Genomic DNA, 108,447 nt, shown 5'->3' with positions numbered 1-108,447 from the left:
CTTCCGCCGGACGGCGTTCGAGACACTCGGACCGTTCGACGAGAGCGTCCTTCTGGAGGACGTGGAGTTCGCGTCGCGAATCCACGCCGGCGGACGGGACGTCCGCGTCGACCCCGGCATCGTCTCCGCGGAGACCAACCCCGAATCGCTGGCGTCGTGGTGGAGTCGTCGCAAGCGCTGGGCGCGCGGCGGGATGCAGGTCGCGCGGCGGTACGTCGGCACGCTCCCGCGGAACCCGAACCTCTCTCGCGTCGCCTGCGTCGACGCCGCGCTGACGTTCGGGTCGCTGCTCGCGCTCCCGCTCCTGGTCCTCGCGCTGCCGGCCGTCGCGCTCAGTCACGCCGACGGCGGCGCTGCAACGTTCCTCCCGGGCGAACGAGCGCTGGTGGCGCTCGCCGCCGTCGTCGCGCTCGCGTCGCCCCCGCTCGTCCTCCTGCGGGACCGTCTCGACGGCCGCCCGCACTCGCTCCGGGAGTACGCGGCGGTCGTCACGCTCCCCCTCTACTTCGCCGTCGAGGCGGCCGCGGTCGTGACGGCGTTCCTCGACGAGTTCGTCATCCGGCGGCCGACGGTGTACGTCCCCTCCGACAGACCGGGGAGCCCCGCGGGCGGTCGGTCCGACGGGGGACGGCGCGAGGAGTGAGTCCCCGCGGAAGGAAACCGTTTTTCGCCCGGCACGCGAAGCCGGGGTATGAACGTCCAGGAAATCGCGGACCTCGGTCCCGGCGACCGGTCGGCGCTGTTCGACCGCGACGCCGGCATCGAGGCGATTCGGGACGACGTGCGCGACATCGTCGACCGGGTGCGGACGGAGGGCGACGTGGCCGTTCGGGAGTTCTCCCGCGAGTTCGACGAGGTCGAGGTGGGCAACCTCGATATCACGGACGAGGCCGAGCGCGCGTACGAGGCCGTCGACGACGACGTGCGCGAGGCCATAGAGACGGCGGCCGACAACGTCCGGAAGTTCCACGAGGCACAGCTTCCGGCGGACTGGCGCGAGGACTTCGACGGTCGGGAACTCGGCCGGCGGTTCCGCCCCCTGGAGCGCGTGGGGGTCTACGTCCCCGGTGGCGCGGCCGCCTACCCCTCCAGCGCCCTGATGGGCGTCGTCCCGGCGAAGGTCGCCGGCGTCGAGCAGGTGGCGGTGACGACCCCGCCCGCCGAGGAGCAGAACCCCATCACGCTCGCCGCCATCCACGCCGCGGGCGCGGACGCGGTCTATCGCGTCGGCGGCGCGCAGGCCGTCGCCGCGCTCGCCTACGGCACCGAGAGCGTCGACCGCGTGCAGAAGGTCGTCGGCCCGGGCAACCGCTGGGTGACGGCGGCGAAGGCCGAGGTGCAGGGCGACGTCGCCATCGACTTCCTGGCGGGGCCGAGCGAACTGCTCGTCGTCGCGGACGAGACGGCCGACCCCGCCTTCGTCGCGAGCGACGTGGTCGCGCAGGCCGAACACGACCCGAACGCCGCCGTCGTCGCGGTGACCGACGACGCCGACCTCGCCGAGGCGGTCGCCGCCGAGATCGACCGCCAGGCGGGCGAGCGCGAGCGCGAGGACGTCATCCGGGCGGCGCTCGACAACGACGCAAGCGGCGTGTTCCACGCGCGCTCGACGAGCGAGGCCATCCTGTTCGCCGAGGAGTACGCCGCCGAACACCTCTCCATCCAGGCCGACGACGACGAGGCGATCCTCTCGCGCATCGACAGCGCCGGTAGCGTGTTCCTCGGACCGTACACCCCGGTCGCGGCGGGCGACTACGCCTCCGGGACGAATCACGTTCTCCCGACGAACGGACTGGCGAAGATTACGGGCGGGCTCTCCGTCGACACCTTCCTGCGCTCGACGACCGTCCAGCGCATGGACGAGGCGGCGCTCGGGGACCTCAGGGACACCATCGAGACGCTGGCGGAAGCCGAGGGGCTGGAAGCCCACGCCGAGAGCGTTCGCAAGCGGCTCGAGGAGTGACGGAGGTCGGTCGACGACCGTCACCGACGAGGCGGCGACAGCGTTAACATCCTGCTCCGAAAAGGTGTTAGTATGAGTACTGACACCGCACCCGATGGGGAGCCGACCCCCCAGATTGAGGTGACGGAGGACGCCGCCGAGCAAGCGCTCACGCTGCTGGACGGCGAGGACATGGACTCCGACGTGGCGGGTCTCCGGCTGTTCGTCCAGCAGGGCGGGTGTGCGGGGCTCTCGTACGGGATGCGTTTCGACGGGGAACCGGAGGACGACGACACCATCTACGAACACCACGGCCTGCGCGTGTTCGTCGACCCCGCGAGCATGAACTACATCGAGGGCAGCGTCGTCGACTACGAGACGGGGCTACAGGGTGCCGGATTCCACGTCGACAACCCGAACGTCGTCTCGGAGTGCGGTTGCGGCGAGAGCTTCCGGACCTGAGGATTACTCGGAGTGGTCTTCGAGTTCGAACGCCACCTCGACCTCCGCCTGGTACTCGCGGTCCGCGGCTCTGGCGAGTTCCACGCCCAGTTCCTTCACCTCGACCCATTTGACGTTGTCGAGCGTCTGGTCGGCGCGGTCGATAGCGTCGTCGGTTGCCGCGTCGAAGCTTTCGTCGCTGGTTCCGATGAGCGTTATCTTCTTGAACACCATGACGTGTGCTGATTCTCCCTCCCGCCTGAAATCGACATCGGCCGTTCGGTAGTTCGGTTCGTCAGGACTGAAAGGAATATCCGGACTGAACGATTATTCAATCGCATTCGGCGGCCGTCTTCCCAGCGAAGACGGCGACGCGGTTCGTCGGCATCACCGGCACCGTCTCGAACACTCCGTTCTCGACGTCGTCGACGAGACCGACGCCGGCGGTCGCGGCGTCAGTAAGTGCTCTCGGGGTCCCCGCTGAACAGGCACGCCAGGCCGAGCAGGAGGGCGATACTACAAACGAGGCGGGTGGCGGTTCGTCTAACGTATGCCATAACACTCCGGCGATTCGCGTACGACGGTAAATCCTTTGTGGAGCGCGGACTACGGCTCTTCGTCCTCGAAGACGTTCATCGGCTTCTCCCAATTGCTGAGATTGTTCATCGTGAACGAGCGCTCGTTGAGCCCGTTGTCGATGAGGATGACCTCACCATCGAAGTCGAACGTCGCGGTGCCCTGCCGCACTTCGACGTACCGGTCCTCGTCGGCCCACCGGGCGTGCACCTCGCCGTGTTCGAGGATGTCCGCCATCATCCGCACCACCGGGGCGTGCCGTTCGCGGGCCTCGTCGTCGAACTCTCCCTCTATCTGGAGTTCGGAGAGCGCGCGTTCGCGGTCCACCATAGCAGTCAGTGTGTACGAGCGCGACGGCAAAAATGCAGGGGCCGGCGTCCAGACGGGTATTCGTGTCCGGTATCGTACTCCGCGGTACACCGCCTTTCGGCCGAGACGCCTCGGGAACGAACGGAGCGGCTATCGGTCGGGGCGTTACTGTCGCTCGACGCTACCGAGAAAGAGGAACGGGAGAGAGGTGTTCTGCGTTAGCCGCCGAACATCTCGCGCATCATCGGATGCATCTCCATCAGCTGCTCTTCGGCGATCTCCTCGTACAGCTTGTACGTGATGGAGACCGTCAGCAGCAGTCCGGTCCCGGAGACGCCGCCGATGGTGCCGAGCATGTTCGCCAGCACGGCCAGCAGTCCGACGAGCGCACCGCCGAGCACGGTGACTTGCGGGATGTACCGCTCCATCACCTTCTCGATGACGCCCGTGTTCTGGCGGAATCCGGGAATCTGCATTCCGGAGTTCTGGATCTGTTTCGCCGTCGCTTCCGGCCCCATGTCCGTCGTCTCGACCCAGAAGATGGCGAAGATAGCGCCGCCGATGACCATGAACCCGAGGTCGATGGCGATGCGCAGGAGTATCTGCCACGGCTCCTGGGCGACCGAGCCGGTCCACCACATCCACTGCTCGCGGCCGCGGATGGGCGCGAGGTAGTAGAACAGCCCGCCGATGGGCTGTCCGTTGCTGTACTGGCCGAGCCACGCCGGCAGGTCGCCGAGCTGACTGCTGAGGATGCGCCCGAGGAACTGGATGTTCGCCTGGAGCGCACGAACGAGGATCATCGGCAGGACGCTCGCGTAGATGAGCTTCACGGGGAAGCGACCGCGAGCGCCTTTCACCCGCGCGTGGCTGAGCGGAATCTCGACCCGAACGCTCTCGGCGTACACGACGATGGCGAAGATGAGCACCGTCGTGACCAGCGCGAGCAGTTGACCGCCGCCCAGCAGCAGGTACTGGATGCCCTGGCCGGTCAGCAGCGACGGGACGTTCTCGGCGCTCCCGGTGACGAGAGCGATCCACCGCGGCACGAGGCCGGGGTTGGTGTTCGGAAGCCCCTGCCACGCGAACAGACCCGCGATGAGCTTCTGGCTCACGCCGGCGACGATGAACAGCCCGATGCCGCTACCGACGCCCCACTTGCTGATTATCTCGTCCATGAACAGGACGAGGATGGCCCCGACGAATATCTGGGCGAAGATGAGCCACTTGACGCCGAACGACCCGCCGGGGAAGCTACCGGCTAGCTGTGGGTCGGCCGGGAAGAACCCGCCCGCGAAGACCATCGGCAGTCCGGTCAGGAAGATCATCACGACGACCAGCAGTTTCTGGAGGCCCTGGTACAGCACCTGATCGCGAGGGTCGTCGGTGTCCAGCCCTAGCAGGTCAGCACCGCCGAGCAACTGCAAGACGATGCTCGCCGTGACGATAGGTCCGATACCGAGGTGCAGCACCGACCCCTGACCACCCGCCAGCAGCGACCGGAACTGACCGTAGATGTCGGTCGTCTGGTTCGCGCCGTACAGGGTGACGTTCGTCAGGAAGAAGTACAACAACAGGACGCCGCCCGTCCACGTCAGCTTGCGCTTGAAGGGGACGTGCCCCTCTGGCCGACGGACGGAGGGCATCCGAGTCAGGACCGGTTCAGCGGCCTCCTTCCATCCCATGTGTTACTCCTCTGACTCTGCCGTCTCTTCCGGCTCGTCTTCGTCTTCGTCTTCGGCTTCTTCGGCCCGGTCGCTGAGGACGGCGTCGCCGCCCTCCTCCTCGATGAGCTCGACTGCGCTCGCGGAGAACGCGTCGGCGGTCACTTCCAGTTCGTTGCGGACGCGACCGTTACCGAGGACCTTGACGACGTCGGCGTCCCAGCCGTCCTCGACGACGTCGCGCGCGTCGAGGCGGTAGCCGAAGTCGGTCTCCTCGGCGTCGCCCTCCGCCGCGAACAGCGCGGCGTCCTCGTCTAACTTCTGCACCGATATCGTCTTGACCTCTTCCTGGACGTCCTCGGGGCGCTTGAAGCCGTGCTTGCCGAGCGGTCCGTGATTGTGGAACTCGTGTTTGGAGCGGCCCGCGTTACCGCGGCCGCCACGGTGGCCGGCACCGCGGCGGTTCTTGTGACTGCCACCGCCGTGCGTGCGCGAGCCACGCTGTCGTCGTTTCTTGTCTGTCATTGTTATCTCATCGCCTTCAGGAGCGCGTTGATTTCCTCGGTTGTATGTTTTCCGAGTTCGCCGCCCTCCTTGGTGGGGTGCTTGAGGCCGTCGTGGCCGCCGCGCGGCGGATGGAGCCGCAGCACCGGCGTCAGGCCCGCCTCTTCGAGCGTCGTCTCCTCGTCGAGCAGCGCCGACGCGAGACCGGCGACGTCGTCGTAGTCGGTGTTGTCCGCGACCCACTCGTCGTCGACGTCGTCGCTCCCCTCGAGCGGTTCGGCGCGCGTCGCGAGCACCGTCTCCAGGACCGCCTGGTCCGGTTCGCCGTAGGCGACGTAGTCGTTGACCTTCGTTATCATCCCGCGGTAGGCGTCGGTCTCGGGCACCAGCGCGCAGTGGTTCACCCGGTGGATGTTCAGCATCTCCAGGGTGTCCTGGATGCTGCCGTTCATGTCGACCTCGCCGCGGATCTGGACGACCGCTTGCATCAGTCGGCCACCTCCTCGGGTTCGTCGGGTCGGGTCCGTCGCGGCCCCCGTGCCTGCGAGGCGTTCTCGAGGGCGTTGTACGTCGCCTTCGCGAGGTTCAGCGTCGTCCGGGTGTTGCCGTGGCTCTTCGTCCAGGCGTTCTCGACGCCCGCCAGTTCCAGAATCTTGCGGACCGTGTCGGTCGCCGCGAGACCCAGTCCGGCGGGAGCCGGGATGAGTTCGACCGTGACGCTGCCCGCCTTCCCCTCCGTGCGGTGGGTCAGCGAGTGCGGTCGGTCGCTGCGGTCCTCCCACGAGCCCGCGCCGCGGGGGACGTCGATGATGTTCAGCTTCGCGATGTCGATGGCCTTCTGGATGGCACCCCCGACCTGGTCGTCGCGGCCCTCGGCGTAGCCGACGTACCCGTCGCGGTTGCCGATGGCGACGACGCAGCGGAACTTCACGCGTCGACCGGAGTCGGTCATGCGCTGGACCATGTTGATGTCCAGCACTTCGTCTTCGAGTCCGGGGAGGAGCTGGTCGACCAGCTCCGACTCCTTCAGCGGGAGCCCGGAGTTCAGCGCCGCCTCCATCGTGTCGATCTCGCCCTCGGCGACCTTGCGGCCGAGCCGGGTCTGGGGTTCCCAGCCGTTGTGTTGGCTCATATTATTCGTCCTCCTGGAGGTTCGCGAGCACTTCGTCGAAGTGCTCGGGTAGTTCGGTGGCGTCGAAATCCCCGCTGTACAGCGGCTCGTCGCGCTGTTCTGCGAACTCGGCGATGTGCTCGCCGCGGTTGCGCGACCAGTCCGCCATCACGCTCTCGTTGTGCGGGATGTTGAGGCCAGCGTCGATTGCACCTTCCTGTACTGCGAACGCCTTGTTGCCGGGCGTCGCCGTGTTGAGGCCGATGTCGAGCACGGCCTCTTCGAAACCGTCGTCGAGCGCACGCTTGCCCAGCAGGTACCCGGTGAGGTACGCGCTCGGGAGATTGCCCGTCGGGGCCTCCCAGCCGTACTCGGCCAGGTCGCCGGAGAATGCGCTCGCGACCGTGTTGTCGCCGTCGGGGCCCAGAGTGATCAGCTGCGCCCTGACGTGCCGGTTGCTCTTGCGAGCGACCAGCCGGGGCTTGCCCGATTTCAGCAGGCGCAACCTCTGGTGGTAGTCCGTCCGGACCTCGCGGCGGCGCCGCATCGGCACCTTGTATCGTGGTCCTGTCGCCATTGTTAGTAGTTGTTCTCGATGTAGTTCAGCAGGTAGCGAACGCTACGGAACTCCCCGCCTTTCGACTTGTCGTAGAGGTCCCGATACTGCGAGTTGGTGATCTCGCCCTGGGCGCGGAGTTCGCGAAGCTTGCTACGCTGCGCTCGGATTTGGTTCTCCCACTGTTCTTTCTCGTTCCGGCGACCGCCCGACTTCCCCTTCCGGGAACCGGGACCGGTGCGGTGGCCGTAGGCCCGCTTCTCGCTACGTTCGCGGGCGCGACCGCGGGAGTTGCTCTTCGCCTCTTTCGCCTTGATGGTCCCGTCGTCGACGAGTTCCCGGATGTCCTCGCGGGTGATCGCGTCCACGATTTCACCCTGAGCCTCCGGGTCGAACCAGACGCGGTTCTCGCCGACGTCGAGCACGTCCGAAGCCAGTCGCTTCTGTGCACTCAGGTCAGTCATTCTTCGACCTCCACTTCGACGTAGGTCGGGTTCAGCACGCGGATACCTTCGTCCTCGGCGACTTCCTCGATGCGCTCGCGCTTGCGAGCGCCGACCTTCGAGGCGATGCGGACCGCTTCCGCGTCGCCGTCCACGCCGTCGAGGTCGTCGACGTTGTGGACCCGCACCTCGTCGAAGCCGCTCGGATGCTTGCCCCGAACGGCCTCGGGCGTGCGGAAACCGGGGTCGACCTTGTCGCCCTTGCCCTTCACGCCGCGGCGCTGCTTCGAGAGCTTGCCGCGCGGGCGTCGCCAGGACTTCGGCGTCCGCTTTTTCTTGTGGTAGTCCTGTCGGTTGAACTGCGGTTTGCCCTCGCGCTCGCGCTGCGTGAGGAGACGTTCCTCGTTCTCGCTGAGGTCCGGCGTCTTCTCCACGAGCCCGCGGGGCTGCAGTTCCGTCTCGACGTCCTCTTCGGTTTCCTCTTCCGGCGCTTCCTCCTCTTCTATCTCGGCTTCCGTCTCCTCTTCGACCTCGAGGCCGCCGACGTCAGCCTTGATGCGGGCCGCGAGCGCGTTGCCGATGCCCTCCACTTCGGCTAGGTCGTCCTGGCTGGCGGCCTTGACGTCCTCGACGGACTCGTAGCCGGCCTCGTCGAGCGCTTCGGCCTTGCTCTCGCCGACACCGCTGATGTCTTCGATCTGTTCAGGTTCGTCGTCTGCCATCTATCAGGCACCTCCCGTCGACGGCTTCTCTGTGATGTAGACGCCGTCCTGGAACACTCGCGTGTCCTTGCCGGGAACGCGAGTGAGTTGTTCGATGTCCGCGGCGGTCTGGCCCACGTCCTCGATGTCGGGGCCGCGCAGGTACACTTCCTCGTCGTCCACCTCGACGGTGGTGTCCCCGTGAATCGCCGCTCGCCGGGGCGCTTTCTCGCCGAGGAAGTTCTCGATGACGACCTCGTCGCCCTCCGAGCGCACCTGCATTGGGAAGTGAGAGTAGAAGACTTCCATCTTGTACTCCCACTCGTCGGTCACGCCGTGGAACATGTTTCGTACGTGGCTCTCGAACGTGCCGAGCGTCGCCATCGTCTTGGCGTCGGTCTCGTCGCTCTGGACGACCACGTGACCGTCTTCGACCTCGACCTCGACGTCCGGGTACCAGAGGCGTCGCGTGACGTCGCCCTCGGGTCCCTCGACGGTGAGATCGAGGTGGTCTATCTCGGCGGTCACCTCGTCCGGAATCTCGATTTCGGTTCGTGGCATTGTTCTAGTAGACGTACGCGATGACCTGGCCACCGATGCCCTCGTCGCGGGCCGCGTAGTGGCTCATGATACCGTGGCTGGTCGTGACGACGAGCGTCCCGTAGTCCTGGGCGGGGAGGAATCGCTTCTCCCACTTCTCGAACTCGTCTGCGCCCGCCGAGTAGCGGGGCTTGACCGCGCCACACTCGTTTATCGCGCCTTTCAGTTCGACCTCGAACTGACCGGCTTTGCCGTCGTCGACGAACTCGAAGCCGTCGATGTACCCGTGGTCGTAGAAGACCTCGAGTACGTTGCCGATCTCGTTCGAGGCGGGCTGTACGGTGTGAGTTAGGTGGCCGACGCCCTCGGCGTTGTCCACGCCGGAGAGTGCGTTGGCCAGCGGATCGTTTCCTGCCATAGTTATCGATACTTCTTGAAGCCCATGTCGCGGGCTATCTCCCGGAAGCACTGCCGGCACAGGTAGATGTCGTACTTGCCGACCAAGCCCTGTTTGCGCCCGCAGCGCTGGCAGGCCTCGAGTTGGCCGGTCCGCTTCTCGGCGTGCTCGCCGGTCACGTCTCCGTCGTGTTCACTCTCGCTCATTCGTTGACCTCCACGTCGAAGTTGCCCTCGAGGAACGCGACCGCGTCCTCGACGGTCAGGCGGTGGTTCGATGGAATCTGGCGGGTCGCCTTGTCGCGCTTGGCGACGCGGTAACCCGGCCGGACGAGGTTGACGGTCACGTCGAGCCCGTAGATTCCGATGCTCGGGTCGTACTCCTGGCTCGGGAACTCTGTGTGCTCCTCGACACCGAAGCTGAAGTTCCCGTTGTCGTCGAACTGCGACCGGGAGACGTCGGTCAGCGACAGCGCCGTCTCGATGAACTCGATGGCGTCCTCGCCGCGGAGCGTCACCTTCGCCCCGATGGGGTCGCCCTGTCGGATGCCGAAGTCCGGCATCGTCGAGTTCGCCAGCGTCCGAACGCTCTGCTGGCCCGTGACGTCTTCGAGGATGTCCTCGGCGTCCGCGAGTTCGCGACCGCCTTCGCCGACGCCCATGTGGACGACGACCTTCTCGACGCGCGGTTCGCGCATGTCGTCGAACTTGGTCTCTGCTTCGCTCATTCGGCGTCACCTCCCGACGCCTCGGCGTCGTCGCCGGTGAAGTTCTCGTCGATGACGACGACGTACTCCTCGACCGTCTCGAAGGTACCGTCCTCGCCTTCGACGATGACGCCGTTCGAACCGCTTCCAGGCGTCACCTCGATGTCGGTTACCTCGCCGACGTCGCCCGCGTGCGTGCCGCGGACGGCCGTGACGAGACAGCCTTCCTCGTAGGGGAAATGAGCGACGATCTCGTTGTCGTCGTTGCTGACGACGACGGAGTCTTTCGCGTCGTACTCGCTGGCGTCGTCCACGAGGAGGTTGCCTCCGTCGTGGAAGTTGAGCTGCGTGCGCTCGCCAGCGACCTGCGTCTTGTCCTCTATCTTCGCCAGCTTGCTCCCGGCCGCGTCCTCGTCGATGGCCGTCAGCGCGAGCCGACCGCCCTCGTCGGGGAAGACGCGGTAGTACTCGTCGCGCTCCGGGAACGACAGGATGTCGAACATCCCGATGGGGCGCTGTTCGTCGCTGGGCGAGTCGCCGTTGACGAGGACGCTACTCCGTTCGATGGCGTAGCGCGCTTCCTTCTTGGAGTCGACGTAACCGAGCACGTCCCGCAGGAGGACGACCAGCGGGACACCTGCCTGACCGTGCGGGCCAGCGCCGGCCTTCACGGTGAAGGTCTCGGTCTTGCGCTCAACCGGCCAGGACTTCGGAACGGAGAGTCGTTTCTGGTGTTTCGTCATTCGTCATCACCTCGCAGTCGCGTCTCGCGGCGGTCGTCTTCCAAGTCGAGGTCGGTCACGCGAAGGTTGCTCGCGTCGAGCGAGCGCGGCACTTCTTCGCCGTCCGACTTCTCCAGCGTGACGTCCTCGACGTGGACGACGGCGTTCTTCAGGTCCACTTCGAGCACTTCGCCTTCCTCGCCGGCGAAGTCGCCGCGCATGACCTCGACCGTGTCGCCCGCGTTGACGCGGACGCTACGCCGTCCGAACTCCTCGCGGAGGTCGTCGGACAGCGTCGCCTTGACCTGCTCGTGTCGCTCGTGCAGCGAGGCGCGTTCGGTCTGTTTTCGCTGTTTGCGTGGTTGTCGAGTCATACTATCATCGTAGCGGTGCTCGCGATACTTCCGAACCGCTCGGCGACTTCCCGCGCGATGGGACCCTTGATCTCGGTCCCGCGCGGCTCCTCGACGTCGTCGATGATGACGGCCGCGTTGTCTTCGAACTTCACGCGGCGACCGTCGGGACGACGGATGGGCTTGCGCTGGCGGACGATGACGGCGTCGAGCACCTGGCGACGCATCTCGGGCGTCCCCTTGGTGACCGACACCGTCACCTTGTCACCGATGCCCGCCTTCGGGTGGCGGTTCTTCGTGCTGTGGTAGTTCGAGACGCTGATGACCTTCAGCTGACGTGCGCCGGTGTTGTCGGCACAGGTGATCAGCGAGCCCTTCTCGAGGCCCTGGGTCACGTCCGCTTTCAGCGCTTCCATCAGTCGTCACCTCCGGCGAGGTCGCGGTGGGTCTCGACGGTCTCGACGACCACGTGCGACTTCGTCTTCGAGAGCGGTCGTGTCTCTGCGATACGAACCGTGTCGCCTTCCGAGAGCTCCATGCACTCCGGCGCGTGGGCCGGGATACGGGACCGGCGTTTCATCTGCCGGTCGTATTTGGGCACGGTAACGTCGTACTCTCGCTCGACGACGACGGTCTTGTCCATGTCGGTGGAGGCCACCGCTCCTTCGAGAGTCTGGCCGCGCACGGACAGCGTGCCGTGGAACGGACAGTTCTCGTCGGAGCAGGTTTCCTCCGGTTCTGGTACGTTCAGTCCTAACGCCATTTCGATATACCTCCTGATTCGGTGCGTAGCTCGGGTCGTGAGAGCAAGATAGCTCCATCCACCGTAACGTAGGCTGTGCCCTCGCAACAGCCAGACTGACCGGAGCGGACTCCGGCAGTTTCCGACTGAAGTTCTGGCACAGTCCCCGACGTCCTTTCGGAGTCGGCGGCTTCATCTGTGAGTCGGAACTCGAACTTCGTCCCGCGCTTTTGCACCTGGCGCACCCGAGACGCGGACTCGACGCTCAGCGTCCGCATCGTCTCGTCGACGACCCGGCCCTCGATACCGACGAGGTCGGGGTTCGTCGCGGAGACGACCCGCACGTGCAGGCCGACGAGTTCGTGTTTCGGTAGCGTCTCGGGTGTCAGTGCCATTATTCCTCCAGGTCGCCTTCCTCTCGCTGGACCGTCTTGATCCGAGCGATCGTCCGGCGGAGTTCCTTGATGCGGCCGGGGTTCTCGGGCGCGCCCCCGGCGGCCTTCACGGCCTTCGCGTTGAGCAGTTCGGTCTCGAGCTCTTCGAGTTCGGACTCTCGTTCCGCGGGCGTCATGTCCCGCAGTTCCTCGACGTGAACGATGGCCATTACTGGTCACCCTCCTCGTCGGAGTCGTCTTCCATCTCTTCCATCAGCTCTTCCGCTTCGGCCTCGACCTCCTCCTCGAGCTCGTCGAGTTCCTCCTCGACGGACTCGTCCTCGCCGGACGCCTCCGTCTCGGGTTCGCTCTCGCTCTCGGTCTCGGTCTCTTCCTCGATGACCTCCTCTATCGTCTCCTCGTCGATCTCCTCTTCACCCGGCTCGGGCGGCTCCTCGGCCTCCTCGGCCCGGAGCTCCTCGAGCTCTTCGTCGCTGGGTTCCTCGATGAGTTCGGCGGCCTCGTTGGCCTCGACTGCCTCCGGAACGACTTCCTTGGGGTCCGCGCCCTCCTCGATGTGGAAGTCGTCGGGCAGGTCGGCTCCCGGCGGGATGATCTTCACGTCCACGCCGATGGTGCCGAGCTTCATCACCGCGACGCCCTGCCCGTGGTCGACGATGGTCTGGGCGGGCTCGCCGTTGTGCTTGATGTAGCCGCGGTTGAACTTCTCCACGCGCGAGCGCGCACCGGTGACCTTGCCCGAGAGGACGATCTCCGCCCCGAGGGCGCCGGCGTCCATGATGCGGTCGATGGTGGTGTGGCCTGCCTTCCGGAAGTACCAGCCGCGTTCGAGCGCGTTGGCCAGCCGGTCCGCGACGATGCGGGCGTTCAGGTCGGGCTCGTCGACCTCCTGGACGTCTATCTGGGGGTCGTCGAGGTTGAACTTCTCCTCCAGCTGGGTGGTGATCTTCCGGATGTTCTTGCCGCCCTTGCCGATGACCATCCCGGGCTTCTCGGCCTTGAGGACGATCTGGGTACCCATCGGGGTCTTGGCGACTTCCATTCCTCCGTAGCCCGCGCGGCCGAGTTCGTCCGCGAAGAACTCGTCTATCTGGGACCGCTGCAGGCCGTCTTCGATGAACTGGTGTTCGTCTGCCATTATTCTTCGACCTCCTCGAGGATCAGTTCGACGTCGACCTCGGGCGTGTTCCAGGCGGTCGCCCGGCCCATCGCGCGAGGCTTGCGTCCCTCCACCTCGCCGACCTTGTGGGCGGCGACGTGCATGATCTCCATCGCGTCGCCGTCGAAGCCCTGCTCGTCGGCGTTGTTCGTGACGTTCTCCAGCAGGTCGAGGAACGCCTCGCTGGCCTTCTCGGGGTAGCGACCGGCGTCCCAGCCATCGATGTCGCTACGGTGACCGACACCGCTGTTGTGCTGTTTGAACGGGACCGACTGCTTCCCGTCGACGACGTCGTGGAGGTACGCCTTCGCGTCCTCCGCGGTCATCCCTTTGATCTCCCGGGCGATCGCCTTGCTGTGCTTGTGGCTCATGTGCCGCTCCCGGAGCATCCCCTTGGCGGTGGTGTCCGGGTCGGCCTCGACGCTGTAGCTGATTCCCATGATTTACTTGAGTGGCACGAACTTCGAGGAGCGGGTCGCGCCGATGCCCGCCTGTCCGTGCTCGACGGACGTGCGGGTCAGCTGGAACTCGCCGAGGTAGTGGCCCAGCATCTCGGGCTCGACCTTGACGCGCTCGAAGCTCTGGCCGGTGTAGACGGCGAACGTTTTGCCGACGAACTCCGGCAGCACCGGCATGTCGCGCAGATGCGTTCGGATCGGGTCGTTTGCCGACTCCTCGTCGGTCTTCTTCTGGGCCTTCTCGAGCAGTTTCTCCTGCTCGACGGTCAACCCGCGTTCGATGGTTCGCCGCTGGCGAGCGGGCAGCAGTTCCGCGACTTCCTCCAGACTCATGTCCTGCAGCTCGTCGAGGTCGTGACCGCGGAAGGTGAACTCACCTTCACGGCCGGTTCGGTAGTCACTCTCGCTCATCAGTTACCTCCCCGTCCCGTGCGCCGGGACGAGATGTCCCCGACCTTGCGTCCCGGCGGTGCGTTCCGCGAGACGCTCTTCGGTCGACCGGGGTGCTGGCGGCCACCGCCACCGAACGGGTGGTCGACGGCGTTCATCGCCACGCCGCGAACGTTCGGCCACTTGGTGCCGCGCGCTTTCATCTTGTGGTACTTGTTGCCGGCCTTGACCATCGGCTTCTCCGTTCGGCCGCCACCGGCGACGACGCCGATGGTGGCGCGACAGTCGGGCGAGAGTCGCTTGACCTCGCCGCTCGGAAGCTCGACGACGGCCGCGTCTCGGTCGTGCGTGATGAGGTCCGCGCTCACGCCGGAGGCGCGCGCGAACTTCCCGCCGTCGCCGGGCTGGCGCTCGACGTTGCACACCGGGACTCCTTCCGGAATCTCGGCGAGCGGGAGCGTGTTACCCGGCTTGATCTCGGCGGAGACGCCGACCTGAATCTCCTCGCCGACGCCGACGCCCTCGGGCGCGAGCACGAGGCGCTGGTCGCCGTCCTCGAACTCGATGGCGGCGACGGGCGCGCTTCGCGCGGGGTCGTGTTCGATGTCCACGACGGTGCCCGAGACGATGTCGTCGTCTTCGGTCGTCTTGTGTCCCAGTTCAGCCTTGTATCGGTGCGACGGGGCGCGGAACGTCGGTCCGCCGCGACCACGTCGCTGTCCTTGAATTCGTCGTCCCATGTGTCAGAACACCCCGATTCGAGACGCCACTTCCTGGGCGTCGTCGTCGTCGGACAGTGCCACGGTGGCCTTCTTCCGACCGTTCATCGTGACCTGGGTGTTGATGCTCTCGACGGTCACGTCGTACTGCTGCTCGATCTCCTCGCGGATGTCGGGCTTGTGCGCGTCGAGATCGACGATGAACTGGAGCTTGTTCTCGAAGTCCATCTGGTTCATCGCCTTCTCCGTGACCCAGGGGAACTCGATGACGGAGCTCATCGCTCGGCCACCTCCTCGATGGCGCTCTCGGTCCAGACGGTGAGCCGTCCAGGGTGGGTACCGGGCGCGAGGTCTTCGGCGTTGACCTCCGCCGCGGTCGCCACGTCGGCGCCCGCGAGGTTGCGGGCGGCCTTCGACGGACCGGCGTCGCTGCTCGTCACGAACAGGATCGACTTCGGCGTCTTGTACTTGCGGCCACGGGTCGTCCCGCGACCGGCCCGGACGGACTTGTTCTCTTCGGCACGCTCGACGTCGTCGTGGAGGCCGGTCGCTTCGAGGAAGGAGACGACCTCCTTCGTCTTCACGAGGTCCTCGAACTCGTCGCTCACGACGAGCGGGAGGTCGAGGTCCTCGTCGAAGCGGTGGCCGCGCTCTGCGACCACGTCGGCGTCCGCCGTCGCCGCGATGGCGCTGCGGACGGCCTGCTTGCGCTCCTTCGTGTTGATGTCGAGCGTGCGGTCCTTCTCCTCTTTCGGCGGGTGGGCCTTGCGGCCCCCGACGGTCTGGGGGACCCGCGCGCCCTGGCCGTTCGTCCGGGGCACGTGAGCCATGCCGCGACCGCTGCCGGGCGACTCGGCGGACGTGCGCATCCCCGCGTAGTCGTCGGCACCGTAGTCCTGCTTTCGGTTGGCCTGCGCGGCGAGGACGGCACGCTTGATGAGGTCCGACCGGACGACGTTGTCGAACGTGTCCGGCAGGTCGAGCGTACCCGCGTCCTCGCCGTCGAGGTCTCGGATTGTTGCCTGCATGGGTTATCCCTGGTTGGACTCCGTGCTTACGTAGCGCACCTCGGGGTCGAGGCGCGGCTGGTCGGTCGGTCGGATGGCAGGGCGGAAACGCACCAGGCGCTTCTCCGGTCCGGGAACGGAACCCTTCACCAGCGCGTACGGTCCGTCGACCTCGCCGTAGTTGACGAACCCGCCGTCGACGTTGACGCCGTCGCCGTCGCCGACGTCGATGAGGCGCTTGTTCAGTTCGGTGCGCTGGTGGTAACCGGTCTGGCCCTGCTGGGGAACCGTCGAGCGAACGCGGCTCGGGTTCCACGGGCCGAGGTTACCGATGCGGCGTCGCCAGCCCTGGCGGGCGTGCTTGCCTTTCCGTTTCTGGACGCCCCATCGCTTGACGGGGCCCTGTGTCCCTTTGCCTTTCGTGACGCCACTTACGTCCGTGTACTCGCCCGCGCGGAACACGTCGTTCATCGCGTGTTCCCCGCCGTCGGCGAGGAGGTCGAGCGCGAAGTCGGCGCGCTCCTGCAGGGAGCCACCGCCGACGCGCGTCTCCATGACGTCCGGTTGTTTCTTCGGAATGCTCTGTACGTCGCTGGGTACGGTGTGGGTGATGACCCGGAGGTCCGTCACGTCGCCCGCTTCGAGCGCGTCACGGAGTTCCGACTCCGCCGCGTCGGCGTCGTGGTTCTCCGGCACGTCGAGCGTGCGGTCGAGTTCCCCGTGGAACTCGTCGCCCCACACTTCCGTCAGCGGCTTCTGCCCGTACGGCGTGTCTTCGTAGGCCCGCAGGGCGACGGCCCGCATCGGGGGCGTCTCGACGATGGTGACGGGAACGGTCTCCTCCATCCCCTCTCGTGGGGAATCGGATTCGTCGTTGACCATCACCACGTGGGTCATCCCGGCCTTGTAGCCCGCGAAGCCCTGGAGCGACGGCTGGCCGTCGCTGTCGGGCCACGAGTTGAAGCGCGGCACCTCACTGGTCGCGCGCTTGCGGGGGCCGTAGCCCAGCGAACCTTTGCGTGGTCTGCTTGTTTCTGGCATCGTATCACTCGTGTTTGAGGGTCAGGCAGCCGAGGACGGCGAACATCGCTTCTTCCGTTCGCACGACCTCGCTACCCTGGTTCGGAACCGCGTTCAGCCAGAGGTCGAACCGGCTGGGTGCGCCGGATTCGACCGCGTCGGGGAGACGCTCGGCGTCTACCCCGAGGATGTCCGGTAGCCCTCGTCCGGGCGACCCGAACGCGACAGTCATCCCGTCCCGTTCGGTGCGCACGACGTGGTCGGCCAGTCGCGACACGGTGAGTTCTTCGCCGTGTCGCGAGGTGGCGACCGTCACGCCTGCATCGTCGCGGTCGAGCGCTGCCGTGAGGTCCATGCGCTTCACTGCGAACCCCGGGAGGGGCTCGTCGACCAGCTTCGCACGGACCGGACTTCTCGAAGAGATCCTGACGGTAACGCGCTCCCCCTCGTCGACCGTCATTTCTGACGGAGCGACGAGTGAGATCGGGTGTTGCAGTCCGCAATTGACCCGAACGCGCCCTTCAGGTCCGACCTCGGTCACGATTCCCTGTCTTAACGACCCCGAACCCTCGGATTCGGAGCCGGTCAGTGCCGTGGCGCGGAGCGGCGGCAGGACGCCCGCGTACTCCAGTTCGTTCCGCTTGCCGAATACCTCCTTTCGGAGATAGGGCGGCGTTGCGGCGTACGTCAGTACGGTTTCGACGAACCCGCCGCCCCACCTGCGTTCGCCTTCCCGGTCGGGGAAGACGAACAGGTTGTCCGTCCGGAACACCGTCGCCGCGCGGGCGACGTAGCCGAGCTTGCGAGTTGCCTCGCGCTTGTCTTCGGCTTCCCGGACGAGGGACGACGGCACGAGTACGCTGACGGTCATGCCGTGACGCTTCGACGCCTCGCCACTAGACTGTGACGAATTGTATCTGATTGAAGGTTAAAAGGGCACCGCTTCAGATTCGAGGGCGTGACGTATTCACACGCCCGAAACCGTCCGAACTTAGGGAAATCGTGAGAGATACTTACAGCCGGAGTCGGCTGCATCCGGAAGCCTTATACTTCAGTCGGTAAAACGTGAGAGTGCAGCAGGGCGCTGGTAGTGTAGTGGTATCACGTGACCTTGCCATGGTCACAACCTGGGTTCAAATCCCAGCCAGCGCACTTCCCCGTTCTCTCGTTCTCAACTCCGAACAGTACCATTTTCCTCTGTCGGCAGCCGACGTGCTCGAATCACGTGAGCAGATTCCGTACTGCGGGCCGACGGACATCGAGAACGTCGTCGACGGGGGCGCAAAAGTGGTCGCATGCCGGTCGACGACGGGAGTGGCCGTTACTCCTCGTCGTCGTTCTCGTCGTCTTCGCTCGACGCCTCTTCGCCCTCGTCTCCCTGCTGCTCCTGGGTTTCCTCCGCCGTCTCGGCGGCTTCGTCTATCTGGTCGGCGGCCGTCTGGCCGCCTTCCTGGACCTGGTCGGCGGCCGTCTCGCCGCTCTCCCGGACCCGGTCTGCGGCCTCTTCGGTCCCCGTCTCGACCTGGTCGGCGGCCATCTCGCCCGTTTCCTGAATTCCCTCGGCGGCTTGCCCGACGACGGCCTCCGTCCGCTGGGCGACCTCGCCCGAGCGCACGGCGGTCTTGTCGGCGACGGAGTGTAGCTGCTCGGTCGTCTTGCCGACGGCCTCGTCGACCGAACCCGACCGCGACTTCAGCAGGTAGGCGAGTCCGACGACGACGCCGACGAGAAGCAGCTTCGAGAGCGTACCCCCGCTCTGGCGCTCCCGGGTCTCCTGGGTCGGCGAGGTGCTAACCGTTGCCTCGTCCGACCGCGCTTCGAGGGCCTTCTCGACCGTCTTCTCGGCGACGTTGGACGTCCGACTGTCTCGGCCGAGGAAGTACCGGACCGCCTGGCCGATGTCGACGAGCAGGAACGCGCGAACGGTTTCGCCGTCCTCCAACTCGTCGCCCTCCGTCGCCACCTCCAGGATCCGGAACACCGATTCCGGCACCGCGTCGACGACCGACTGTGCCTTCGATTCTCCCCTGTCGTCTGATAAAATTCCACTCATGGTTCCACCTACGTCGTTTGTACAGCGGAACTGTGGAAAAGCGTTGGGGGCGGATGGTCACAATGAAGGGAACGGACGTCCCTCGTCGATTCTCGGTCGCCGACGGACGATTCCGAACGCGAGTCGGTCGTTCCGCCTCGTGGCGTCGTCGCGCGGGCGATAGGTCGTCGGAAGCGAAGCGGAGCGTCAGCCGTCTCGCAACCTGGTCTCCGCGATGACGGTCGGAGCGATTACCCCGACGCCGATGAGCACTGCCCACTGAATCGCGGCATTCTCTGTCACGAGCATCGTTCCGTACCAGCAGACGACCCCGAGTACGACGAACGCGGCCCTGACTTTCGTATCGGCGGATACCATACGGACGGCAGGCGTTCGACCGCCAAAACTTCTGCCTCCGCCGCGTCGATCGGCGTCCCCGCGTCGGACTCTGCGGTGTCGCCGTCGGCGATGCTCGAAAAAGGGCGACGGTGCGACGGGGAGTCAGCAGTCGTCCGAGTCGTCAGGACAGTACACGCGGAACCAGCAGAGCTTCTCCTTCTTTTTCTTGCACGAGTCGCCATCGGTAGGAATCGTGACGCAGTACTTCCCGGACTCCTCGTCGTACTCGGCCGAGACCGGGTCCTGGACCTCGCACTTGCAGCCGCACTTCTTGCCGTGGTGGTGCTTGTGCTTCTTCTCGTCGTGATGGTGCTTGCCTTTCTTCTTGCCGTCGTGGTGGTCTTTCTTCTTGTCGTGATGGTGATGGTGCTTGCCGCCGTGCTTGCTGTGACCCTTCTTCCGGGTCGCGTACTCGACTTCGAACGGGAACGCGGCGCAGATGGTCGCCTCGTGTCGGTCGCCCTCGACCTCGAGTCCGTTCGGGTCGCCGGACACCGGCACCCACTTGCAGTCCTTGAACTTGTACTTGACGTCGAGACCCGGGGGACACTCCGGTATCTTGCACGGGGCGTCCTCGGCGGTCACTTCTTCGTCGAACAGTGTCTCGCCCTGGTACGTGATGGTGACGCGGGTCGGGTCCCGGTCGCCGGGCAGGGGAACCGTCGCGACGCCGTTTTCGTCGACATCTGCGGTGGTCTCTAGCGGGTCTCCCTCCTCGAAAGCCACCGTCACGTTCAGCGTCGCACCCTCGGGGATGTTCGACGTGGCAATGGTGACGGAGTCGCAGGTGACGGTTACCTGGTCGACGGCCGGTTCGCCACCGTTCGGCGGGCACCGGTAGAACGTCGCGTTGCTGATTTCGCCGTACAGGTTCGGGTCCTCCGTCGGATTCTCGTCGGGCAGACAGATCGTCTCGGTGTCTGCGCTCACGCTCGCCACGTAACATCCCTGACCTGCCTTGAGTGTGACGTGCGTGGTCCCCTCAGGAATCCCGTCTGGAGGTGTATAACAGTCCCCGGAGAGTCCGGTCGGCGTTCCGAGCACTTCCGGGTCATCACAGGGGAGACAGTTGATACACTGGTCTTCTTGCGCACCGCCCTGGGCCTCACCACAGAACTCGGCCGTGACCTGCTGTTGGGCCTGCGTCCCGAAGGAAGCGGCCGAGAGGCCGCCAGCGCCGATGCCCGCGACGGCAAGTCCTTTGAGGTAGTTTCTGCGATTAACGTTACTTTCTTCTTCGTTGTTTTCTCTCGACATACAAGAGCACCAAACCCGGGGAGGGAGTTTGTTATGCGCCGCCTGACGACTGCACCCGTGGAGTTAGGGGTGGCCTGAGTACCGACCGGGGCCGGTAGACTCCGCTTACCGCTCGTTTCCCCAACCGTTCACCGCGACCGCGGGGACGGGATGGCGTCGAACGGACGCACTCGCTCGCTCTCGCCACCGTGGGTCTCCCTCTCGAGCGTTGGTCCGTTTTATACGGGTCCGGACCGTCGGCCCGCCATGAAGCGCGACAGGGCGTTCTTGCTGGTGCTAGCCGCGGTGTTCGGACTCCTGTCCTACCTGCTCGTCCGCCCGTTCCTCCAGTACGTCCTCGCCGGCGTCCTGCTGACGTACGTCCTCTGGCCCGTTCACAGACGGCTCGCGTCGCGAGTGGGCGAGCAGGTGTCGGCGTTGTCGTTGATGATTGCGACGACGCTGGTCGTGGTCGTTCCCGTCGCACTCGTGCTTGTGGTCGCCGCCGACCAGGCGTTCGAACTGGTGTCGGCGATTCGGAGGGGGGAGTTCGCGGTCGCCGAGGTCGAGGCGTTCGTCGAGCGGTACTCGGGCATCGCGGTCGACCTCGAAGCCATCGATCTACGGGCGTTCCTCCGGCGGTCCGCCGGCGACGGCTCCGCCCTGTTCGGGCGTGCGCTGGACGTGTTCGGCGGCGTCTCAACCGCCTTCATCGGCCTGACGATTCTCGCGTTCGTCGTCTACTACCTCCTCAGGGACGGCGACGCGTTCCTCGCCTGGGTCCGGGACGTCGCGCCGCTGCCCGAAGACGTGCAGGACGAACTCTTCGAAGAGATGGACCGCGTGATGTGGGCGGTCCTGATCGGCAACGTGCTCGTCGCGCTCGTCCAGGGCGTCCTCACTGGCATCGGGTTGGCCGTCGCGGGTGTCCCCAGCGTCGTCTTTCTGACGGTCGTGACGACGTTGCTCTCGCTGCTCCCGCTGATCGGCGCCTCGGTGGTCTGGTTCCCGGCGGCCGTCTACCTGTTCGTCGTCGGTCGACCGGTCGCCGCCGCGTTCCTGTTCGTCTACGGGACGGCGGTCGTCAGCCTCTCGGACAACTACCTCCGTCCGATGATAAGCGCCCACGAGGCGCGGCTGAACCCCGCCATCCTCGTTGTCGGCATCTTCGGCGGGGTCTACGCGCTCGGGTTCATGGGCCTCTTCTTCGGCCCCATTGTGCTGGGAATCCTCCGGGCCGTCCTGGACGTGTTCGCCCGCGAGTACGCCTGACGGGGCGTATCGTTACGCCCGCGCGGTTCGTTCGCCGGCGCCGCGCTGTCCCAGGGAGTTGTTCTCGACGACGTTCCCCGAGGAGGACGGCGAGACGACGACGTCGCGGCGGTTGTCCGAACCGCGGTTCCCGGCGACGCGGTTGTCGTCGCTGGAGATGAGCAGGATGCCCGTGTCGCTGCTGTTCTCGATTCGGTTTCGGAGAACCTCGTTGCCGTCGCTCGACCGCAGACGGACGCCGACGGGGTTCCCGACCGCGACGTTGTCCGCGACCGAGTTGTTGTCGGCGTCGTCCGCGAGGTAGACGCCGTAGAAGCGGTTCGAGACGCGATTCCCGCGGACGCGGTTGTCGCTCGCGCCCGAGAGCCAGACGCCCGCGATGCGGTTCTCGGTGGCGACGCTCTCCCGAATCGCGTTGTCGGACGCGCCGAACAGCGCGACGCCGAACTCGTTGCCCCGGGCGACCGTTCCGACGAGCCGGTTGTTGCTGGCCTCGACGAGCTGGACGCCGACCAGCGCGTTCCCGACCGCGGTCGTGTTCCGCAGGACGTTGTTCGAACTCGCGCCGACGAGGAAGACGCCCGCCACCGCGTTCGACCGCGCGACGTTGTCGACGGCCGTGCCGTTGCGCAGCGACACGAGCGAGAGTCCGACCCGGTTGCGCGCCGTCGTCGTGTTCCGGACCGTTGCGTCGCGGATACCGGTGAACCGCACGCCGTCGTCCCAGTCGGTCGCGGTCACGTTCCGGACCGTGACGTTCGCCCGCGCGGTGACGAGCACGCCGGCGGAGCCGAACGCTCCGACGCCGTCGACCGCGTGCCCCGCCCCGTCGAGGACCACGTCGCTGGCACCGACGCGGATGCAAGTGTCGACGCTGGCGTTGCGCACGTCGCTCGCGAGTCGGTAACGTCCCGGTTCGTCGATGGTGGTACAGGAGTCGATGCGCGTCGCCCCGCCGTCCTGGCCGCCCGCCGCGCCCGGTGCTAGGGCGGCGAGGACGACGAGCGAGACGAGGGTGGTCGCCGCGAACGGAGTGCCTCGCATAGCGGTCCCACGGCGGGGACGCAGTTCGTTATTCGCTGTCTATTTCGGAGTAATGCGCGTTTCTCGGCGCTCGATCGACGCGTCCGCGGTGGTCGCGGCGGTTGTCGGGATTACGGAAAGTTCGAGGCGAAAGCCTCGCCCTTCAGGGCGGGGAGGAGGTCAATCCCGCAGTCGAGCGAGGACGGGAATCTCGTCGATTCGCTCGTCGGACAGCGCCGTCCAGTCGACCCCGTCCGGTCGCTCGAAGGCGGTGTCGGTGCGGACGACGCGCTCCGGCGTCACGACGAGGTCCATCGGCACGTCGTGGGCGTCCGGAGAGGCGTCGTCTGTCACCTGGAGTTCGTGGACCGTCGTCGCCACCGTCGTCTCGTCGTCGACCGCGCCGAGTTCCCGGAGGACCGCGTACTCGAGGTCGCTGTACCCCTCGCCCTTGCCGACGCGCGCCCCGGTCTCGGTGACCGCGACGCTGCCCGAGACGACGAGGTCGACGTGCGGCAGTTCGTCCGGGCCGACCGGGTCGGCGTACCGGTCCATCTTCGACACGGTCGCCGCATCGTCGAGCGCCGCCGACGGCTCCACGTCGCGGTCGGCCGCCGCGTCCCGTATCGCGGCCGGGTCGAGTTTCATGAACGGGCGCTCGTCGCGCAGTCGCGGCTGGGCCATGTAGACGACCTTCCCCTCGCGGAGCGCGCGCCGCCGGACGGGCAGTTGCGGCGCGTCCGGGTTGGCTTTCAGCACGTCCGCGTCGTCCCACTCTGGCAGGGACGCAAGGCGGTCCGCGGCGTCGTCCGCCCCGGCGAAGTTCGGGATTCGACCGTGCGGCGGGAAGGGAAATCGCGCCTCGCCGGCGGCTTCGAGGGCGTCCCAGGTTCGCTCGCGGAGGTCCTGTTTGTCCATACGTAGCGGGTCGGAGACGACGCGGAAAAATCGCGGGGTCGCGTCGTCCGACTCCGTCCGCAGTCGAGAGACGGCGCGGCTCGTGCTTCGGTTCGAGTGAGAGGGTGGTCGACCAAAGACAGGTAATCGCGTCGTGCAAAACGGTTTTCGCGTCCAGCGTCGTCTCCACGTCAACCGTGTCGAAATACGTTTCGCTCGTCAAAGTCCGGGGAACGGTCCAGAACGTCCAGAAGCTGGCGTCCATCTGGGGGGACCTCCGCACCGAGCTGGAGGAGTACGACGCCGACCTGCAAGAGAGCTACGCCATTCTGGGCGAGTACGACTTCCTGGTCATCATGGACGCCCCCGGTCGAGACGAGGCGTTCAAGGCGTCGATGGCGATAGAGAACCAGGGGCTGGACATGCAGACGATGGAGATCATCCCCGTCGAGGATTTCGCGTCGCTCGTCGACGAGTAGCCCCACACCGACGGCGTCCCGGGTCGCCACTCCGGGACGTGGCGGCGCGGTCGGCGCAACCCTCACGTTCCGTCCGCCCCAACGTCGACCGTGATTCGACGGAAGGACGGCATCCACGTCGAGGCGGGCGGGTCGATCGGCACCGTCGTCGCGGACGCCCGGAGCGCGGTCGGCGACGTCAACGTGGTGAGCCACGCCCACGCCGACCACACGTTCCGACGGACGCCGCCGACCGTCTGTTGTTCGGCGACGACCGCCGCACTCGTGGAAGCCCGAACCGGCGCGCGGTTCGAGTTCACGGACTCGGTGCCGGGAATCGAGTTGCTCCCCGCGGGTCACGTCGTCGGGTCGCGCGCCGCGCTGGTGGCTGACGAAACCAGCGACCGCAGCGTTCTCTACACGGGCGACTTCTCGACGCGCGACCGCCTCTACCTCTCGGGATTCGACCCGGTCCCCGCCGACGTGCTCGTGATGGAGACCACCTACGGCGACCCGGCGTACCGCTTCCCGGAGCAGTCCGCGCTCGAAGGCGAGATACGCGACTGGCTGGCCGACCACGACGAACCGCTCTTCCTGTTCGGTTACTCGCTCGGCCGGGCGCAGAAGCTCCAGAAACTCGCCCGGCAGGCGACGGACCGCCCGCTCGTCGCCAGCGACGCCATCCGGGAGGTCAACGACGCCATCGAAGCGGCGACGGGCGTCGCCTTCGACGCCGACCCGTTCGACGCGAGCGACCTCGCTGGCGACGAGATAGTCGTCCTCCCGTCGAACCAGGCTCGCAGTGACTGGGTCGACGACCTGGTCGAGCGCGTCGGCGGCCTGAAGGTCGGCTTCTCCGGTTGGGCCGTCGACGAGTCGTTCCGCTACCGCGGCGGGTACGACCGCACCTTTCCCCTCTCGGACCACTGCGACTTCGACGAACTGCTCGCGGTCGTCGAAGCGGTCGACCCCGAGACCGTCTACACCCACCACGGGTTCGACGAGTCGTTCGCGGCCGCGCTCCAGAAGCGGGGGTACGAGGCCCGTCCGCTGTTGCGCGACCAGACCGCGCTCTCGGAGTTCTCGTGACCGGCACGGGCCGACCTCGATGGAACCGTCGGCCGCCCGTGCGACCGTCGGCGTCGTCCTCCGAACCGCAAGCGCGATATTGAAATGGAGCCCCTACGTAACACGTGTATGGCCAAATACTCGACAGGGAATTCGTCCGGCGGCGATAGCGGGGGTGCCTGCGAACTCTGCGGGCAGTCCTCGGACTCGCTGACCGAGGCCAACGTTGCCGGCGCACAGCTATCGGTCTGCTCGAGCTGTGCGTCGTCGCACAACGACGCCGCTCGCACCGAGAAGAAGCGCGACGACGGTAGTCGCGGCGAGCAGGACCGGACGCGCCGCGCCGCCCGGAACACGGCGAAGATGGACGACGCCCGGAAGGGCGATTCCAGCCACTGGGAGAAGGAGGGAACGGACTACGACGACGACCCGCTGCCGTATCTCGTCTCCGACTACGGTGACCGGGTGGTCGAGGCGCGCCAGGAGGCCGGCCTCCAGCGCGAGGAACTCGCGGACGAACTCGACGTTCCAGAGAAGAAACTGCTCGCCGTCGAACAGAACCGCGCGAACCGCGCCGGCGTCGGCGGGTCGCTGGTCGAGGCGCTCGAGGACCGCCTCGACGTGACCCTCTCGGAGTCGGCGTAGCGGCAGAGGGGAGCGGCGATGGACGTCGCGGTCGACTTCGAGCGCGCGATGAGCGACCGGCGAACGGGCGGCTATTGATGGGTGAGTAGGAGCAGGCGGTCGTCCTCGCGGACGACGCAGAGACGCGCGGACCCCGGCGGGTCGAGGCAGTACTCGCGGCGGTCGGTCGCGAGCAGGTCGTCGAACGGTTCGCCGCAGGCCGGGCAGGCGACGCTGTCGCGGTTCTCGAACAGTTTCGTGTGGCCGGCGTCCTTCTTCAGCTTCAGCCGGTGGCGAACCTCGTGAACGTCGAGGGCCGTCATCGCTCACGCTCCCGCTGTTCTCGGGCGTCCGCGTCGCGGCGCGGTCCGCCGCCGCCGGTCCCACGACGGGACGGTTCGATGACGGGACGGTGGGTCTCGGCCCGCTCCGGGCACATGACCGCGACCATCCCCGCTGAAAACAAAAGTCTTCTGACAGTGGTCGGACGTCGACCGCGACCGCCGACGCGGACGCCGCTCAGAACGCCGTTACGGCTGAATTTCCTCTGTACTGTGCTGACGGCCACCAAACAACGCCTATCCGTCACCGGTCCCTTCAACGTACGATGACCGAGCAACAGGACGGCACGACGGTCGAGCTCGAGTTCTCGGTGGAGGACCAGGGGTGTTTCTTCGTCGCGGCGTCGGAGCGAGCGGACTGTCGTATCGTCGGGCGGGAGACGATACAGCGAACGGACGGGAACCGCCTCGAGTTCTTCCGCGTCCGGGGGGCGTCGCGCGAGCGACTCCTCCACGTCGCGGACGAGTACGCGTCGGTGAGAGAAGCGCGGGTGGTGGAGCAGAGCGACGACGAGCACCTCCTGGCGGCCGTCGTCACGGGTCGCTGCGTTGCCGCGACGCTGGCGGACACCGTCGCCGTCATAAAGCGAGCCGAAGCCGTCGACGGCGTCGCTACCATCGTGGCCGACGTACCGCCGTACGGCGACGTGCGTACCGTCGTCGAGACGTTCACGGACTGTCACCCCGACTCCCACCTCGTCGCCAAGCACACGTTCGCCGATGGCCTGCCGGCGGTCGCCGAGAGCGAACGTTCCGTCCGTCTCGAGGCGGAGTTGACGGACAGACAGCGACAGGCGGTCACGACGGCGTTACAGTTCGGCTACTTCTCGTGGCCGCGAGAGAGCACCGCCGCCGAGTGCGCCGACGTACTCGACGTCTCGCAACCGACGTTCAGCCAGCACCTCTGGACCGGGGTGGAGAAGCTACTCACGACGATGTTCGACGCGGATAGCCGAGCGACCGCCCAGTGAGGGGACGGACCTTTCCTGATAGGCGACGGGGTCAGGGGCGTCCGGCCCCGAGAGGAAGATAGAACACACGACGATGCTAACGAAGACTCGCTCGAACCGGCGAACTTGCCGAGAGGAGCCGGTCAGTTACACAGTCGTCCAGACCGTCGCCGAGCGCAACGACGCCTCGGTGAACGAACTGCCGCCGCTGTACGACAGCGTCGAACCCGACGCGCTCAACGCGTTGGTCCGACGCGGCGGTGACGACCTCCGGATAACGTTTCGGTTCGCCGGACGGCAGATAGTCGTGGACGGCGACGGCACGGTGACCGTGAACTAACCGAACGACGCGATTTCTGTCTCGTCGCGGTTCCGTTTCCACTGTTCTCGCCTGACCGTGTAGCGATGCGAATCCCGGACCTCGTCGGCGTCCGGTTGCCAGTTTCGCAACAGACCGTCGTACTGACCGCCGAATCGCTCGACGTACTTCTCGATGGCGCGTTTCGACTGCTCGTTGCCGTCGAGATGCTCGACCGCGACGACCTCCAGGTCGAGGCGCTCGAAGGCGACCTCGAACAGGGCGGCGGCGCGCTCGCCGGAGTAGCCCCGGCCCCAGAACCGCTTGCGGAGCCACATCCCGAACGTTGCCGTCCGGCGGTCCCAGTCGACGTTCAGCCCCGTCGCACCCGCTATCTCGCCGGCACCGTCCTCGCCCGCCGCCGGGCGAACGACGTACTCAGCGCCCGCGCCCTTCGCGCGGTTTTCCTCCATCGCGTCGACGAACTCCCTCGTCTCGTTCGGCGTCCGGTGGGGGTCCCACGAGAGGTGTTCGGTCACCTCGTCGATGTGCGGCGCGTCGACGGAGCAGAGACCATAGAACTCGAAGAGGTCCACGTTCTCGCGGGAAAGCGCCTCCAGGACGAGCCGGTCGGTCTCGATGCGCTCGGGGAACATGGCACCGACCACCGCGGCGGCGAACAAAAACCTTCTGACAGTTTCGGGCGGCGTCCCCTTGAACCGCCGGTGCGACTGCTCCGGCGCGCCCGGTGCCCACGAGCGCGGTTCGGAGAGCGAGAGCGCTCGTCGTTCGTCCGCACCGGCCCCTCTCGGCCGGCGAGACGGCCGGTGCGGGCGTCAGTCCGCGGAGCGACCGGACGCGTCGAGACGGTCGGTCAGCGCGCCGACGACGCCGTTGAGGTGCGCCGTGCCCCAGAGAGCGGTGACAATCGCACCGGCCGTGTTGAACAGGAGGTCCTTCATCGTGTCCTCCAGGCCGTACTGGGTGAGCACCGCCTTCCCGCCGAACACGCTCGCCATGCCACCGATGGCGAACTCGATGACCTCCCAGACGACGCCGAACGCGACCACGAACAGGAGGATGAAGACGAAGACGAACCGCGGCGGCAGGACGACGCCGGAGTAGTGCTCGTCGATGGCGCGCACGGTCGCGTACCCCGCGGCGGCGATCAGCGACGCCGACAGCGCGTGGGTGACGTGGTCGTACCACCAGACGTTCTGGTAGGGGCCGAGCGTGCCGAGCGCGTGAAGGAAGACGGCCACCGTAATCCACAGCGTCAGCCCGGCGTCCATCGGGATGTCGTAGTCGCGTTCGAGGACTGCGGGGACGAGCGTGACGAGGAAAGCGAGACCGGCGTTGACGACGATGCCGGGGTTGCCGCGGTCGAAGCCGACGAAGAGGATGCCGACAAGACTCAGTTCCATGGCGCGGGTAATCTGGCGCTGGCGGCGCTCGGAGACGCGGAGACGGTCGCGAACCCTCATAGCTCGTGCCTTCCCTCCGGTAGTCGGGGCTCGACCGGCGCGACGCGCCGGAAGTACAGTTCGAAGACGACCCCGGCGACCACGCCGGCCAGCGTCGCGTAGACGAAGTCCCACATCAGCAGGTACTCGCTGCGGATGAACGCCGTGCCGAGGAATCCGTCGGAGAGCCACTGGACGACCGCCCAGATGCCGGCCGTCGCGGTCGTGGCGACGACGACGAAGAGGATGGCGAACCAGTGGGTCATCCGGACCGTCGTGAACGCGTGCAGTTCGACGGCGACGATGAGCGCCAGCGCGGCGACCGACAGGTAGGTCGTCACCCGCAGGCTGTACACCCAGGTCGCGAGCGACTTCGCGAGAATCGGCAGTGCAGCGAGCACGAGCACCTCCCAGGGCAACATCACGTCCCCATCGCGGTACGCCGCCGACGGCACAACCGTCACCACGGCGACGAAGGCGGCGAACCCCGCCCAGAGCACGTCGCCGTCCAGCAAGTTCTCGACGACCACGACCAGCAGGAATCCCACGAGCAGCCACGCGAGACCGGCGTTGACTCGCTCGTCTTCGAGGACTCCCCCGAGCCGGTCGGTGCGTCTCGCCATACTCTTTCGTAGGCGGTCGACCGTACAAAAACCTACGCAACGGATAGAACGCTTGACGGTTGCGCGGAGTCGGGGGTCCGACAGTTAGGCGAGCAGGAAGGCCCCGGTGTACGCGAGCGTCGCCACCGTCACGGCCGCCAGTCCGGTCGAGAGCCAGACGCGGGGGTCTCTCGACGGGCGGAACTGGGATCGGGGATGCAGTCGCGGAGCGACGCCGACGAACCCCATCGCGAGGATGGAGAACACGAAGTGGTACGACACCGCCATGGTGGGCGCGGGGAGCAACAGCGCGGCGATGGCGTATCCGGCTCCGAGCGCGGCCCGTGGGTGCACGTGGTCGCGCAGGCGCTCGTCCCGCAGATGCAGGAACGTCACCGCCGCGAGCCACCCCGTCGCCAGTTCGAGGCCGAAGACGGCCACGAGGTTCAGCGTCGGGTCCGCGAACAGGTGAACCCGTCCCGCGAGAACGGCGACGTCGAACGGATAGAGGAACTGCGGCGGGGAACCGGTGAACACGTCGCCGAACGGATGCGAGAGCAGGCCGAACGCCGCGGCGACGAACAGCGCTCGCGGACCGAGGTCGGTGCGCCGGGCCGCGACGACCGCGACGACGACGCCCGCGACGGCGAACACCAGCATGACGCTCGCGCCGAGCAGGCCGCTCTCGACGAACGCGACGGCGACCAGCGCGGCCAGCGCGGCGGCGCTCCCCACCTTCCGGAGTCGGTCGCGGGTCGACCATGTGAACGCGACGGCGGCGACCGACCCGACGACGAGCGAGTGGGTGACCACGCGGTGGACGAGGTGGGAGCTCCCCCAGAACGCGGCGGTCATCGTCCAGACGCCGCCGAAACCGGTCTGCGCCACCCCGACCAGCGCGTAGGTCATGTCGACGTCGGGGACGACGGCGAACGCTCCCGCGACGACGCCGAACGCCAGCGCGCGCTGGCCGGACCAGCGACGGTTCGCGGCGAGCGCGGCGATGGTGAATGCCAGGAGGGCGTGGCCGACCATCATGGTATCGTTGGTTCGCACCGCGGCGTCTTAAGCCTCTCTCCTCGACGTCCGAGGCGCATTTACCTCAGTAGTTTTATGCTTTCAGGGAAGAAGCCCAGACACGATGACGATATCTGACCCCTCGTCGTTGTCACGTTCGACGCCGACGCCGCGCTCGCTGCCGCTTGCGAGCAAGCGGGGGACTCGGTCTATCTCTGCGTGGAGTACGACGCCGAGGATTTCAATACGCTCTACGCCGCCGAGCAGACCCTGTCGCTGTACGACGGGCAGCGGGAGATGCTGGACCACTTCGAGGAGGTGTTGTCGTACGTCCACGTCGACTTCATGGAGAAGGACCTCTTCGAGGACGTGTTCCGCGCCGCCGGCGAGGTGAGTGCGTTCGTCACCTACATGGACGCCGTCGTGCTCGTCCGCCTGCTGGTCGGCCAGGAGGGACTCTTCTTCACCGTCGACCCCGCCGCCGACGTGACCGCGTTCGTGACGGCAGTCGAGGACGCCGTCGCGTAACGCCCTCCCACACCGACGGGCGGGGACCGTCCCTCGCATTCCGTCACCGGCCGGACTCGGACCGAAGTTCCTTTGCGCAGCGCCCGCCAATCGACCGGCGTGATGCGAGACGACGTTTCGGCCGTGGTGTACGACCTCGACGGGACGCTCGTGGACCTGGTCGTCGACTGGGACGCGGTCGCCGAGGAAGTCGCGGCCGTTCTCGGAGAGGGCGGCGTGGACGCGAGCGATGCCGACCTCTGGTCGATGCTGGACCTCGCCGACGAGGCCGGCCTTCGCCCGGAGGTGGAGGCGGTCATCGGCGACCACGAGTGCGACGGCGCTCGGAACTCGACCCGACTTCGACGCGCCGACGAACTGCTCGACCTGACGGTCCCCGTCGGCGTCTGCTCGCTGAACTGCGAGTCGGCCTGCCGGGTCGGCCTCGAAACGCACGACCTCGCGTCGTCGGTGGGCGCGGTGGTCGGCCGCGATTCGGTGGCGACGCGCAAACCTGACCCCGAACCGCTGCTGGCGACGCTCGACGCGCTCGGGGTCGACGGCGACGCCGTCTTCGTCGGCGACTCGCGCCGTGACGAACTCACCGCCGAGCGCGCCGGCGTCGCGTTCGAGTGGGTCTGACCGCCACCTACCCCTGAAGGGGTGGAATTTTTAACCACCAACGATACTTAGAACAGGTCGTATCATAGGCCGGCAAACGTCCTAACCCTGCGGTACGTGAAGCCCCGGCAGCAGGTCGAGCACCCCGGGGCTCGACCCCGAGGCGGTCCGACTACATCGCTGTGCTATCGAGACGACATCGTGACACTCGCGAACCGAGAGTGAATCTCGGCTACTCCTGGACGTCTAACGTCCCTTCTTCTGCTGTTTGGGCGTCACGCCACCAGACTAACTCGAACTCGATGCTTTGTTTCGCTTCCGTGTCGCCTTCAGCCCAGTCGGACTCTCCCTCCAGTTTGAACGTGACCGGGTCAACTGGGTTCAGCATCACTTGCTTTCCGCCGAGGTCGAGCGACACGTCGTCCCCACTGTCGAGTTGATCAGCCAAGTTTCGAAGGTACGTGGCGATCTCCGCCCGTGACTTTTGTTCTTCAGTTTCGAGTTCCCCCATACGAATGGGAAACGGTAACTCTACTCATAAACTGATGGGGTATCTGTGAACTACCCCACCCTGCTCGGCCTGATGGCCTCGCTGAGGGTGGGGCTTCCTGGTTCGGCGACGCGCTTTTTCACCGCGAGAGGCGGCGCAGGGAGCGCAGTCTCCGCAGGCGGTGATTCGGAGTGCCCACCCCTATTGGCTCGACGGGAGAGTTCCACGGGCCGACACACGCTTTTTTGTCGCGTTTGAATGTCGGCCTGTTATCCTACTCCCGCACGGAGCGAGTCGTCCCATCTGGGACGGCAAGTGAGTCGGGAGCGGTCGCGGACCTACAACCAGCTTTTTCGTCCACATCGCTCCCAGGCGCGATTCAGGGCAACCGTTCGGGAGCAGGTGGACGTCACGCCTACTGCTGGCGGCGCGCGTAGCCGTAGACGGCCAGCGCGGTGACCAGCCAGACGACCGCTCCGACCCGAATGGCGAACTCCGCGCGAGCGCCCCAGGTCGGCAGGGTGACGCCTGACGCGAGCGCGACGAGCGCGACGACGGGCGCGCCGACGACGATGGAGAGGACGAAGGTCGTCTGCATCACCCACCCGAAGTCGACGCCCTCCGGGTCGTGAGTCTCGACGGGTTCGGGCACGGTTCGAACCCGGTTCCGGGGGCGCTTAAGCGTTGCCAGGTCGGTCCGGGTCGCCCCCGGTGCCGGCTCCTTGCCCGGACCGACAACACTGAAGACGCTCCGCGGCGACCACCGAGCGATGAGCTACGCCTTGCGCGATCACACGGCCGACGTGGCGGTCGAAGCGACCGCTGAGAGCCTCGACGCCGTCTTCGCGGCCGTCGCGGACGGGCTGGCGGCCGCGATGTGCGACCAGGTCCCCGACGAGGGCGAGCGATTCGACGTGACGGTGCGCGCCGAGGGACTGGAGGCGCTGATGTTCGACTATCTCGACGAACTCATTTACCAGCGCGACGTCCGCGGCGTCCTCCCCGTGGACAACGAGGCGACGGTCGCCGAGGAGGACGGCGAGTGGACCCTCGACGGTAGCGCGCGCGGCGTCCCGCTGACCGGACTGGGGGCCCGCGACGTGAAAGCCGTCACCTACTCCGAGATGGCCGTCGAGGAGACCCCGGACGGGTGGCGGGCGTACGTCGTCTTCGACGTCTGACCCGGCGGAGTCCCACCGCGACGGTGACGACAGGAGACGAAAGGGGCGACTGAGCGGGGTCTAGCGACGAAGCGAAAGGAGCGAAGGACGCGAAAAAGGCGAACGAAACCAACTGTCGTAGCGAACGACGGAGGAACGTCGGTAACCGCAGCGACGGCGGTTCCTACTGGAACGCGCCGCCGGTCGCGCGCTGCTCGTCCGGTTCTGCGGTGTCGAACTGCTCTTCGATCTGGTCGTAGCGCTCGCGGGTCTCGTCGGTGACGCTCGGGGTCACCTCGTCGAGCGCCTGTTCGAAGTGCTCGGCCTTGATGCGGACGTTACCGACGCTCTCGCCGATTTCCTCGGGGGAGACGCTGTTGACGAACTCCCTGCTGGCGGCCATCGCTGCCTCGCGGCAGACCGCCTCGATGTCGGCGCCGACGTAGCCCTCGGTGTCGCTGGCGAGGCTGTCGAGGTCGACGTCGTCTGCGAGCGGCTTGTCGCGGGTGTGGACCTCGAAGATGGCGCGGCGCGCCGTCTCGTCGGGCACGGGGACGTGGACGTGACGGTCCAGGCGACCGGGGCGCAGCAGCGCGGAGTCGATGAGGTCTGGCCGGTTCGAGGTGGCGATGACGACGACGTCCTCGAGCTCTTCGAGTCCGTCGAGTTCGGTCAGCAGCTGGGAGACGACGCGTTCGCCGACCTGCGAGCCGCCGCCCTGGCCGCTCCCGCGCTCGGTGGCGATGGAGTCGATCTCGTCGAAGAACACCACAGTGGGGGCGTTCTCGCGGGCCTTGCTGAACACTTCGCGGACCCCTTTCTCGGACTCGCCGACCCACTTCGAGAGGAGTTCGGGGCCCTTGATCGAGATGAAGTTGCTGTCGCTCTCGTTGGCGACGGCCTTCGCCATCAGGGTCTTCCCAGTGCCGGGCGGGCCGTACATCAGGACGCCCTTGGCGGCCTCCATGTCGAGTTCCTCGAACACCTCGGGGTAGTCGAGCGGCCACTGGATGGTCTCGCGGAGCCGCTCTTTCGTGTCCTCGAGTCCGCCGACGTCGTTCCAGGTGACGTCGGGGACCTCGACGAACACCTCGCGGAGCGCGGAGGGTTCGATACCCTTCAGCGCCTCCTTGAAGTCCGTCTCGGTGACCTGCAGGGAGTCGAGCACGTCCGCCGGAATCTCCTCGGATTCGAGGTCGATTTCGGGGCGGATGCGCCGGAGCGCGTTCATCGCCGACTCCTTGGCCAGCGATTCGAGGTCGGCACCGACGAACCCGTGGGTGTTGTCGGCGTACTCCTCCAGTTCGATGCTGTCGGACAGCGGCATCCCGCGGGTGTGGACCTGCAGGATTTCCAGACGGCCCTCGCGGTCGGGGACGCCGATCTCTATCTCGCGGTCGAACCGACCGGGACGGCGTAGCGCGGGGTCGACGGCGTCGACGCGGTTCGTCGCCGCGATGACCGTCACCTCGCCGCGCTCTTCGAGGCCGTCCATCAGGCTGAGGAGCTGGGCGACGACGCGGCGCTCGACGTCACCGCCGGCCTCCTCGCGCTGGGGTGCGATGGAGTCGAGTTCGTCGATGAAGATGATGGCCGGCGCGTTCTGCTCGGCGTCCTCGAACACCTCGCGCAGCTTCTCCTCGCTCTCCCCGTAGTACTTCGACATGATCTCGGGGCCGGAGATGGTCTGGAAGTGCGCGTCGATCTCGTTGGCGACGGCCTTCGCCATCAGCGTCTTCCCCGTGCCGGGCGGCCCGTGCAGCAGGACGCCCTTCGGCGGCTCGATGCCGAGGCGCTGGAACAGCTCGGGGTGACGCATCGGCAGTTCGATCATCTCCCGGACCTGCTCCAGTTCGCTTTCGAGGCCACCGATGTCCTCGTAGGCAACGTCGGGGCGTGCGCCGTCGCCGCCGGCCGTGCCCGCGGCTATCTCCTCCGCGGGGCGCTCGCTGATCTGGATGTCCGTCGAGTCGGTGACGACGACCGTCCCGTCGGGGTCCGTGCTGGCGACCTTCAGCGGGATCGACTGCCCCGACCCCATCCCCATCAGGCCGAAGCCGAACGGGATGGCCTGACCCTGCGTGATGGCCTGGCCACTCAGCTTGTCGCGGATGTGCGGCGCGATGTTCCCGCGAATCTGGAGGTTCTGCGGGAGCGCGATGGTGACGCGGTTGGCCGGTTTCACGTCGGCCTTCTCGATGGAGACCTTGTCGTCGATGCCGACGCCGGCCTCCTGACGGAGCTTCCCGTCGATGCGGACGATACCGCGACCCTCGTCCTCGGGATAGCCGGGCCAGACTCGCGCCACGGCACGTCCCTGTCCGCGCCCCTCGATGACTATGTAGTCACCGTTCTCGACGCCCAGTTCCTCCATGGAGCGTCGGTCGACGGCGGCGAGTCCACGGCCCGCGTCCTTCTGCTTGAGTGGCTTGACGGTAAGTTTCATCGTCCCACCTCGATAGTGAGGACGCCATTGTTGATAAACGCTTGCGCCTCGCCCTCCGGCAGTTCTAGCTCTGTCTGGTAGTTCTCCTCGCCCTCGACGACCACGATGGCGACGTCGTCGAGCACGTCGACCGACACCTCCGCCGTGCCGAAGTCGGCGACGATGACCTGCTCCTCGTCGTCGTAGTCGTAGCGGCGGGCGATACTCTCCTCACGCTGTGATATTCGTTCGAGCGACATCTGTTTCCTAACCTTTCGTTAGGCATTCTAGTATTTAAACCTTTCTCTAAAGAAGGCCCTCATGTACTGCGATTCCTCGATTACGGGTCGAAATGCAGTTCACGGACGACCCCTCCCGGAGCCTTATGTCGTCGGCCCGCGAAGCCGACGTATGGCGACGGTAACACATCAGGGACGGACGACGGCCTACCAGCGTTCGGACAGGGGAGCAACCGGCGACCCCGTTCTGTTCGTCCACGGCAGCGGCGGCAGTCACGAGGTCTGGAAGGCACAGTTGGGACGGCTCGCCTCGACGGTTCCCGTCGTCGCCGTCGACCTGAGCGGTCACGGCGACTCCGACGACGTGCCGGGAACCGACCTCGGATGGGGGACGCTGTCGGCCTACGCCGACGACGTGCTCGCGGTCGCCCGCGAAACGGACGCCACGACGCTCGTCGGTAACTCGCTGGGCGGCGCGGTGGCAATGCATGTCGTGCTGGAACGGTCGTTCGACCCGGACGCGCTCGTGCTCGTGGGCAGCGGCGCGAAACTCTCCGTGCTCGACGACCTGCTCGTCTGGCTCGATGGAGGGAACACGAACGTCGACGAGGACGACCTCGACAGCGGTGCCGTCGGCGATTTCGACCGCGCCATCGAGTTCCTACACGGCGAGGATCGCCTGTTCCATGACCCCGACGACCGCTACGTCGACCTCTCGAAGGAGAACATGCGCGAAGTCGGTCAGCGGGTCACCCGGCGCGACTTTCGTTCCTGCCACACGTTCGACGTTCGCGACGAACTCGACGACATCGCCGCCCCGACGCTGGCCGTCGTCGGCGAACACGACAAACTGACGCCCCCGAAGTACCACGAGTACCTCGCCGAGAACGTTCAGGACGGCCGCTACGCCGAGATCGAGGACGCCGCCCACCTCGCGATGCTCGAACGCCCCGAGGCGTTCAACGAGACCCTGGTCGACTTCCTCGACGACGTGCGGTGACGACGCCGCGCCGGGTGCGCCAGCGCTTCCACCGGGCGGTCAGTACACGTCGTCGACGGTCTCTTCGACGTGACTGTGTTCGTCGGCCGGGAACTCGCCGGATTCGACGGCGTCCCGGAACCGCGACACCGCTCGCTCCATCTCGCCCCGCACGTCGCCGAACTGCTTCGAGAACGACGGCGACCAATCGCCCAACCCGACGGCGTCGTCTATCACCAGCACCTGCCCGTCCGTCTCCGGGCCGGCACCGATGCCGATGGTCGGAATGGTCAGCTCCTCCGTTATCGTTCCCGCGAGGTTCGCGGGGACGTGTTCGAGCACGAGCGCGAACGCGCCGGCGTCCTCGTGGGCGCGAGCGAGGTCGAGCATCTCCTCGGCGGACTCCTCGGTCGTCCCCTGGCGTGCGTACCCCTCGCGGTTGACGTGCTGGGGCGTCAGTCCGAGGTGCGCCATCACCGGGATGCCGACCCGGGTCAGCGTCTCCGTCAGTTCGACGGTGTGTTCGCCGCTCTCTATCTTCACCGCGCTCGCTCCCTCCTCCTTCAGCATCCGGCCCGCGTTCTCGACCGCCGCCGTCTCGTCGTACCCGAAACTGAGGAACGGGAGGTCGGCGACGACCAGGGCGTCGTCGGTGCCGCGGACGACCGCACCGGTGTGGCTCGCGATTTCGTCGACGGTGACCGGCAACGTCGAGTCGTAGCCCAGCGCGGTGTTCCCCACGCTGTCACCGACGAGAATCACGTCGACACCGGCCTCGTCGACGATCTCCGCGGTCGGCGCGTCGTAGGCGGTCAGCATCGTTATCGTCTCCTCGCCTGCCATCTCCCGAACATCCCGTACCGTTGGCATACTGGAATGTCGTCGTTCCGATGGCTTAATCGCCCCGGTCGCGGAAGTTCGGAGTCGACCTCGCGTCCGTCCCTGCGGTGAACGGGTCGTTCCGCCACGACGGCGACGAGAGTTCGACCGCGCTCGACCGGCGAGCCATCGAGGAGTCTCCGACCGTTGTGACCGTATGCCGGTGGAATTATATTGACCAGTCTGCTACTCACTCCCAGTGAGCGTAAACGTCGACATGCGGGTCGTCGGCCCCGGCGATAACCGCTACGTCGAGGAGGCCTGGCGGCTCAAAGAGCGCATCCGCGCGCGCGACGGTGTGCTCAAGCAGCGCCGCGGGTTCTTCACCGACGCGTACCGCCGTTCGACGGTCTATCTCTACGTGGCCGAGGGCGACCAGGACCGGCTCATCGGGTTCGCCGCGGCCCGCCGCGACGGCTACATCCTCTTTCTGGCGGTCGACGAGGAGTTCCGCGGCGAAGGGTTCGGCGAGCGTCTCGTCGCCCGGGTCGCCGACAACCACTCCTCGGTGACCTGCCACGCCCGCGCGAGCAACGAGAACGCCCTGCAGTTCTACCGACATCTCGGCTTCGGCGTCGAGCGTCGCATCGGCAACTACTACGAGGACGGCGGCGACGCCTACTACCTCCGTCTCGGCGAGGACGAAGGGCTCGCCAAGCGCCTCTCGGACTTCATGCGCGGCTAGGCCGAACGACGCCGAACTCGACGACAAAGCTGGTTCTCGGGCGACGTCGAGCCTGGCGAACCGCGCTGGACTCGCGGTCGACGCCGGACTCGCGGCCGACCGACGTTCTTCGGGTACCACGACGACCTGCCGCAGCCTCAAAACACTAAGCCCCTGCCCGAGCAAGGGGAGAACATGACGCTACGAGTCGGCGTTCTCGGCTACCGGTTCATGGGCAAAGCACACGCGAACGCGATGGCGCGGCTCCCGATGTTCTTCCCCGACGCGCCGGACGTGGAGCGCCACGTCCTCGTCGGCCGCGACGAGGAGGCGCTCGCGGACGCGGCCGACCGCCTCGGCTTCGAAACCACGAGCACCGACTGGGAGTCGGCCATCGACGACGTGGACGTCTTCTACAACCTCGGACCGAACCACGTCCACGCCGAGCCCTCCATCGCGGCGCTGGAACGCGGCGTCCCCGTACTGAGCGAGAAGCCGCTGGCGAACGACCTGGCGAGCGCGGAGCGGATGGCCGACGCCGCCGCGGACGCCGGCGTCCCCACCGCCACGGCGTTCAACTACCGGTACGTCCCGGCGCTCCGGTACGCGAAGAACCTCATCGACGACGGCGAGCTGGGCGAAATCCGTCACTTCCGCGGGCGCTACCTCCAGGACTGGCTCGCCGACCCGGACGCGCCGTGGTCGTGGCGCAACTCCGAGGAGATGGCGGGCAGCGGCGCGCTCGGCGACCTCGGCGCGCACACCATCGACCTGGCGCGCTTCCTCGTCGGAAACGTCGAGCGCGTCTCCGGCCACTGCCAGACGTTCGTCGACGAGCGCCCCGTCGAGGGAGAGGACGAGACGCGACCCGTCACCGTCGACGACGCCTACTCCGCGCAGGCGGAACTGGAGGACGGCGCGATGGCGACCTTCGAGGCCTCCCGCTTCGCGACGGGCCACAAGAACGACCACACCGTCGAGGTCCACGGCTCGAAGGGGAGCCTGAAGTTCTCGCTCGAACGCATGAACGAACTCGAGGTCCTGCGCGAGGACAGCCGGGGGTACGAGACCGTTCTCGTGACCGACGCCGACGACCCCTACGTCGACCACTGGTGGCCCCCCGGCCACGTCCTCGGCTGGGAGCACACGTTCGTCCACGAGGACTACGAGTTCCTCTCGGCGGTCGAGTCCGGCGAGGAGTACCACCCCAACTTCGAGGACGGCGCGGCGGTCCAGCGCGTGCTGGACGCGATACAGCGGAGCGACGCCGAAGCCGAATGGGTCGACGTGGCGTAGGGTTGCTACGCTCCCGATTCGGCTTCGGAGACGGTGAATAGGTCGACGTGGCGTAGATTCGCCGCGTTCCCGATTCGGCTTCGAGGCCACGGAATGGGTCGACGCGGTGTACACTCGGCGAGGTTCTAATTCAACCTCGGAGATAGCGCAGCGACGGCGACGGTTCAGTGGGAGTGCGTGTCGAGACGGCGGTCGTCGGGGGTGGCGCAGAGTTCGACGGTCGCGTGTTCGACGTCGTAGTCGGCGAGGGTACGGTGGACGCGCTCCCGGAGTTTCTCCGCCTCGGAGAGCGTGTCCACGTCCACGTGGACGTGGGTCGTGGCGATGGTTAGTTCGCTACAGATTTGCCACGTGTGGAGGTCGGCAACGGATTCGACGCCGTCCGTGCCGTCGAGCGCGTTCCGGACGGCCTCCTGAGAAATGGGCGTCCGGTGGAGGAATATCTCGCCGCTGGCGCGGAGGAGTTTCCCCGCCGACCAGAGGACGACCGACGCGATGAGGACGGCCGTGAGCGGGTCGACGATTGCGAAGCTAGTGTACCGGACGACCACCGTCGAGACAATGACGGCGACCGACCCGCCGGCGTCGCCCAGCAGGTGGTAGAACGCGCCGCGCTCGTTGAGGCTCATCTCGCCGCCCTGGAGGACGTACACCGAGACGAGGTTGACGCCGAGACCGGCGACGGCGAGCGCGAGCGTGGGGCCGGTACCGATGGAGACGGGGTCGAGGAACCGCTGGTAGGACTCGTAGAGGATGTAGACGACCATCGGAACGAGGAAGAGGCCGTTCGCAAAGGCGGCGAGCGGTTCTAGCCGGTGCAGTCCGTAGGACCACTCGTCCGAGGCGTCGGACCGGTCCGCGACGGAGGCGGCGCCGTAGGCGAGCACGTACGCCAGCGCGTCGAACAGCATGTGGACGGCGTCGCTGAGGAGCGCGACCGACCCGAACAGCAGTCCGCCCGCGAGTTCGGCGAGGAACCCGACGACGTTGATGGCCGCGACCAGGGCGAGCGTTCGCGTGCTCCGCTCGCTCGCGCCGTGGCCGTGGTCGTGACCACCGTGGTCGTCGTGGCCGCCGTGCTCCTGCGACGATGAGTCGCTGTGCGAGTGCGTCCCGTCGCTCGTCATGGCGTGTCGTTCTCACCGCTCGATACTTATTATTCTAACTGGTAAGAAATGGCGTTAGTTAGGGCAAGGTTAACAAATGATTCCGGTCGAGTTGTTAAATCGGTTCGAACGATGCCGTCGACTTGTCGGGAGTCGCGTCACAGAACAGCGCCGTTCGAGTCGGTCAGTACTCCCAGGTTCCCTCGTCGGTCACGACCGAATCGAGCAGTTGGGTGGGCGTGGCGTCGTAGGCCGGGTTCTCGACGGAGAAGCCCTCCGCGGGTTCGCGGATGACCTCGCTGGCGGAGCGGAAGTCGTTCTCGAAGCGGAACCCCTCGCCGACGATCTTCGCGCTGGATCCGATGGTGGTGACGGGGACGCCGACCTCGTTGGCCGTGGCGACCAGGGGGAACGTGCCGACGCGGTTGTACAGCGTCTCGTCGACGATGCAGTCCATGCCGGTGAACACGCGGTCGCACTCGTCCATGAAGTGGCCGGCCGCGCTGTCGACGATGAGGTGGGCGTCGACGTAGTCCATCTCGCCGAGCACGCGGGCGGTCTTGCGCCCGAGGTAGCGCGGTCGCGCCTCGAGGACGTAGGCTTCGAGATAGCACCCCTCGCCGACGGCGTTCTCGATCGCCTCCAGCACCGTCGAGGAGTAGTCGTGGGTCATGAAGGTCGTCCCGTCCTCGAACAGCGGCGCGGCGTTGTCGGCGGCGCGCTGCTTGGCGGTCACGACGCCCTCGACCACCTCGTCGATGGCGGCCTCCGTGCGCTCTTTCGCCGCGTCGACGGTGTCGAGGTCCGCCTCCTCGACCATGCTGACGATGGCGCGCTGGGTCGTCACCAGCGATGCGTGCGACGGGTTCGCCCGCCGGAGGACGTTGCTGTTGCGCTCCAGGGCGCGCACGTACTCCTCGACCGTCTCGAAATCGCGTTCCAGAAGGTCCGACAGCGCGCGGGCGGCCTTGACCGCGACGGTCGAGGAGCTGTGCGTCTGCATCTCCTTGATCTCCTCGACGGCCTCGTCTATCATGCCCTACACGTATCTGCCGGGCCACATGGCTTTTCTGGGTTCTCCCCGGCCGACCCCTGGTGCACGCGGTCGACCACGAAACCCGCGTGGAACCGGGGCTTCGCTGCTCGACGTGCAGTAGAGCAGTCACGCCGGAACGGCGGAGAGAACGGAGCGGAAAGAGTGGGAAAGCGAAGCGTTCAGTCGCGTCGCGCAACGAGCAGCGCGGCGGCGAACGCGCCGACGAGGCTGGCCCGCGTCGCGGTGTTCGCGCCCTGCGGGCTGTCGCGGTCGCCCGTGGTCGTCTCGTTCGACCCGTCGCCGGACTCGTTCGCGGTGCCGTTCGTGGCGCCGTCGTCACCGCTGGTGCCGTTCGCGGGACCGGTCGTTCCGTTCGCCGTCGAGTTGTTCGCGCCCTCGACCGGAATCGTCTGCTGGTTGTCGACCGACACCGTCACGGCGGTGTCGTTCTCGCCGATTACCTGGCCCTCCGAGACGTGGGCGGTGGCGTTCTTGAACGTGAAGCCGTTCTCACCCTGCTTCTGGGGCGTCGAGAACTCGTAGGGGCCGACGGCGCGGGCGCTGACGTTCGTGTACCCCTTCTCGGTACCCCACTGCTGGTAGCCGGTCGTCGAGTACGGCAGCGTCATCGTGAACTGCCCGTCCTGACCGGTCTGGGCCTGCTGGCGGTAGGTGAACGTCCCGCGGTCGGTCTTCACCTGCACCGACGCGGTGACGGTGGTGTTGGCCGGAGCCGTCCCCTGGACTTCGGCGCCGGGGACGCGCTCGAACGCCTTCACCCACGTCGGCGACGTCTTGAAGAACCCCTGCTGTGCCTGGCGGTCGGGCAGCATACCGAGTTGCTGCTGGAGCGTCCGGAGGTGCGTCGGGGACCGCGTCGAGGACGTGTCGCTCACCTTCACGACGCGGTAGTGTTCGAGCGCGGGCACCCGCTCGTTCGGGTACGCGCCGATGCCGCCGAGCCTGGCCGACCCGTCCTCCTGGACGTACTGTCGGGCCTGCTGCATCGTGTCGAAGCGCTTGACGAGCGACTCGTTCTCCGGCGCGACCTTGTACGTCCGGCCGTTCGCCTGCTGGAGTTCGTAGTCGACGACGAGCGGCTCCGGCTCGACCGCGCTACCGTGGAACTTGTACAGCCGGACCATCATCGACTCGTAGTAGTCCTGCTTGTGGAGGACGGTGTACTGCCCCTGGCCCTGGATGACGTAGTCGACGAACTGGCCCTGGGAGGCGTTGTCGTTGAAGACGGTCGGGGCGAAGAACTTCACGTTGCCCGACCGCCCCTTCGTGTTCACCATCTTCCAGTCGACCATCACGTACCGGGTCTGCTCGCCGTCGCTCCCCAGCCGCTGGAGGACGTCGTTCGCCTGCGACTCGTTCGTCGCGAGGAGGTAGTTCGCGGCGGTCTTCGCGTTCTCCTGGAACGGGTTGGCGTTCGGGATGCGCTCGCCCTCGACCGTGATCCAGTGACCGTAGTCCCACCAGGACATGACGCCGTAGGCACCCTTCGGGTAGTCGAAGTCGCCGTCGCCCTCTTTGTAGGTGCCGTAGTAGTCCATGCTCCCGTTCGCGCCGCCGTACTGGCCTTCCTGGGGCGTGTTGCCCTGCATCCACTCCAGCGTGCCGTCCCACTGGACGGCCGCGCTGGGATTGGCGCTCTTGCCCATCTGGTTCGCGGTGTAGGTCTGGCTGTTGCCGACCGTGACCGGCATGACGAGCCCCGGAACGATGAGCAGGACGACGAAGAACACGGCGATGATCTGGTAGGCCTCCACGTCGCGGATCGCCTCGCTCGTCGTGCCGGCAAAGCCGACGAAGCCGAGCACCCACCCGAACAGGTAGGCGTTCAGCACGGCGACCGGCACCGCGAGGTAGTAGTTGAACCGCACCTGCGTGAACGCGGCCGCCGTGATGAACGCGGCCCACACGAGCACGAGCAGTTTCTCCGCCTCGTGCTCGTCGGCGGCGAACGACCGCCAGACCATCACCAGCGCGCCGACGATGGCCGTGAAGAACATCAGCCCGTACTCGGGAATGACTACAGACGCAAGCGACTGCCCCTGCTGGAGGAACGGTTTCGCCTCGCCGATGGTGCGCTGGGCCGCGCCCGCACCGAAGCCGATGAACCGGACGAGGTTGCTCCGGATCAGGTTGAACAGGTTCGGGAAGAGCAGGTAGACCAACAGCGTCCCGACCACCAGCAGTCCGAAGATGGCGGCAGGGTAGAGCGACGGCGAGAGGTTCCGGGCGTCCCACTCGCGGGCCAGCCACGCCATGAACGCCGCGCCGACCGCGATTGCGAACGGAAGGAGGGGCTGGAGCAGCGAGAACTTCGTGGCACTAAAGGAGAGCGTGCCGAGCGGGACGAGGAGTAGAAGACCCGTCACGCCCATGCTCGTCGTCGCGACGAACGCGAGGTGGTCCGGGCTGACGCCGCGGACGTAGTCCGCCGAGAGCTTGAGCGTGAAGAAGACGCCGAAGATGCCGACCAGCAGGATGCCGGGCGGCCACGTCCACAGGTAGAGGGCGGTGGCGACGCCGGCCAGCGCCGCGAAGCCGACCGGTTCGCGCAGGGCCGCGACGTCGCGGTCCTCGACCAGTTCGTAGACGGGGCGTTCGCGCTCGGCGACGGAGACGGCGACCATCATCGCCAGCACGGCGAACGCCTGGAAGAACGGCTCGACGACGTTGTGGTCCGCGAAGCCGACGAGGCCGCGCCGAAGGAACACGCCCGGGAGTAGTGCTAATACGAGCGCGCCGAACAGGCCGCCGAGGCGACCGCCGAGGCGCTTACCGATGAGGTACGTCGGAATCAGTACCAGCGCGCCGAACACCGCCGGCGCGAACAAAAGCGTCATCGCGACCGTCTGGTCGGACGGACTGCCGAGGCCGACGACCAGCGCCGCCGTGGCGACGAGCTGGTCGTACAGCGTGCCGAACTGGCCCACGCTCGTCCCGTAGGGGAAGTTCGTCCACGGGTCGAACGGCATCGTCTGCGGCCAGTTGTTCACCGTGTACTGCACCTGCCGAAGGTGGTAGTACGCGTCGTTGCCGGAGAAGAACACCTCTCCGCCTCTCGTGAAGTTCTCGTACGACTGCGCCCGCACCCACAGCATGAACCCCAGAAGGACCGTGAGGACGGGAACGTGATACCATTTCTCCGCGTAGTCGAGGATTGAATCGGTGAGGTTGGAGGAGTCCTCGACCCGCTCTGTACCCTGACTCATTGGAGGAAGGTCTGGGAAAACGGGGATAAGCCTTGTGATGATGCGATTCAGAATGGCAGTTTCTTCAATTGTGGTTTTAGCTCTTATTTTAAAGTATTCATTTTTGTCATGCGTATCCTAGCGCTTCCAGGCGATTTTTCACATCTGCTGCTGCCTCAGTCGGTTCCTCACGTACTTCCGTCGGCGGTTCTGGTACGTCCGTTGGCCCAGCGTCCGCAGGTATTTCTACCCATGGAATACGTCGAATTGACGGATGTACGGCACCCGGGGGGATGACCCCACATGCCAAACTCGCCCATACCGTTACCGTGGTCGGCCGTTATCAGGACACGGCGGTCTGTATGCGCTAACAGGCGGCCGACCCACTTCAGTACCCATGCTAAGTTTTCTCTGTACGCAGTCCAGACATCGTCAGGGTCAAACTCGCCCCGCTTCGTGCGCTCCCATATGCACTTCCCAGCGTGGCGGTCTGGATCAACGATGTTTGCGAGATTCGTGTCCTCCCCTGTCCACTCCGGCCGTGTTTTGAACGGTTGATGCGGTTGCATGTAATGGGCAACCACTGTCTCGACATTCTCGGGATTGTCACGACAGATACGGTACGTATCTCGTGTCACTGCATTTGGCGGGGTTGTCTCAACTCCGCCACCGATATCCTGCCAATCGGTCTCATATACTTTCTGGAGGTCGGCAAATCGTTCCGAAGAAATCGGCAAGGCGTCCTTCCATGGAACGTCTTGGTCTATCCAGGGATTCGCGGTGATGTATGCTGTCTTCTGGGCTTCTGCCTCGTGCTCGCGGAAGGTTCGAACTATCCAGTCAATGCTGCACGCACCTGGCGACCACCGGCTCTCAATATCATTGGATTCGGGAAGCCAGTCGTAGTCGTCGACAACCTCACGGAGCAAGTCGACGCGGCAAGCGTCAAGGACAAGTACGAGACTGGCATCGCTCTCCCAGATCGGCGTGCCAAGATGAGGGTCGATAGTTCGCCGGCTAGTTCCGTATATGAATTGGAGTGCGCTCTCTCGTGTGGCTAGCCATACCGGCTGAGTCTGGTAGCGATCAATACTTTCGTTAATCCAATCCTTGAGTGTCATTCGTCACTTATCTCATTGCGGAGTTTCTGAATTTCATCGTGCAGTTCGTCGATTCTACGCTGATTTTCCATGGTTTCGCGGTAGTTCGGCGACCGGTTTTCCTGGCCATTCTGATGCTGGTTGTACGTAATCTGCTGGGATGCATGAGAATGTAGTCAACAGCGATGACGGTAGGGACAACAGCGAGCGCAACGAACGCCAGCCACGTCACTACGCTCGGGAACACGCCACTAACAAGGGGGCTGGTCTCGTAGAGGACGAGCATCAACGTTGCAGTGTTCATCATGCCGAGATAGAATTGGAGGCGCTGGCCGTACGTTCGGACACCGCCAATCCAACGAAGAACACCCGTTGATACCCATTTATCAGCTTGCGGAATGCTCAGGCGTCGATCCTCCTATAAGACGCCGTCAACCCCCCGGCGTCGCAGTGTTCAACACCCCATTCAGGCCAGTGCTGGGCAAGGCGGCAGAATAGGCTTGAAGCGTGATGGAGCGGCGGGAGCAGCCAGACATTAAGATCGCGGGAGACAAGTTCGAATGGGACTTGCTCATTCCAGCCGCGGCCAGCCTGCTCACGGTACTCACGGCAAAACATACGTGGTGTCCACCACGTCCAGCCGGCATCAGGATACCAGTTGGCGTGATCGGGGTCGGCGCGGGCGTCCCGGCCGAGCGGTACTGTCACTTCTAACCACCCCTGTGGCTGAAGAACACGACCTGCTTCTCGGAAGAAATGGTAAACATCGTCAAGATGCTCCACACTGTGGCGGCTGACGATGCCAGTAGCGTAATTGTCGGGGAGCTCCCAATCATCATTAAGGTCAACGCGATGGTCGGCCTCGGCGTAGAGATCGACTGTTTCATCTACGCGTGGGTCGGGGTTATTACCGGCGCCAAGTCCGAGTATCGTCATTTGAAGTATTCACCTCCGTCGGGGGTAGCCTGCTCAATTGTCTCCGGTGGGATATCTCTAGAAGTGTCGGCATCAGTCTGCCAGTCCGGAATCACGCGTGACCGTTCCTGTGCTTCTTCAACTGCTCTCTGTATTCCGTCGCGGAACCGCTGGACGGAGAAATGGTCTTCAGCGAACGTGGCAATCTCTGTAGATGTCCAATCGACGCCGTGTCGGTCGAAATAATGGAGGCGTTCACGAAGGTCACTACCATTGCGTGCATATGTAATGCCGTTTTTCCCGTCAATAATCTGGTCTTGGGTGAAACCATCTTTGACACCGATGACAGGTGTTCCAGCCGCCATTGCTTCGACTGGTGCCATCCCGAAGTCTTCGTTTTGTGAGGCAAAAACGAATGCACGTGCGCCTGAAAGAAGCTCCTGTTTCTGATCTTCACTGACATAGCCTTCGAAATGGATGTTCTCCTCAGCGAGTTCTTCAAGACGGTCACGTTCTGGGCCGCGACCAGCAATCCGTAGTTCGAACTCTGTCTGGTTGAATGCGTGGACTATTTCATCGATGCACTTTGGACCGTCTAGCCGCGAGACCGTTACGAAGTAGTCGCCAGTTTCGGCATCATGTGAGCTGTATTCATATGTACTGACGGGGGGATATACGACTCGTATTTGGTCGTCGGGGATATTCCAGTACTGTTGGATACGTCGGGCGACCAAGTCACTGTTCGCAACGTAGAGGTCAGGGCGAGTGATATTGTGCTGGTAGAGCACTCAGGATAAGTAGGTATAGACGACAGACGGAAAACCTCCGTCAAGGTCGTGAAAGAGGTCGTATTGCCAGCGCGGTGGGCTATGTGTATACGCGACAACAGTCTGGTCATCCTGCGGAACGTACCAGAGTGGTTCATTGCCACTAGTGATGATGGTGTCGTAGGCGGCGAGTTCGTCGACACGCTGCCAGGCGAACTGGTAGGCAGCACTTCTTGGCGCGCCCTCGTAGTCAATCATCCGCTTGATGAGACGACCATGGTCAATTTCGTGGATGTCAACGTCAAGGCCGTCGGGTTCGCAGTCAGCATCCCGCCGGCCGACGAACATTGGTGCATCGAACGTCCGCGCAAGTTCTTCTGCGAGGACTTCTCCACCGCCGCGAACATCGTAATCTTTGTGTGCGATTGCTATTTCTCTTCTGTTCATTTTATTTCTATAATCCTTCGTATTACCTATGGCTTGACAATCTTGTGTTTTGGCCGCGGACTAGCGGCGACATATCCTTCCTTGCCTACGCCACCGCTACTGGCCTTTATTTTTCCAGTGAACAACTTCCATACTGAACTTCTGGATGGTGACGGACGGCGATAGACAGTCATCTAGCATTTTCCTATCTTCTCTCAGTCAATTATAGGTACGTAAGCTTTCTGTTTGGCCGAGAACCTCTCTCGGCTCGGACTTACTCGAATACTTCCCGCAACTCCTGATCCACTTCCCACGTCCCATCACCGTCACCTCGCAACAACGCCACGCTCGCACGTAGCAGAGACACCTGCGCATCGAACACGGAATACACCGCCTGCAACGGACCCAACCAATCCCGACCGCCCAACCAGACGAACGCCCCCAACCCAGCAGGGACCGCTAGCCCGAACGGCCCCGTCGCGACCACCGCAGCCCCGGTCGCCAGCCCCACAGCCAGCGCCAGCAGCCACGGAGACACCACCATGAACCACCAGTTGAACGGCAACACTAACCGGCCGTAATTCCCGTACTCCCCGAGCATATCCCGGTGCTGCACCAACAGACGAATCAACCCCATTCCGCGCCGATCTTTCTGCAACCGCCGCTTCCGGAAGTCCGAATGCGACGCCTCGCTGTACCGAATCTCCGGGTCGAAGACGACCCGACTGCCGTTCTGACGGATGCGTAGCGCGAGCTCCGTGTCGTCCGCGAGCGAGTTCGGGTCGACGAGGACGATGGCGTCGTTCTCGAACGCCGAGAAGGGACCGTGGAAGATGAGCGTCGAATCGAGGTGGGACTCCAGCGTCTGGACGTGGCCCTGAACGCCCCGGTAGCCAGCCTCTACTTCGCTCCCGCCGAGCACCTCTGCGTTCGTCCCAGTGACGGCGGCCACGTCGGGGTCGGCGAGATTGGCCGCGGCGACCTTGAGAGCGTCCTCGGCCACCAGGGAATCGCAGTCGGTCTTGACCACCATCTCGTTCTCCGCGGCGGCGTAGGCGTCGTTGAGCGCGGGCGCGAGGCCGCGGCGCTCCTCTTCGCGGATGAGGTTCAGTTCGGGATGCTCGCGGTCGGCGAAGTACTCTCGTATCAGGTCGGGCGTCTCGTCGTCGCTGGAGTCGACGACGACGAGTTCGACCTTCTCCATCGGGTAGTCGAGCGCGATCAGGTCGTCGAGTTTTGTCTCGACGATGTCTACCTCGTTGAACGTCGGGAGGACGATGCTTACGGTCGGCTCCACCGTCTCGTCCTTGTGAGCGGGCGAGCCCTCGGGACGGAGCAGGCCGTACAGCGCGAGGAAGGCGAGATATGGAAGCGCGGCCACCGCGACGACGAGGGCGGCCGCCTTCGCGAGTCGGTTCATGTTCGGGCGTTGTTCGTTTGGTTTTAAATGTCTACGGATTAGGCGGCAGTCACTGGTCAGGCGAAAGTCGCTGAGCGATTTCCTGTGGATTCCGCACGAGAGTAGGATGAATGCGGACCTGTTTAGTCACCGTCAGTCGGTTACGTAATCGAAGTCTCGTGCTGGACGGGTCAACTGTCACGTGACTCTGGAGTCAGGGATAGTAGACGCGGACGGTAATCTCACGCCTGCCGAAAGAATTACTCAAAGTGGGAGTCCGCTCACGACGTCCTTCAGGGATGAGTGCCTGACGAGTCAGAATCGACCAGTGCTAACTCTTCGGACAATCCGTTCACTTTTACTGGAAACCGGCCTTCATCCTCGATACAGACGAGCGCGTGGCTGTAGCCCCGTTCACGGGTTCCAGGTTTCGCCTGCCTGAGGAAACGCGCTTCCCGCTCGTTCAATCCGAGTCGTTTCCGGCTCTCGTCAGTCAATCCCGGTAGTCGCTGGAGAACCTTGATCGAGGCCTCCTTCGCCAGCACCTCGGCTTTCTCGTGAACGAAGAAATCTGATAACTCCTGCGTAATCAAGTGGATGCTGAGGTCGTGATGGCGAGAATGGCGGTACGCGCGATCCAACCAAGCGAGCGAGCCCTCGTTCTGAAGCAGGTAATGAGCTTCGTCGATTGCCAGTACCATGCGTTTGTCCGTCTGTTTCGCGCGGTCGTAGACGGCATCGAACAGGAGTTGCATCATCAACGCGATCTCCCGGTCGGCCTCGCCCTGCTGGAGGTCGAGATAGGTTACTTTCTCGTCCCGCAGGTCGATATCCGATTTCCCGCCGAGATTCGCGTACTCACCATCGCCGACGAGCGGCCGCATCCCGATACGGAGCTCGGCTGCCCGATCCTCTAACTTCGCGAACTCGACGGTCGTCGGTGCAGTTCCATCGTCTTCCTCGTCAAAGAAGGGACTCGCATCGTCAGCCATCTCGCCGAGAATGACGAACACGTCCTGGACCGTCGGGCTGTCATTCGCATGGGTTGCCGGGTCGCGTGTGATGCCCTGACGCCGGTACGCCTCCCGGACGCCCCGCCCGAGGACGGCACGGGCGTTCGTGTCGAGACCGTGGCCGGCCGTATCGATGTGAGCGAAGTACGTCTCGAAAAAGTCCATGACGCTGGAGAACTGCTGGCCGTAGGGGTTGATGTCATTAGCCGCCTCCAAGACGTGGCGTGGTGTCGGCTGTATCTCGAGCGGATTCAGCTGCCGGGTTCCACCGACGATGATGCGGTCGGCATCGAGAGCAGTAGCAAGGTCGTGAAATCCCTCCAGTGGATCGAGGAGAATGAGGATCGTCTCGGAGTCGTTCGCAATCTCGCGAAGGCTGAGCAGCTTCGCCGTGACGGATTTCCCGGAGCCGATTTTCGCCGCCGCGAGCACGTTGTAGCCGTTCGGCCGCTGCCAGCGATCGACGACGACCGGTGCGTCGGTCGTCGCGTGAAAGCCGTACAACACGCCGGTCGTCTCGATGACGGTGGAAGCCGAGAAGGGAAACGACGCGCCGAGCGCGCCGCTTAGCATCGGCGTTCGAGCCGCTCCAATGGTGCCGCTGACCGCGTCGTCAGCGATCGGACTGTTGGCGACAAGACCCTCGATCTGGATGTAGTCGACCGGCTTCACCGTGAGCTGGCGTTTCGCCAGTTCCGTCCGGAGTTGCTGACACGTCCGCTCGACGGTGCGCTCGGTATCGCCACGGACCGTAACGTATGCCGCCACCTCGAAGATGGATTGCGCGCCGTCCGTGAGTTGGGCGAGTACGGCTTCGTGCTCGCGGATTCGACGGTCGGTCGTGCTGATCGAGGGGTCGCCGTTCTTCTGTTTGCCGAGACGGACCGATTCGAGGTCACGGATTGCGTCCTCGAGCTCGGTGATACTGCGTTCGGTAGGCCGGGGATGGGCGTGTATCGTGAGGTCGACGTCCGCGCTCGGATGAGTCGTAATCGTTTCCAATAGGCCGGGATCGGCATTCGTCGGCCAGTCGACCACGAACAGCGTTTGCGCCCATCGTTCACCCGTTCGGGTCGCGTCTGATTCGAGTTGCGTACTCGACGGTGCCACGAGTCGTGCGTGCCGTCCGGCATCGTCGAGGCGGTCTGACTGGTCGGCAGCAGCGCCGGTGATAGTCTGGATGAGTCGATCGATGAGTGACATAGTTAGCGATGGTCGAGGGAATGGCTGACTGGGTCGTGGTGGCCGTCGTCTACGTCGGGCTGTGGCGTGTCCACATCGGGGGGTGTCGTCGCTGCATCGGCGAGGACGACCGGTGTCGTCCGGAGCCGTGACTGCTCCGTCTCGTACTCGGTTCGGCTTCCAGCCCACGACTCCTCGATCCACGCTGCGAGCGTCTCCGCGGACACGCGTTCGGCGGTACAGGTGTCGATGCCGCGGATGGCATCCTGAACGGTGGCGAGACGGTTGTCGAGCAGATTACGCTGGGCGCGTTCGATCTCCTCCGGCGAGAGTTGCGTGCTCTCTGCGCCGATGAATCCGAGGAGACCACCGATGTACGGTACGTCACGGAGGTTGGCAAGCGCGCCGCGTTCGGCGATCTGGACGTCGTAGACGTACACCGGGACGAGAATCTGATACTCGCGGACGCTCGTCCCACGCGCCTGGAACTCCTGCGGGAGTCGTCGGCGATAGGCGTCGATCAGATTAGCGAGAACGGGATTCGCCGTGACGTCCGGGTCGTCGCGACGCTGGTCGTATCCGGCGACGAGGCGGTCAGCGTCGACGCGCCGTGCAGTCGAGCGGAGCTGAAAGGGGAAGTCCAGCGCGTTCAGCGCATTACCGAGTGCGTCGGCTGCATTATCCCACTCGGTCTCGGTTGCGAGCGCCATGTTCGCGGGACTAACCTCAACGCCCGCGACGAGCGTCCCGTCGACGCGCTCAACTGCGTCCGCCTCCGGCAGAAACCGGTCGACGCGTGTGAGCGTCTCGGTCCGCTGGTCGGACGCCCCATCGAGGAGCGTTCGTATCGACGGCTGGCGTTTGAACGCGATAATCTGGCCGACCCACACTTGCGGTGTCAGATGCGAGGGCGCGATGAACACGACGATAGCGGTCGCGACGAGGACGCCGAGACCGACAATGATGCCACCGGTGACGGCGAGCAGCCCTCCCAGCGAGTTTCCAGTGAGGACACTGAGGGATGCAATCAAGAGTGCTGGCAGGAACAGCTTCAGGTCCGGAATGCTGTAGTCAGTGTCGACACCGACGATCTCGTCATCGGCTCCGAACTCGTTGAGGATTCGACGTCTGGGGTCTATCTTGGTCATGGTTGTTGGTCGCGGTCTGATGTGTCACGGTCGGGCGCGTCGGATGCCGTCTCGTCCGAGTGGCCACGGTTCGAGACGCTGCTCGGGATGCGACGGCGAAGTTGCGTCCGGAGGAAGTGGACGACTGCTCTCGGCTGGAGTCGCCAGGCGGTACGCCGTCTGACGGTTCGCTGGATGACGTACAGCCCCCCGGTGAACGGCACGAGATAGATAGCGAGCGTCGTTGCAGCGTTGGGAACGACAGAATCGTACCCGACGGTAGTTGCGACACCCCCAACGAGGCCGAGTGCGAGCGCTCCTCGACTGATGACTACCCAGGGTGTCGGCGTGACCGCCATTCCGGAGACGTCGCGATCTTCGTGGAGTGCTGCACGGAGATAGTACGCAACGCCAGTTGCACCTATCGTCCAGAGGACGAGCGCACCGACGAGAGAGCCACGCGTAAACACGTTCGCTCGAATCAACAGCCAGTCGATGGCTCCGAGAACGCCGATCACGGCGAAGACGGCGACGAACTGCCAGCGTGGACGAGCATAGCTCAGCGGTGATTCCCCCCGACGCCGGCGATCGCGTTGCACCTGTCGTTCGTACGCCCGCTCGCGCTCGGCGACGTGGTAGGCGTAGGCCACCCCGAGGAGGCCGCCCGTAGCCCACGGCGTCACACCCGTGGTGAGAATGTTTCTCCAAACGAACGTCATCAGGGAGGCCGCCCACTGGAGACCGATATCGGGGTTTAGAAACAGCGATCCAACAAATACGATGAGTCCAACGCTACTCCCGAAGAGAACAATGATGCTTACAACTCCGATGACGACTCGACGCACGAAGAGTAGACGGCCCGTGTAGACGAAGAGACGAACTCGTTCGGTGAGCTCTCGAATCAATGCCTTCCCATAAAGAGGAGTCAAAGACGGATCGGCGTTCTTCAGTCGTCCTGCTGTTTGGACCTGCCTAGCAACCCTCTTTTCGTCGCCCCATTCCATGCAGTCCCAGCAGACAGTGACATGATTGCTCACATCTTCTGTTTCTCCGGACCCAACTGAGTACATCGTATGGCCGATTTTGCCGCGAGGGAAAACCACCACATCACATATTTGGCAGTTATAATTATCCCGCTCAGCTACTTTTTCAATAAGGTCCTTCTGAGGGTCTGATTCGCTAAATGAAGAGGTAGACCGCCGAATTTTTCTTGTCATGATTTACGGGTCTGTTCAACGGCGCTAATGCTATCCTGATGTTCTCTGTTGTAGCGAGAAGTTCGATACACCCCATCAGTCGCGATTTGGCCGACATCGAATGCTGTTGAACTCTCTTCATCATATAAGAAGACATTTTTGTCTGAATTATTCTCAGATATACGCTGTAATGCTCCTTCATCCAACAACCAACCTGTGTTCGATGGACCTTCGCTCGCCGAGTGGAATTTACCCTGACTATCGAAGTAGCCAGCATCGTACTGGTCCTTGGAGAGTTCTGACCGGTGTTCAGCATGCCTGTACGTGACGTCATCAGGAACGCTCTCGGCGTACGAATCAGTCGTCTCGTTTCCTGACCGTGTTGCTCCACTCGTAGTCTCTCCAGCAGACGCCGGTCCTGTAGCGAGCGCAGGTTGGTCGACAGTTGACCGTTGTGTCGACCCTTCGAGTTCTCCGGCAATCGTCTCACCGTCGAGCGCGCCGCCGAAGCCACCGGGGTTCGTCCGTGAGAACGGAGACCCGTCGACGGGGTCGACACGCGTGCTTGCGCCTGCATTCGCCGGAATCGAGGAGGCCGTCGCCGACTCACCAGTGGGGAGTCGTGACCGGACGCGTTGGCGAAGGTTGGACGACGTGTTCGCGGCAGCCATCCCGGACGCGGCACCGATTGCGCCTGCGGCGAGGGTGGCGAACGGTCGCATCCGGCGACTGCCGACGAACAGGAAGAGCGGTGAAACGGCCGCACAGAACCACATCACGAGGACGAGGATGATGTACGCGAACGCGTCGACACCGGCGGCGTTCGAAAGGCCCTGGTCGAGCGACCCGTGAACAGCGTTCGTGACGGGGTAACCGACGCCGAGGATGACCGCGGCCGGAAAGGGGACGAACGCACACGGGATGAACAGACCACGTAAGCGGTCTCCGACGCTGGCGAGCGGACGAAAGAGCCAGAACGCCGGCAGGCATAGCGCGAGAAAGACGGGCAGTGCAGGCACGAGCACGTAGACGGCGAGCCACGACAGGCCGAACACGAGGGCGACGAACAGGAAGAGTATCCCCGAGGACAACCAGAGCAGGAGCGCGCCGAGTCCACCTGCGAGGACACTATCGGTGAGCGTCTCGAAGCTGGCGACGATCTGATTGCCGGAGGGAGCGAACGTGACCGTCAACGCGGACGCGAGATGCAGGACGAACGCCGCCCAGATCCACGACCCCAGGATGACGAACAGCATGAACCATCCCTTCGCTTCGAGAGTTTTCGCCTGTTGATTGGAGATGGCTCCGGTGGGCATGAGGGCGTTCGCACGCAGTAGTATCATCGAGAACGCCCAGATGAGCAGGCCCGCGGGCAGTCCGCGCGTCCGCCACCAGTCGTAGACGGTGTCCATCGGCGCGTTCGTCGGTCGGTCGACGAACTCGGGCGTCCCGTTGCGCAGGGGGACCGGCCGGCTCACGAGGAATTCGACGGCCCACTCGGCGACGCCACGTGCGAAGTCGAGGAATCCACGGGCAATCCCTTTGAGCGCGCCAAGGACGCCGTTACACATGTGGCCGCTGACGGTGCCGAGGCCACGGCACGCTCCCTCGAATGCGGGCGCTCCGGTCGCGTTTGTGCTCGCGTTCGTCGCTCCGTTGCTGGTTTCGTAGAACGACGGGGGAGTCGTCCCGTTTCCAGATGGGGGTGTCGCCGTCGTCGTGTTCGGTGATGTCGTCGGTGGGGTTTGAGCGTCGACGGGAAGCGTCACTCCAGCGATTACGCACACGACGGCGATGACGACTGACGCTCGAAGTCCCATTGCTTCACTCTAGAAGAATGGGACGATGTCGACACAGCTGGCGAGACCGACGCCAGTCGCGCCGATGAGTTGCTCGATGACGACGGCGAACAGTGGCGTCGTGACGGTGGCGAAGGCGGCACGATTCCGCCAGCCTTTGACCGATCCGATAGTTTGGGGTTTCTTCGGGAATGCGGCGGCGTTGTGCAGGATGTACGCGAGGATTGCCGACGCGATCATGGTGATGCCGATGAACAAGGGGGCGGCGTAGTTGACGGTGTCCGCCAGCGGGGTGCCACAGATACCGGATCCGACTTGCTGTTGGGCAGCGACCGGTGTCGACACGAGTGCTGGGAGGACGCCGAGACCGATGATGAGCGTCGGCGGTCGAAACGAGTGCGTGATGGCGGTTGATTTGCAATAGCGCGCGAACCGTTCGGGGTGGATTATGGATTGCATCGGCGGTCTCCGTGCCCGTCGTCAGTCCCACTGGTTGCAGGGTGCGCTGCGATTCTTCCAATCCTGTGTGGTATGGGTTCACACAACGGGCTTGCCGAAGCAATTTCCTTTGAATATCTTAAATCTATATGAAGGAGGTAGATATGTACGCATATATTTGACGAATATTTACGAATTCCGCAGCCCATTTTTGTTTATTAGCGGGTAAAATACAATGATGCATCAAATCTTCTTCTGCAACAGTATTGTCCATCTGAAAGAGACGGGAGCGAGAGGAGATTCTCGAAACCGCCGTGATCGAGAGCAGCTTCCACCGTTCGAGATGAGCGCGAGCGTCCTGTAGCTCCTCACGGCCTATGACGTCAACATAGAAAAAGGAAGTAAAGCGCCTCGAAACGCGATTCCAAGCTGACTACGAACGGAAAGTGAATGACGTACGGAGGCGTCGTCCGTCTCGCTTTGACTCCGCTGTTCTGCCCTCTCCGACGATAGTGTTTCACGTCCGTTCGAGGTTGGTTTCGATTCCACCGATAATCGTCATCGCCGTCGTTCTGATTCGCTCCAATCGGTCCTGTAACTCGTCGATCTCGTCGTTCTGCCAGGCTGCCAGATAGAACGATGCGTTCGACGCATCCAGCCCGAAATGACGACTGACGATGTAGGCGACGCTCTCGGCTTCGACTTCTCGAGCAGCGCGTTCGTCGTCCGCTTCCCGACCGGCGTGGAGTCTCGCGTGGGCGTACTCGTGAGCGAGAACGTGCGCGGCTATCGCACTATCCAGGTCCGCTCGCACAGCAACGTGCGGCTGCGACTTACCGCTCCGGTGCTTGCAGACGCCCTTCGCGTCTCCATACGACCAGTCCTCGGTCGCGACGAGTTCGGCGGACACACCGAGCGTCTCGGCTGCGGCGAGAGCGGCAGGGACGAGGTCGTCTGCCTCGCCGTATACGTCCGTCTCCAGTTCCGGAAGGGGTTCACCCTCGGTCTGTGAGACGTCGAAGACAGCCACCGGCCGGAAACCGACGACGCCCTTCGACCACGTTTCGGGAGCGGACGCCTCGTACTCACAATCTGATTCGCCGTGGTACGACGGCGCGTTGCCACACTTCGGACACTGTCGAGCGACGATCGGTGCCCAGATCCAGATCGCCGACTCGCCCTCCTGAACCTGTCTATCGAACTCCGTCTGCCACGTTCGGTAGCCGGCAACGTTCGTCGCGTCGGGCTGCTGGAGACGGATCAAGAGCGTGTTCCGCATCGAATAGTCGTGAAAGCGGCGTTGGGCGTCGAGCCACGTCTGGAACTGCTCGCTCGCTGCTGCCTCGTCGGTTGCGTCCCGGAGGTCGGCAAGCCACTGTTCGACCGTTTCGTGCATCGCGTCCGGTCGGGCGTCTCGGTCGTCGAACGCGACTGGTTCGTCCTGCGCTGTATGCTGGTTCGAATTCGACATAGTACTCGGGCGCTCTTCGCCGAGCGCCTCGCCCCCGAGGGCGCGCGAAAAATACCGGAGAGGTAGTGTACCAATCAGGTAGTGTCGTCCGGCAGGTCTTTTCGACCGGTGCGAACGCACTCCCAGCACGGGAAGCCATCGAGGTCGGAACAGTCACACGCGTCTTCGGTCGCTTCTTCGAGTTCGTCGGCGTCCTCCTGCGTCCCGCCATCCGCGGCGACCTGCTGGTCGATGGCTGCCCGCAACACAGGAACACGGATGGCGACTGCGACGCGGTGTTTGCACGCACCATCGTAGTGGTCGTCCGCCGGGCATTCGCACGCACTCGGCACGCCATCCTCGACGGTGACGTGGTACTCGTGATTCCGCGGATTGGCGTGACTCGTGTTTCGCACTCGAACACCGCCCGGGAGGACGGTGAACTCGAATGCCTCGTACTGTGCGCGCTTTGCCGTTCGTTTCGTAAATTCTAGCTTCGAGAGGGGGTTGTCTGGGTTCGACATGGCGACTCCACGGGACGCCGATGCAGGTGATGCGCCCCGCACCCCGAAGGGGCGCAGCAAAAACGACCGGACGAGACGCCCGTCAGCCGTCGCTACTCGAACCGAACCTACCGCGTAGCGCTCTCACTCGATCGGTACGAAACGTATCGTCGACGGCTCACCACTCTCGGTCGTGGGTGTCGAGTTCGAGAAGTGCGTGCCAGCGTCTCCGGAGGGTGGCATCGGTGACGTTCGCCACGTTCGCGATCCTCTTTTGGGTGAGGCCGACGTGCCTGTCGTGTCCGGCTTCGTAGAGACAGGCAGCCGCGACGCCGACTGGATCACAGCCGGTGCCGAGGCCGGCGTCTTCTGCATGTACCGCGAGGTCGTAGGCTCGCTTGCGGATGCGAGCCGGTAGTTCGAGCGCCGATGCGAGACGCGGGACGAACGCTCGCGGTCGAAGTGGCCGAGTCCGAAGTCCGAGTTCGAGATTCAGCGCTCTGTAGGCAGTTCGAATCGTTTGGCGGTCACAGCGCGCGTAGTCGGCGACGTCGGCGAGCGTCCACAGAAGGCCGAGACAGCGCGTTGCGGCATGGACGCTCGCACTCGCTATCGCTTCGATGGACCGCCCGACGAAGAGGTCGGCGTTCTGGCCGGCGCGACAGATGGCGTACGCGCGGTCGCGCGCCGACGCTGGAAGGTCCAGCGCACTCGTAAGTCGTCTGATGTCGTCGAATGCGTGGCCGAGATTCCGATTAGCTTTCGACCCCCAGCGCGCCTGATTGTGGTGGCGTCGCCACCGCCCGAGTCGACGGCGTTTGCTCGCCGAGAGGGTGTTACCTCGGCCATCTGTCCAATGGCCGAACGTAGTCGCCAGGCCATAGTCGTGTATCCCCTGCGCTCGTGGCGCGCCCGTGCGTTTGCGTTCCGGCTGGTCACGCGACCACTCCGGCCCCGTATCGATTCGATATTCGGCAGCGAGGAGGCTACAGTCGCGACAGTACGTCTCGTCGTTCGCGGGCACGAGGCTGCCCGCGCATTCGGGGCACTGGTCGTCGGTCGTTCGTTCACGGTCGTCTTCGTCGAACGTTCGCTCGTATACTGGCAGTACGGACATTGGCTGGTCCTGCCGGACATCTCACGGATGCCCCGCACCCGATAGGGGCGCGAAAAATACAGGCGGCAAGCTACAGTGCTATCTTCTCGCGCTAAAGCCGAATGTCCGCCCAGATTTTCGCCCTATTAGCGTCACTCTACACTGACAAAGACGAATTGAGTCTGGGAGAAGAGCGACTGCTACTACTGCTGGTGAGGTTCTATTGACGAATGCTTACGGAGATGCAAGGAGAAAGCCCCGCCCTTTAGGGCGGGGAGGATGTCAATGGCCCGTACATTGGCTGCGACAACCACAGCTACGTCGACCGCCGCTATTGGAGATGTAAGGACTGTGGGGCGAAGACGACGGACAAACGTACTCGAGACCGCTGCTCACCCCCACTTTCGGCTCTGGCGTTTAGCTTCTGCGGTGAGGGCGCTACGCCCCCGTCCTCCACGGAGCGACCGAAGGGAGCGGAGTAGGGAGGGGATACAGCGTCCGAACGGTTCACAAACACGTTCTCCGTCACTCTTACTACCCCATTCGACCGTAGGGGTAGTAAGATGCTCACCACGCTTCCGACGACGTTCAAACGCGACAAAAAGCGTGCGTCGTCGGTTGTGGCCGAGTGTCGAATCGGTAGGAGTGGGACACTTCAAACCGCCCGTAAAGGGAAATCGCCTGCGGAGTCTGGAACCTCTGTGTCCACGTCGGATTCAAGTTTCGACACAGAAACAGGAAGCCCCACCCTCAACAAGCGAGGGGCGAGTAGCCCCGAGCGCGGTAAGGTGGGGTAGTTCACTACATCGTCAGACGCTTCTCGACGTCGCCGAACAGCGCACGTTCGCCGAGCGCCTCGACAACGCAACCGCTGTGAGCCCGCAGGGATCTTTGAGAACGGACTTCTAGTCCGGACCAGATTTGTTGATTGCCACGAAGACGACACTGTTCTGGTCGCCAGCGCCGCCGTCGAACGAGGGCGGCCATGGCACGACATGTATCAGAAGGGCTTTGCTGGAACCCCCAGCAGTTGATGGGATACACGCGCTGAATACACCCTCTGTATTCAGCAGACAAGTATCGTTCTCGTCCGTCAACGGCGATGCTGCTCAGTAGCGTCGGTAAGGAGGGTACAGGCCGCGTCAGTACTGAAACTGAATCAGTCGGCGTGCGACGGGGCGGGGTGTGTCGCGTTCGTGGTTTCCGTCTGTGGCGTCGACGTCGGGGACGAGTCACGTAGTGGGTTCGGCGAGCGGAGGGCGACGATTGCCAGCCAGATACTGCCGGTAAGGAATGCGCCGAGCGCAGAGAGTGCCATGCCCATGGTGACGAACGCAGTTGCGTAGACGAGGCCGATCAACGCAGATGGGAAGCTCGTGCTGAAGGGGACGTTTGCCATGGAGTCGCGGAGAGTGGGGAGGAGGGCGATGAGGGAGAAGACGTTTCCTGCAAGGAAGACGATGTCTTGCCACATCATCGTCGATCACCTTGGTTTCTGCACGCAGCGAATTGTGTTTGAGTCGTTTTCTCTTTCATCACTACAGAGTAGGAACTGAGGGTAGAAAAAACTTACTCAGTTCTGTGTAAATATTTTTGCGAACGATTCCCCCGCCAGACGCTCGCATACCAAAACCATTCACAGGTGAACAATCATAGGAGATGCCAGAGATGGGCTACACCGCTCGACACGACAGTCACCATCGAGAACAAGTCACCGCCAACTACCGTAAACTATCGGCGATACTCGCTGCGCAGACTCGTGGCGTTTTATCACCACGACCGTCCTCGTACGGGAGACACGTCGTGAAGCAAGATGTGCTATGCTTGTCAGCACATCGAGTACAGGCCACATCAGGGCACGTTCAGGTGTACGAACGATGAGTGTTGGGTATTGGAGTATCAAGCGGATTTGAACGTGGCTGCGAACATCGCTAATCGGCTAAATCCGTGGGGAGAGAGCCTGCCGTGGAAATCAGCAGGCGATGACTCGCCGCGGAGCGGGGCCAGTGGCAGGCCCACCAAGACACGTCATCGAGTGAGGAACTCCCGTCTGCAAAGCGGGCTTCCGATGACAAGGGTTCGTCTAGCTCACCAGCGGTGGGAGCGGGGACGGGGCCAGAGACCGGTGACGCGCACACGTCTTGAAACCTCAATCCCAGCCAGTCTGGGTATTCCACCCGTGGTGGAAGCCCTGGCGTTCACGCCGGGCGAGGATGTCACAGAGTCAAGGAGCCGTTTCCACAGCGAAATATAAATTACTTTATTTCAAAACGCTAAACAATATCTCGGCTATTTTACTCTCCTCGTCAAATACGGGATGGGAAATCATGAACTACATCGCAGCAATGCCAGCTGGCAGAATGGAATCCGACCAGGTGCGTGGTGGGATAGCCGTCGGGGCTATTATCTCGATCCTCGGCGTTCTGGCGATACTCTTCCCCTTCGTTACGGGATTGTCGTTATCGATGCTGCTCGGGGCACTGCTGGTCGTCGGCGCAATCGTTCATGTTGGACATGCATTCTCGGCGGGAAGCTTCTGGGGGGCACTTTGGCAGGTGCTACTTGGAATTCTCTACGGGATTGCCGGCATTTCGTTCATGGCGAACCCAGTGGTCGGCCTGGCGACGCTGACGATTCTCGCAATCGCCTTCTTCTTCGTCGACGGAATCGTCGAGATTGGCTGGGCGATTGCCGGGCGCGACAACAGAGGATGGATATGGCTGCTGGGAAGCGGAATTATCTCGCTGCTCCTCGCTGGCATGCTCTGGATTGGCTTCCCTGCGACTGCAGTGTGGGCAGTGGGCGTCCTGTTTGGTGTGAACGTACTTGTCACGGGACTCTCCCTCATCGGACTTGGGATGGCATCTCGGCGAGCGGCAAGGGAAGAGGCACCAGCAGGCGAACGAGGGCGGGAAGCCTAACGGAAACCAGACCCGTTCGGTCGCACCTTCACTGAGGCTCGTAATCGCCAGTGTCGTTTTGCTGTCGGCGACGTCCATTCAACATGCTCGATTCACTTAACCTATATTTTATAATAATTGATGTGTGCAGTAGGCGTGTGTTCGACGGTCAGGTCGTCCTACGTCGTCCTCTCACAGCCCGTCCATATCGGGTCAGATTCTGCGACACCTCGCCCTCGTACGACGCTTCGGAGTCGCCATGCACCGGCGCATCGCCATCACCGCGTTCGAGGACCACGATGCTCGTCCGACTGTCCGCCGCCAGCGTCGCCCGTCCACGATACTGGTTCACTTTCGCCGCCTGTATCCACACGCGGTCGCCTTCACGCAGTACGACGTCCTAACGCGATTTCTTCCAGACGGTGAACTTCATCGTTCCTGTCCCGTCGTCAAGCATCCCGACCTGCTGCTGGGTGCTCGATTTCGGCGACCACAGCGTAGCGACCTCGGCTTCGACGCTCGCCTCGTACTGCCACGGCTCGATCGACGCGACGTCCTGTATCACACCCGGCTCTCGCTCCACGTCTTCGCGCACTCCGATAGCTGCCGTCGTCACCGACGCACCGCGCTCCACTCGCTCGGCGATCCGTCGACTGAACGCCGCCCGACTTGGCCTGTTCTGCACGACCTCCGTCAACCGTTGCGCACACTGGTTGACTGCAGCCACCTCCGACTGCGACAACCGCTCGCGCGGGTCCTCGGCTGGTGGAATCGTCCGACCGACCGCTCGCGCTCGCGTTCGCGCTTCGAACGCCTTCGTCGCCATCCGTGCCTGCACTCCGACTGCGTTCCGGTTGTCCATCTCCGGCCGCTCGCCCAACGCTTCGCGCTCGCGTGCTCGTTCAGCGTACCGCTCCAGTTCTGCCTCCTCTGCTAGAATCCACTCCTCGCTCGCCAACGTCTGTCCGTCGAACCGCCCGTCCGTCGTCTCGCGCTCGACCGCATCCGGGTGATTGCAGTCGATCGTCGCCTGTCGTTCGAGTTCGACCGTCGGTCGCAGTTCCGCGCCGTCGACCACGCCGCGCTCGTCGTCCTGGTTGTCTGCCGATTCGTCGACCGAACACTCTTTACCGATCTGGTATCTAGTACTCATTGGAGTTGCCACGCTCCGAAGGCGCGTCCACTACCGCGTCTTTTCGAGACTCACCACTACATGAGGCACAACGCTGCGTCGTCTCACGGCTCGGCTCTACTGCTCTTGCTCGCGCCTTCGCCCAGCTCTGCTGGGCGCGAGCGAGAGCGACCGAGGCCGATACAACCAGCACCGCGCGCCGACCCGCCCGGAGCGAGCGGCCAGCGGAGTAAGCGTGGGGGGTGAGCACCGACCGGAGCGCAACCCCCTGCGGTTACCCGCTGGCGCGAGGGCACATGCACTTTAGCCCGGAACGGCGAGCTCGCTCGCCGCACGCCCGGAATGGTCGGTCGCGAGCGACGCGGAGGTCTCGTGAGCGGAGCGAACGAGACGCCGGTGAGCTTGCTCACCGGACGGTGGCACGCGGCGCGCGGTGCGGGCAGCCGTCGACCCTACTACTGATGAGGGAATCGGAATCTACACGACGAAGCCCATCGCCACTACCGCTATGACACAGACAGTCGACGAGCTCCGAAACAAGATTCGAGAGGCAGTGGGGAGATACGAACGCGTCGAATCGACGGCGTTCACCAAAGAAGCCCTCGCTGCCATCTGTACTAGAGTGGGCTACGATATCGACACGAACGATTTGCCGTCCAAGCCACAGATGCGAGCCGGTATCCTCTGGAAGATCGGGGAGCTGGACGACGACAATCCCGAGCAGGCCGGTCGGCCCTTTCGCAAGGCAGAGCTCGAAGCGATTGCAGATGCACTGCAAAACGAGTAGCAACCACGGATTTGCTTGACCGCGAATGATCGTTGTCAGGGATACGTCTCTATCGCACAATCGCTATCGGAGCCAGTTCCGACTAGAAATAATTCGATATTTACATGTTCGCAGTACATGTGCGCTGCGACCGTCCGATACAGTGGGCGAATCTAGCGGCCGCTCGTAATTAATTAGGCATACGAAGTATTCAGTATTCTCCTGCCCACACATCGAGTTCTTCACGTCCTGCGAACGCCTCCCGATTCGGGTAGGCGTCAACCATCGTAATGAGAGCCGACGCGACACGATAAGCAGGCATCGTATCGTCATAGAGTAGGACAATACCCGCATGAGCGTCAGCTGGGACGTCGCCAAAGTCTTTCACATCACTCGTCACGATAATAAGGCCATTTTCCGCTGCATACGGCAAGACATCGGCTTCATCATCTGCTCCCTGCCCTAGCGTATCTCGGACATGGTCTGCGTACAGCCCCTCCTTTTGAACATAGGTAGCTGTCTTCGGGTCGACGTTCTCGTCAAGTAGAAACCGCCACTCGCTCATTTCAAGCCGTGTCAGGACCGACGCCCTCAGGGCGTTCAATTGACTTGCGGAACATTTCGATGACCTCCTCGCGCTCTGTCTCTACCTCCCGCATTTCACGTGGATGGTCGTGATAGTAGGCGAGAGCGTGATAGACATCGGCCATGTCAAGGTCGTACCGGTCGGCAACGGCTTCGGGAGCCTCGCCACGTTCCTCAACAAGCGCGTACACCTGGCGGACGCTGATTCGTCGGCCACGGATGTGAGGTTCGCTCATGAGATCGCGAGCAATCCGACGCGTGTCGCGCTCGGCCATATATACTATCATTATCTGCAACTGCAAAAACGTACTGCTGAACGCCCTCCTAAGGAATTTGTTCGAGAGCGGTTCCTTAATTACCGTTTTCTCTGGGAAGTATTGGATAATCAGCTGATAGATGGGTGTTTCCGAATCGTGTAGAGCGATACGAAGGCGAATCGAAGTTCAGGAATGAAAGACCAATCTGCCTACCGATACCGTGGATGGTTACGCCGACCATCTTCTCTCACCCTGACAAAGACATTTATAAGATTGCGTTCCATCTGACCACAAGTTATCCACGTCAGTGATTCACATGCCGACGCCCGATAGATTAGAGCCAACGCCGTATCTGCGAATCCGCCCGACGACCGACCCGATCAATCCGAAAGCGGCCACCACTCAATTCCAGCGACTTCACACGCTCGCCACATCGGACGACACGCGGTCGACGACGCGCCGTCTACTCCTACCGGGATCAGGAGGCGATTCTGGAACAATCGAATGGCTCCTCGTCGCCACACCGGACGAACCACTGGACTACTTCGTCACACTCCACCGCGACGACGCTGACCCCACAGCACTCGAGGGCGTTCTCAGGAACTGCGTTCCGGACAGCTACGAGTTCGACAACTACGACCTCGTTCTCGACGATATCCTCAGTCTCGATATACATGAAAACTCGTCCGACTCGACTCCTGTATCCGAGAGCGAACATGGCAGCGACGCTGACCGCGACGACCGCTTCGTCGGGGGCGTCGAATTCCACGGTCGCGGTGATCGCCGCAAGGACTGGCAGACCCAGCTCACGCCGTTCAGCGATTTCACGACCACCACCGATGGCGAGACGCGCGCGCCGCTCGCCCCGGTCGTCGAAACGCTCGCTGATACCGAGGCGACGGTCGTCTTCCAGATACTGCTCCGCCCGAAAGACGACTGGACGGTCGAGGCCGACCTGCGCCAGCACAAACTCGCCAACGGCCGCGAGGAGTCGCTCGTCGGCCGCGCCGTCTCGGAACTGCTCGTTCCCCCCGACGCACAGGACGAGTCCACGCAGACGGACCGACCACCCGAAATCACGCGTCGCATCGAGGAACTCGACGCGAAGGACGCCCGCCACAGCTTCGACGTAAACGTTCGTGCTGTTGCAGTCGCCGACGACGCCACGACGGCCACACAACCCGTCGAAGACGTGTCGTCGGCACTGACGCCGCTCGGTCACTCCTGTTACACCATCGACGCCACAACCCATCCGGCCGATTCCGAGCGACCGTACACGAACGACCGGTCGCGCTGGCAGTCACCGACTCCTGCAGAGCAACTCCTCGAATCGATTCGGAGTCGCGAAACTCACACTCCCTCGACGGGAATCCGGACGCGTCTCCCCGGGAAGACGTCCTCGCCGGCAATCGTCGCCGACGCCACAGAAGCTCCGGGATTCTGCCTGCTCGACGGAAGCGCGCTCACGGCTGCGGGCAGACGGGCACTCGCGCCGACGCCGGACGAACGCTCGTCCCTCCCGCGGCCCCCCATCGACCAACTGGACGCCTACCGCGGTGACGGCTTCCTGCTGGGATATCCGCTCACACAGGACGGCACGCCCCATTCGAAGCCGATTTCGCTCCCGCCCGCGTTCCAGCCGCTTCACTCGGTGCTACTGGGCAAGACCGGCTCCGGGAAGACCACGCTCGCGATCAACGGCCTGCTCGACAACCACGCGGCGACCGAGGGCGCGACCGTCATCGTCGAACCGAAGGGCGACGGCATGACCACGGACTATCTGCGGGCTCACTACGCGCGGTTCGGCCATCTCGACGACGTCCTCTATTTCGACTGTGCGAGCGTCCTCCCGGCGTTCTCGTTTTTCGATATCGAGGACGAACTCGCCGCGGGCGTCACGCGGACGACCGCCGTCGAGGACCGGGTCGACCACTACATCGAAATCCTCACCCAGATCATGGGCCGTGAGCGCTTCCAGCAGGCCGTGCGGTCGCCCGACATCATCCGGTATCTAGTGAAGGCCATGTTCGACCCCGTTCACGGCAGTGATGCGTTCTCACATCGGTCGCTTCACGGTGCAGCCCACCGTATGCACGAACGTCAGTCCGCGCCCGCCGTCTCGGATTCGGACCTCGAGCGGATGCTCGGGGGCGTCGTCGCGAATCGCGCTCAGACGTTCGACGAGTTGATGCAAGGCGTCGCCAACCGCATGGAGAAGATTCCCGTCGACAAACGCCTCGCCCGCATGTTCGACCACGTCCCCGACGAAGGTGACCCCGAGTTCGACCTCGCGGACTACCTCAGCGAGAACGTCGTCATCATCTTCGACACGGGTGACCTCCGCACCGAAGCCCAGCGCGTTCTCGCGCTCGTCGTCCTCTCGAACCTCTGGACGGCACTCCGACGGCGCGCCCGCCGTGAGCCGGATACTGAACATCCGCTCGTCAATCTCTATCTGGAGGAAGCCGCGAGCCTCGCCGTCACGGACGTCCTGAACGACTTACTGGCTCAATCACGGAGTTTCGACTGTGCGGTGACGCTGGCGATGCAGTTCCCCGCCCAGTTGCGGGGACTCGACGAGCGAGCCTACGACGAGGTCCTGAACAACATCTCGACGTTCGTCACGGGCAACGTCGCTATCGACCGCCCGCTCGCCGAGCGCCTCTCGACCGCGTCGATGGACACTCAGACGGTCGGCAACCGCCTGCGGGCGCTTCAGCGCGGGCAGTGGCTGGTGAAACTGCCCGCTGCGTTCGACGACCCGGAACCACGGCCGTTCCTCGTCAGGTCCGCACCGCTGCCGCCCGGCGATCCCGAAGGTAATGAACCGCTTTCGGAGACCGAGTCCGTCCTCTTCCAGTCGGCGACGTTTCGAGCGTCCGAGCGAACCCGCCTCCATGCGGGCCTGACGATTGGTACACCCGAGACGGTCGAGGAGGACGGCGAAGACGAGGAGCCCACGAACGCAGACGAATCACAGGTCCGCGTCGACACCGCGTTACCGCACACGAAGCGGCTGCCCTCCTGTATCGAGTACGACGCGAGTCTGAACGCCCTCCGCTGTACGAGTTGCGACAACCGCTACGACCCGAGCATCGAGGGGATGGAACGCGCAATCGCGTGCTGTTCATCGCTCGACGCCGTGGACCGCGACGACATCCCGATCTGCGACCTGAACCTCAAGCTCACGCCCGAGGAGCGCGATGACGCAGCGTGGTCGGATCACCAGCTCATGTTCCTGCAAGCGGTGTACAACGCCCAGCAGTTACGGTACGACTCGCTGGAGTACGACCTGTTGTACGATTCGATGCTCCGCCTGCAGGAGTACGTCGGCATCGACAGCGACGCCGTCCAGGACCTCATCGACGCTGATCTCCTGAGTCACGACACCGACCATCCGCATCGGTTGTACACAGTGACGCCCGATGGCCGGAGCGTTATCGGGGAGAGCTATCGGCAGGGCGTCGACTACGGCCACGGTCAGGGCGACTTGGAGGAGTCCAGCCAGCACGTGTTCGCGATCGAAGTCGCTCGCCAGCATCTCGAGAACGCGTACGTCGACGACCTCGAATCGGCCGTGAGTGAGGTCGTGCCCTACTACGATATCGACGAGCAGCGCCTTCTCGATATCGCGGGACTCGATGCAGACGGGAGTATCGTCGTCGCGGTGGAGGCCGAGCGCGTCAACCACGACGTCCGACGAGCGGTACCCGACGATTTCGATAAGATCGCCGATTGCGATGTCGAGGAAGCGCTCTGGGTGGTGATGACCCAGTCGGCAGGCCACGACGTCCTCGATGCACTGAACGAGCCGCCCGAGGGCGAGCCACGCGTCGAGAAGACCTACAGCAAGACGACGCCGCCACAGCAGTTCCGTCTCGATACGCCCGGGATGACGGCGATGTATCCGATTGAGTGGTTGCGCGACCGCCTCGAGACGGAGTCTGATTCCTAATCGTCGTCACGGCCGCTCGGCCGTCGTACGGCCCTCTACCGCGCTGAGCGAAGTCCGATGATAGTTCATAATCGGCGTTCGCGCCCGCAAGAAGGACTGTGTGGTGTGTTTGAGAACGGAGTAAGGTGCTGAGAGCGGAGAGAACGAGATTACTGATTGGATTCGCGAGTAGCGTCTATGAGCGAGGGCGGTTGCGTCTGGTGGTTTTGCTGTTAGCGCTTGCGCCAAGAGTGATGCGCCTTCGAGTACTGTAATCGCCGGACGGAAACCGATTATGAAGATTGAGACCCGGTCTATTCTAGGCAGTGCACGCGACACTATCCAGCACACGGATCCTTAGACAGCGTCTCGCCCGCGATTTGAGCGGTTTCAGCCGGTTTTCGCACTCTTCCAATTCGTTTTCCTAGCTCCGCTTTCACCATTGGTTCACAGTCTCCTTGCGGACGTTGAGGCCGATTATGAATCCGGTTCGGCGGCTTGACGGCGGCGGAGAATTCTCATAATCGGTTCTCGTCCCGTGGTTTCGATTTTGACTCCACCAGTAGCGAGACCCGATACCGTATCGCCTATTACAGAGAATGAGATGTGGAGTTCTAGTCATCGAAGGCTGGGCTGGTTCGTGGCGTGAAGTACCTCGGGATTGAGCCCTGAGGCACTCGCCCTGCACAGCCGGTAGAAGGATTTCACGATGACCTTCAGGACACGCTAGGGCGGTGTGAATCTATCAAAAAAGAGCACGAGAAATCTCGTCGACCGACTCGACGATACGTTCGTCATCGTCGACGAGTGAAGGATGAGAAGCAGGGTATAGCTGAAAATTTGGAGTATCGACCGCAGTCACTCGTAATAGTCTGACGCGTGAGGGTGTTACCGGTCGAGAACGGGGTCTTTGAGCGAGCGCACCTCGGACATAATCGCCTCGACGTTGTCCTCGTCGACCCCGTTCATCCGGAGCGCTGATTCGAGATAACGTCCGACGGCGTCGAAATCGTCCTCGTCGATGTCGAGATGAGCGTGCGCGTCGCGCATGTCATCGCCGGTGTAGTCGACGGGACCGCCGGCAACTGCACTGATGAACTGGACTTGATGGGCGCGTAGTTCGTCCATGTCCATTCCGTCGAAGTAGGGTACTAGCTGGTCGTCTGCGAGGACCTGGTCGTAGAAATCGGTGACGACCGCTTCGACCGCGTCTCGTCCGCCGATGTCCTGATAAATCGTCTGGGGCATTGCGTCTATGCACAGTTGCCGCGGAACCGGAATACCGTCTATCGCTAAGATACTCGGCCTTATTTAAGCCCCATGGTGAGAGGTAACAATGGACTTGTCTTGACGAGCGATTGGATGGAGGAGACGAAAATAGCCCACACCAACGACTCAGACCGAGAGAATCTGATCCAAGAGCTTCGTCTGTGCGACCGAGAGATGCTCGACGAAGGTGGGCACTGAGATGCCGAGTTCATCGGCGACCGCCTCGGATTTCGCGTTCTTCGGTGAGTCGAAGTATCCCATCTTGTGTGCCGTCTCGAGCACCTCGTACTGGCGGTCCGTGAACTCGCTCCGGTCGACGACGAGCAGCGAGCGCTCCTCATCGGATTCACCGGATCGAGTGAGGCGTCGAACCGTAACGTCGGCACAGCACGACTGGAGATCGGAGATAACCGTCCGCAGTGTCTCGAGATCCGACGCGATAAAGGAGAGAACGAGCCGTCCAGAGTCTGCCTTGATATCGCGGACGGGACAGCCGTGACTCGGAACACGTGTACACGGACAGGCACTGTCCTGGGTGTATCGATACACGGACGTCGAGCCGTTATCGAACACTTTGTCGACGGATTGTGGTTTCGTTTCTGTATCCTCCGAGTGATCGACTGTTACTTCGCCAATAACGCCCGATGTCTCCGATGTAGGACACGGGCTGACTTGCACGGACTCGATTGCACAGGTCTCGCTCAGTGAAGACACGGGACAGTCGGTCACGTCGCTCGTCTCTATCTGTACGTGGACTCCAGAGGCCATGTCTAGACAAGCCCATTCCCCGAGATATAAGCGAATCTGTTCCAGGACAAACCACGGGAATGGATGACGGTCGCGTCGGCTGTTTCGATGGCTGCCCAGCGACCTGTGGAAGCGTGCATCGTCGCGGTAGCGAACTCCTATCCGGTCAGGCCATCGACCGCCCCCTATCGGTGGCACCGTAGAACTGCCCGTGGAACCCGTAGGGGAGACGGTGAGGCAGCGGTGCGCGCGCCAACTCGGTCACCGTTTCGGCGTCAAAACAGAGCAACACGGACCGGTCGGCGTGTCCGTCGAGCGCGACCGACAGCAACACTCCGTCGTCTTCGGTTTCCGGTGACGGGGCCGGGACGAAAATCGGTTCGCCAGGGTGGAGATCTGGTTCGGACCATCTGACGGTCGTCGGCCCGTCCAAGTCGACCTTCGCGATTGCCGTCGGAAGGGCTCCGTAGTCGGTCGCCGCCAGATACGCATAGCGGTACCGGCGGCCGTTGTACCGGCTGTAGTGAATCGTCGGGAACTCGACGGGGCCACGGAGGAGGCGCCTGTGCTCCGCGTCGCCGCCGTCCAACGGAAGTCGAAACTGGACGAAGTCGCCACGTGGAAGGTCGGGGTCGTCTCGACGGAGATTCGACAGCGTCAACCCGGTGATAGCCGTCGAGTCAGAATACGCCACGCAGTCGACGACGACTGCGTCGCCGTCCTCGTAGGCGTTGGCGAAGTGGTAGACGAAAAACGGGTCTGCCCGGGTGGCGGCGACGCGCTCGCCCGTCGAGCGGTCGAGGACGTGGAACCGCGGTGGAGCCTCCCTAGGTCCGACGGCGTCGAGAAACGTCGCGCCGCGGAGCGTCCCCAACAGGAGTCGGCGGAAATCGACGCCGAACGGAGCTTCCGGGACGACGGCGTAGTGTTCAGTCAGTGCGAATGCGTGTACGTACGGCGGGTGGTTGTCGAAGACGAGTCGACTGACCGGGGTGGCATCGCAGTCACCCGTCCGACGGAAGAGCGTGTAGCTGCTCTCGTTCCCGAAGCTGGCGCTCAGTCCCCACTGAACGCCGTCCTCGGCGTGGGTGTGGCCGAGCGTGATGTCGCTGTTCAATCCCGTCGTGAGGTCGCGTTGCCCCGTCGTTTCCAGTGTCTTTGGATCAATCTCGAAGCCTATCGGACTCTCGGTGACGGCATAGAGTGTTCCGTCGAGTCTGACGACGCCGATCGAGGGGTTGTCCTGGAACGCGCCGGACAGTGCCCGATAGAGCCGTTCGAACGCCGAGCCGTCGGCAGGGGTGCCGGGTAGGGAGCGACGGACACGCCCCTGTTCGCGCGCGACGCGGAAGTCGTCGCTCCGGACGAAACGATTCGTGTAGCGCACCGACCCGTCCTCGATCCGGAATCCGCGCAGCATCGCCAACGCGTCGAACCAGTGTTGGAGCGGGGTCTCCCCGACCTCGAACTGTCCCGGGCCGTTATTGACGAACACGCCCTCGAGCCACTCCGGAAGCCTGCCTTCAACGTCGAGGGCGACGTCGTGGACCTCCTCACGTTGCGTTCGAAACCCGGATCGCCACGTATTCTCCATACCGTTCCATCGCCGTGCATCCTTTTCCGACCACTGCCCGCTCTATCTGTTGTCGTTCGCTATCTCGTCCGCTCCGACCCGACCACCGTATGAGTGTGAGAAGTAGCAGGTGGGAATGCTCTCCCTCGCCATGCGTCTGCTATTCATCAATCCTGCCCAAACAGATACTGTTTGAGTTGCCCGACGAACCCACCAGTCATGATTTCGGTCGGTGAGTCTGCCTCGAGCTCCTTCCGCTTTGCTCGCTCAGCATTTCGTTCCGCTCGGAGCCGGTCGTTCTCGGCTTCGAGCTCCTGGAGTCGCGACTCGAGACGCGCAATCGTCTCTTCGTGGTCTCGGTCGACGCGGTCATCCGCTATGGTGGCCGTGGAACCAGGTGTCGTCGATGTGGTCGTAGGGCGCTGAGCGGCGTCTGTCTCCGTCTGCTCGTGTTCCTTGCTGCTGGGAGTGTAGTGGTCGGTCGTGACGTTCGACGCCCGCTGGAGGGTCGTCTCGCCGTAGGTCGAGCCGTCAGCGTAGTGGACCTCGTCCCACTTCTCTCGCATGAGGCCGGACTGCCGGAAGAGCGAATCCATCCGTCCTGTATCGCCGCCCGTCCAGAACGCCAGCAGACAACACAACGCCATGTCTGCCTCCGATTGGCTGTCGTAGCCCGTGATATCACCGCGCCAGAGCCGGTCGAACTTCTCGCCGTTCGTCGCCGATCGTGCTCGGTCGATGAGGTCGGCATCGGAGAGCGTTGAGGAGCGAGGTTGCTCGTCGGCAGCTGACGGCGAGGTGTTCGACTGCTCGTGGTCGGTATCGTCGGCGACGTGGTCACGGTAGATCGTCGTGAGTGCCTCGGAACGCGCGTGGATACTCACCGGCGTTCGGGGGACGTGACGACCGGTGACGGTGAAAAACCGCGCTGTTTCGTATATTTCGACATCGCCGCGACGGTTCCGGCCGGGTGGAAGCGTCCCTTCGATGAGGACATGGTAGCCCGTTCCGGAGGGGCTGATTTCAGTGTACGAATCGAGCGTTTCGATGATGGTCGCGGCCCAGTCGATCGGCTCGCCTGCATCCGGGTCGCGTGCTGCGTCGAGGTCGACGCCGACGAACGGGTCGTCGGCCGTGAACACGAAGCCGACGCCGTCTGCGTGACCATCGCTGGCGTGCAAGCGTGCGTGGTCGAAGCCCGTCCACGTCTCAGAGTCGGTTGCCGAGGCGTACTGGCCCGTCGCTGGATTCACGGGGACTTTCGTCGGTTTTCCGTCGCGGTCCTGTTCACGCCAGCACACCCACTGGTCGTAGTCGGTCAGTCGGTCTGGAACGTCTGCTGCTAATGGAAGAGGCATACACTTTTTCCGCTCTCCGTATCGAGCGTGACTTGCTTTCCATGGAGGTACGCCTGCTACTTGACCGTATCTTCGGTTAAACGAATTATTTGAATCAGAAGTATATCGAGAACCGAAAGTCAACAAGTAAAGAATGGAAGAGTGGCCAGGGTAGACGATGTTCACAAGGGTGTCTCGATGTATTCCCGACGTTGTCGAAGAATTCACTGCGTCCCCCGTTATGAGACTGTACTCGAGAACAACGTTATAGCTCCTACCACCTGCCAATACCGCTTGATTTCCTGAACGCAAAAAAGCGCAAAGCCGATAGTAGTTAGACCGTGACAGCGTTCTCCTCGGAGAGTGACTGCGGAACGTTCGCACGGTAAAGCGTCACCGCACCGTACTGCGTCGTTAGGCGCAGCTCAACGTTCTGCCCCTCGCCGAGTTTACTACCACCGATGGCAGTAGCATTCATCTTCACAGTGAAGCGGTCGTCCTGAGTGTTCAGAACCGGCTCAGAGTTGTCCCCGTCTTTTATAGCGGAGACATTGAAAGCCGAACCTTGGCCAGGTTTGTATTCGTTACTACCGCTGAGGTTATGTGCATCAGTTGCGTTCATGCTGCCGGCGGTCAACGTCTTGGCCTTGTTCGGGCCGATCCACTCGATGGTGGCCGCCGAGAGGTTGATGTCGTCGGAGCCGGAGCCGCGCATCACCGTCAGGTTGATGTAGTCAATCGACTCGTTGGTGACGTTCCCGAAGCCGGAGACGACCTGGACGCGGTTGGAGACCTGCGCACTGCTTTCTTCACCGGTCTGTTCGGATTTGGTCTAGAGGAAGCCCGCCGTGTTGATGAGCACGCCCGCGGCAATTGCCGCGACCAGTACCATCGCGATGAACACGATGAGCGTCCCGATACCGACCTGACCTCTATCGTTGAGTTTCTCCTGGATGTTATCGTTGGCTTCATTTTTCCCGTGCCAGTTCTATCACTGATATTATATGTATCTTGACATACTATATAACCACCAGTCTATTATCACCGATGAAAACAGGCAGGTAGGGGAGATACTCCATTATAACAAATCGATGTTGCCAATCATATAATTATATCAATGTTTAAACTGCTGAATAGCATCATAACTCAGTGACGGCTATGCCGATTGTCTAACTCCACAAATCAGACAGCAATCGTTTGGTCACCGCCCTGCCTGATTTGGCTCAAGTCCAACTGCTTGTATCGCAACGTTCTACGAGCCAAAATGGTTAGCGTACGTTTTTGGCACGTAGGCGCCATGCTCTCACATTCACGCTGGGTTGGCGTCGTCCCCAGCTCCGCCGCAACACGCTCAAGTTCTGCAAGCAACTCGGCGTCTGAAAGGTTTCATCGCTGCGTCAAATTCGGTGTAAGACCTGCTGCTTCCAGGGCGCTGTTCCAAGAGCCAAAGCGATTTAGGTAGGTGGCCGGCGTATGGCGGCCGTCTGAGTATCACCAGTCCGACCGCCGCCGACTGTGGTCTCGTGCGCGGGACGACTGAACAACCGGACGGAGACGGAGAACCAACGGCGAAGGAGACGACAGACGAACCGCCAGTAGACGACACCCCAGCGCCGGACACACCGTCGGACGACACGCCGACGACGGACGTGACGACCGAGCAGATGAGGCAGTCGGACCCTACGACGAATGCACCACAGCAACCGACGGCCGAGAAGCCCGACCCATAGACCGAGACGCCCGACCCAGCAACAGAGTCACCCTCGGAGCCACCGCAATCGACTCCCGACCCGGCGACGGAAGCGCCTCCGGAGATGCCCCATCCCACTTCCAACCAGATGACCGAAGCGAACGAGAGCGATGGAAGTTGAACGTCAGTGGCCGCTGAATTTCACTCCTCACCGTGAGTTTGACAATATACAACTAAATATCCACATTCTTGGTTCAATCTTTATTTTCGTATTGTTATTTCATAACTAGAGGAAAGTATAGATGTGTGTTAGCAGGCCACAACCGTTATCATCCGTCGAAATTTAAGTAGGGTTGGACTGGTACAAGCAAGATAGTGAATTAGCCTTTGGACTCTAGCCCCAGTGTTGTAGCGTCGCAGTGCTCTCCTTTGCGATGGAGATCCTCTTCGCCGAAATGGGTCCTCTCACAGTCATCGTAAACCAAGTCCATTAAACTCAGGAGCAATAGGATGCCACGCAATACGGTTACAGCGCCACGACTACTGGCGAGGGCTCCGTCGAGCTCCTCGAATCAGCACACGACTTGGACGGTTAGTATGAGATTTGCTGTCTCAACCACTTCGATTCAATATACAATATGTACGGGAGCACGACTCAGATCGAGCGAACAGGAGAGCAACGATGAGATGCGGCCGATGTGACAGAGAATCGCCCGTGAAACCACACGCCATCGATGGCTACACCGGCTACCTCTGCACACAATGCACAGAGGTATGGAACCGCCTTCAACACTCTTGACATAGCCGTCCTGCAGACGCGCCAGTTGTCCTCGGTTGCTTGCATCTACGTCTTTTCCCGCCGACAGATCACTGGGACCAGGAGAAAGACCGCTGCTGCAAGGACCCGAATTCGAGCGCAACGAGTACGCTCAGCAATACTCGCTGGTCGGCCATACGTTCTGAACAGTCGCACAGAAGCGTTCGAAACTACAGGGCCGGTTCGTGCCATTGTCTCGGACGCCCGCGTCCCCTGGGTCGCCACGGAAACCACCGACGATGCTGTCCGAGAAATCGAGCCGCTCGCCCCCGACCGAGAATACGCCATCGCCCCGCGTAACGAGACGACTACAGGTTGGGTAGTCCCGACGGTCACTTCGCCGTGACTTTGACCTTCGCCGTGTCCCGCTGTTCGAGCTGCGTCTGTCGCCAGTACTCGAGGGTCGTGATGGCCGAAATCGCCGTGATGTTGTCCGTCTCACCGTCGAGGTGCGCTCGTTGGTAGTCGCGGACGACATCGTCGTCGAACAGTTGGCGGTCGCAGGCCGCATCGAGCAACTCATCGAGGAACGACCGCATCTCGGGGTGGTCGCGATACCACTTGCCCTGCATAGTGTCGCGCGCGCCGAGCAGCCGTTTCTTCGCCTGTTTGGTCGTGAATCCAATAGCGTGTGCGATGTTCGACGTGGCGGGTGCGAATCCCGTCCTGTCGTACGGAACCTGGTTATCGTCACCGCCGACGGCTCGCATGACCTGCAGCTTCAGCGGCGATATTCCGTAGGGGATGTCGCTCTCTATCAGCGGCACGGTGGGTCGCTGATACGCCTGCACCGGTAGCTTGGCGAGGTGGTCGAGCAACGGCCCGTGCGAGAACGGAACCCTCGTTCCGGCCGTGCTTCGGTAGAGCTTGTTACCGCGGAAGTGCCCGTTCGCGTACAGCTGCCAGTTGACGTCGAGTATCCTCGATTTGTCGTTCCGCTGTGCGCTTCGTTCCAGCAACGTCTCGAACGACCGCTTCGGGTCGACATCCTCGGTCAGCAATGCCTGCACGTCCTGCGCCGATAGCTGGCGTTTCAGGTCGTACAGCGTCTCGACGGGCGAGTCCCACTGGAAGGAGAAGTAGTTCTCGCCGAAGAACTCCCCCTGCGCACACGCCTCGAAGAGAACGTCGGCGTTCGACGGGACGTCGGACGTCGCCGCGGGAAGGTTCACGTAATACGACCACTGGTTCATCCCGTCCACGAGTCCGACGCCGTTCTCGATGGCGTCGACGCAGCCTTCAGGCGTGTACTCGCTCACGTGGTGCGGAACGTCGAGGATATCGGCGACCTGCTCCGCGCCTGCGCAGTCCTTCCCCCAGTGCGACCCGTACGTGAACGCGGTGAACGAATCGACCTCGTCGGCGACGACCGACGCCATGGTTCTGCTGTCGAGCCCGCTGGAGAGCCAGAGTCCGAGGTCGCCATCGACCGTGTCGACCACGTTCGCGACGCTCTCACGGTAACGATCGATGGTCCGCTCGACGTATCCCTCTTCCGGAGCAGTTCCGAATGCCGGCGTCCAGTATCGGTCCCGCGACATCTCTCCGTCGCTGTACTGAATGTAGCTTCCCGGCTCGAGCGACTGGATTTCTTCGAGCAGCGTCTTTCGTCCCATCACCGACCCCGTCAACAGGAGGTCGCTGACCGCCTGCGTGTTCAACCTGACGTCCCGAAGCTGCGTCAAGAGCGCTTTCAGTTCCGTTCCGAACAGGAAGCCGCCATCCGTCGCGTAGTAACACGGCCGGGTCGCCATCTTGTCGGTAGCGACAACGAGTGAGCCTCGCTGGTCGGCGCAGGCGAGCACGAACGGGCCGGCGAGACGCGGCAGGATAGCGTTGGGTCGGTCAAGCACCGCCTGAAAGATTTCGCCGGTGGTCATTCCGAGGTCGTCCCGGTTCGAAACGACGCCGTGGAGGACGCCGCTCCGTCTCCCGGCGCTCCAGACGGTGTGTCCGTTCGGGTCCTTCGCTCCGTGATTGACGGTGGCGAGCCCGTACGCTCGGCCGATCGTATCGTCCGTTTCGTACCAGTCCTCGTGGACCATCGAGTCCGCCATCGCCTCAAGCGAACGCCTGTCGACCGTCCCACCGGTTATTCCGGGCATGGTCACCCAATCAGGACGATTCTATATTGTTATACATCGGTTGCTAACTGATTAGCGTCGACCTGCGGTCGTCGGAAAGCAGGTCCGGACTCGCGGACTGCGACGACCAGTCGGCACCGTCAGTCGTCGCGCTGGTCGATATCGCTGATACGCTCAACCGGTCGGACATCGAGGTTTCAGAGCAGCTTCGCCGCGGGATGGGGGCGGTCCTGCAGGAAACTGGCGTGTTGGACTCCCCGACGGTCATGACGGACGGCTCTTTCCAATGGGCCAAGAGAAACGGTCCAGTAGCTTCGCTGGACGAGTTGCACTCTCCGCGCAGTCGGCTCGCGGTCCGGTCGAACGACCGCCATCGGCAGTCGAGTCACGGACGTACGCGGTCGTATCCGTCACTCCGTCCGGAAGGGGCGGGAGATTCAAGAACCACGACCGCTTAGCTTGGGACGTGGACGGGAACGGGTACGCGGTAGCAACCGGAGTGAAGGGCCGGCACGGCTGACGTGGTCGGCGTCGACGTCAGCGGCCGCCACGAGGAGGACGGCGAGTACCTCATGGTAGCGGCGGCCGTCCACGCCGACGTCGGCACGGCCCGCATCCGGAGCGTTCTGGGCATGGGATTCGCGGCCAGGCGCGACGGGCCGACGCTGGAGAATGTGGCCGAACTCGTCGCCGACGCCGTCGACGACCTTCCGGAGCCCCCAGAAGGACCGGTCGTCGCCGAGCACGGGGAGTTCTACGAGGAGCCGCCGTGGACGGTCGCCCACTACTTCGCAGGAGAGTTCAAGTACATCGAAAGTATAGCCGAACGCGAGACAGTGCAGACAGCTCATCACGCCGCGTACGCCGCCCGAAAACTGCTCCTATGAAAGCGATAATCGCAAAGCGCGTCGACTCCGGCACAGCCGACGTAGAGGAACTGAAGGACCTGACCCGCGCCGCTGGCTACGACGTCGCCGCGGTGCTGACGCAGTCGCGCGAGGAGGACGCGGCCTACCAGTTCGGGGAGGGGAAGGTCGCCGAACTCGTCGCGACCGTCGAGGAGACGGGCGCCGGCGTCGTGATCTTCGACAACCAGCTCGGACCGTACCAGACGTACAACCTCGGGCAGGAGCTGCCCGAGAGCACCAGGGTCATCGACCGGTTCCGGCTCATCCTGGAGATATTCGGCCAGCGCGCCCAGACGCGCAAGGCCCAACTGCAGGTCGAACTGGCGGAACTGCGGTACGAACTCCCGCGCGCCGAGGCGAAGACGAGCCTCGCCAAGCGCGACGAGCGTCCCGGGTTCATGGGGCTGGGCGAGTACGACGAGAGCCGCGAACAGGACATCAAAGACCAGATAAGCCGCATCAAGAACGAACTCGACTCCATCGCGGACAAGGAAGCGGACCGCCGCGACCGTCGCCGCGAGTCCGGGTTCGACCTCGTCGCGCTTGCCGGCTACACGAACGCCGGGAAGTCGACGCTCCTCCAGCGACTCGCCGAGGACATGGACATCGGCGAGAACGAGGAGCTGCATCCGGACCTGGAGACGACGGCGGAGGCCGAAGACCGCCTGTTCACGACGCTCGGCACGACGACACGACGGGCAGCCATCGACCGTCGGGACGTGCTCGTCACGGACACGGTCGGGTTCATCAGCGACCTCCCCCACTGGCTGGTCGAGTCGTTCAAGTCGACGCTGGACGCAGTGTACTACGCCGACCTCGTACTGCTAGTCGTCGACGTGAGCGAACCCATCGAGGAGATCCGCGAGAAGATCGTCACCTGCCACGACACGCTGTACGAGCGCAACGAAGCGCCCATCGTCACGGTGCTGAACAAGATCGACGCGGTGAGCGACGAAGAACTGCGGGAGAAGCGGGAGGCGCTGTCGGCGCTCGCGCCCAATCCGGTCGCCATCAGCGGCATGGAGGGCACCAACATCGATGAACTGAAGCGCCGCATCGACATCGAACTCCCCGACTGGCAGCGCGAACGCCTCGTGCTGCCGATGACCGACGACACGATGAGCGTCGTCTCGTGGCTACACGACCACGCGCGCGTCGAGGACGTGACGTACGCGAACGACGAGGTCATCGTCGAGTTCGAGGCGCGCCCGTCGGTCGTCGAACAGTCCCGGGCGAAAGCGAGCGACCTGACGACGACGCTCTCGCCGTGATTGACGACCGCTCCCGGGCGACAGCGGAGCCCGAACCTGTCTCACCCCGATCTCCCGTCAGGCAATCGTCGAGAGCGACACGGCCCCGTCCGAACTGAGCCAGGCGCGGTTGTTCCGGCGGTCGTAAATCAGCACGTCGCCGTCCCGGACCTGAAGTTCGACGTATCGCTCGTCCGCGTCGCGGGTCCACTGGATGTCGTCACGGGTTTCTTCTACAGTGTCGTCCGATTCGTGTTCGCTGGAGGTCATGTGGGTGGTTTCGGTCAGTAACCGAATTACGCTACAACATCGGCTAGCGGCCGAGCACTGATAAGCGTTACCAATGGACAGTACAGGTCGGTGCCGGGATCGGCTCGGCCCGAAATGCCACCTCCCCCTCTGGAGTTACAATTCGTAACGGGATATCGGAAGGTGACTTTATGTCACTCGACGGTGTACCGTCGGGCATGAGCGAGCAATCGAGCGAGCAGCCGAACCGACTGGAACTCTGGTGTGCCGGCGAGGAGTGGTGTCCGATAACCGCGACGGCGCGACTGGTCGGCAAGAAGTGGCACCCGGTCATCGTCCACCGCCTGTTGAAGAACGGCCCGCTCGGATTCAACGCGTTGAAAGAGGAGGTCGACGGCATCTCGAGCAAGGTGCTCTCGGACAGCCTCGACGACCTCGAAGAGAAACAGCTGGTCAACCGAGAGATAGTCAGCGAGAAACCGGTCCGGGTCGAGTACTCGCTGACCGAGACAGGGGAGTCGCTCCGTCCCGTCATCTTCGCCATGCGCGATTGGGGCAACGAGTACCTCGAACCCGCCGAGGACCGCGACTCCGCAATCGCGTAACCCGTCGTTCGAGTTACACTGACCGAAATCGGCGGTAGCCGTCCACAGACGGGGTACGTTCCCGGTCGAGCCGATGCTATATGATTTTTCTAATCTGTCAGTGCGTGCATTTATCAGTAATGCCGAGCAACGAGGCGAGCATGACCAGTTCGTCGCGCGCCCAGTCGGAGACGCTGGGGATCGTCCTGCTGCTGGGGCTGACAATAGTCGGGACGGGGCTCATCGTCGCGTTCGGGTCGTCCTCGCTGGACGACTCCAAGCACGCCACCGACCTCGACAGCGCGGCCCAGGCGATGGCACAACTCGACTCGAGAGCCAGCCGCGTCGGAATCGGGAGCGCGAACGCCCAGCACGCCACGCTCAGCGTCGACGGCGACGAAGAGACGGTCCGGCGGACGGACGGCGGCTGGATGCGGGTCCACATCAACCGGACGAACGGGAGCGACGCGGTCGTCATGAACCAGACGCTCGGCGCGGTCGTCTACGAGAACGGCGACACGACCATCGCCTACCAGGGCGGCGGCGTCTGGCGGCGAACCGACGGCGGCGCGACGATGGTCTCCCCACCGGAGGTCCACTACCGCGACACGACGCTCACCCTCCCGCTCGTCGTCGTCGGCGGCGAGGGTCGACTCGACGGCGGCCACCTCGAACTCACCAAGAACGGCACGGCGGAGCCGAAGTACCCAGTAGCGAACGCCTCGAAGCGCAACCCCCTGTCGGACGCCACAGTGAACGTCACCGTCGAAAGCGACTACTACCGGGCGTGGGGGCAGTTCTTCGAGCAGCGAACGGGCGGCGACGTGGAGTACGACCACGACGCCGGGACGGTGACGCTCACGCTGGTCACGCCGACGAACGCGCCGAAGATTAAACAGGGACTCGCCTCGACGTCCCCGGAGGAGCTGGTCATCGAAGGGGGCGGCAAGTCGTCGTCGTTCACGGACAGCTACAACTCCTCGAAAAACCCCTACAGTGTGGAAAACGGGACGAACGGCACCGTCCGGACGGTCGGGAGCGTCTCTCTCTCCGGCGGAGCCGAGATACGCGGCGATCTGGTCACCGGCGGCGGCGTCGTGACGATGAAGAACAACGAGGTGATCACTGGAAACCTCTCGTACGGCGGAACAAAGTCACTGAAAAAGCACGCGACCGTCGGCGGCTAGATAGCGAACAACGGTAGCGTCGCCAAGATCGACCCGGTCGGGACGATGATCGACCGCGAAGTTTCGTCGCTCTCATCGGACAATGACAACAACAAGACGGCGGCCATCGACGGCCAACAGCTCAACTCGACGAAACAGACGTGGAATCTCACCGGCGGTGACTACTACCTCGAAGACCTTGACATGGACTCCGGCGAGACACTCGTGTTGAACCTCTCGAACGGGAACATCGACCTCGCCGTCGACGGTGACGTGTCGCTCTCCGGCGGAGAAGTCGTCGTCCAGGATCCGACGAACGGGACGGCGAACGTCTACACGACGGGGTCGTCCCTCTCCGTGACCAGTGGCGCGACCGTCTCGGTGGCGGACGACCGCTCGCGAGCGTTACGACTCTACGGCTAGCCGGAACGGACGCGACGTTCTCCGGCAGCGACACCGAGTTCACCGGCGTCTTCTACGCGCCCGACTCCGCGAACCAGTACGGTATGGTGACGGTGAAGGCCAACGCGGAGGTATTCGGCGCGCTCGTCGGCGGGGAAACCAAACTCAAGTCAGGTGGCACCATCCACTACGATCAGGCGCTGGTCGCGACCCACACCCTCCCAGCGAGCTACACCGAGAGGCCGCAAGTGACGTACATGCACGTCTCGGTCCACCGAGTGAACGTCACGTCGGCCTAGCGCGGACGCTTGTCCTTCTCGACGACGCGGACGTTCCGAATCGCAGTGTCGGGATACTGGCCGTCGTCGTCCTTCTCGGCGGCTTTCACCATGTCCCAGACGACGTTCAGTCCAGTGGTCACGCCTTCGAGCGCCTCCATCTCGCATCCGGTCTTCCCGGTCGTCTCGACGGCGACTTCGAGGACGACACGGTCGTCGCGCACGTCGAAGTCGGTCTCGACGTTCGTGATCGGTATCTGGTGACACATCGGTATCGTCTCCCAGGTGTGTTTGACGGCCTGCACCGCACCGACGCGCGCCGTCGCGAGCACGTCCCCCTTCTTCACATCGTTCGTCCGGATGGCGTCGACGGTCGTCGACCGGAGGCGTATCTCGCCCGCGGCGACCGCCCGGCGGGCCGTGTCGGGTTTGTCGCCAACGTCGACCATCTGCACCTCGCCCGACTCGTCGGTGTGGGTCAACTCCCCGTCCGCCCGGTCGTCGTCGCCACCGGTCGACCCATCGTCGTCAGACATCGTCGTCACCCCAGATGGCCTCGGGGATGCGGTCGAGCAGGTCGGATGCGAGCAGTCCCTCGCGGCGGTCGTCGTACAGCAGGTCGCCGGCGTGCCCGTTGACGTACGACCCGGCGCAGGCGGCCTCGAAGGCGTCGGCGGTCCCGAACAGGCCCGCGACGATGCCGGCGAGCACGTCCCCGGTGCCGCCGACCGCCATTCCCGGGTTGCCGGTGCGGACGAGTCGCGTCCGTTCGCCGTCCGAGACCACGTCGACCACGCCCTTCGCCAGCACGACGTGGCCGAGGTCGGCGGCCAGCGCCTCGACGTCGTCCGCCACCTCGCGCAGGTCGTCGGCCTCCGGCCCGCCGAGTTTCGTGAGCTCCTTCCGGTTCGGCGTGCAGACCAGCGAGGCGTCGGTCTCCACGTCCGGCACGACTTCGAGCGCGTCGGCGTCGACGACCGCTCGTCCGTCGAACGATTCGAGGAACTGCCGGGTCGCAGCGAGCGTCTCGTCGGCGCTGCCGAGTCCCGGCCCGAGTACCACCGTGTCGTCGTAGCTCTCGGCGGTGTCGACGAGGCCGTCCACCTGGTCGGGCGTGAGTCGGTCACCCTCGTACTGCTGGACGATGAGGTCCTCGGCGTAACCCTGTATCTCGCCCGCGATCTCGTCCGGCGCGGCGACGAAGGTGAGGTCCGCGCCGGCCCGCAGCGATGACTGCGCGGCGAGCGCCGGCGCGCCCGTGTACGGCCCGCCGCCGATGACGAACACGCGCCCGCCAACGTCGTCCCGGACCCCTCGCAAGTCGCCGGGGCCGACGAACCGCTCCGCGGCCGCGGGGATGCCGATGTCCGCGACCGTCACGTCGGCATCGAGGTCGCCGAGGCCAGGTTTCTCGTCGTGGAACGTCACGACGCGGTCGGCGTCGACCGCCAGCCCCTCCGCCCGGCCCGTGTCGGCGTCCACGCCGGAGGGGACGTCCACCGCGACGACCGTCGCGCTCGCAGCGTTCAGTTGCTCGGCTGCGGTCGCCGCGGGCTCGCGGAGCGCGCCCGTCACGCCCGTGCCGAGCATCGCGTCGACAGCCACGTCGCAGTCCGGCAGGTCAAGCGCGCGGGAGTCCGGTATCTCTTCGGCGTCGATCTCGGCGCGCCGGAGCGCCTCCCAGTTCTCGCGCGCAATGTCGGTGCCGATGGCGTCGGCGCGCCCGAGTAGGTGAACCGACACGTCGTACTCGTCGAGGAAGCGCGCGGCGACGAAGGCGTCCCCGCCGTTGTTGCCCCGCCCGGCGACGACCACGACGCGCGCGCCGGGGTCGGCCACCTCGCGCACCTCGCGCGCGACGGCGTTGCCGCTGGACTCCATCAGCTGTTTGCGTGGAACCCCGAGCGCCGCGGCGTTCACGTCGACCGCGGCCATCCGGTCGCTGGATATCATGGTCGGGGATTGGAGTGGACCGGCGGTTAAAGTTGCGGCGCGCGCGTTCCGGAGTCGGCGCGTCGGTTCTCCGTCGACGCGAACGCCGACCGGCGCGGTCGGACCCGTCAGGAGCGAACGCGCTCGGCGCGCGAGCGGTACTCCTCGTACGCGTCCTGGGCCCACTCCACGAAGCGCGGGTCGTCGCTCTCCGCGACCGCGCGCAGTTGGCCGTCGTCGTCGTACGCGCCCGCCAGCACCCAGTCGTCGCCCAGCGTCAGTCCGAGTTCGACCGGGCCGTCGTGGCGGTAGAGGTCGATCGCGCGCACGACCACCTCGAACTCCAGCGGATTCATCGAGCGCGCCGTCTCGACGCTGTCGGCCGGCAGGACGACCTCGGTGTCGACGCCGGAGAGGACGAGTTCGGCGTGAGCCTCGTGGAAGATGCGGCTGAGGACCGGTGCGAGCATCCGGACTCGGGTCGTCTCGCGCTCGCGCAGTCGCCGGACGTAGTGACTGACGGGTGCTTGCGGGCGCTCCGCGTCGGCGGCGACGACGTCGGCGTCGGCGAGCCACGTCGGGTCCGGCGCGCGCTCGACCGGCAGCCGTTCCAGGACGGGCGCGGCGGCCTCGACGGCCGACAGCGCGTCGAGGTAGTCGGCGTGGGCCCGGGCGACGAACGCGCCGCTCGTCGTCAGCCGGTAGTCGCCGTCGCGCTTCTCCGCCCAGCCCCGGTCGACGAGTTCCGCGAGGTTGCGCTGGACGCTCCGGCGCGACGCGTCAAGCGCGTCGGCCACGTCGCGGGGCGACCCCGGCCGCTCGCGGAGGTGCGCGAGCAGACGATACCGGTCCGGCGACCCGGCGAGGAACCGTGCGGCCTCCATCGTCCCGTACTGCCGCGGCCACCCACGTAAACTTCCCTGAATGCAGCAGGGTCGTCGGTCTCTGCGGGCGCTACGGCCCGGAGAGCGACGGAACTTCTGGCAGGGGCGAAACGTGATTCTTAAGGGCCGAACGAGTGTCGTTGCGTGTATGAGCGAAGAACCAGAGGCCGAAGTAGCCGAAGAAGAGGCCGAGACGGCGGAAGAACAGACAGACGAACAGCCCGAGGACGGGTTCCAGGAGGGCGACTTCGTCGAACTGGCCTACACCGCACGCACCGTCGAGAGCGGCGACCTCGTCGACACGACCGACGCCGAGGTGGCCGAGGAGGAGGGCGTCGACGACCAGGAGCGCGACTTCGAGCCGCGCGTCATCGTGCTGGGCGCGGGCCACATCTTCGAGAGCGTCGAAGAGGACATCTACGGCAGCGACCCCGGCGCGGAGGGGACGGTCGTCGTCGAGGCCGAGGAGGCGTTCGGCGAGTACGACAACGAGGAAGTCCGCACCGTGAGCGCGGACAAGATTCCCGAGGACGACCGTTACCCCGGCGCGAACGTCCAGGTCGACGGCCAGCAGGGGTACGTCGAGACCATCATCGGCGGGCGCGCCCGCGTCGACTTCAACCACCCGCTCGCGGGCGAGGACATCGAGTACGAGTACAAGGTCGTCGACGAGGTCGAGGACCGCACCGAACAGGCGAAGGGCCTGCTCGGGATGTACATCGACGCCGACCTCGACATGTGGATCGAGACCGAGGAGGAGGAAGAAGAGGTCGACGTCGAGGGCGAAGAGGACGAGACCGAAACCGAGACGGTCGAGAAGGAGACCCTCTACATCGAGTCGACGCCCCAGCTGGCGATGAACCAGCAGTGGATGTTCCAGAAGCAACAGATCGCCCAGGACCTGATGGACCGCCTCGACCTGGACCGCGTCATCATCCAGGAGACCATCGACGGCAGCGGCGGCATGGGCGGTATGATGGGCGGCATGGGCGGCATGATGGGCGGCGGTGGCGAGGCTGACATCGAGGAGGCCCTCGAAGAGGCCGACGTCGACGAGGAGGAACTCGTCGAGGAACTCGAGGCGGAAGGCGAAGACGCCGAGGAGTAAGCCCGACCCCCTCTCCCGGGGGCGACGTTCCGGACAGCGTGACGAACGCCGCTTTTCGTGCGGTCGACCCGACCTCGCCAGCGACGGCGCTCGCGAGAAACGTCACGTTGACCGATGTTGCAGCGAAAGAAGAGAGGCGAACGTCGGTACCGGATCCGGTAACGAGCTCGTCAGTGCGCGGTGAAGCCGTCGATTACGCCGCCACAGTCCGGGCAGGAGACGAGTTCCGTGCCAGTGCTCTTGTTCCCGAGTGGGTCACCGTTGCGCTTCGTCTGCCGGTTGCCTTGACGACGCAAGTCAGAATTGCAGTAGGGACATTCGTTCATGATGCCACACCACGCGATGCGTGGTAACGTCTGCCAGGTCAGCAGGAAAGGTGATAAACTTTCTGTCCGGAACGGCGGACGAGTGGCAATCCGAAGTTAGGCCGGTGTTACTGTGCCAGGGCCTCGCGAGCGTTCTCGACCGCCTTCTCCTTCTTCGCGGGGTAGGCCTCCACCTTCCCCCGGAGCGTGATTCCCTCGCCGAGCGAGACCGTTCCGCGGTAGGCGTCCTGTTTATCCAGGGAGACGAAAAACGAGCAGTTCTCGTCGACGCGCTCGTCGAGCTGCTCGCGAACCTCGTCCAGGTCGGGGAGTTCGCCGAGTTTGTCGAGCACGTGGCGCATCTCGTCCGCGTTCTCGACGCGCGCCGAGAGAACGAGGATGCGGTCGCCGTGGTGACCCTCGCTCTCCGTACGCTCTATCTCGAAGTCCTCGGGGAGGTAGGTCCGGAGAGCGTCCTCCACGCGCTTCTCGTCCTCGGTCGCGTAGCAGAACGCTCGCAGGTCGACGTAGTGAAACGGAACGCTGGCCATAGTTGCGATATCCGCCAGAGAGAAAAAGCCCTTACTCCTCGGCCTGCTCGAGGGAATCCTCGGGAATGCCCGTCTCCTGACCGTCCTCGAAGCTGACGGTGTACGTGGCGTCGCCGAACATCGTTTCCATCACCTGCGTGACGGTCCCTTCCTGACCGTCGTACTCGCTGTGGTCGTCGTGCAGGATAACGCGGTCGTCTTCGTCGAAGCTCATGCGTCGAGGTAACCCGTCCCCGCCTAAAAAGCGTCCGATTCCCAGCTCCCGGTCGCGGACCCGCACCGCACCATCGGCGCGCACGGGAGGAACTCCTTCCCGTTCCGAAATGTCCGTCGTTCGTCGGTTTAAACGGTGTATAACTAACTCCAGGGGGTCGCGAACAGAAGTGCATGGCGACAGAGAGGCGGGGGTCGTGAGAGACGTGGCGGGTTCGTCCAGTAGCTTCATCCAGAAGGTGCTGATCGGCGGTGGGATAGTGTTCTTCCTCGGTGGGATGGTGGTCATCGCGGGGTTGCCGACCGGAATCCCCCAGCCGTCGACGGGCGGGAATGGTAACGGGCCGGGAACGACCGGAGCCGCGACCACTTCCACCCAGTCGGTGACACAGACCACCGCGGCGACGACGGAGCCGACCGAGACGACCCAGTCGACGACCACGACCCAGGGGTCGACGGAGACAACGCGAACTACCAGCACCACCGCGACGACCACGACCGCGCGCTCCCAGCAGCGAGTGCTCCACCGGGTCAACGTCGGCGGACCGAGGATTCGCATGCAGGGCCCTGACTGGCTGCCCGACACCGAGAACAATCCCTCCCAGTACGGCAACGCGCGCCAGAGCGTGAGCCACACGAACCGAACGAGCGACCAGATATCGGTGACGTCCGCGGTACCGAAGGGGACGCCGCGCAAGGTGTTCAAGACCCGGCGCTGGGACGCGGACACTTCGTCGCCGAACGACGACCAGGAGATGCAGTACCAGTTCCCGGTACCGGACGGAAAGTACGTCGTCCGGGTGTATCTCGCCGAGACGTACATCGACGGGGACGGCTGGAACGCGAACGAGAAGGTCGGCCCGCGCACGTTCGACATCGCCGTCGAGGGGCAGGTCCGGCTCAACAACTACAACATGTATAAGCAACTCGGCCACGACCGGGGGACGGTGAAGCGGTTCCCGACCACAGTCACGGACGGAGCCCTGTTCATCACCGTCCTCCACGAGCAGGAAGACCCGATGATCTCCGGCATCGAGATAGTCCGGGTCGGGGACGCGGGCAACAACGCCGGCGACCGGGAACGAAGCGGGGACGACGGAGTCGGCTCGCAGTCGGCGCTTCCGGCGGCCGAGCCGGCGTCGACGGTCGCTCCGCGCCTGGGCTGACCTCACAGACCCGAACTACCGGCCTCGTTTCCGGCACACACCGACCGACGCCGCGCCTCCTCGAAGAAACCACGCCTCGAAGCGACGCTTTCTCGAAGACGCGGCTGCCGTGGTCGGAAATCTCGCTGCAGAATGCGGTGGGAATGGGATTTGAACCCATGAGGCTTGACGCCACCTGCTTTCAAGGCAGGCGCAATAGGCCGCTCTGCCATCCCACCTCGCCTACGGGTAGCGTCCGGTGTTTGTGAACTACCTCACCCTGCTCGGCCTGACGGCCTCACTGCGGGTGGGGCTTCCTGCTTCGGCGACGCGCTTTGTCACCGCGAGAGGCGGCACAGGGAGCGCAGTCTCCACAGGCGGTGCTTCGGAGTGTCCCACTCCTAGTGGCTCGACGGGCGAGTTCCACGGGCCGACACACGCTTTGTGTCGCGTTTGAATGTCGGCCTGTTGGCCTACTCCCGCACGGAGCGAGTCGTCCCATCTGGGACGGTAAGCGAGTCGGGAGCGGTGGCACGGAACGCCCATCTTGCTTTCACTGACGGGCGTTCGCGTCATAATGGTATCGGTGTAGGGACAGATGATGACGGCGCTGTCTCCTCTCTGCTCGCGCCTTCCCTTCGGGCGGCGCTCGCTGAGGACGGGGGCGTAGCGCCTATATCGAGCTAAGAACTGTCGGTATCGAGGAACCGGCCCGCCCCCGTCCGAGATAGCGGTAGAGATTACCTCGAAGCATGATTCAGAAGCCTTTAATTCACGTAGGGCATTTCGACGCTCACGATGCCTTCGTTCGACTTCGACCCACAGTCGTACGCGGAGCTACCGGCGAAGCGCCAGCTCTCGGTGGGCGTGGCGCTGTTGCCTGTCCTGGCCACCGTCGTCTTCCTCGGCGTCGGCTCGGCGTGGCTGAAGCTTCCGCCGCACGTTCCGCTGTTCTGGAGTGTCGCGTTCACGGGGCTCGTCGGCTACTACGTCGTCGGGCTCTCGTGGGACGACCTGTACGACGGAATCGCCAACGGCCTGATGATGGGGCTGCAGGCGCTGCTCATCCTCTTCACCATCTACGCGCTCATCGCGACGTGGGTCAGCGCCGGCACCATCCCGGGGCTGATGTACTACGGACTCGAACTGCTGTCGCCAACGGTGTTCCTGCCGGTGACCGCCGTGCTCTCGGCGGCCGTCGCGTTCGCCATCGGCTCGTCGTGGACCACCGTCGGGACCCTCGGCGTCGCCTTCGTCGGCATCGGCGCGGGCTTGGGAATTCCCGAACCGATGGCAGCCGGTGCGATTCTCTCCGGCGCGTACGCCGGCGACAAGCAGTCGCCGTTCTCCGACACGACCAACCTCGCCGCCGCGGTGACCAACACCGACCTCTACGACCACATCCACGCGATGCGCCTGGGGACGGCGCTGGCGTTCGGCGTCGCAGTCGCGGGCTACATCCTGCTCGGTCTGCGTGCAGCCGGGACGATTCCGACCGGCCAGATAAGTAACCTACAGACGGCGCTGGCCGGCACGTACAGCCTCTCGCTCGTCGTCTTCGTTCCGCTCGTGGTGACCTTCGGCCTCGCCATCGCCGGCTACCCCGCCCTCCCCGCGCTCGCGGCGGGCGTGTTCGCCGCCGTCGGCACCACCGCCCTCGTCCAGGGCGCGTCGTTCACCGTCGCGTGGGAAATCTTCATGAACGGCACGGCACCCGAGACGGGGTCGAAACTCGTCGACGGGTTGCTGGCGACCGACGGACTGACCGGGTCGGCCTGGACGATAACGGTCGTCGTCGCGGCGCTCGCGCTCGGCGGCCTGCTGGAGCGAATCGGCGTACTCGCCGCGCTCGCTCACCACCTCGCGCGGGGCTTCAGGAGCGCAGGCCTCCTCGTCGCCGGCACCGGCGTCTCGGCGATCGCCGTGAACGCCCTGACCGCCCAGCAGTACATGAGCATCGTCCTCCCCGGCATGACGCTCCGGAACCTCTACGAGGAACACGGCCTGCAGAGCCGCGACCTCTCCCGGGCGATCGAATCCGCCGGCACGCCGACCGGCGCGCTCATCCCGTGGCACGCCGGCGGCATCTACATGGCGAGCGCGCTCAACGTCCCCACTCTCGAGTACTTCCCGTTCTACTTCTTCGGCTTCCTCTCACCGCTCGTGCTCATGTTCATCGCGGCGACGGGGTGGCAACTCGACGTCGAGTCGCCGGCCGGCCAGTCGACGCCGACGGCCGACTGACTACCGGACCAGCGCGGGGCCGCCGTCCCGCTCCTCGACGCGCAGGTCGAGGTCGTTCAGGTACGTCGTCGTGTTCACCGGGACGATGCGGTCGGCGGCGACCCGGGCGTTCAGGACCGGGAGGAGTGACCGCAGGTCCGCGCCCGTCTCGACCGCTGTCATCCGGGGCAGGAAGTCGACGGCGTGACCGGCGTCGGTCGCGCGGTGCGCCAGCGTCTCCAGCGCGGGCGTGGCGTACGCACCTTCGAAGTCGATGGTGTCCGTCAGCCCGAGGAAGTACGCCCGGCCGTCGCCTGCCGGCCCGAGGACGACCTCGCTCCGGCGGAGCTTCATCGCGGCGCTGTCTATCTCCTTCCGGGTCAGCATGGGCGCGGTCCCGTCCACGACCGCGACCGACTGCGCGTCCTCCTCTTCGAGCAGGTGTGTCGCGGTGTTGCCGGCGCGAGCGTCGAACGACGACCCGACCTGCGGTTCGAAGCGGGCGTCGTCCAGGTCGTCCAGCGCCTCGCGTGCCAGCGCCCGCAGTCGGGCCTCCGCGCTCTCTTCCCCCGCGAACTCGTCCGGCAGGTCGTCGTTCGCGCGGTAGTTGACGAGCAACTCGCCGCCGCTGTTGGCCGCGGCGACGAACGTATCTTTCAGCATCGCAGCGTAGAGTTCCGTAGCCTCGGCGGTCGAGAGCGGCGACGTCTCCGGCAGGTCCGGGAGCACGAGTCCTTCTCGGGGCGGGTCGGCCAGCACGGCGATGACGGTCATGTCTCAGGCTCCGTCCGCGGCGGCCTTGAAAGCCGCCATTTTATGCCAGCCGCAGTCTTTCGACCGACCATGCACTGGACGAAACCCCTGGGACTGCTCGGCGTCGCCCTGCTCGCGGGGCTCGCTGGCGGTGCGCTCGTCGTGCTCCTGCTGGCCGTGCTCGCCGAGACTGCCACGCTCGCGACGGCCGCGCTGGTCGCCGTCGTCGTCGCCGGCGCGACCGCCGTCGGCCTCCGTTCGCGGCGCACGGGTGCGAACCCATACTGGTGAGTCGCGGCGGCTACCGACTCCGCCGACCCTTCGTCTGGCGGTAGTCGCGGTCCATCAGGTCGAGGAAATGCTGGACGAACGCCTCCGCCTGCTCGTCGCCCAGGTTCGCGGGGTGAACCATCGGGACGAGTTCGAACCCTCGGCCGCGTATCGTCGTCGCGTGGTCCTCGACGACGTCGAACTCCCCGGCGTCCGTCGTCGTGTACTCCCGCGCCAGCTCCGTGAGCGCGCGCTGGCCGACGGGGACGATTATCTCCGGGTTTATCATCCGTATCTCGGCGTTCAGGTAGGGTTCGCAGGTGTCGACCTCCTCGTCCGTCGGCGGACGCTCGGGGTCCCGGCAGCGCGTCAGGTAGGTGACGAAGGCGTTGTCCAGTTCCGGTTCGTCGCTGTCCGGCAGCGAATTGTTCAGCCCGAGGTGGCCGAGCACGTCCTGGAACCGCTCGCCCGCCGCGTCGCCCGTGAACGGGACACCCGTCCTGTCGGCTCCCTCGCCCGGCATCTCGCCGACGAAGAGGAAGTCCGCTCCCACGTCGCCGTAGCCGTGAACGACCCGCTCTCGGGTCGCACAGAGTTCGGGACAGTTCCGGCAGTCCTCGTCCATCCCGAACGGGTTCTCCCGGGTCTGCTGGTCTGCGTCCATGACCCTCGGTAGCGGCGGGAGGGATAAAACGTCCCCGTCGTCCGGCGCGAGAGACTACTCGTCGACCAGCGCGAGGAACGGGCGCACCGTCTGCGCTCGGTCGCGGAGCGTGACCCATCCGGCGTCCGCGTCGTGGTCGAGAAACCCCGCGCTTGCCAGTTTCGGCAGATGGAACTGGTACAGCGACACTTCCTCGCGTCGCCACTCGTTTCGAGTCGGCCTCGACGCGCCGGTCCTCCGGCGCGCGACCGCTCGCGCCAGGTCCGACACGTCGACCGCCTCGTCCGGGTCCGCCGTCTCGAACAGGTGACGGAGCGCGTGTCGCCGCCGCTCGACCGACAGCACGTCGAAGACGACGTCGAGCGACATCGAGTCCCGGTCGGACGACCGCGTCGTCCACCCCGTCACGTCGTCCGTCCGGTCCACTCCAGCGTCGAACAGCGCGTCGAGCGCGGCGAGCGTCCCGTCGTCGTGCGCGTCCGGGTCGACGACGAAGTAGCCGACGGCGTTCGCGGCCGCCAGGCTCGTCATCAGGTCGTCGACGAACGATATCGCCGCGGACAAGCCGACGCGGTCGAGCAGGACCGTCAGCGAGTCACAGACCAGCACCGTCCCCTCCGGCGGGAAGCGGTCGATGTACGCCTCGACGGCGGCCGTCGTCGCGTCGAAGTCGCGCGGCCGCTCGACGGACCGGACGACGTTCCGGTCGGGGTCGCCACCGACCGCGCGGGCCGCGGTCGAGCGCATCGTCTCCCCGACGTCGACCACGCCGACGTTCGCGGGCCGGTCGCCGACGCTGTCGTGCCAGCGGGCGAGGAACTCCTCCGCCGTTGCGGCGTAGGTGATCGCCAGCAGGTTCCGTACCGCCGGCTCCCGGTCGGCCAGCAGGTCGAGATAGTTTGCCCGTACGTCTTCGCCGGTCGCGGATGCGGCGACGAGGACGCCACCGGTTTCGGTAGGCGTCGTTTCCACCTTCATGGCGTTCGTTCGAACACCTCGCACATCACGTTAGACACTCCCTCACGTAATTAATCGAAGACGATGTGTTATAAATCTAATCTCGAAAATTCGATAGCAACGGCTCAGCGCTATTCGCGGATGAAGATGTGACGGTTTGCGTGGACGAACACGTCGAGACCGGCGACGCTGAACACCACGCGGCCGCTGTCTCGCGTCTGACCGTCGAACGTGTCCGCGAAGATTGCGTCGAGTGCGTCCGGATCCACGGCCTCGTCCAGCGGGATTCGAGCCTCGGTCGGGTCGAGGTTCTGGATGGCTGCGACGGCGTCGATGACGGTTTCGGAGATCGAACGTGAGTCGTCGTGGTAGACGTGATACGCCGGACTCTCGCCGGAGAGCCGTGTCGGCGTCCCACCACCGTCGCTGTATCCCCTATCCACTCCGTTCATTGCCGGATGACATGTTACTATGTGACTCCCTACCGTAATAAATTTATGCCTGGTTCGGAAAAATAGACGTTCGGGCCAACGTTGCACGCTCGGAACACGCGGTCCCTGCAGAAGCCCTCGCCTACCATCGGTGAAATTATCGATTGACGCCGGGGTCGGTCGTTCGTCGCCGAGAAAGCGCTTCCTTCGTTCGTCTAGGTCGGAGTTGATTCGAGTTAGGCGGTGAATGTCCAAGTGGCTGGCTCTCGTCGGCCCGACGTCATGACCGACGAGAGCCTTCCGAGAAACCTGGCGACGAACCCCCGCATCATCGGCGTCCTGTCCACGATGCTACTGCTGCTCGCGCACGTTGGGAGCGTCTCCGCGGGCGTGGGAACGCTCGCGGTCTACGGGCCGTAGTCACGGCGGATCGTCCCACACCAGTTCACCGTCTTTTTGCACCGGCGAGCCGTGTACCGAGAGATACTCCCGTAGCTCCGGCTCCGACAGCCGGAAGGTCGCCAGTTCGCCTGGAGCGAGGAAGTGCTGCTCGTTCGACCCGACCAGGGGGTACGCCATGGTCCCGACCGCCGCCTCGCGCGACGGGTAGGTTACCGGCGTCACGTCGTACTCCGACCCCGCCGTCTCGACGTCACAGAGCGTCGGAATGCCATCTTCGACCTGGACGACATCGACGCTCCCGTCGCCGACGACGAGGTAGTGGCCGCCGACGATGCTCTCGCCGGCCGCGAGTTGCAGCGCGGACCGGAGCGGGAATCCGAGGTTCAGCAGGCGGGCGAGCGTCCTGCCGACCCGGACCGCGCCGCTGTCGACCACGTCGCTGAACGTGACGACGCCGCCGACGGCACCCGCCTCCACCAGCGCGACCCCCTGTTCGTACGACCGGCAGGCGTTCAGCAGGAACGCGTGGACGCCGGTCGAATCGAGCGTCTCCGCGTCGAGCGTGCCGTCGCGACACCGGAAGCCGTCGTCGTCGACGTGCCCGACGTAGTGGAGGAGGTCCGCCGACGACGCGAGAATCGCCCGGAGTTCGTCCGTCGAACAGTCCCGGCGAAGCGTCACGTCGAACGGCAACTGCTCGCGGGAGCCGTACACCGTCTCGGCGACGGCCTGCTCGGGCGTCATCTCGTACTCGTTGCAGACGACGGTGATGTCGATGCTGGCCGGGTCGACGTCACGGCGGAGGTCGTTGTGGAACGCGGCCGGAATACCCTTCGTCGCGTCGAGCGGAACGCCGTCGCCGAACCACACCTGTTCGACGGCGTCGGCGTCGCCGAGCGCGACGAACGGCGGGTCGTCCTCGGACTCGTCGCCCCCTCCCCCGCGCCGCTGCCCGAGATAGGCGTCGAGCACCGACGACTGCACCTCGTCCGGCGACGACCGACGCGCATCCTCCGTCCGGACCACGCCGAGGTCGTACGCGACGAACGGGAGCACGGCGACCGCCTCGGGTGTCGGGTCGACGTGGGCGACGAGCGGCCACCGCGGGACGTGCGGGGCGAGCGTCTCGAACGGCACGGCGAGCGTCGCGTCGAGTCGCTCGGCCAGCGACGCGTCGTAGAGCGACGCGAAGTCGAGATCCACGTCCGAAGCGACCTGCTCGCGCTCGTACAGGTCGACCTGATAGTACCCCTCGGTTCGGACGAGACAGTCGAGGAGGAACGCTCGCTTCAGCGTGCGCTCGACGTTGCGTTCGAACCCCGGCGGGCCGGCCAGCGAGTGGACGTCGCCGTCGACGACGAGTCGGGGGTCGTCCCCGGGTACCAGTTCGGCCCCGAGATAGTACGACAGCGGCGCTGCGACCGCGGCCGCCCGGAGCGTCGGCGGGAGTTCGATGCGGATGCCCGTCTCCGGCGCGGTGAGTTCGTCCGGAATCCGGAGTTCGTCGCCGCGTTCGACGAGCGGCGGGTGACCGCGGAGCGTCGGGTACGACCGCTCGGGACTCGTCGTCTTCAGCGCCGACGAGAGCGTCGACACCGCGGCGAACACGTCGCGGGGGTCGTCGGTCGTCGTCACCGTCACCGCGGGATGGTGGTGATACGAGCGCGCGCCGACCAGCACCGGCGGGTCGAACCGGAAGGTCATTAGGTCGGCTGTCGCGTCGACGGTGAGTGGGCCGTCGACCCGGAGGTAGAGCTTCACCGGCGCGTTCAACTCGACGCTGTAGGTGGCCGACGGGAGGTCGGTCCGCGTCCCGGGTGACACCTGGAGGACGGGGTCGACCGCTGCTTCGCGGACGAACCCCTCCACGGGCTCGACGAGGCGGAACTCGGACGTCTCGACCGCGACGGCGCTGTCGACCGGGAAGCGAAACCGGTCCGGGTCGGCGGGTTCGGGCGAGAGCGGTTCGGAGGAGTCGAGAACGTACCGCCGTCCCTCGACGGCGTCGACGACCTCCAGACCGGTGTCGAGTGGTTCGAACGAGAGCACGAGTGACTCCTCCCAATATTAGTTCACTGACAGTGAAGGATAAAAAAGGTTAGTGAGCGGGAAAGTGCCGCGGTTCGCCGGCGAGCGGTCACTCCTCCGGGCTGCTCGGGTGGTAGTCGGTGTCGTACTTGCCGGGGCGGTCGTCGATTCGGTCGGGGTTGACCCGACCGGAGAGCAACAGGAAGTCCACGAGCGTCAGCGAGAGCATCGCCTCCACGACGGGGACGCCGCGCGGCGGCAGCACCGGGTCGTGACGACCGATGACCTGCACCTCCTTCTTCTCGCCCGTCTCCCAGTCGACCGTCGTCTGCTCTTTCGGGATGGAGGTGGGCGCGTGCAGGGTCACCTCGCCGTAGATGGGTTCGCCCGTCGTGATACCGCCCTGGATGCCGCCGTGGTCGTTCTCGACCGGCACGGGGTCGCCTCGCTCCTGCGGGTCGCTTCCCGCCTCACCCTCGAACTCCCACTCGTCGTTGCGGTCCGACCCGGTCCACTCGCGGGCCTCGCGGCCCAGACCGAACTCGAACGCGGTGCTGGCGGGGACGCTCATCATCGCCTGACCGAGCCGGGCCGACACGGAGTCGAACCGCGGCGCGCCGAGTCCGCGCGGGACGCCGCGTGCCTCGAAGTAGATGGACCCGCCGATGGAGTCGCCCGCTTCCTGGTACGCGTCGATGCGCTCGCGCATCGTCTCGGCCGTCTCGGGGTGGGCACATCGCACCTCGTTCTCCTCGCTGTGCTCTTTGATCTGCTCGAAGGAGACGTCGGGGGACTCGATGTCGCCGATCTGGTTGACGTGGGCCTTGAGTTCGACGCCCTCGCGTTCGAGAATCTTCTTCGCTATCGCGCCCGCGGCCACCCAGTTGACGGTCTCCCGGGCCGACGAGCGCCCGCCGCCACCCCAGTTGCGCGTGCCGAACTTCGCCGAGTAGGTGAAGTCGCCGTGCGAGGGACGGGGCGCGGTGACGAACGGCTCGTACTTCTCCGAGCGAGCGTCCTTGTTCTGGATGACCATCCCGATCGGCGTCCCCGTGGTGTAACCGTCCTGGACGCCGGACTTTATCGACACCTCGTCCGGTTCGCCGCGGCTCGTCGTTATCATCGACTGGCCGGGCTTGCGCCGGTCCAGGTCGCGCTGTACGTCCTCCTCCGCGAGTTCGAGGCCGGCCGGGCACCCGGAGACGGTGACCCCCATCGCGTCGCCGTGGCTCTCTCCGAACGTCGTTACCTGGAAGAGCCGTCCGAAGCTGTTCCCGTTCATAAGTAGACGGTGAGGGTGCCGCCCATTTAGCCTTTGCACAAGGCGCAATGCTCCCCGGTCGAGAGAGCCGGACCCCGGGAGCACCCCGGACGGCGTCCGAGCGGTCGTCGGAACCGGAGACAGTAATCCTTTTCGTGCCCCCGGACCCATCTCCGGACATGGACTGGCCGCACGACCCCGACGGCGAGGAGGGCAGCGAGGGTGGCCGCAAGTACGGTCTCGCCATCCTGGCGAAGAAACTTGACGAGGAGGAGGACTTCCCGCTCTCGCGCGACGAGTTCGTCGAGGCGCACGCCGACGAACCGGTGCGCATCAACTACCGGAAGGTCGTCAGCGTCGACGACATCTTCGACCACGTCGACCAGGCGGAGTTCGACGACATCGTCGACTTCCACCAGAGCGTCGGCGAGGCGATGCGACGGGGCGGGTTCTGGGACTACCATCCGAAAGGCGAAGTCTCCGAGAACAGCCACATCTAAGCTACCGAAAGGCGGCTCACTCGTTTTCGCGTTCCCAGCGTTCACCGTCCGGTCCGGGCGTCGCCGCCGGCGGGACTTCCTCCTCGTCGCCGGGCAGTTGCAGGTCCTCCTCGCTGACGCCCCACCCGGAGTACGTCTCGGCCATCACCTTCTCCTCCAGCAGGTTCACCGCGACGCTGTTCGCGCCCTCGGGGATGATGATGTCGGCGTGTTTCTTCGTCGGTTCGACGAACTGCTCGTGCATCGGCTTCACCGTCGAGAGGTACTGCTCGATGACGCCCTCGAGGTCGCGGCCGCGGTCGACCACGTCGCGCTCGATGCGCCGGAGGATGCGCACGTCGGCGTCCGTCTCGACGTACACCTGCAGGTCGAGCATCTCGTTGATGTCAGAGTCGTAGAGCGCGAAGATGCCCTCCAGGACGACCACGTCGGTCGGCTCGACCGTCAGCGTCTCCTCCTTGCGGTTGTGGACGGAGAAGTCGTACTGGGGCATCTCGATGGTCTGGCCGGACAGCAGGGCGTCGAGGTGGTCCCCCAGCAGCTCCCACTCGAACGCCGACGGGTGGTCGTAGTTGACGTCCTCGCGCTCGGCGACGTCGAGGTGCGAGAGGTCCTGGTAGTAGTTGTCCATCGGGATGCGGGTGACCGCGTCCTCGACGGCTTCCGTTATCTCGCGGGCGACCGTCGTCTTGCCGGCACCGGTTCCGCCGGCGATGCCGACGACGAACGAGGGGATAGTCATCTGGCGGTCGCTTGGACCCAAGGCGCTTCAATCTCCCGGAATCTTCCCCCAGTTCCGTGACGCGTACCGCGATTAGGACGAATTATAAGGGAGCAGGGAGAAGACGCGAGCGTGACGAACGCCCAGATTACGCTGATTCAGATCGACAACTACGGGCCGTGGACGGTGACGCCCGAGCCACGGCGGGAAGTCGACCTTCAAACGCTACAGTCGCGACTCTACGCCGACCTCTCGCAGTTGATCGGCAATCGCCAGGGGTACGTCTTCTTCACGCGGTTCGACAACATGGTCGCAGTGACGAACGGACTCACCATCGACGACCACGCGCTGGTCCAGGAGTCCGTCGCGAACCGATTCCCGGTGACGGTCAGCCTGAGCGTCGCCACCGGAACCAGTCCCATCGTGGCGCTCGAAGACGCCACCGAACTGCTCCAGGATGCCGGCAGCGCCCAGGACAAGTCCCGGAGAGAGATTCTTCGGGGTCGAGCTATCGACGAACAGTTCCGGACCGGCGACGACGTCCAGATCGCCCACTTCGACGTCAACGACATGACGGGCAACTACACCGACGAGGTCAACGCCTTCGACTCGTTCATCCACATCGAGAAGGGGTATGCCGCTCTGATGGAATACATGCGCACCGAGTACGACGCCCTCACCTTCTTCGTCGGCGGCGACAACGTCATCGCGGTCTGTCCGGAGATGGACGAGGCCGACTACGAGGACGCCATCGAGCACGTCGAAGAGACCGCCGAGGTCGAACTCAAGGTCGGCGTCGGAAGCGGTGCCGTCGCACAGGACGCCGGGATGGCCGCCAAGCATGCCCTCGAAACGTGCCGGGCGGTCGGTAGTCGCGTCGAGTTCGCGGAGCCGACGAACTAGAACTGTTCGACCGACGCGACGATAAAGTTGCCGGGGATAGCTTTTAGGCCAGTTGTGCCAAACGTTGGCACATGGAAGGCGAAGTCACAGTACGGGACGTGATGACCAGGGAGTACGTCGGTGTCAGCGAGTCAGACACCGTTCTGGGGGCGGTACAGCTCATGCAGTCGGAAGGGGTCGGTAGCGTCGTCGTCCTCCGGGGAAGCGAACCGGTGGGAATCATGACCGAATCGGACGTGTTGGACCTCGTGGCCGAGGAACGCGACCCGGCCTCCACGACGGTGTCGGAGGTGATGACCAGTCCGGTCGTGACGACCGGCGCGGACCGGAGTCTCGCCGACGCCGCGGGAACGATGACCCACCAGGAGATTCGCCGCATCGTCGTCACCGAAGACGAGGAACTCGTGGGCGTGCTCACCGAACGGGACGTCATCTCGGCGTCGACGTCACCGTCGAGCATCAACTCGCACCAAGGCCACGAGCCGACCGAGACCGCCGGGGCGACGCCCGTCGAACGGCCCGCGAACACGGACGGCGGCGACACAGAGTACGCCAACCAGAGCATCTGTGAGGTGTGCGGGTCACTGACTCACGCCCTGACGAACGTGAACGGACAGCTCGTCTGTAGCGACTGCAGAGACTTCTGACGCCGGCAGACGGCTTCCGCTCGACCGCCAGCGCATCCTTCCTCGTCGACTGGCGTTCCCGAGACGCCAGCGATGCGAGGTCGTCCGCCATTGGCCAGCGTACCTACACTTCGAACGGAAACGACGACCCACTCGTCGTCCCTCCCCTTCGGTCGTCGGCCGACCGCTCGTCGCCACGATTTCGACGCGACCGGAGGCTCTGTCCCGTCACCACCAGAAGCGCTGACACCTGTCTTATTCGGGGGGCGGCGATGAATCGACCCTAATCTATAATGATACTTTAAAATAGACTTTTTGCCCGCTGTGTCGACATTTCTCCCCGGACATGAGTCCAAAAATCGACCGACGCGACTACCTCCGGGGAGTGGGAGCGGCGACGACCGTGGGATTGATGGGGAACCTACAGCAGCAGGACGGGGGGCCCGACATGCTCGTCGTCATCGGATACCCCCAGAGCGGAATTCAACTGTTCCGGGACCTCTACGGGATGGGACGAGGTGACCTCGACGTGCTCGTCCCGGACGGACTGCAGGACACCGCACTGCCGAACCAGGTCGGCAACCCGATGGACAACGTCACCGGCACCGCGCCCGCTCCCGCGGGCCCGAACCGACAGGCGTTCCAGCAGTTGTACCGCGACGCGTACGACAGCGAACCGGGCGTGTTCACCACCCAGTCGTACGACTCCGTCGCCATCCTCATCCTGGCGAACGCGGCGGCGGGCGAGAACGACGGGTCGGCCATCCGTCAACAGATGCGGCGGGTCGCGAACCCGCCGGGCCAGGACTTCGGCCCCGAGAACTTCGTCGACGCCGTCAGGGCCGCAGCGAACGGTGACGACGTGAACTACCAGGGCGCATCGAGCGTGACGAACTTCGACGAGAACGGCGACATGGCGTCCGCCTCCTACAACGTCTGGCAGTTCGCACCGCAGACCGACGAGGGTATCGAGGTCGTCAACACCCGCCGGTTCGAGAGCAACGCCGGCGGTCCTGCCGCCAACAACGCCCCTGGTGGCATGGGGCGGACGATCAGGGTCGGCATCCTGCTGCCGGAGACGGGCGACCTCGGCTCCGTCGGGACGCCGATGATACAGGCCTCGCGCATCCCGATTCAGCAAGTGAACGACGCCGACATCGACCTCCAGGTCCAGACCCAGGTCGAGGACACCCAGACGGCCCGACAGCCTGCTCTCAGCGGAGCGAATGCACTGGTCAACGCCGGCTTCCCGGCCATATCCGGGCCGGCCTCCTCAGGGAACAACATCCCCGTTTCGTCGGAGGTGTACATCCAGAACAACGTCGTCGGCTGTTCGCCGTCGAGCACCGCCATCACGGTTACGCGGCTTCAGGACGACGACTTCGTCTTCCGGACGGCTCCGAGCGACATCCTGCAAGGGCAGGTGATGGCGCAGGTCGCCTCTGAGCGCATCGGCGCGTCCTCGGCGTCGACGCTGTTCGTCAACAACGACTACGGCCAGCAGCTATCGAACCAGTTCGCCGAGTCGTTCCGGCAGGACCACGACGGCCAGGTCAACAACCAGGTCGCGTTCAACATCGGCGAGTCGTCGTACTCTTCGGTCATCCAGCAGGCGCTGGGCGGCTGAACGACTCGACGTTCGCGAACGTCCGGCTTCCGTCTCGTTCGCCGGGAGCCGGTTTCGACTCGCGTTCACCAGTCGGAGGTTCGCGTCGTTCGACAGTTCGAGGTCCCGGAGGTCGTTGCCCCGGGCGTCGACCAGCAGGACGCCCACCACATTCTCCCGAAGGCTGCTGTCACGGAGACTGCTCGCCGACGTTCCGGCGAGCGCAACCCCGACCGCGCTGTCGGTCACCGTGCAGTTCCGCAGGGTCACGGCGCGCGACTCCGCGACGAGGACGCCCTCTTCGCTGTGAGCCGACGCCGTGCTGTCGCGGACGACGGTCCCGTCGGCGTCGACGAGCACGATACCCGAGAAGCCGTTCTCCGTTCGTACGCCGGTGACCGTCGCGGCCGGCGACGAGCGCAGCGTGACGCCGTTGCCGGTCCGCCACGTCGCTACCTCGGCGACGCTGGCGTGCGCCGCTCGCTCGAAGCGGACGCCGAACGTCCAGCGGACGGCCATGAGGTTCCGAACGGTCACGTTCGACGCGCCGACCACCAGCACCCCCGTCGTGTTCTCGCGGAACTGGCCGCCGGAGACGACGTGCCCTCGGCCCTCAAGCGTCACGTCGCTCGCCGCGATTCGGATGCATACGTCCGCGGTCCGGTTCTCGACGTCCGTCCCGAGGACGTACCGCCCGGACTCTGTGATGGTCGTGCAGTCGTCGACGACCGTCGGCGAGCGCTCGAACGACGTCGGGGCGTCCGTCACGTCCGACGGTGTGGCGAACGCGCCGCCCACAACGACGGCGCAGAGCAACGCGAACGGAGCGAGCCGGGAGACGTCCATGACCCCTGTCACGAGCGTGCGATGCTTATCGGTTACCGCCGGAGACGCCTCTCTGTCCGCGCTCAGTCGACGGAAGACGGGCGAGGCGGTAGCAGCGTTCGTCGGGCGAAAAGCGAACAGGCGGCACGTGAGGGATGCACGCGGGGCGTGCCACGCTTCGGCCGGGACCCCGTCGCGGCGGTCGGTCAGGTCACGTCCGGAGGTGGTCTCGCCTTCCGGTTTGAATGCTCGCGTCGCAAGAGAGCGCCGACGGATTCGTTCGCCGAGGAGAGCGGCCGACGCTCACCCCACCGAAATCGGCGCTGAAACAACCATCAAATACATTCTGCCCCGTTTCGTAACGTCGTCAGTGGTCGACATTGTTGGCCATCTCGGAATGGCGCTCATCTGGCTGACGGTCGGGTGGTTCGTGTACGAGCGACGAGCGGCGCTCGGATTCGTCGCCATCGGACTGCCATTCGGTCTGTTACCGGACGTCGACCTCTGGCTGGAGAAGGTGTTCCCGACGGTCCACCACCACGGAGTCACCCACACGATACTGTTCGTGACGCTCGCGAGCGTCGTGGTCGGCGCGGCGGTCGGCAAGTGGGTCGTACCGAAACTCGAGGGGAAGTACGTTCCCCAGGACGAGATAGGCAACGAGTACGGCTACGCCATCGGCGCCCTGTGGGTCGGGGGACTGAGCCACCTGTTCGCCGACATGCTGTCCGCGCCCGACATCGCCTCCCCCATCGAGCCGTTCTGGCCGCTGGCCCAGAGCGAGGTGATAACGATAGACATCATCTGGTACAGCTCGACGTTCTGGAACTGGGGGTTCTTCCTCACCGGCCTCGCGCTCACTCTGGGCTTCTGGTGGGCGCGCCGGTAAGCTCGATTCCGACGCGTTCAAGCCCGTCAGCCGCCGAGGAACTCCTGGCGGACTTCGTCGTCGCCGAGCAACGCGTCGCCGGTGTCCTCGAAGCGGTTCTGGCCCTGCACGAGGACGTACCCGCGGTCGCAGCGTCCCAGCGCTTCCTTCGCGTTCTGTTCGACCATGAGGATGGCGGTGCCGCCGTCGTTTATCTCGTCGACCTTGTCGAAGGTCTCGACGACGAGGTCGGGCGCGAGACCGGCGCTCGGCTCGTCGAGCAACAGCAGGTCGGGGTCGAGCATGAGCGCCCGCCCCATGGCGAGCATCTGCTGTTGCCCTCCGGACATCGTGCCGGCGCGCTGGTCGCGGCGCTCCCGGAGGATGGGAAAACGCTCGAACACGTCCGCGAGGGCGTCCTCGGGAACCTCGTCGAGGATGTACGCGCCCATCTCCAGGTTCTCCTGGACCGTCAACGTCGGGAAGACGTTGTCGCTCTGCGGGACGTAGCCGAGACCGCGGTGGATGACCTGCTCGGGAGTGGAATCCTGTATCTCGTCACCGCGGTAGGCGACGACGCCGCCCATGTAGTTCGTCAGCCCGAAGATGGACTTCATCACGGTGGACTTGCCGGCGCCGTTCGGTCCGACGATGGTGACGTACTCGCCGTCCTCGACCGACATGTCCACGTCCTCGAGTACCTGGAGGTCGCCGTAGCCGGCGTCGAGGCTTTCTATTTCGAGCAGCGTCATCCTATCTCACCGCCGAGGTAGGCGTCGATGACGCGCTCGTTCGACTTTATCTCCGCGGGCGTGCCGTCCGCGAGCACCGTTCCCTGGTGCATCACGATGACGCGCTCGCAGTTGTTCATGATGACGTCCATGTCGTGTTCGACGAGCAGGAAGGTGAACCCGCGCTCGCGGAGTTCGTGGATGTGCTTGAGAAGTTTCTTCTCCAGCGACGGGTTGACGCCCGCCAGCGGTTCGTCCAGCAACACCATCTTCGGGTCCGTCATCAGCGCTCGCGCCATCTCCAGCAGTTTGCGCTGGCCGCCCGAGAGGTTGCCCGCGTACTCCGTCGCGAGGTGGTCTATCTCGAAGAACTCGAGCATCTCCCAGGCACGGTCGAGCATCGCCGTCTCCTGCTCGCGCACGTCGCCGCGGAGGCCGGGCGTCACCGACCGCCAGAGCCGCTCACCGATCTGGCCCTTGGGCGCGAGCATCATGTTCTCCAGGACGGTCATCTCGGATAGTTCGCGGGCGATCTGGAACGTCCGAACGAGCCCTCGGTCGGCTATCTGGTGGGGTTCCAGCCCGGTGATGTCCTCGTCGTCGAAGTACACCGACCCGGCGTCCGCCGGGTACACGCCCGTGATGAGGTTGAACGTCGTCGACTTGCCCGCGCCGTTCGGGCCGATGAGACCGGTCATCGACCCTTGCTCGACGTCGAATGTCGCGCCGTCGACGGCGGTGATACCGCCGAACGACTTCCTGAGGTTCTCGACGCGCAGGGGCTTGTCGGCGAGGTCGGTCGCGTCGGTCGATACCTCGAGTGCGCCGGTCTCGGAGTCAGTTCGGGTGGCTTCGCCCGCGGTCATTCGTCGTCACCTCCACGTTCGCCGCCGGCCCCGTCGGCCGTCGGGACGGGCGTCGGCTCCTCGCGACGCGGCCGGGTGAGCGGGATGGTCGCCGCCTCCTCCTTGCGGTGGCCGAGCATCCCCTGGGGCCGGTGTTGCATCAGCCAGACGAGCACCGCACCCATGACGACGAGTTGCAGGGCGTTGATGTTGCCGACGAGGTAGGCGAGGAACGGTTCGACGTTGCCGTCGGCCAGCGGACCGACTGCGCCGGCGAACGTGTTGGGCGCGCCGGTGACGCCGTACACTCCCCGGACGATGTTCTTCAGGTACAGCGGCCCCTGAAGGAGAAACGCCGAGAAGATGATAGCGCCGAGGATGCTCCCGGTGTTCGACCCCGCACCGCCGATGATGAGCGCCAGCCAGATGAAGAAGGTCACCTGGGGCCGGAACGACGCGGGCGTTATCGCGCCCTGGCGAAGCTGCCAGAGGATACCGCCCAGACCCATCAGCGCGCAGCCGAGCATGAACGACTTGATTTTGAAGCGGTCGGTGTTCTTGCCGAGAGCGTTGGCGACCTCCTCGTCCTCGCGGATGGCCTTCAGGACCCGGCCGAACGGCGATTCGCCGGTCCGCTTCAGCAGCCAGTAGAAGGCGACGACGAACCCGATCAGGACGATGGCGTAGGAAAGCGAGTTGACGACCGGCCGAATCGACCCGCCGAGGAGGGGATTTAACGTCGACACGACCGCTTCGTAGGGCGCGCTCTCGAAGACGGGCGTCATCGGGTCCGTGTAGTTCAGGAGGAGACCCCGGCCACCGCCGGTCCCGAGTTCCTGGCCGAACAGCGTGAACGTCTGGAACTTGCTCGACAGGAAGATGAACCGGATGATTTCGGAGGCGGCGATGGTGACGATGGCGAGGTAGTCGGCACGCAGGCGCAGTGCTGGCAGTGCGACGAGTAGCCCCAACAGCGCCGCCGCGGTCATCCCGGCGAGGACGCCCACCCAGAGCGGGAGGCCGAGGCCGGAGACGGTGGCGGCTCCCGCCGTCGCACTAGCCGGCGGCTTCGACACCATCGCCATCGTGTAGAGTCCCACGGCCATGAAGCCCGCGATGCCGATGTTGAAAAGCCCCGTATACCCCCAGTGGAGGTTCAACGCGAGCGCGAGCATGCCGTAGACACCGATGAGGAAGGTCAGCCGGGCGATGGAGTTCACCTGGCCGCGCAGCGAGTAGCCCAGCACCGTCCCCGCCAGCAGGTAGACGGCGTAGACGCCGACGAGCGCGCCGACGATGAGCACCGCGTCGTTGACGTCGGCGTCGAAGGCGTCGCGGACGCTCATGCCGTCGTCCTCCCGGCGAACAGTCCCTGCGGCTTGAACAGCAGGATGAGTATCATCATCCCGAACGCGGCGGCCCGACCGAACTCGCCGGGAATCCAGATGATGGCGAGGTTCCAGGTGAGACCGATGACGATGCCGCCGAGAATCGCGCCGTAGATGGAGCCGATGCCGCCGAGGATGACCGCCGCGAAGATGGGCAGGAGGAGGAGCCAGCCGAACTGGAAGTCGATGGTGCCGGTCCACAGCACCATCAGGTAGCCCGCGACGCCGGTCAGCCCGCCGCCGATGATCCAGGTCCAGCGGATTACGCGCTCGGTCGGGATGCCAGTGATGCGGGCGAGGTCCTCGTTGTCGGCCATCGCACGCATGGCCTTCCCGAGTTTCGTTCGCTGCAGCAGCAGGTGGACGGCGAACATCAGCGTCACGGTAGCCACGAGCAGCGTCAGGTCGTGGGCGCTGACGCCGACGGTGCCGTCGAAGAATGGGACCGACCACTCCTGAATCGACAGCGACGCCGTCGTCCCGCGGTTCGCCGTCGAGAAGACGAACACGATGAGATACCGGAGTACGAACGCGACGCCGACGCTGGTGATGAGCAGGGAGATGCCGCCCGCGTCCCGCATCGGCCGGTAGACGACGCGGTCGATGGCCAGCGCCAAGACGATGGTCCCTAGCCCGGCGACGACGAGTCCCGCGAGGACGGCGAGCGGCGTCGTCGCCGCGGTGATGCCGAGCGCGCTCGCGTAGACGGACCCGCCCGCCCCGACGAGGAGGAGGCTGGGCCACGGCGCCTCGCCGAATCCGGCGACGAGATAGGTTATCGCCCAGCCCGAGAACGCCCCGCTGGTGATGTAGTCGCCGTGCGAG

At 64.5% G+C, this 108,447-nt stretch carries 119 protein-coding genes, 2 tRNA genes and 6 pseudogenes (2 of these 127 only partly in view); 35 read left to right on the top strand and 92 right to left on the bottom strand.

Translation table 11 applies throughout. The features are described from left to right. The 3 genes from ACRYA2_RS01800 to ACRYA2_RS01790 form a co-directional block, all read left to right on the top strand. Positions 1 to 643: the 3' end of a glycosyltransferase family 2 protein gene (locus ACRYA2_RS01800; protein ID WP_433623636.1), read on the top strand. It extends 776 nt beyond the left edge of the window; 643 of the gene's 1,419 nt are visible here — the last part of the coding sequence; the start codon falls outside the window, past its left edge; the stop codon is at positions 641 to 643. Between the two features lie 48 nt (positions 644 to 691). Next, positions 692 to 1,963: a histidinol dehydrogenase gene (gene hisD, locus ACRYA2_RS01795; protein WP_433623634.1), complete on the top strand. Its 1,272-nt coding sequence runs from the start codon at positions 692 to 694 to the stop codon at positions 1,961 to 1,963. 72 nt (positions 1,964 to 2,035) lie between these two features. Next, complete coding sequence (locus ACRYA2_RS01790; RefSeq protein WP_433623632.1) at positions 2,036 to 2,404, top strand: HesB/IscA family protein; 369 nt, start codon at positions 2,036 to 2,038, stop codon at positions 2,402 to 2,404. Between the two features lie 3 nt (positions 2,405 to 2,407). Here ACRYA2_RS01790 and ACRYA2_RS01785 read toward each other — a convergent pair whose 3' ends face one another. The 28 genes and pseudogenes from ACRYA2_RS01785 to ACRYA2_RS01650 form a co-directional block, all read right to left on the bottom strand. Next, complete coding sequence (locus tag ACRYA2_RS01785) at positions 2,408 to 2,617, bottom strand: dodecin (RefSeq protein WP_433623630.1); 210 nt, start codon at positions 2,615 to 2,617, stop codon at positions 2,408 to 2,410. Positions 2,618 to 2,723: 106 nt separating this feature from the next. Beyond that, positions 2,724 to 2,849 (bottom strand): annotated as a pseudogene (locus ACRYA2_RS01780) (ABC transporter permease); the annotation flags it as partial. A 140-nt stretch (positions 2,850 to 2,989) separates the two neighbouring features. Continuing rightward, on the bottom strand, positions 2,990 to 3,289 hold the full coding sequence (locus tag ACRYA2_RS01775; RefSeq protein ID WP_433623628.1) for a hypothetical protein: 300 nt from the start codon (positions 3,287 to 3,289) through the stop codon (positions 2,990 to 2,992). Positions 3,290 to 3,486: 197 nt separating this feature from the next. Continuing rightward, positions 3,487 to 4,953, bottom strand: a complete 1,467-nt coding sequence (secY, locus tag ACRYA2_RS01770; RefSeq protein ID WP_433623626.1) for a preprotein translocase subunit SecY — start codon at positions 4,951 to 4,953, stop codon at positions 3,487 to 3,489. Positions 4,954 to 4,956: 3 nt separating this feature from the next. Then, complete coding sequence (locus tag ACRYA2_RS01765) at positions 4,957 to 5,457, bottom strand: uL15m family ribosomal protein (RefSeq protein WP_433623624.1); 501 nt, start codon at positions 5,455 to 5,457, stop codon at positions 4,957 to 4,959. Between the two features lie 2 nt (positions 5,458 to 5,459). Further along, positions 5,460 to 5,924, bottom strand: a complete 465-nt coding sequence (gene rpmD, locus ACRYA2_RS01760) for a 50S ribosomal protein L30 (RefSeq protein WP_433623622.1) — start codon at positions 5,922 to 5,924, stop codon at positions 5,460 to 5,462. Continuing rightward, positions 5,924 to 6,568 carry a 30S ribosomal protein S5 gene (locus ACRYA2_RS01755; RefSeq protein ID WP_433623620.1) on the bottom strand — a complete coding sequence of 215 codons (645 nt, stop codon included), beginning with the start codon at positions 6,566 to 6,568 and terminating at the stop codon, positions 5,924 to 5,926. Before ACRYA2_RS01755 ends, rpmD begins: the two co-directional genes overlap by 1 nt. Before the next feature lies 1 nt (position 6,569). Further along, on the bottom strand, positions 6,570 to 7,124 hold the full coding sequence (locus ACRYA2_RS01750) for a 50S ribosomal protein L18 (RefSeq protein ID WP_433623618.1): 555 nt from the start codon (positions 7,122 to 7,124) through the stop codon (positions 6,570 to 6,572). Positions 7,125 to 7,126: 2 nt separating this feature from the next. Beyond that, positions 7,127 to 7,567 carry a 50S ribosomal protein L19e gene (locus ACRYA2_RS01745; protein WP_433623616.1) on the bottom strand — a complete coding sequence of 147 codons (441 nt, stop codon included), beginning with the start codon at positions 7,565 to 7,567 and terminating at the stop codon, positions 7,127 to 7,129. Further along, a complete protein-coding gene (locus ACRYA2_RS01740; protein WP_433623614.1) occupies positions 7,564 to 8,268 on the bottom strand; it encodes a 50S ribosomal protein L32e in 705 nt (234 codons plus the stop codon). Before ACRYA2_RS01740 ends, ACRYA2_RS01745 begins: the two co-directional genes overlap by 4 nt. A gap of 3 nt (positions 8,269 to 8,271) precedes the next feature. Continuing rightward, positions 8,272 to 8,808, bottom strand: coding sequence for a 50S ribosomal protein L6 (locus ACRYA2_RS01735; protein ID WP_433623612.1), 537 nt, complete (start codon positions 8,806 to 8,808; stop codon positions 8,272 to 8,274). Between the two features lie 4 nt (positions 8,809 to 8,812). Further along, positions 8,813 to 9,205, bottom strand: coding sequence for a 30S ribosomal protein S8 (locus ACRYA2_RS01730; protein ID WP_433623610.1), 393 nt, complete (start codon positions 9,203 to 9,205; stop codon positions 8,813 to 8,815). A 2-nt stretch (positions 9,206 to 9,207) separates the two neighbouring features. Continuing rightward, positions 9,208 to 9,390 (bottom strand): 30S ribosomal protein S14, encoded by a 183-nt coding sequence (locus tag ACRYA2_RS01725; RefSeq protein ID WP_113275374.1) that lies wholly within the window; start codon positions 9,388 to 9,390, stop codon positions 9,208 to 9,210. Further along, positions 9,387 to 9,911 (bottom strand): 50S ribosomal protein L5, encoded by a 525-nt coding sequence (locus tag ACRYA2_RS01720; RefSeq protein ID WP_433623608.1) that lies wholly within the window; start codon positions 9,909 to 9,911, stop codon positions 9,387 to 9,389. Before ACRYA2_RS01720 ends, ACRYA2_RS01725 begins: the two co-directional genes overlap by 4 nt. Further along, complete coding sequence (locus ACRYA2_RS01715; RefSeq protein ID WP_433623606.1) at positions 9,908 to 10,633, bottom strand: 30S ribosomal protein S4e; 726 nt, start codon at positions 10,631 to 10,633, stop codon at positions 9,908 to 9,910. The genes ACRYA2_RS01720 and ACRYA2_RS01715 overlap by 4 nt, the downstream gene beginning before the upstream one ends. After that, positions 10,630 to 10,986: a 50S ribosomal protein L24 gene (gene rplX / locus ACRYA2_RS01710; RefSeq protein ID WP_433623604.1), complete on the bottom strand. Its 357-nt coding sequence runs from the start codon at positions 10,984 to 10,986 to the stop codon at positions 10,630 to 10,632. Before rplX ends, ACRYA2_RS01715 begins: the two co-directional genes overlap by 4 nt. Further along, the gene (locus ACRYA2_RS01705; RefSeq protein WP_113275370.1) at positions 10,983 to 11,381 is read right to left on the bottom strand and encodes a 50S ribosomal protein L14; all 399 of its coding nucleotides are present in this window, start codon (positions 11,379 to 11,381) and stop codon (positions 10,983 to 10,985) included. Before ACRYA2_RS01705 ends, rplX begins: the two co-directional genes overlap by 4 nt. Beyond that, on the bottom strand, positions 11,381 to 11,728 hold the full coding sequence (locus ACRYA2_RS01700; RefSeq protein WP_113275369.1) for a 30S ribosomal protein S17: 348 nt from the start codon (positions 11,726 to 11,728) through the stop codon (positions 11,381 to 11,383). The genes ACRYA2_RS01705 and ACRYA2_RS01700 overlap by 1 nt, the downstream gene beginning before the upstream one ends. Continuing rightward, positions 11,719 to 12,102, bottom strand: a complete 384-nt coding sequence (locus ACRYA2_RS01695) for a ribonuclease P protein component 1 (protein WP_433623601.1) — start codon at positions 12,100 to 12,102, stop codon at positions 11,719 to 11,721. The genes ACRYA2_RS01700 and ACRYA2_RS01695 overlap by 10 nt, the downstream gene beginning before the upstream one ends. Further along, positions 12,102 to 12,311, bottom strand: a complete 210-nt coding sequence (gene rpmC, locus ACRYA2_RS01690) for a 50S ribosomal protein L29 (protein ID WP_113275367.1) — start codon at positions 12,309 to 12,311, stop codon at positions 12,102 to 12,104. Before rpmC ends, ACRYA2_RS01695 begins: the two co-directional genes overlap by 1 nt. Continuing rightward, positions 12,311 to 13,240 carry a 30S ribosomal protein S3 gene (locus ACRYA2_RS01685; RefSeq protein ID WP_433623599.1) on the bottom strand — a complete coding sequence of 310 codons (930 nt, stop codon included), beginning with the start codon at positions 13,238 to 13,240 and terminating at the stop codon, positions 12,311 to 12,313. The genes rpmC and ACRYA2_RS01685 overlap by 1 nt, the downstream gene beginning before the upstream one ends. Next, positions 13,240 to 13,701, bottom strand: a complete 462-nt coding sequence (locus ACRYA2_RS01680) for a 50S ribosomal protein L22 (protein WP_113275365.1) — start codon at positions 13,699 to 13,701, stop codon at positions 13,240 to 13,242. Before ACRYA2_RS01680 ends, ACRYA2_RS01685 begins: the two co-directional genes overlap by 1 nt. Before the next feature lie 3 nt (positions 13,702 to 13,704). Further along, positions 13,705 to 14,130, bottom strand: a complete 426-nt coding sequence (locus ACRYA2_RS01675) for a 30S ribosomal protein S19 (RefSeq protein WP_113275364.1) — start codon at positions 14,128 to 14,130, stop codon at positions 13,705 to 13,707. Next, on the bottom strand, positions 14,130 to 14,849 hold the full coding sequence (locus ACRYA2_RS01670) for a 50S ribosomal protein L2 (RefSeq protein WP_433623596.1): 720 nt from the start codon (positions 14,847 to 14,849) through the stop codon (positions 14,130 to 14,132). Before ACRYA2_RS01670 ends, ACRYA2_RS01675 begins: the two co-directional genes overlap by 1 nt. A 3-nt stretch (positions 14,850 to 14,852) precedes the next feature. Next, positions 14,853 to 15,107: a 50S ribosomal protein L23 gene (locus ACRYA2_RS01665; RefSeq protein ID WP_113275362.1), complete on the bottom strand. Its 255-nt coding sequence runs from the start codon at positions 15,105 to 15,107 to the stop codon at positions 14,853 to 14,855. Continuing rightward, on the bottom strand, positions 15,104 to 15,856 hold the full coding sequence (rpl4p, locus tag ACRYA2_RS01660; RefSeq protein WP_113275361.1) for a 50S ribosomal protein L4: 753 nt from the start codon (positions 15,854 to 15,856) through the stop codon (positions 15,104 to 15,106). The genes ACRYA2_RS01665 and rpl4p overlap by 4 nt, the downstream gene beginning before the upstream one ends. A gap of 3 nt (positions 15,857 to 15,859) precedes the next feature. Next, positions 15,860 to 16,876 (bottom strand): 50S ribosomal protein L3, encoded by a 1,017-nt coding sequence (locus tag ACRYA2_RS01655; RefSeq protein ID WP_433623593.1) that lies wholly within the window; start codon positions 16,874 to 16,876, stop codon positions 15,860 to 15,862. A gap of 4 nt (positions 16,877 to 16,880) precedes the next feature. After that, positions 16,881 to 17,726: a putative RNA uridine N3 methyltransferase gene (locus ACRYA2_RS01650; RefSeq protein WP_433623591.1), complete on the bottom strand. Its 846-nt coding sequence runs from the start codon at positions 17,724 to 17,726 to the stop codon at positions 16,881 to 16,883. 210 nt (positions 17,727 to 17,936) lie between these two features. Between ACRYA2_RS01650 and ACRYA2_RS01645 the strand changes: the two genes are divergently transcribed. Further along, positions 17,937 to 18,007: transfer RNA gene (locus ACRYA2_RS01645), tRNA-Gly, on the top strand. Between the two features lie 169 nt (positions 18,008 to 18,176). Here ACRYA2_RS01645 and ACRYA2_RS01640 read toward each other — a convergent pair. The 3 genes from ACRYA2_RS01640 to ACRYA2_RS01630 all read right to left on the bottom strand — a co-directional run bounded on the left by ACRYA2_RS01640 (position 18,177) and on the right by ACRYA2_RS01630 (position 20,543). After that, a complete protein-coding gene (locus ACRYA2_RS01640) occupies positions 18,177 to 18,908 on the bottom strand; it encodes a hypothetical protein (RefSeq protein ID WP_433623589.1) in 732 nt (243 codons plus the stop codon). Positions 18,909 to 19,094: 186 nt separating this feature from the next. Then, positions 19,095 to 19,265, bottom strand: coding sequence for a DUF7987 family protein (locus ACRYA2_RS01635; protein WP_433623587.1), 171 nt, complete (start codon positions 19,263 to 19,265; stop codon positions 19,095 to 19,097). 123 nt (positions 19,266 to 19,388) lie between these two features. Continuing rightward, positions 19,389 to 20,543: a hypothetical protein gene (locus ACRYA2_RS01630; RefSeq protein ID WP_433623585.1), complete on the bottom strand. Its 1,155-nt coding sequence runs from the start codon at positions 20,541 to 20,543 to the stop codon at positions 19,389 to 19,391. A 246-nt stretch (positions 20,544 to 20,789) separates the two neighbouring features. Here ACRYA2_RS01630 and ACRYA2_RS01625 point away from each other — a divergent pair, with 246 nt between their 5' ends. Next, the gene (locus ACRYA2_RS01625; RefSeq protein WP_433623583.1) at positions 20,790 to 21,794 is read left to right on the top strand and encodes an AI-2E family transporter; all 1,005 of its coding nucleotides are present in this window, start codon (positions 20,790 to 20,792) and stop codon (positions 21,792 to 21,794) included. Positions 21,795 to 21,806: 12 nt separating this feature from the next. Here the strand turns inward: ACRYA2_RS01625 and ACRYA2_RS01620 are convergent, their stop codons facing one another. Beyond that, positions 21,807 to 22,838, bottom strand: coding sequence for a right-handed parallel beta-helix repeat-containing protein (locus ACRYA2_RS01620; protein ID WP_433623581.1), 1,032 nt, complete (start codon positions 22,836 to 22,838; stop codon positions 21,807 to 21,809). Between the two features lie 159 nt (positions 22,839 to 22,997). Further along, positions 22,998 to 23,735 carry a 5-formyltetrahydrofolate cyclo-ligase gene (locus ACRYA2_RS01615; protein WP_433623579.1) on the bottom strand — a complete coding sequence of 246 codons (738 nt, stop codon included), beginning with the start codon at positions 23,733 to 23,735 and terminating at the stop codon, positions 22,998 to 23,000. A gap of 176 nt (positions 23,736 to 23,911) precedes the next feature. On the opposite strand from ACRYA2_RS01615, the gene ACRYA2_RS01610 reads away from it, so the two are divergent. The 3 genes from ACRYA2_RS01610 to ACRYA2_RS01600 all read left to right on the top strand — a co-directional run bounded on the left by ACRYA2_RS01610 (position 23,912) and on the right by ACRYA2_RS01600 (position 25,885). Further along, positions 23,912 to 24,193 (top strand): GYD domain-containing protein, encoded by a 282-nt coding sequence (locus ACRYA2_RS01610; RefSeq protein WP_433623577.1) that lies wholly within the window; start codon positions 23,912 to 23,914, stop codon positions 24,191 to 24,193. A gap of 90 nt (positions 24,194 to 24,283) precedes the next feature. Then, positions 24,284 to 25,261: an mRNA cleavage and polyadenylation specificity factor-like protein gene (locus ACRYA2_RS01605; protein ID WP_433623575.1), complete on the top strand. Its 978-nt coding sequence runs from the start codon at positions 24,284 to 24,286 to the stop codon at positions 25,259 to 25,261. A 108-nt stretch (positions 25,262 to 25,369) separates the two neighbouring features. Continuing rightward, positions 25,370 to 25,885 (top strand): helix-turn-helix domain-containing protein, encoded by a 516-nt coding sequence (locus ACRYA2_RS01600; RefSeq protein ID WP_433623573.1) that lies wholly within the window; start codon positions 25,370 to 25,372, stop codon positions 25,883 to 25,885. Between the two features lie 71 nt (positions 25,886 to 25,956). On the opposite strand, the gene ACRYA2_RS01595 is transcribed toward ACRYA2_RS01600, so the two are convergent. Then, positions 25,957 to 26,187 carry a DUF7385 family protein gene (locus tag ACRYA2_RS01595; protein WP_433623571.1) on the bottom strand — a complete coding sequence of 77 codons (231 nt, stop codon included), beginning with the start codon at positions 26,185 to 26,187 and terminating at the stop codon, positions 25,957 to 25,959. 284 nt (positions 26,188 to 26,471) lie between these two features. Here ACRYA2_RS01595 and ACRYA2_RS01590 point away from each other — a divergent pair, with 284 nt between their 5' ends. Both ACRYA2_RS01590 and ACRYA2_RS01585 read left to right on the top strand, forming a co-directional pair. Beyond that, on the top strand, positions 26,472 to 27,176 hold the full coding sequence (locus tag ACRYA2_RS01590; RefSeq protein WP_433623569.1) for a bacterio-opsin activator domain-containing protein: 705 nt from the start codon (positions 26,472 to 26,474) through the stop codon (positions 27,174 to 27,176). Positions 27,177 to 27,249: 73 nt separating this feature from the next. After that, positions 27,250 to 27,495, top strand: coding sequence for a HalOD1 output domain-containing protein (locus ACRYA2_RS01585; RefSeq protein ID WP_433623567.1), 246 nt, complete (start codon positions 27,250 to 27,252; stop codon positions 27,493 to 27,495). Here the strand turns inward: ACRYA2_RS01585 and ACRYA2_RS01580 are convergent. The 4 genes from ACRYA2_RS01580 to ACRYA2_RS01565 all read right to left on the bottom strand — a co-directional run bounded on the left by ACRYA2_RS01580 (position 27,492) and on the right by ACRYA2_RS01565 (position 30,553). Further along, positions 27,492 to 28,109, bottom strand: coding sequence for a GNAT family N-acetyltransferase (locus tag ACRYA2_RS01580; RefSeq protein ID WP_433623565.1), 618 nt, complete (start codon positions 28,107 to 28,109; stop codon positions 27,492 to 27,494). The two genes, ACRYA2_RS01585 and ACRYA2_RS01580, sit on opposite strands and share 4 nt — an antisense overlap. A 180-nt stretch (positions 28,110 to 28,289) precedes the next feature. Beyond that, positions 28,290 to 28,937 carry a DUF2238 domain-containing protein gene (locus ACRYA2_RS01575; protein WP_433623563.1) on the bottom strand — a complete coding sequence of 216 codons (648 nt, stop codon included), beginning with the start codon at positions 28,935 to 28,937 and terminating at the stop codon, positions 28,290 to 28,292. Continuing rightward, a complete protein-coding gene (locus ACRYA2_RS01570) occupies positions 28,934 to 29,539 on the bottom strand; it encodes a hypothetical protein (protein WP_433623561.1) in 606 nt (201 codons plus the stop codon). Before ACRYA2_RS01570 ends, ACRYA2_RS01575 begins: the two co-directional genes overlap by 4 nt. Positions 29,540 to 29,623: 84 nt before the next feature. Beyond that, complete coding sequence (locus ACRYA2_RS01565) at positions 29,624 to 30,553, bottom strand: metal-dependent hydrolase (protein WP_433623559.1); 930 nt, start codon at positions 30,551 to 30,553, stop codon at positions 29,624 to 29,626. Positions 30,554 to 30,721: 168 nt separating this feature from the next. Between ACRYA2_RS01565 and ACRYA2_RS01560 the strand changes: the two are divergent. Continuing rightward, a pseudogene (locus tag ACRYA2_RS01560) lies at positions 30,722 to 31,063 on the top strand (DUF7522 family protein); the annotation flags it as partial. 102 nt (positions 31,064 to 31,165) lie between these two features. Continuing rightward, positions 31,166 to 31,684, top strand: a complete 519-nt coding sequence (locus ACRYA2_RS01555; RefSeq protein WP_433623555.1) for an HAD family hydrolase — start codon at positions 31,166 to 31,168, stop codon at positions 31,682 to 31,684. A gap of 211 nt (positions 31,685 to 31,895) precedes the next feature. Here ACRYA2_RS01555 and ACRYA2_RS01550 read toward each other — a convergent pair whose 3' ends face one another. Both ACRYA2_RS01550 and ACRYA2_RS01545 read right to left on the bottom strand, forming a co-directional pair. After that, positions 31,896 to 32,174, bottom strand: a complete 279-nt coding sequence (locus ACRYA2_RS01550) for an amphi-Trp domain-containing protein (protein ID WP_433623553.1) — start codon at positions 32,172 to 32,174, stop codon at positions 31,896 to 31,898. Positions 32,175 to 32,568: 394 nt separating this feature from the next. Continuing rightward, a complete protein-coding gene (locus tag ACRYA2_RS01545; RefSeq protein ID WP_433623551.1) occupies positions 32,569 to 32,805 on the bottom strand; it encodes a DUF5822 domain-containing protein in 237 nt (78 codons plus the stop codon). A 118-nt stretch (positions 32,806 to 32,923) separates the two neighbouring features. Between ACRYA2_RS01545 and ACRYA2_RS01540 the strand changes: the two genes are divergently transcribed. After that, complete coding sequence (locus ACRYA2_RS01540) at positions 32,924 to 33,334, top strand: archease (protein ID WP_433623549.1); 411 nt, start codon at positions 32,924 to 32,926, stop codon at positions 33,332 to 33,334. 163 nt (positions 33,335 to 33,497) lie between these two features. Here the strand turns inward: ACRYA2_RS01540 and ACRYA2_RS01535 are convergent, their stop codons facing one another. Together ACRYA2_RS01535 and ACRYA2_RS01530 are read right to left on the bottom strand one after the other, a co-directional pair. Next, positions 33,498 to 35,759: a CDC48 family AAA ATPase gene (locus ACRYA2_RS01535; RefSeq protein ID WP_433623547.1), complete on the bottom strand. Its 2,262-nt coding sequence runs from the start codon at positions 35,757 to 35,759 to the stop codon at positions 33,498 to 33,500. After that, positions 35,756 to 35,998: a DUF7127 family protein gene (locus ACRYA2_RS01530; RefSeq protein WP_433623545.1), complete on the bottom strand. Its 243-nt coding sequence runs from the start codon at positions 35,996 to 35,998 to the stop codon at positions 35,756 to 35,758. Before ACRYA2_RS01530 ends, ACRYA2_RS01535 begins: the two co-directional genes overlap by 4 nt. A 151-nt stretch (positions 35,999 to 36,149) precedes the next feature. Here ACRYA2_RS01530 and ACRYA2_RS01525 point away from each other — a divergent pair, with 151 nt between their 5' ends. Beyond that, a complete protein-coding gene (locus ACRYA2_RS01525; protein WP_433623543.1) occupies positions 36,150 to 36,977 on the top strand; it encodes an alpha/beta fold hydrolase in 828 nt (275 codons plus the stop codon). Positions 36,978 to 37,016: 39 nt separating this feature from the next. Here ACRYA2_RS01525 and panB read toward each other — a convergent pair whose 3' ends face one another. Continuing rightward, entirely contained in the window at positions 37,017 to 37,826 is an 810-nt protein-coding gene (panB, locus tag ACRYA2_RS01520) for a 3-methyl-2-oxobutanoate hydroxymethyltransferase (RefSeq protein ID WP_433623541.1), read from the bottom strand. Between the two features lie 208 nt (positions 37,827 to 38,034). Here panB and ACRYA2_RS01515 point away from each other — a divergent pair, with 208 nt between their 5' ends. Together ACRYA2_RS01515 and ACRYA2_RS01510 are read left to right on the top strand one after the other, a co-directional pair. Next, complete coding sequence (locus ACRYA2_RS01515) at positions 38,035 to 38,520, top strand: GNAT family N-acetyltransferase (RefSeq protein ID WP_433623539.1); 486 nt, start codon at positions 38,035 to 38,037, stop codon at positions 38,518 to 38,520. 174 nt (positions 38,521 to 38,694) lie between these two features. Then, positions 38,695 to 39,795, top strand: a complete 1,101-nt coding sequence (locus ACRYA2_RS01510; RefSeq protein ID WP_433623537.1) for a Gfo/Idh/MocA family protein — start codon at positions 38,695 to 38,697, stop codon at positions 39,793 to 39,795. Positions 39,796 to 39,959: 164 nt separating this feature from the next. Here the strand turns inward: ACRYA2_RS01510 and ACRYA2_RS01505 are convergent, their stop codons facing one another. The 18 genes from ACRYA2_RS01505 to ACRYA2_RS01420 form a co-directional block, all read right to left on the bottom strand. Beyond that, positions 39,960 to 40,922: a cation diffusion facilitator family transporter gene (locus ACRYA2_RS01505; RefSeq protein WP_433623535.1), complete on the bottom strand. Its 963-nt coding sequence runs from the start codon at positions 40,920 to 40,922 to the stop codon at positions 39,960 to 39,962. Between the two features lie 163 nt (positions 40,923 to 41,085). Beyond that, a complete protein-coding gene (locus ACRYA2_RS01500) occupies positions 41,086 to 41,937 on the bottom strand; it encodes an eIF2B alpha/beta/delta subunit family protein (protein WP_433623533.1) in 852 nt (283 codons plus the stop codon). Between the two features lie 179 nt (positions 41,938 to 42,116). Continuing rightward, on the bottom strand, positions 42,117 to 45,164 hold the full coding sequence (locus tag ACRYA2_RS01495; RefSeq protein WP_433623531.1) for an oligosaccharyl transferase, archaeosortase A system-associated: 3,048 nt from the start codon (positions 45,162 to 45,164) through the stop codon (positions 42,117 to 42,119). Positions 45,165 to 45,331: 167 nt separating this feature from the next. Continuing rightward, a complete protein-coding gene (locus ACRYA2_RS01490) occupies positions 45,332 to 46,264 on the bottom strand; it encodes a hypothetical protein (protein ID WP_433623529.1) in 933 nt (310 codons plus the stop codon). Between the two features lie 7 nt (positions 46,265 to 46,271). After that, positions 46,272 to 46,529, bottom strand: coding sequence for a hypothetical protein (locus ACRYA2_RS01485; RefSeq protein ID WP_433623527.1), 258 nt, complete (start codon positions 46,527 to 46,529; stop codon positions 46,272 to 46,274). Between the two features lie 116 nt (positions 46,530 to 46,645). Then, positions 46,646 to 47,179, bottom strand: coding sequence for a methyltransferase domain-containing protein (locus tag ACRYA2_RS01480; protein ID WP_433623525.1), 534 nt, complete (start codon positions 47,177 to 47,179; stop codon positions 46,646 to 46,648). Beyond that, complete coding sequence (locus ACRYA2_RS01475) at positions 47,176 to 47,946, bottom strand: glycosyltransferase (protein ID WP_433623523.1); 771 nt, start codon at positions 47,944 to 47,946, stop codon at positions 47,176 to 47,178. Before ACRYA2_RS01475 ends, ACRYA2_RS01480 begins: the two co-directional genes overlap by 4 nt. Then, complete coding sequence (locus ACRYA2_RS01470) at positions 47,947 to 48,372, bottom strand: hypothetical protein (protein WP_433623521.1); 426 nt, start codon at positions 48,370 to 48,372, stop codon at positions 47,947 to 47,949. Between the two features lie 253 nt (positions 48,373 to 48,625). Continuing rightward, entirely contained in the window at positions 48,626 to 49,771 is a 1,146-nt protein-coding gene (locus tag ACRYA2_RS01465; RefSeq protein ID WP_433623519.1) for a glycosyltransferase, read from the bottom strand. A gap of 272 nt (positions 49,772 to 50,043) precedes the next feature. Further along, positions 50,044 to 51,966, bottom strand: a complete 1,923-nt coding sequence (locus tag ACRYA2_RS01460; RefSeq protein WP_433623517.1) for a VirB4 family type IV secretion system protein — start codon at positions 51,964 to 51,966, stop codon at positions 50,044 to 50,046. 2 nt (positions 51,967 to 51,968) lie between these two features. Then, on the bottom strand, positions 51,969 to 53,093 hold the full coding sequence (locus ACRYA2_RS01455; protein WP_433623515.1) for a TraC-like domain-containing protein: 1,125 nt from the start codon (positions 53,091 to 53,093) through the stop codon (positions 51,969 to 51,971). Continuing rightward, positions 53,090 to 53,791, bottom strand: a complete 702-nt coding sequence (locus ACRYA2_RS01450) for a hypothetical protein (protein ID WP_433623514.1) — start codon at positions 53,789 to 53,791, stop codon at positions 53,090 to 53,092. Before ACRYA2_RS01450 ends, ACRYA2_RS01455 begins: the two co-directional genes overlap by 4 nt. Before the next feature lie 494 nt (positions 53,792 to 54,285). Beyond that, positions 54,286 to 56,037 carry a TrbL/VirB6 family protein gene (locus ACRYA2_RS01445; RefSeq protein WP_433623512.1) on the bottom strand — a complete coding sequence of 584 codons (1,752 nt, stop codon included), beginning with the start codon at positions 56,035 to 56,037 and terminating at the stop codon, positions 54,286 to 54,288. Between the two features lie 60 nt (positions 56,038 to 56,097). Then, positions 56,098 to 56,526 carry a hypothetical protein gene (locus ACRYA2_RS01440; RefSeq protein ID WP_433623510.1) on the bottom strand — a complete coding sequence of 143 codons (429 nt, stop codon included), beginning with the start codon at positions 56,524 to 56,526 and terminating at the stop codon, positions 56,098 to 56,100. Positions 56,527 to 57,022: 496 nt separating this feature from the next. After that, on the bottom strand, positions 57,023 to 57,976 hold the full coding sequence (locus ACRYA2_RS01435) for a DUF955 domain-containing protein (RefSeq protein WP_433623508.1): 954 nt from the start codon (positions 57,974 to 57,976) through the stop codon (positions 57,023 to 57,025). Positions 57,977 to 58,050: 74 nt separating this feature from the next. Next, the gene (locus tag ACRYA2_RS01430; protein WP_433623506.1) at positions 58,051 to 58,479 is read right to left on the bottom strand and encodes an SWIM zinc finger family protein; all 429 of its coding nucleotides are present in this window, start codon (positions 58,477 to 58,479) and stop codon (positions 58,051 to 58,053) included. A gap of 157 nt (positions 58,480 to 58,636) precedes the next feature. Continuing rightward, a complete protein-coding gene (locus ACRYA2_RS01425) occupies positions 58,637 to 59,575 on the bottom strand; it encodes a transcription initiation factor IIB (RefSeq protein ID WP_433623504.1) in 939 nt (312 codons plus the stop codon). A 1,138-nt stretch (positions 59,576 to 60,713) separates the two neighbouring features. Further along, on the bottom strand, positions 60,714 to 61,031 hold the full coding sequence (locus tag ACRYA2_RS01420; protein ID WP_433623502.1) for a hypothetical protein: 318 nt from the start codon (positions 61,029 to 61,031) through the stop codon (positions 60,714 to 60,716). An 850-nt stretch (positions 61,032 to 61,881) separates the two neighbouring features. Between ACRYA2_RS01420 and ACRYA2_RS01415 the strand changes: the two genes are divergently transcribed. Next, positions 61,882 to 62,475 (top strand): HdeD family acid-resistance protein, encoded by a 594-nt coding sequence (locus ACRYA2_RS01415; RefSeq protein ID WP_433623500.1) that lies wholly within the window; start codon positions 61,882 to 61,884, stop codon positions 62,473 to 62,475. A gap of 379 nt (positions 62,476 to 62,854) precedes the next feature. Here the strand turns inward: ACRYA2_RS01415 and ACRYA2_RS01410 are convergent, their stop codons facing one another. Continuing rightward, positions 62,855 to 63,607 (bottom strand): DNA-binding protein, encoded by a 753-nt coding sequence (locus ACRYA2_RS01410; RefSeq protein WP_433623498.1) that lies wholly within the window; start codon positions 63,605 to 63,607, stop codon positions 62,855 to 62,857. 487 nt (positions 63,608 to 64,094) lie between these two features. On the opposite strand from ACRYA2_RS01410, the gene ACRYA2_RS01405 reads away from it, so the two are divergent. Next, positions 64,095 to 64,373: a hypothetical protein gene (locus ACRYA2_RS01405; protein ID WP_433623496.1), complete on the top strand. Its 279-nt coding sequence runs from the start codon at positions 64,095 to 64,097 to the stop codon at positions 64,371 to 64,373. A 190-nt stretch (positions 64,374 to 64,563) separates the two neighbouring features. Here ACRYA2_RS01405 and ACRYA2_RS01400 read toward each other — a convergent pair whose 3' ends face one another. Both ACRYA2_RS01400 and ACRYA2_RS01395 read right to left on the bottom strand, forming a co-directional pair. After that, positions 64,564 to 64,917: a DUF5615 family PIN-like protein gene (locus ACRYA2_RS01400; RefSeq protein ID WP_433623495.1), complete on the bottom strand. Its 354-nt coding sequence runs from the start codon at positions 64,915 to 64,917 to the stop codon at positions 64,564 to 64,566. Between the two features lies 1 nt (position 64,918). Next, entirely contained in the window at positions 64,919 to 65,212 is a 294-nt protein-coding gene (locus ACRYA2_RS01395; protein WP_433623493.1) for a DUF433 domain-containing protein, read from the bottom strand. A 298-nt stretch (positions 65,213 to 65,510) separates the two neighbouring features. On the opposite strand from ACRYA2_RS01395, the gene ACRYA2_RS01390 reads away from it, so the two are divergent. Further along, positions 65,511 to 69,149 (top strand): type IV secretory system conjugative DNA transfer family protein, encoded by a 3,639-nt coding sequence (locus ACRYA2_RS01390; protein ID WP_433623491.1) that lies wholly within the window; start codon positions 65,511 to 65,513, stop codon positions 69,147 to 69,149. Positions 69,150 to 70,016: 867 nt separating this feature from the next. On the opposite strand, the gene ACRYA2_RS01385 is transcribed toward ACRYA2_RS01390, so the two are convergent. The 8 genes and pseudogenes from ACRYA2_RS01385 to ACRYA2_RS01350 form a co-directional block, all read right to left on the bottom strand. Beyond that, entirely contained in the window at positions 70,017 to 70,376 is a 360-nt protein-coding gene (locus ACRYA2_RS01385; RefSeq protein ID WP_433623489.1) for a group I truncated hemoglobin, read from the bottom strand. 147 nt (positions 70,377 to 70,523) lie between these two features. Further along, complete coding sequence (locus ACRYA2_RS01380; protein WP_472850120.1) at positions 70,524 to 71,165, bottom strand: helix-turn-helix domain-containing protein; 642 nt, start codon at positions 71,163 to 71,165, stop codon at positions 70,524 to 70,526. Positions 71,166 to 71,310: 145 nt separating this feature from the next. Continuing rightward, positions 71,311 to 72,738, bottom strand: a complete 1,428-nt coding sequence (locus tag ACRYA2_RS01375; RefSeq protein WP_433623485.1) for a carotenoid oxygenase family protein — start codon at positions 72,736 to 72,738, stop codon at positions 71,311 to 71,313. A gap of 146 nt (positions 72,739 to 72,884) precedes the next feature. Continuing rightward, positions 72,885 to 74,075: a phage NrS-1 polymerase family protein gene (locus tag ACRYA2_RS01370; RefSeq protein WP_433623483.1), complete on the bottom strand. Its 1,191-nt coding sequence runs from the start codon at positions 74,073 to 74,075 to the stop codon at positions 72,885 to 72,887. Between the two features lie 313 nt (positions 74,076 to 74,388). Then, positions 74,389 to 75,009: pseudogene (locus ACRYA2_RS01365) on the bottom strand (archaellin/type IV pilin N-terminal domain-containing protein). A 227-nt stretch (positions 75,010 to 75,236) separates the two neighbouring features. After that, on the bottom strand, positions 75,237 to 75,422 hold the full coding sequence (locus tag ACRYA2_RS01360) for a hypothetical protein (RefSeq protein WP_433623481.1): 186 nt from the start codon (positions 75,420 to 75,422) through the stop codon (positions 75,237 to 75,239). Between the two features lie 18 nt (positions 75,423 to 75,440). Further along, positions 75,441 to 75,527: pseudogene (locus ACRYA2_RS01355) on the bottom strand (homing endonuclease associated repeat-containing protein); the annotation flags it as partial. A 1,366-nt stretch (positions 75,528 to 76,893) separates the two neighbouring features. Further along, on the bottom strand, positions 76,894 to 78,666 hold the full coding sequence (locus ACRYA2_RS01350) for an asparagine synthase-related protein (protein WP_433623479.1): 1,773 nt from the start codon (positions 78,664 to 78,666) through the stop codon (positions 76,894 to 76,896). A 551-nt stretch (positions 78,667 to 79,217) separates the two neighbouring features. Here ACRYA2_RS01350 and ACRYA2_RS01345 point away from each other — a divergent pair. Together ACRYA2_RS01345 and hflX are read left to right on the top strand one after the other, a co-directional pair. Next, positions 79,218 to 79,532, top strand: a complete 315-nt coding sequence (locus ACRYA2_RS01345; RefSeq protein WP_433624710.1) for a DUF2209 family protein — start codon at positions 79,218 to 79,220, stop codon at positions 79,530 to 79,532. Further along, on the top strand, positions 79,529 to 80,824 hold the full coding sequence (gene hflX / locus ACRYA2_RS01340; RefSeq protein ID WP_433623477.1) for a GTPase HflX: 1,296 nt from the start codon (positions 79,529 to 79,531) through the stop codon (positions 80,822 to 80,824). Before ACRYA2_RS01345 ends, hflX begins: the two co-directional genes overlap by 4 nt. A gap of 57 nt (positions 80,825 to 80,881) precedes the next feature. Here hflX and ACRYA2_RS01335 read toward each other — a convergent pair whose 3' ends face one another. Beyond that, the gene (locus ACRYA2_RS01335; protein ID WP_433623476.1) at positions 80,882 to 81,073 is read right to left on the bottom strand and encodes a DUF7331 family protein; all 192 of its coding nucleotides are present in this window, start codon (positions 81,071 to 81,073) and stop codon (positions 80,882 to 80,884) included. A gap of 197 nt (positions 81,074 to 81,270) precedes the next feature. Here ACRYA2_RS01335 and ACRYA2_RS01330 point away from each other — a divergent pair, with 197 nt between their 5' ends. From ACRYA2_RS01330 to ACRYA2_RS01315, 4 genes and pseudogenes are all read left to right on the top strand, one after another. Beyond that, positions 81,271 to 81,657: a winged helix-turn-helix transcriptional regulator gene (locus ACRYA2_RS01330; RefSeq protein WP_433623474.1), complete on the top strand. Its 387-nt coding sequence runs from the start codon at positions 81,271 to 81,273 to the stop codon at positions 81,655 to 81,657. Between the two features lie 119 nt (positions 81,658 to 81,776). After that, on the top strand, positions 81,777 to 82,823 hold the full coding sequence (locus tag ACRYA2_RS01325; protein ID WP_433623472.1) for a DUF7289 family protein: 1,047 nt from the start codon (positions 81,777 to 81,779) through the stop codon (positions 82,821 to 82,823). Beyond that, on the top strand, positions 82,824 to 83,225 hold the full coding sequence (locus tag ACRYA2_RS01320; RefSeq protein ID WP_433624708.1) for a DUF7305 domain-containing protein: 402 nt from the start codon (positions 82,824 to 82,826) through the stop codon (positions 83,223 to 83,225). A gap of 14 nt (positions 83,226 to 83,239) precedes the next feature. Further along, positions 83,240 to 83,503, top strand: a pseudogene (locus ACRYA2_RS01315) (DUF7305 domain-containing protein); the annotation flags it as partial. Here the strand turns inward: ACRYA2_RS01315 and moaC are convergent. The 3 genes from moaC to ACRYA2_RS01300 form a co-directional block, all read right to left on the bottom strand. Next, the gene (moaC, locus tag ACRYA2_RS01310) at positions 83,500 to 84,018 is read right to left on the bottom strand and encodes a cyclic pyranopterin monophosphate synthase MoaC (RefSeq protein WP_433623470.1); all 519 of its coding nucleotides are present in this window, start codon (positions 84,016 to 84,018) and stop codon (positions 83,500 to 83,502) included. The pseudogene ACRYA2_RS01315 and the gene moaC overlap by 4 nt on opposite strands. After that, a complete protein-coding gene (locus ACRYA2_RS01305) occupies positions 84,011 to 85,435 on the bottom strand; it encodes an NAD(P)H-hydrate dehydratase (protein WP_433623468.1) in 1,425 nt (474 codons plus the stop codon). The genes moaC and ACRYA2_RS01305 overlap by 8 nt, the downstream gene beginning before the upstream one ends. A 107-nt stretch (positions 85,436 to 85,542) precedes the next feature. Beyond that, complete coding sequence (locus ACRYA2_RS01300; protein WP_433623466.1) at positions 85,543 to 86,298, bottom strand: helix-turn-helix transcriptional regulator; 756 nt, start codon at positions 86,296 to 86,298, stop codon at positions 85,543 to 85,545. 148 nt (positions 86,299 to 86,446) lie between these two features. Here ACRYA2_RS01300 and ACRYA2_RS01295 point away from each other — a divergent pair, with 148 nt between their 5' ends. Next, complete coding sequence (locus ACRYA2_RS01295) at positions 86,447 to 87,406, top strand: FKBP-type peptidyl-prolyl cis-trans isomerase (RefSeq protein WP_433623464.1); 960 nt, start codon at positions 86,447 to 86,449, stop codon at positions 87,404 to 87,406. 170 nt (positions 87,407 to 87,576) lie between these two features. Here the strand turns inward: ACRYA2_RS01295 and ACRYA2_RS01290 are convergent, their stop codons facing one another. From ACRYA2_RS01290 to ACRYA2_RS01280, 3 genes are all read right to left on the bottom strand, one after another. After that, a complete protein-coding gene (locus ACRYA2_RS01290; RefSeq protein WP_433623462.1) occupies positions 87,577 to 87,732 on the bottom strand; it encodes a hypothetical protein in 156 nt (51 codons plus the stop codon). 107 nt (positions 87,733 to 87,839) lie between these two features. Then, positions 87,840 to 88,262, bottom strand: coding sequence for an RNA-binding protein (locus tag ACRYA2_RS01285; protein ID WP_433623460.1), 423 nt, complete (start codon positions 88,260 to 88,262; stop codon positions 87,840 to 87,842). A 31-nt stretch (positions 88,263 to 88,293) separates the two neighbouring features. Beyond that, a complete protein-coding gene (locus ACRYA2_RS01280) occupies positions 88,294 to 88,476 on the bottom strand; it encodes a DUF1918 domain-containing protein (RefSeq protein WP_433623458.1) in 183 nt (60 codons plus the stop codon). A 205-nt stretch (positions 88,477 to 88,681) separates the two neighbouring features. Here ACRYA2_RS01280 and ACRYA2_RS01275 point away from each other — a divergent pair, with 205 nt between their 5' ends. Then, complete coding sequence (locus tag ACRYA2_RS01275) at positions 88,682 to 89,641, top strand: malectin domain-containing carbohydrate-binding protein (RefSeq protein WP_433623456.1); 960 nt, start codon at positions 88,682 to 88,684, stop codon at positions 89,639 to 89,641. 135 nt (positions 89,642 to 89,776) lie between these two features. Here ACRYA2_RS01275 and ACRYA2_RS01270 read toward each other — a convergent pair. Further along, positions 89,777 to 89,859, bottom strand: a tRNA-Ser gene (locus tag ACRYA2_RS01270). Between the two features lie 559 nt (positions 89,860 to 90,418). On the opposite strand from ACRYA2_RS01270, the gene arcD reads away from it, so the two are divergent. Beyond that, on the top strand, positions 90,419 to 91,864 hold the full coding sequence (arcD, locus tag ACRYA2_RS01265; RefSeq protein ID WP_433623454.1) for an arginine/ornithine antiporter ArcD: 1,446 nt from the start codon (positions 90,419 to 90,421) through the stop codon (positions 91,862 to 91,864). On the opposite strand, the gene ACRYA2_RS01260 is transcribed toward arcD, so the two are convergent. Continuing rightward, on the bottom strand, positions 91,865 to 92,617 hold the full coding sequence (locus ACRYA2_RS01260) for a TIGR04282 family arsenosugar biosynthesis glycosyltransferase (RefSeq protein WP_433623452.1): 753 nt from the start codon (positions 92,615 to 92,617) through the stop codon (positions 91,865 to 91,867). 69 nt (positions 92,618 to 92,686) lie between these two features. Here ACRYA2_RS01260 and ACRYA2_RS01255 point away from each other — a divergent pair, with 69 nt between their 5' ends. Continuing rightward, positions 92,687 to 92,887, top strand: coding sequence for a hypothetical protein (locus ACRYA2_RS01255; RefSeq protein ID WP_113276127.1), 201 nt, complete (start codon positions 92,687 to 92,689; stop codon positions 92,885 to 92,887). A gap of 10 nt (positions 92,888 to 92,897) precedes the next feature. Here the strand turns inward: ACRYA2_RS01255 and ACRYA2_RS01250 are convergent, their stop codons facing one another. The 3 genes from ACRYA2_RS01250 to ACRYA2_RS01240 all read right to left on the bottom strand — a co-directional run bounded on the left by ACRYA2_RS01250 (position 92,898) and on the right by ACRYA2_RS01240 (position 94,939). Then, positions 92,898 to 93,530: a uracil-DNA glycosylase gene (locus ACRYA2_RS01250; RefSeq protein WP_433623449.1), complete on the bottom strand. Its 633-nt coding sequence runs from the start codon at positions 93,528 to 93,530 to the stop codon at positions 92,898 to 92,900. 54 nt (positions 93,531 to 93,584) lie between these two features. Continuing rightward, positions 93,585 to 94,508, bottom strand: coding sequence for a DUF7504 family protein (locus tag ACRYA2_RS01245; protein WP_433623447.1), 924 nt, complete (start codon positions 94,506 to 94,508; stop codon positions 93,585 to 93,587). A gap of 110 nt (positions 94,509 to 94,618) precedes the next feature. Continuing rightward, the gene (locus tag ACRYA2_RS01240) at positions 94,619 to 94,939 is read right to left on the bottom strand and encodes a HalOD1 output domain-containing protein (RefSeq protein ID WP_433623445.1); all 321 of its coding nucleotides are present in this window, start codon (positions 94,937 to 94,939) and stop codon (positions 94,619 to 94,621) included. A 261-nt stretch (positions 94,940 to 95,200) separates the two neighbouring features. Between ACRYA2_RS01240 and ACRYA2_RS01235 the strand changes: the two genes are divergently transcribed. Continuing rightward, on the top strand, positions 95,201 to 95,338 hold the full coding sequence (locus ACRYA2_RS01235; protein WP_433623443.1) for a DUF7503 family protein: 138 nt from the start codon (positions 95,201 to 95,203) through the stop codon (positions 95,336 to 95,338). On the opposite strand, the gene ACRYA2_RS01230 is transcribed toward ACRYA2_RS01235, so the two are convergent. Together ACRYA2_RS01230 and aroC are read right to left on the bottom strand one after the other, a co-directional pair. Beyond that, positions 95,339 to 97,369, bottom strand: a complete 2,031-nt coding sequence (locus ACRYA2_RS01230; RefSeq protein ID WP_433623441.1) for a hypothetical protein — start codon at positions 97,367 to 97,369, stop codon at positions 95,339 to 95,341. Between the two features lie 88 nt (positions 97,370 to 97,457). Beyond that, positions 97,458 to 98,630 (bottom strand): chorismate synthase, encoded by a 1,173-nt coding sequence (aroC, locus tag ACRYA2_RS01225; protein ID WP_433623439.1) that lies wholly within the window; start codon positions 98,628 to 98,630, stop codon positions 97,458 to 97,460. A 158-nt stretch (positions 98,631 to 98,788) separates the two neighbouring features. Here aroC and ACRYA2_RS01220 point away from each other — a divergent pair, with 158 nt between their 5' ends. Continuing rightward, entirely contained in the window at positions 98,789 to 99,109 is a 321-nt protein-coding gene (locus ACRYA2_RS01220) for a DUF5785 family protein (protein ID WP_433623436.1), read from the top strand. 16 nt (positions 99,110 to 99,125) lie between these two features. Here ACRYA2_RS01220 and udk read toward each other — a convergent pair whose 3' ends face one another. Continuing rightward, positions 99,126 to 99,851, bottom strand: a complete 726-nt coding sequence (udk, locus tag ACRYA2_RS01215) for a uridine kinase (RefSeq protein WP_433623434.1) — start codon at positions 99,849 to 99,851, stop codon at positions 99,126 to 99,128. A 111-nt stretch (positions 99,852 to 99,962) separates the two neighbouring features. Here udk and ACRYA2_RS01210 point away from each other — a divergent pair, with 111 nt between their 5' ends. From ACRYA2_RS01210 to ACRYA2_RS01200, 3 genes are all read left to right on the top strand, one after another. Then, positions 99,963 to 100,733, top strand: a complete 771-nt coding sequence (locus ACRYA2_RS01210; RefSeq protein ID WP_433623432.1) for a GTP cyclohydrolase III — start codon at positions 99,963 to 99,965, stop codon at positions 100,731 to 100,733. Positions 100,734 to 100,804: 71 nt separating this feature from the next. Beyond that, entirely contained in the window at positions 100,805 to 101,380 is a 576-nt protein-coding gene (locus ACRYA2_RS01205; protein ID WP_433623430.1) for a CBS domain-containing protein, read from the top strand. Positions 101,381 to 101,705: 325 nt separating this feature from the next. Beyond that, positions 101,706 to 102,986 (top strand): ABC transporter substrate-binding protein, encoded by a 1,281-nt coding sequence (locus ACRYA2_RS01200; RefSeq protein WP_433623428.1) that lies wholly within the window; start codon positions 101,706 to 101,708, stop codon positions 102,984 to 102,986. Positions 102,987 to 103,034: 48 nt separating this feature from the next. On the opposite strand, the pseudogene ACRYA2_RS01195 reads toward ACRYA2_RS01200, so the two are convergent. Beyond that, positions 103,035 to 103,811, bottom strand: a pseudogene (locus tag ACRYA2_RS01195) (NosD domain-containing protein); the annotation flags it as partial. A gap of 349 nt (positions 103,812 to 104,160) precedes the next feature. On the opposite strand from ACRYA2_RS01195, the gene ACRYA2_RS01190 reads away from it, so the two are divergent. Next, positions 104,161 to 104,679, top strand: coding sequence for a metal-dependent hydrolase (locus ACRYA2_RS01190; protein ID WP_433623426.1), 519 nt, complete (start codon positions 104,161 to 104,163; stop codon positions 104,677 to 104,679). A 26-nt stretch (positions 104,680 to 104,705) separates the two neighbouring features. On the opposite strand, the gene ACRYA2_RS01185 is transcribed toward ACRYA2_RS01190, so the two are convergent. The 4 genes in view from ACRYA2_RS01185 to ACRYA2_RS01170 are tightly spaced (each overlapping or abutting the next) and all read right to left on the bottom strand, a layout consistent with a single transcriptional unit that may run on beyond the window. After that, the gene (locus ACRYA2_RS01185) at positions 104,706 to 105,410 is read right to left on the bottom strand and encodes an ABC transporter ATP-binding protein (protein WP_433623424.1); all 705 of its coding nucleotides are present in this window, start codon (positions 105,408 to 105,410) and stop codon (positions 104,706 to 104,708) included. Next, entirely contained in the window at positions 105,407 to 106,255 is an 849-nt protein-coding gene (locus tag ACRYA2_RS01180; protein ID WP_433623422.1) for an ABC transporter ATP-binding protein, read from the bottom strand. Before ACRYA2_RS01180 ends, ACRYA2_RS01185 begins: the two co-directional genes overlap by 4 nt. Beyond that, positions 106,252 to 107,580 (bottom strand): branched-chain amino acid ABC transporter permease, encoded by a 1,329-nt coding sequence (locus tag ACRYA2_RS01175; RefSeq protein WP_433623420.1) that lies wholly within the window; start codon positions 107,578 to 107,580, stop codon positions 106,252 to 106,254. Before ACRYA2_RS01175 ends, ACRYA2_RS01180 begins: the two co-directional genes overlap by 4 nt. Then, positions 107,577 to 108,447 carry the 3' portion of a branched-chain amino acid ABC transporter permease gene (locus ACRYA2_RS01170; RefSeq protein WP_433623418.1) on the bottom strand. 242 nt of this gene lie beyond the right edge of the window, so 871 of the gene's 1,113 nt are visible here — the last part of the coding sequence; its start codon lies off the right edge, out of view — the gene reads right to left on this strand; its stop codon occupies positions 107,577 to 107,579. The genes ACRYA2_RS01175 and ACRYA2_RS01170 overlap by 4 nt, the downstream gene beginning before the upstream one ends.

The sequence above is a fragment of the Halomicrococcus pelagicus genome, from assembly GCF_050954125.1.
Note: the sequence above shows the minus strand (reverse complement) of the source record. Positions and strands in the feature narration are given on the sequence as shown.

Coding starts and splice junctions, on each gene's coding strand:
- ACRYA2_RS01500 (WP_433623533.1), bottom strand. CDS start 41,937: ATGATAGACGAGGCCGTCGAGGAGATCAAGGAGATGCAGACGCACAGC.
- ACRYA2_RS01490 (WP_433623529.1), bottom strand. CDS start 46,264: ATGACACTCAAGGATTGGATTAACGAAAGTATTGATCGCTACCAGACT.
- ACRYA2_RS01670 (WP_433623596.1), bottom strand. CDS start 14,849: ATGGGACGACGAATTCAAGGACAGCGACGTGGTCGCGGCGGACCGACG.
- ACRYA2_RS01435 (WP_433623508.1), bottom strand. CDS start 57,976: ATGTCGAATTCGAACCAGCATACAGCGCAGGACGAACCAGTCGCGTTC.
- ACRYA2_RS01175 (WP_433623420.1), bottom strand. CDS start 107,580: ATGAGCGTCCGCGACGCCTTCGACGCCGACGTCAACGACGCGGTGCTC.
- ACRYA2_RS01220 (WP_433623436.1), top strand. CDS start 98,789: ATGGACTGGCCGCACGACCCCGACGGCGAGGAGGGCAGCGAGGGTGGC.
- ACRYA2_RS01745 (WP_433623616.1), bottom strand. CDS start 7,567: ATGACTGACCTGAGTGCACAGAAGCGACTGGCTTCGGACGTGCTCGAC.
- ACRYA2_RS01755 (WP_433623620.1), bottom strand. CDS start 6,568: ATGAGCCAACACAACGGCTGGGAACCCCAGACCCGGCTCGGCCGCAAG.
- ACRYA2_RS01505 (WP_433623535.1), bottom strand. CDS start 40,922: ATGACGAGCGACGGGACGCACTCGCACAGCGACTCATCGTCGCAGGAG.
- ACRYA2_RS01720 (WP_433623608.1), bottom strand. CDS start 9,911: ATGAGCGAAGCAGAGACCAAGTTCGACGACATGCGCGAACCGCGCGTC.
- ACRYA2_RS01345 (WP_433624710.1), top strand. CDS start 79,218: ATGGTAGCGGCGGCCGTCCACGCCGACGTCGGCACGGCCCGCATCCGG.
- ACRYA2_RS01535 (WP_433623547.1), bottom strand. CDS start 35,759: ATGAAACTTACCGTCAAGCCACTCAAGCAGAAGGACGCGGGCCGTGGA.
- ACRYA2_RS01305 (WP_433623468.1), bottom strand. CDS start 85,435: ATGATATCCAGCGACCGGATGGCCGCGGTCGACGTGAACGCCGCGGCG.
- ACRYA2_RS01620 (WP_433623581.1), bottom strand. CDS start 22,838: ATGCGAGGCACTCCGTTCGCGGCGACCACCCTCGTCTCGCTCGTCGTC.
- ACRYA2_RS01235 (WP_433623443.1), top strand. CDS start 95,201: ATGACCGACGAGAGCCTTCCGAGAAACCTGGCGACGAACCCCCGCATC.
- ACRYA2_RS01395 (WP_433623493.1), bottom strand. CDS start 65,212: ATGGCCGAGCGCGACACGCGTCGGATTGCTCGCGATCTCATGAGCGAA.
- ACRYA2_RS01465 (WP_433623519.1), bottom strand. CDS start 49,771: ATGAACCGACTCGCGAAGGCGGCCGCCCTCGTCGTCGCGGTGGCCGCG.
- ACRYA2_RS01385 (WP_433623489.1), bottom strand. CDS start 70,376: ATGCCCCAGACGATTTATCAGGACATCGGCGGACGAGACGCGGTCGAA.
- ACRYA2_RS01695 (WP_433623601.1), bottom strand. CDS start 12,102: ATGGCACTGACACCCGAGACGCTACCGAAACACGAACTCGTCGGCCTG.
- ACRYA2_RS01405 (WP_433623496.1), top strand. CDS start 64,095: ATGACACAGACAGTCGACGAGCTCCGAAACAAGATTCGAGAGGCAGTG.
- ACRYA2_RS01700 (WP_113275369.1), bottom strand. CDS start 11,728: ATGGCGTTAGGACTGAACGTACCAGAACCGGAGGAAACCTGCTCCGAC.
- ACRYA2_RS01635 (WP_433623587.1), bottom strand. CDS start 19,265: ATGGTATCCGCCGATACGAAAGTCAGGGCCGCGTTCGTCGTACTCGGG.
- secY (WP_433623626.1), bottom strand. CDS start 4,953: ATGGGATGGAAGGAGGCCGCTGAACCGGTCCTGACTCGGATGCCCTCC.
- rpmC (WP_113275367.1), bottom strand. CDS start 12,311: ATGGCCATCGTTCACGTCGAGGAACTGCGGGACATGACGCCCGCGGAA.
- ACRYA2_RS01730 (WP_433623610.1), bottom strand. CDS start 9,205: ATGGCAGGAAACGATCCGCTGGCCAACGCACTCTCCGGCGTGGACAAC.
- ACRYA2_RS01685 (WP_433623599.1), bottom strand. CDS start 13,240: ATGGCAGACGAACACCAGTTCATCGAAGACGGCCTGCAGCGGTCCCAG.
- rpl4p (WP_113275361.1), bottom strand. CDS start 15,856: ATGCAGGCAACAATCCGAGACCTCGACGGCGAGGACGCGGGTACGCTC.
- ACRYA2_RS01590 (WP_433623569.1), top strand. CDS start 26,472: ATGACCGAGCAACAGGACGGCACGACGGTCGAGCTCGAGTTCTCGGTG.
- ACRYA2_RS01740 (WP_433623614.1), bottom strand. CDS start 8,268: ATGGCAGACGACGAACCTGAACAGATCGAAGACATCAGCGGTGTCGGC.
- ACRYA2_RS01280 (WP_433623458.1), bottom strand. CDS start 88,476: ATGAGCTTCGACGAAGACGACCGCGTTATCCTGCACGACGACCACAGC.
- ACRYA2_RS01390 (WP_433623491.1), top strand. CDS start 65,511: ATGCCGACGCCCGATAGATTAGAGCCAACGCCGTATCTGCGAATCCGC.
- ACRYA2_RS01655 (WP_433623593.1), bottom strand. CDS start 16,876: ATGCCAGAAACAAGCAGACCACGCAAAGGTTCGCTGGGCTACGGCCCC.
- hisD (WP_433623634.1), top strand. CDS start 692: ATGAACGTCCAGGAAATCGCGGACCTCGGTCCCGGCGACCGGTCGGCG.
- ACRYA2_RS01555 (WP_433623555.1), top strand. CDS start 31,166: ATGCGAGACGACGTTTCGGCCGTGGTGTACGACCTCGACGGGACGCTC.
- ACRYA2_RS01495 (WP_433623531.1), bottom strand. CDS start 45,164: ATGAGTCAGGGTACAGAGCGGGTCGAGGACTCCTCCAACCTCACCGAT.
- ACRYA2_RS01245 (WP_433623447.1), bottom strand. CDS start 94,508: ATGAAGGTGGAAACGACGCCTACCGAAACCGGTGGCGTCCTCGTCGCC.
- ACRYA2_RS01585 (WP_433623567.1), top strand. CDS start 27,250: ATGCTAACGAAGACTCGCTCGAACCGGCGAACTTGCCGAGAGGAGCCG.
- ACRYA2_RS01295 (WP_433623464.1), top strand. CDS start 86,447: ATGAGCGAAGAACCAGAGGCCGAAGTAGCCGAAGAAGAGGCCGAGACG.
- ACRYA2_RS01415 (WP_433623500.1), top strand. CDS start 61,882: ATGAACTACATCGCAGCAATGCCAGCTGGCAGAATGGAATCCGACCAG.
- ACRYA2_RS01735 (WP_433623612.1), bottom strand. CDS start 8,808: ATGCCACGAACCGAAATCGAGATTCCGGACGAGGTGACCGCCGAGATA.
- ACRYA2_RS01240 (WP_433623445.1), bottom strand. CDS start 94,939: ATGAACGGAGTGGATAGGGGATACAGCGACGGTGGTGGGACGCCGACA.
- ACRYA2_RS01675 (WP_113275364.1), bottom strand. CDS start 14,130: ATGAGCGAGAGTGACTACCGAACCGGCCGTGAAGGTGAGTTCACCTTC.
- rplX (WP_433623604.1), bottom strand. CDS start 10,986: ATGACTCGACAACCACGCAAACAGCGAAAACAGACCGAACGCGCCTCG.
- ACRYA2_RS01470 (WP_433623521.1), bottom strand. CDS start 48,372: ATGAACAGAAGAGAAATAGCAATCGCACACAAAGATTACGATGTTCGC.
- ACRYA2_RS01350 (WP_433623479.1), bottom strand. CDS start 78,666: ATGCCCGGAATAACCGGTGGGACGGTCGACAGGCGTTCGCTTGAGGCG.
- ACRYA2_RS01400 (WP_433623495.1), bottom strand. CDS start 64,917: ATGAGCGAGTGGCGGTTTCTACTTGACGAGAACGTCGACCCGAAGACA.
- ACRYA2_RS01200 (WP_433623428.1), top strand. CDS start 101,706: ATGAGTCCAAAAATCGACCGACGCGACTACCTCCGGGGAGTGGGAGCG.
- ACRYA2_RS01785 (WP_433623630.1), bottom strand. CDS start 2,617: ATGGTGTTCAAGAAGATAACGCTCATCGGAACCAGCGACGAAAGCTTC.
- ACRYA2_RS01510 (WP_433623537.1), top strand. CDS start 38,695: ATGACGCTACGAGTCGGCGTTCTCGGCTACCGGTTCATGGGCAAAGCA.
- ACRYA2_RS01375 (WP_433623485.1), bottom strand. CDS start 72,738: ATGGAGAATACGTGGCGATCCGGGTTTCGAACGCAACGTGAGGAGGTC.
- ACRYA2_RS01750 (WP_433623618.1), bottom strand. CDS start 7,124: ATGGCGACAGGACCACGATACAAGGTGCCGATGCGGCGCCGCCGCGAG.
- ACRYA2_RS01480 (WP_433623525.1), bottom strand. CDS start 47,179: ATGACGATACTCGGACTTGGCGCCGGTAATAACCCCGACCCACGCGTA.
- ACRYA2_RS01330 (WP_433623474.1), top strand. CDS start 81,271: ATGAGCGAGCAATCGAGCGAGCAGCCGAACCGACTGGAACTCTGGTGT.
- ACRYA2_RS01725 (WP_113275374.1), bottom strand. CDS start 9,390: ATGAGCGAGAGTGAACACGACGGAGACGTGACCGGCGAGCACGCCGAG.
- ACRYA2_RS01460 (WP_433623517.1), bottom strand. CDS start 51,966: ATGTCACTCATCGATCGACTCATCCAGACTATCACCGGCGCTGCTGCC.
- ACRYA2_RS01570 (WP_433623561.1), bottom strand. CDS start 29,539: ATGGCGAGACGCACCGACCGGCTCGGGGGAGTCCTCGAAGACGAGCGA.
- ACRYA2_RS01250 (WP_433623449.1), bottom strand. CDS start 93,530: ATGGACGCAGACCAGCAGACCCGGGAGAACCCGTTCGGGATGGACGAG.
- ACRYA2_RS01380 (WP_472850120.1), bottom strand. CDS start 71,165: ATGGCCTCTGGAGTCCACGTACAGATAGAGACGAGCGACGTGACCGAC.
- ACRYA2_RS01530 (WP_433623545.1), bottom strand. CDS start 35,998: ATGTCGCTCGAACGAATATCACAGCGTGAGGAGAGTATCGCCCGCCGC.
- rpmD (WP_433623622.1), bottom strand. CDS start 5,924: ATGCAAGCGGTCGTCCAGATCCGCGGCGAGGTCGACATGAACGGCAGC.
- ACRYA2_RS01765 (WP_433623624.1), bottom strand. CDS start 5,457: ATGACAGACAAGAAACGACGACAGCGTGGCTCGCGCACGCACGGCGGT.
- ACRYA2_RS01205 (WP_433623430.1), top strand. CDS start 100,805: ATGGAAGGCGAAGTCACAGTACGGGACGTGATGACCAGGGAGTACGTC.
- ACRYA2_RS01540 (WP_433623549.1), top strand. CDS start 32,924: ATGAGCTACGCCTTGCGCGATCACACGGCCGACGTGGCGGTCGAAGCG.
- ACRYA2_RS01525 (WP_433623543.1), top strand. CDS start 36,150: ATGGCGACGGTAACACATCAGGGACGGACGACGGCCTACCAGCGTTCG.
- ACRYA2_RS01715 (WP_433623606.1), bottom strand. CDS start 10,633: ATGACGAAACACCAGAAACGACTCTCCGTTCCGAAGTCCTGGCCGGTT.
- ACRYA2_RS01285 (WP_433623460.1), bottom strand. CDS start 88,262: ATGGCCAGCGTTCCGTTTCACTACGTCGACCTGCGAGCGTTCTGCTAC.
- ACRYA2_RS01300 (WP_433623466.1), bottom strand. CDS start 86,298: ATGGAGGCCGCACGGTTCCTCGCCGGGTCGCCGGACCGGTATCGTCTG.
- ACRYA2_RS01615 (WP_433623579.1), bottom strand. CDS start 23,735: ATGGACAAACAGGACCTCCGCGAGCGAACCTGGGACGCCCTCGAAGCC.
- ACRYA2_RS01290 (WP_433623462.1), bottom strand. CDS start 87,732: ATGAACGAATGTCCCTACTGCAATTCTGACTTGCGTCGTCAAGGCAAC.
- ACRYA2_RS01420 (WP_433623502.1), bottom strand. CDS start 61,031: ATGATGTGGCAAGACATCGTCTTCCTTGCAGGAAACGTCTTCTCCCTC.
- ACRYA2_RS01430 (WP_433623506.1), bottom strand. CDS start 58,479: ATGTCGAACCCAGACAACCCCCTCTCGAAGCTAGAATTTACGAAACGA.
- ACRYA2_RS01640 (WP_433623589.1), bottom strand. CDS start 18,908: ATGAGTGGAATTTTATCAGACGACAGGGGAGAATCGAAGGCACAGTCG.
- ACRYA2_RS01255 (WP_113276127.1), top strand. CDS start 92,687: ATGCACTGGACGAAACCCCTGGGACTGCTCGGCGTCGCCCTGCTCGCG.
- ACRYA2_RS01455 (WP_433623515.1), bottom strand. CDS start 53,093: ATGACCAAGATAGACCCCAGACGTCGAATCCTCAACGAGTTCGGAGCC.
- ACRYA2_RS01335 (WP_433623476.1), bottom strand. CDS start 81,073: ATGACCTCCAGCGAACACGAATCGGACGACACTGTAGAAGAAACCCGT.
- ACRYA2_RS01260 (WP_433623452.1), bottom strand. CDS start 92,617: ATGACCGTCATCGCCGTGCTGGCCGACCCGCCCCGAGAAGGACTCGTG.
- ACRYA2_RS01630 (WP_433623585.1), bottom strand. CDS start 20,543: ATGTCGAGAGAAAACAACGAAGAAGAAAGTAACGTTAATCGCAGAAAC.
- ACRYA2_RS01440 (WP_433623510.1), bottom strand. CDS start 56,526: ATGCAATCCATAATCCACCCCGAACGGTTCGCGCGCTATTGCAAATCA.
- ACRYA2_RS01185 (WP_433623424.1), bottom strand. CDS start 105,410: ATGACGCTGCTCGAAATAGAAAGCCTCGACGCCGGCTACGGCGACCTC.
- ACRYA2_RS01595 (WP_433623571.1), bottom strand. CDS start 26,187: ATGACGGCCCTCGACGTTCACGAGGTTCGCCACCGGCTGAAGCTGAAG.
- arcD (WP_433623454.1), top strand. CDS start 90,419: ATGCCTTCGTTCGACTTCGACCCACAGTCGTACGCGGAGCTACCGGCG.
- udk (WP_433623434.1), bottom strand. CDS start 99,851: ATGACTATCCCCTCGTTCGTCGTCGGCATCGCCGGCGGAACCGGTGCC.
- ACRYA2_RS01705 (WP_113275370.1), bottom strand. CDS start 11,381: ATGGAAGCGCTGAAAGCGGACGTGACCCAGGGCCTCGAGAAGGGCTCG.
- ACRYA2_RS01580 (WP_433623565.1), bottom strand. CDS start 28,109: ATGTTCCCCGAGCGCATCGAGACCGACCGGCTCGTCCTGGAGGCGCTT.
- ACRYA2_RS01565 (WP_433623559.1), bottom strand. CDS start 30,553: ATGGTCGGCCACGCCCTCCTGGCATTCACCATCGCCGCGCTCGCCGCG.
- ACRYA2_RS01450 (WP_433623514.1), bottom strand. CDS start 53,791: ATGACGTTCGTTTGGAGAAACATTCTCACCACGGGTGTGACGCCGTGG.
- ACRYA2_RS01485 (WP_433623527.1), bottom strand. CDS start 46,529: ATGCTCGTCCTCTACGAGACCAGCCCCCTTGTTAGTGGCGTGTTCCCG.
- ACRYA2_RS01680 (WP_113275365.1), bottom strand. CDS start 13,701: ATGGGAATCAGCTACAGCGTCGAGGCCGACCCGGACACCACCGCCAAG.
- ACRYA2_RS01625 (WP_433623583.1), top strand. CDS start 20,790: ATGAAGCGCGACAGGGCGTTCTTGCTGGTGCTAGCCGCGGTGTTCGGA.
- ACRYA2_RS01650 (WP_433623591.1), bottom strand. CDS start 17,726: ATGACCGTCAGCGTACTCGTGCCGTCGTCCCTCGTCCGGGAAGCCGAA.
- ACRYA2_RS01410 (WP_433623498.1), bottom strand. CDS start 63,607: ATGAGTACTAGATACCAGATCGGTAAAGAGTGTTCGGTCGACGAATCG.
- ACRYA2_RS01425 (WP_433623504.1), bottom strand. CDS start 59,575: ATGTCCGTACTGCCAGTATACGAGCGAACGTTCGACGAAGACGACCGT.
- ACRYA2_RS01550 (WP_433623553.1), bottom strand. CDS start 32,174: ATGGGGGAACTCGAAACTGAAGAACAAAAGTCACGGGCGGAGATCGCC.
- moaC (WP_433623470.1), bottom strand. CDS start 84,018: ATGTCTGACGACGATGGGTCGACCGGTGGCGACGACGACCGGGCGGAC.
- aroC (WP_433623439.1), bottom strand. CDS start 98,630: ATGAACGGGAACAGCTTCGGACGGCTCTTCCAGGTAACGACGTTCGGA.
- ACRYA2_RS01370 (WP_433623483.1), bottom strand. CDS start 74,075: ATGCCTCTTCCATTAGCAGCAGACGTTCCAGACCGACTGACCGACTAC.
- ACRYA2_RS01665 (WP_113275362.1), bottom strand. CDS start 15,107: ATGAGCTCCGTCATCGAGTTCCCCTGGGTCACGGAGAAGGCGATGAAC.
- ACRYA2_RS01790 (WP_433623632.1), top strand. CDS start 2,036: ATGAGTACTGACACCGCACCCGATGGGGAGCCGACCCCCCAGATTGAG.
- hflX (WP_433623477.1), top strand. CDS start 79,529: ATGAAAGCGATAATCGCAAAGCGCGTCGACTCCGGCACAGCCGACGTA.
- panB (WP_433623541.1), bottom strand. CDS start 37,826: ATGCCAACGGTACGGGATGTTCGGGAGATGGCAGGCGAGGAGACGATA.
- ACRYA2_RS01180 (WP_433623422.1), bottom strand. CDS start 106,255: ATGACCGCGGGCGAAGCCACCCGAACTGACTCCGAGACCGGCGCACTC.
- ACRYA2_RS01600 (WP_433623573.1), top strand. CDS start 25,370: ATGGCCAAATACTCGACAGGGAATTCGTCCGGCGGCGATAGCGGGGGT.
- ACRYA2_RS01575 (WP_433623563.1), bottom strand. CDS start 28,937: ATGAGGGTTCGCGACCGTCTCCGCGTCTCCGAGCGCCGCCAGCGCCAG.
- ACRYA2_RS01325 (WP_433623472.1), top strand. CDS start 81,777: ATGCCGAGCAACGAGGCGAGCATGACCAGTTCGTCGCGCGCCCAGTCG.
- ACRYA2_RS01775 (WP_433623628.1), bottom strand. CDS start 3,289: ATGGTGGACCGCGAACGCGCGCTCTCCGAACTCCAGATAGAGGGAGAG.